Here is a 112,977-nt window from a genome sequence, read left to right as displayed (position 1 = left end):
GTTCTCCGCGAGGACGGCCCGGCCCGCTTCCATGGTGAGGTGTGCGAGCGACCCGGCGGGCCAGCTCTGCGACGACGCCGGGCGCCGACTCGACCAGCAACTTCCCGTCCCGCGCCACGAGAACTTCGGGGCCTGGCCGATGCCGGTGCTGTGCACCTTGGTGGCCAGGAAGGCCGCGTGGCGGTACGGGGGGTCCGGGTTCTCGGTCAGCAGCAGGTAGACCCGCTCGGTGTCACCGCCGTAGCCGACCAGCCCCGGTGCACGGCTTGATCGGCCCGTCCGTGTCGGCTCCGGGGGAGGACCGATACGACCCAACCGCTTGTCGCCGCAGGGGGCGCTCTCCCAGTGGGGGGATCGGGACATGTCGCTTGCGCGGGGACTTGTGGCCGGTCGCGAGTGCTCGTCGTCATCGGCCCGGGACGGGGAGGTCGCCCTCGACGTACTGGGCGCGGCCGTCGGCGAAGGACCAGTCCTCGGGGCCGTTCTCGAAGTAGCTGACGAACAGGTCCTTGCCGTCGACACCGGCGGCCGCCAGACGCTCGGCGAGCGTCTTGTACACCCGCTGCTTGTCGGCTGTGCTGCGGCCGCGCTGAGTGAAGATGTGGACGATAACCGTGTCCGCCGGGGTGCGCTCGAAGCCGAGGCCGGCGTCGAGGGCGATGATCTCGTCGGGGTCGTGCTGGGTGACGATCTGGAAGCGGTCGCGCTCGGGGATTTTCAGGACGTCGATGAGCGAGTGCTGGACGGCGTCGGCGATGGCCCGGATGTTGTCGGGGCTGCGGCCGCGGATCAGGTCGATGCGGACGAGGGGCATGGCGAACTTCCTTCGGTGGGTGGGGGTGGTCAGGGCTTGAGGGGGAGCCAGGTGCCGTGGTCGGCGACGCGCAGGACGGAGGTGAGGCCCGCGTCGTCGAAGGCGTGCTTGATGGCGTCGCGGCCTTCGGTGAAGTGGGCCCAACCGTCGTAGTGGACGGGGAGGTTGACGGAGGCGCCGAGGATCGCGGCGGCAGAGGCGGCTCGGACGGAGTCGAGGCTGACGGGGCGTTCGCGGAACTTGCCCGGGATGCGGGCGGCGCCGGCGTGCAGGACGGTCGCGTCGATGCGCCCGATGCGGCGGGTGATCTCGGCCACGGTGCGGATGGAGGCGTTGTCGCCGCTGATGTAGACGGTGGGCAGTCCGTCGCCGGCGAGGACGAAGCCGATGGCCTGGCAGTTGACCTCGCCTTCCGCGTCGCGTTCGCCGTCCTCGGGGCCGTGCATGGCGGGCACGGCGGTGATGGTCAGGTCGCCGCCGTCGGGGCGGGTGAGGGTGTGGGTGTCCCAGGCGGCCAGGCCGGTGGCGGGGGCGCCGAGCCGTTCGGCTCCGCTGGTGGTGGTGAGGAGGAGCGGGGCGGCGAGGGCGAAGGCGCGGCCGGAGTCGTCGAGGTTGTCGGCGTGGTTGTCGTGGCTGACCAGCACCACGTCGGTGTCGGCGAGTTGGGCGTCGGTGACGGCCGGGCCGATCGTCTTGGTGAGGTAGCCGTGCGGTCCGGGCGCGTCGAATGTCGGGTCGGAGACGATACGCAGCCCGCCGAGGTCGAGGACGGTCGTGGGGCCGCCGACCACCAGTGCCGAGCCGTCGTGGCGGGGAAGATGCGGGGAGGACGGCGCCATGCTGCTGGAACTCCTTGGCCGAGAGTAAGGACGGGGCGGAAGGGCGGGGTCCCGGTGATCCGGGCCGCCCCATCCCTCGCAGTCGACCGTAGGGACGAAACAGGTGCAAGCGGAAATGCCGCTCCGGGTGAAGCTATGCCTGACCCGCATCCGTGCAGGTCACGGCCGCTTCGAGGGCCGCGTCCAGGAAGCGGCGCAGCAGCGCTGAGCCGGTACCCGTCTCCGGGCGGTAGGCGAGGCGGAGCGGGCTGGGCGGTGCGCCGGTCAGCGGCACGAAGCGCAGCACGGGGTGGTGGACGCGGCGTTCGGCGGTGTTGGGGGCGATGCCGAGGCCGCGTCCTGCGGCCACCGATTCGAGCCACTCGTCGAAGTTCGCGGTCTCCACGTACCGGCGCGGGCCGTTCCCGTCCGGCCAGCACCAGGGGCCGGTGGTGCCGCTGGCGGTGTTGACGACCAGGGTCCACTCGGGGGCGTCCTGCCAGCGCAGAGCGGCATCCACATGCTCCCGCCCGCCGTCCTCGGTCTCCTCGCGGGCGTGTACGGCGACGCGCTGCTCGTCGTACAGGTGCACGGTCTGCACGGCGGATCCGACCGGCCTGCCGCCGCGCACCAGGGCCACGTCGACGTTCTGGCGGTCAAGGGCGTCCAGCGGGTCGTCGCAGCGCACCAGCTCGACCTGCGCCCCGGTCGCGCGCTCGAAGCCGGCGATGGCGCGCTGCGCCCAGGGATCGGGCAGCAGCCAGCTGAAACCGAGCCGGACGGTCGACGCACCCCGGGCCGCGGCCAGCGCCCCCTCGAACGCGGCCAGGGTCCGCTCCACATGGACGAGGAACTCGGCGCCCGTTTCGGTGAGGGCGACGCCCCGAGACGACCGATCGAGCAGACGCACCCCAAGGTGCATCTCCAGCTGAGCGACGGTGCGGCTCAGGGCCGGCTGCGTGATCAGCAGTTCCTCGGCCGCCTGGGTGAACGAGCGGCGTCGGGCCACCGCGGCGAACGCCCGCAGGTGCCGCAGCTCGACGCCGGACGCACTCGCGGGCGTCGGCGCGGTCATCGTCGCCTCGAACTATGCCTGGGTGACATGGATGCAGCGTAACCGGCATTTCCGCCCGCCGCGCCCGCGGCCTAGCGTCGATCACGTAGCCCCCTATCCGAGGAAGGAACTCCTTCCCGAGGGAGACCGCCGAAAGAAAGTGACCATGAAGCAGGTGCTTGCGCCCTCCGCCCACCCCCGCACCGGTCCGCAGGACACATCCCCGTGGCCGACCGTGCTGCGCGGCGCGGCCACCCTGGCCGCCGCGATGGGCGTGGGCCGGTTCGCGTACACGCCGATCATGCCGCTGATGCATGCCCAGGCGGGCATGTCGGACAGCCTGGGGGCCTCGCTGGCCACCGCCAACTACGTCGGCTACCTGGCGGGCGCCCTGCTCGGCATCGCAGCCCCCGCACTGCTGCGCTCGAGGGTCGCCCTGCGTGCGGGGCTGATGGTTCTGGCGGCGTCCCTCGCCCTGATGCCGCTGGCTCGTGAGGGCGGCGTCTGGTGGGGGATCCGGCTGGTGGCAGGCGCGGCCAGCGCGCTCGTCTTCATGATCGCTACGGTTGCCATGCTGGCCGGGCTCGCCGCACACGCCGAGCACATGACCGGGTGGGCCTTCGGCGGGGTCGGCGCGGGCATCGCCCTGTCTGGACTGACTGTGGTGGCCGTCCAACAGGCCGGCTCCTGGCAGACGGCCTGGTTCGCCTGCGCCGTACTCACCGTGCTGCTGACCGCCGTCGCCTGGAAGCTGGTACCGCGCGGCGCGACCACAAAGGCCCCCGCCACCCCAGCCCGGGCCGAACGGCCGCGCACCCGGCGCTGGTTCACCGCCCTGCTGGCCAGCTACCTCCTGGAGGGCATCGGCTACATCATCGCCGGAACCTTCCTGGTCGCCGCCCTCCAGCAGGGTGCGCCCGGCTGGATCGGCAGCGGCGCCTGGATCGTCGTCGGCCTGGCCGCGCTGCCCTCGTGCGCCCTGTGGATGCGGCTCGCCCGGCGCATGTCCCGCCCTGCCCTGCTGACGATCTCCCTGTCGCTGCAGGCCATCGGCATCGCCCTGCCCGCCCTGTCCGGCGGCAGCGTCCCGGCGCTGGCCGCCGCCGTCCTGTTCGGCGCCACCTTCATGGGCGTGAGCAGCATGTCCCTGGCCATCGGTACCCACCTGCGCATCCCGCGCGCCATCGCCCTGCTCACCACCGGCTACAGCCTCGGCCAGATCCTCGGCCCCCTGCTCGCCGCACCGCTCCTGCGCCACGGCTACCACGATGCACTCCTGCTCGGCGCCGCCCTGGTGCTCGGCGCCGCCCTGGCCGCGGCCGCCTGCTGCATCCGCTTCCCCCACCACCACGCCCCCGCCCCCTGAACCAGGAGCGTCACGCCATGCCCGGTGACCTGTCCCTCCTCGACACCGACCTGCCCGTGTGGGCCGCCCCGATGGCCGGCGGCCCCAGCACCCCCGCCCTCGTGACGGCCGCGGCCCGCGCCGGAGGGCTCGGCTTCCTGGCCGGCGGCTACAAGACCCCCGCCGACCTCGCCGCCCAAATCGCCCAAGTCCGGGCCAACGGCGCGGTGTTCGGCGTGAATCTCTTCGCCCCCAACCCCGTCCCCGTCGCCCCGGACGCCTACCGCGCTTACGCCCACGCGCTCCAGCCGGAAGCCGACCGCTGCGGTCTCACCCTCCCCACCGAGACCGTGACCGAGGACGACGACGCCTGGGCCGACAAGCTCGACCTGCTCTTCAACTCCCCCGTACCGCTGGTGTCCTTCACCTTCGGGCTACCCCGACCGGACACCGTCCGGGCGCTCCAGGACGCGGGCAGTCTCGTAGCGCAATGCGTCACCACGCCCAGTGAGGCACTGGTCGCCGCGGAGAGCGGCGCGGACCTGCTGATCGTCCAGGCCTCGGCTGCTGGCGGACACTCCGCCACCCTCACGCCCGACCGACCTCTTGCCTCCGTCGACTTGCCCGACCTGGTGAGCGACGTACGGCACACCGTCCCGCTGCCCGTGATCGCCACGGGCGGCATCGCCACCCCGGCCGACGTCGCGGCTGCCCTGCGCGCCGGAGCATGCGCCGCCATGGTCGGCACCGTCCTCCTGCGCACCCATGAGAGCGGCGCCTCTGCACCCCACAAGAGCGCCTTGGTCGACCCAGCGTTCACCGAGACGGTCCTGACCCATGCCTTCACCGGCCGCCCGGCCCGCGCCCTGCGTAACCGCTTCACCGACACCTACCAACCGCTCGCCCCGCTCGGCTACCCCGCCCTCCACCACCTCAGCGGCCCGCTGCGCAGGGCCGCCACTAGCGCGGGCGACACCGACCTCATCCATCTGTGGGCCGGTACCGGCTACCGGCAGGCCCACGAAGAATCCGCAGCCCAGGCCCTCACGCGCCTCGCCGATCGGACATGACCCTCGGTGCCCGCCTCACGCTCCGCTATTCCCACAAACGTTTGACGACAGTGGGCAGATGTAATCCGGCCGACTGGGACCATCGGGACGCTACGCGGGCCCCGGGGGCAGGTGGACGGTCATGATCAGGTGGCAGGTCTCGGCGCCTGAACCGCGGTAGGCGTGGGTGGCGTCGGCGTCGAAGGTGGCGGTCTGTCCGGCGGCGACGGGGTACTCGGCGCCGTCGACGACGAGCACCATCTCGCCCCTGGTGACGCTGACGGTCTCGGTCACGTCGGCCTGGTGGGGGTGACTGGGGTACTCCTCGCCGGGTTCCAGTGTCCAGCGCCAGACCTCGGTGGCCGCCGGGCCGCCGGTGGTCAGCATGAGCCGGGCCTCGCTGCCGCGCTCGCCCTTCCACAGGGGCATGACGGTGTCGGCGCTCACCACCCGCACACGCTGTTCGGGGCTGCCTTCCATCAGGGCGGAGACGGAGATACCGAGGGTGTCGGCGAGGCGGACCAGGGTGGCGAAGTTGGGGTTGCCCTGGGCCTTCTCCAGGGCGACGAGGGCGCCCTTGCTGACCTTGGCGCGGCGGCCGAGTTCGTCCAGGGACAGTCCGGCGCGGGTGCGGGCTGCGCGGACGTTGTGCGCGAGCGTCCGCAGTGCCGCCTCGGTCTCGGCCATCGGTTTCATCCCTCCAGGCAGCAGGTCGGCGTGGTGCACCACGCGGTCGTTCGGTTGGCGACCTGCGGTCGGTTCGTTGTACGGTGTGGTCGTTCCATTGATAGTAAGGGATGTACCTACCGTGATCGCTCTCCTGCTGGCCCTGGGTAGCTCCCTGGCCTACGGGTGCGCCGACTTCCTCGGCGGCCTGGGCGCCCGCAAGGCCCACGTCCTGCGGACCGTGATGATCGCCGCCCCGGCCTCGCTCACCGTCGAACTGCTGCTGTGGCCCTTCCTCGGCGCCTCCTTCGCTCCCGCCACCCTCGCCTGGGGCGCCGCCTCCGGCGTTGCGTCGGCCGCCGCGTTCGCCCTGCTGTACAAGACCCTGGCGATCGGCCCGATGAACGTGCTGTCCCCGATCACCGCGCTGGTCTCGGCGATGCTGCCGGTCGGTGTCGGGCTGGTGCAGGGCGAGCACCTGGGCCTGGCCGGGCTGATCGGCCTGCCGCTGGCACTGGCGGCGGTGGTCCTGGTCAGCGCCGGGCACGGCGCGAAGTCGGCACGCCCCTCGCGTACCGCGCTGCTGCTGGCCTTCGGCGCTGGTGCCGCCATCGCCTTGCAGCTGGTCTTCCTGCACCAGGCGCCCTCCGACAGCGGCGTCGGCCCGCTGATCGTCGGCCGTGCCGTCTCCTCCGCCGTCACCCTGGCCGCCGCCGGCGTGATGTTCCGGCGCCTGGGCCCGGAGAAGCCCGCGTACGCGATCTCGGCCACGGCCGGCGTGCTGGACTCGGTGGCCAACCTGCTGTTCCTGCTCGCCGCCCGCAGCGGCGACCTGGCCGTCATCGCCGTGATCACCGCCCTGTACCCGGCCGGGACCGTCCTGCTCGCCCGCAGTGTCCTGGCCGAGCGCATCCACCGCGGGCAGCTGATCGGCCTGGGCACCGCCGCCGTCGCCGTCAGCCTCCTCGCACTCACCTGAACCACCCTGTACGGAAGGAGCCCGGCATGTTCATCCAGCCCTGGGACGCCGCCCTGGACGACGCCGAATGGCAGACCTGGATCGCGGACGGCCACGACTTCGGCATCCTCAGCGTCAACGGCCTGCCCGGCCAGGCCCCGGTCGTCGTGCCCACCCACTTCACCGTCAATGGCACAGCCCTGCTGATCCATCTCGCCCGCCCCAACCCCGTCTGGAAGACGATCGAGGCCGACCCGAACGTCACCTTCACCGTCACCAGCGACTACGCCTTCATCCCCGGCCCCTGGCGCGCCAAGTCCGGCACCGAGCCCACCGACGGTGTCCCCACCAGCTACTACGCCGCCGTCCAGTTCACCTGCCAGGCCACGGTCGTCGACGAACCCGAGGCCAAGGCCGAGCTGCTGCGCCGCCAGATGGCCCACTTCCAGCCCGACGGCGACCACGCCTCCATCGAGGTCGACCAGCCTCCCTACGGGCGGATGTTGCCCGGCATCCGCGGCCTGCGCCTTCACGTCGCGGAGGTCCGCGCCAAGTTCAAGTACGACGACCACAAGCCCGTCGAGCAGCGCACCGACACCGCCCGCCGGCTCACCGAACGCGGTACCGCGCTGGACGCGCCCACCGCTGCCCAGCAGCTGCGCCGCCTGGACCGCGTCGGTACCTGGAAGCCCTGACCCCTGCCGCCCCAGCCCGCTCCCGGAACGGAACCGCTCTCACGATGACCGCCTTCCGCATCAGCCCCGCCGTCGCCGACGCCTTCCCTGACACCCTGATCGCCGTCGTCACCGCCACCGGCCTGCACGGCCGCCGGCCCTGGCCCCGCACAGCCGCCGCCGTGGAGATCCTGGAGCAGGACCTCGCCGCCGGCGCCTGGACCCCCGCCGACGAGAGCGACCCACGCATCGAGGCGTGGCACACCGCCTACCGCTCCTTCGGCACCAACCCCCGCCGCGTCCGGCCCAGCGTCGACGCCCTCGGCCGCCGCCTGGCGAAGAAGGGAACGCTGCCCCGGATCAGCCCGGCCGTCGACTCCTACAACGCCGTCTCCGTCCGCCACGGCCTGCCCGCCGGCGCCTTCGACCTCGACCACGTCACCGGCGACGTTGAGATCCGCTACGCCGAGGGCACCGAGACGTTCACCCCGCTCGGCGAACCCGACATGATCGAGAACCCCAAGACCGGGGAGATCATCTACACCGACACCACCGACGTGCTGACCCGGCACTGGAACCACCGCGACGCCCACCGCACCCGCGTCACCGAGGACTCCACCCACGTCGCCTTCGTCCTCGAAGCCTGAACGCCACCCGCGACGGCCACCTCCTGACCACCGCCGCCGACGAACTGCAGGACCTCCTCGCCGAACACTCCACCCGGAGCACCATCCACTACCTCAGCCCCGCGCACCCGCAGGCCACCCTCTGACACCCCCCTGGCATCCCAGTGGCAGCGCAGGCTGAACAGCACCCCGTAGGGCCGTAGGGCACACCACTGACACGCGGTCAGCGGCGCGCGTCGCCGGGCGCGAGCAGGCTGGTCAGCTCCGAGATCGCCTCGGGCGACGGCTTGAAGTACCGGCGGACATTCTCCGGCTTCTTGTGCCGGGACTTCGCCATGAGCATGAGCAGGGAGGCGCCTTGCTCGCCGAGGTGGGTGAGGGCGGAGTGGCGGTACTCGTGCAGGTCCCAGCCGGTTCCCGGCCCGCGTACGGCGGTGTGCTCATCGAGAAGGGCGCGGGCCTGGCCGTAGGAGAGGCGGGCCAGACCGGTCTCCGGGCACACGTCGCGCGGGCTGACGACCTTCCCCGGACCGGGGCGGCGGTGGGTGGCGAACACCGGGCCGCGGGTGCGGCCGCGTAGCAGCCGGGGCAGGAGCCGGGCGGTGCCGGCGTCCCAGTAAACGGTCTCCAGCACGAAGTCCTCGCGCGCCTGCCCTCGGCGCCGGGCCTTGCCGCGGGCGCCCTTGGCCTTGACCGGGCAGCGGCGGGCGGAGAGGTCCAGGTCCTCAATGTTCACGCCGAGGATCTCCTCGGACCGCCCGGCGGTCTCGTAGAGCATCCGCCACAGCGTCTTCTCCCGCAGATGGACCTCGCGCCGGGCGATGAGCCGGTCCACGGCCATCTTCGAGCGGGCCGGGGTCTCGGAGTCCGGCACCGCCAGCCGCTTCGTCCAGGCCGGGACCGCCGGACCGTCATAGCCGTACTCCGCGCACCAGCCCAGCCAGGACAGCACCGCCGCCCGCCGGGCGTTCCAGGTGTTGACCGCCGCGGTGCCCCACAGCAGTTCTAGGGCCTCACCAACCTCGTCGTCCGCGACCGACCCAAGCGGGCGGGCCTCCCCGATCCGCTCAGCGGTCTTACCGACCCCGACCCCGTAGCTGCGGACGGTGTTCGGGTTGCGCAGCGAGTCGAGGAAGGCGTCGGCCGCCGCGCGGACGGTCAACGCCTTCCCGGCCGGCAGTTGCACGACGGTGGGCACCGCTTCCCCCTTGCCACGGATAACAGGGCCGCTTCACGTACGGCCTCGAGAGCGTCACCGCAGGTGACGAGCCAAGCTCCCGCAGATAATAGGGCGTTATCCGTGGAACAACTTCAGACCCGCCCCGTGACCGACACCTCGCCAACCGCCCATCAGGACCGACGAACGCTTAGCGCACGATCTGACACGGATGTTCCTCAGACCCCGATCCTGACCCACCCCGATACCCTGCCGGAGAGCGATCGCCTGAAGCTCAAAGCCGTCCTCGCCGGCTGCCCCGAACTGGATGCCCTCACCGGGCACGTCCGCGCGTTCGGGAGAATGCTCACCCAGCTCCAGGGCAACCAGCTCCCGCAATGGATCAAGGCGGTCCGCGCCGACGACCTGCCCAGCCTCCACACCTTCGTCAACGGCCTCGAACGCGATCTCGCCGCCGTCACCGCCGGCCTCACACTGCCGTGGAGCTCCGGCATCGTCGAAGGACACGTAAACCGGATCAAAATGATCAAACGCCAGATGTACGGCCGGGCTGGCTTCGGCCTCTTGCGGAAACGAGTCCTGCCGGCGTCATGACGGGCCAGTCATGAGTTCTGCTGGAGTCGCTCCGCAGCCTGAGCAGGGGTGTCGTAGTAGCCAGGCCGTGCCAGCAGGACCGAGCTGAAGTGGTAGCCCTGCTCTTCCTCGGGCTCATCGTCGGCCGCGAACGGACGCCAGAAGCTCAGCAGCAAGTCCGGGGCGATGAATGAAGCATCGTCGTCAGGGTCTTCCTCGATCGAGGTGAACTCGCCCATGCGCTGGACAACCTCGCGGGCCGGAAGCGCGAACACGTCCACACCCTGAAACAACACTCGGTCCGTCTGGGACGACGGCCTTCCCAACTCGATGGCTTCAAGCATGTCTCGCATGCAGTGGATGCTGATCATCAGCCTGCTGGGACGGAAGACGTGCTGCCCCGGCCGATCAGACTCCGAGATCGCGGAGAGATCGCGGAGCGAGTCCAGCGCCGTGTTGGCCGCGTGCCGAGTCATACCGATCCGCAACGGGCCAGCGCCGGACGGCGGGGCGAGGTCGAAGTCCATGTGGGCATGATCCCAAACAGGTCTGTCAACGAGTCACGAAGGGCCATCCAGGCCCGGTAGGTTACAGAGCGTGAGAGCTCCACAGAAGTTGGACCAGAACCGCTGGAAGTGAACGAAGCCACCTCTTCGCGAGCAACCGCAGCGCCCCCAGGTTCAACCCTGATCGTCGCCGTGCTTCTCGTTGACCGCACGAATCTTCGGGTCCTCGAACTCGCCGGGCTCAGCCAATACCATTCCGCCGCGGCGCGCCTCGGCGCCGGCGTCGCTCGCGCCGGCAGCAGGACCGCGACACCCAGCTGCTCCTGTTCGGGTTCGGCGCCGCCGCAGGACTCGCGCTGGTCTGGGCAGTCATCTCCTGGCTGCTGGTGAACTGGTGGGCACTGATCGTGCTGGGGGCTCTCGCAACCGTGGGCGGGACGGTGTGGACCCACCGGTATCGCCAGCAGCAGGCATGGGAACGGGTACGGCAACGGGCACTGCGCTACGGGCTCCCGCAACTGGACGCCCTGCACCACCGCGACTTCGAGTACGCCATCCGCGACCTGATGCTCCGCGACGGGTGCACCGACGCCCGGCAGATCGGCGGGGCCGGCGACAACGGCGCCGACGTCCTGGCCACCGACCCCTCGGGCGCACCTGGGTCATCCAGGCCAAGCACCGCAAGGAGGGCGACCGCGGCTCAGCCGTCGGCACCCCCGACCTCCAGCGCGTCAACGGCACCGCCCGCCAGCTGTACGGAGCCGACGTCGTCCTGGTCGTCACCAACGGCCGCTTCTCCACCCGATGCGCACCACTGGCCAAGCAGCTGCACATGCACCTCGCCGATCGACGCACCCTCGCGGCCTGGGCGAGCGGCGAGCGTCCCTTGTGGGAGCTCCTCCCGAAGATTCCACCGCCCCGCAAAGGCCGGTAGCCCGCGTACCGGTCGGCAAAGCGGTGGCGGTGGCTTCACGCTCTGACAAGACGCGTACCCACACGCCTCACTGCGTGAGTGCCGCGCGTGCCTTCTGCAGCTGTTCCACACTCACCGTGCCCGTGTCCGGAAGACCCGCGCTCCCCCACGCGCCCTGGGCCCGTGCCACGGCACCCGCGGCGTCGTCCAGGAGGACCTTCTTCGCCATGTTCACCGAGATCGCACCGTCGCCCAGGTCGACGAGGTGCGCGAGCATGCGTACGTTGTGCTGCCGATTGCCGGCCTTCTCCTCGTTGTACCGGTAGACCAGCACCCACCGGCCGACCAGAGAGCGGGCCCGCTCGATCAACTGGCGTCCACGGTCCGTCTCCTCCTGCTCGGTGCGAATGGTCTCCGCATCGCCCGACGGCGGACGCAGGGTGAGCAGGCCGCGGCGGCTTGTCTCCTCGATCTCGACCTTCTCCAGGAAGGCGACGAACGTCTTGGCGCTCTCCAGCCGGTCGACGTCCTGCGCGGCCTGCTTGGCAATCATGTGCAGGTCCACGGTGAGCGTTTGCACGCGGCGGCCCCACGCGGCTTCCTCACCGGGCGGGCAGGGGCCGGCGGCCTGAGCGGCGGCGATCACAAGGCTGTAGTCCACGCACCCATCATCGCGCGGAGCACCGACATCGTGGCCCCGTGCCAACAGCCCTCTCCTCGCGCGGTGAGGAGCGAGCGGCCCACGCATCGGCACGCGGCGGCGAAGGCAGGCGGCGTCCTCAAGTCGCCTGCACTTCTTAACCCCCTTCAGATGAAGTCGGGCGCAGGAAGCGCGAAATAGATCGTCAGACGCTGTCCCTGCACTGGTTTTACGTCGCTCAAGGTACCTCGTAGAGGCGTGTGCCTCGTTGTAAGGTAAGTGAGCACCGACAGTGCGCATCTAGGTCACACGGCTCTCGCTCCCTATCGTTCAACGAGAAGGGCCGCCGAGCGGCGGCCACGAGGGAGTTCAGATCATGTCCACCGCTGACCATAGTGACCAGCTCCATTCGCAGGCGGAGATCGCCTCGTTGGCTGGCGTCTCCCGGGCGACCATCACCGAGTGGCGCCGCGCCCCCGGCTTTCCGTCCTCGGAAGGCGGCGGCACCTCGAAGCTGTTCCGTCGCGCTGATGTCCTCGCCTGGCTCGACGAGCGCCCCATCCCCCGGCGCTTGCTGCAGGGCGATCCGGAGGGAACGACGTTCGGAGCCCGGGCACGCCGGTCCCATGTCCGAACCACACCGTCCGACGCGGACGCGCCCCGGCCGACCGCGTCGGAGGCCCGGCCCGATCCGCGCACCGCGGACCATGTGCGGGAGCTCATGGGGCAGCTCTGCGACCGGGTCCGAGGAGCCGGTTCCAGGGTCGACTACGTGAATCTGCTCGTGTCGCTGCACTTCCTGAGGCTGTCCGGCGGAACTCACTGGAACGACATCGTCCAGATGTCCGCGACGGGGAAGGGCTCGGACGGTTCCACCGCTCTCCTCAAGCACATCGCCGCGGCCGTCGACGAAGAGCTGAGGCTGCTGGGCATGCGCCCGGCGATGCACCAGGCGTTGGTGCGCCTCGAACCCCGCTCGTACGGAGATCTGCGGCACGTGGTGCACCTCGTGGGCGAGCTCGGGCCGGAGGCCTTCGAGCTCATGCTCGACGAGTACGAGTTGCTGGCCGGGCTGGACAGTGGCGAGTTCTTCACTCCGCGCGCCGTGGCACGCGTCATGGTCCGTATCGCTGACGAGAGCAGAGCGGCCGGCGTCCCGCTGGGGGTCTACGACCCGTACGCCCGGGGCGGAGAGCTTCTCGCTGCGGCGACCGCCTGGTGTGCACAGCAGGGCACGGCACCGCGCAGGATGCGAGTCCGCGGTCTCACCCACGGGCGGGACACGGCACCGCTGGCGACGATGAATCTCGCTCTCCTCGGCGCGCGGCCGAGCGTGCGGGTCTCCTCCGGCGCGCCGCCCTGGACCGCGTCCGGAGCGTTCTCCGCAGAGCGGTTCGACCTCGTACTGAGCAACCCCCCGTTCAAAATGAGCGACTCCACCGGAGAACCCCGCGCCGAGGGCAGCTGGCCGTACGGATCCCCTCCCCAGGGCAACGACAACCTCGCCTATGTGCAGCACGTGCTCAGCACGCTCAATGAGGGCGGCGCCGCTGCCGTGATCATGCCCAACAAGGCCGGCAACTCGGCGAACCGGTCGGAGAAGAGGATCCGGCAGGCCATGGTGGAGCGCGGCGTGGTGAAGGCCGTCATCGCCCTGCCGGACCGCTTGTTCTCCCACACATCGGTGCCCGTCTCGGTGTGGTTCCTGGTCCATCCGTCCCATGCCTGCGACGAGATCGCGTTCCTCGATGGACGAGAGGTGGGTACGCCGGTCCGAGGCAAGCGCGCCCTCCAGGACGAGGACGTACAGGCACTTCTCGACGCCTACCGGGGCTGCCTCCACCCGGGCGGCAACGAGCAGAACCCCGCTGTGCCGACCGCGGTCGTGACCAAGGAGTCCATCAGGGAGCGGGACTGGTCCCTCAGTCCCGTGGACCACATCGATACGCACAAGCCGTGCCGCAGCACTGCGGAGGCCGCCCATCAGGAGGCTCTGACCGTACTGGTGCTCCGTAAGCAGCAGGTGCGGGAGGCGGATGCCGCCGCGTCCTCGGCCCTGGAACAGGTCGAGCGGCAGAGGGCTCTGCTCGATGACGTCGAGTGGGAGCGTGTGACCCTGTCGGACCTGTGCACCATCCAGGCGGGCCCGTCGTACAGCCTGCTGAAGCAGCACATCACGACCGACGGTGGCGTGCGCCTCCTGTATCCCCAGAACGTGCGCGGAGGCCGCCTCGCAGAGATGGCCGATGACCGGCACGTGACGGAGACCCGGGCCCGGAGCCTGGACCGCTTCCTGCTCCGGACCGAGGACATCGTCTGCGTCCGGACCGGGGCCATGGGTCCCCCGGCCCTGGTCCGGGATGTAGGCGCCGGCTGGCTGATGAGCGCCAACGTGATCCGGCTCAGAATGGAGGACAAGCACCTGGCCCGTGTCCACCCCGGCTATCTCGCGGCCTACTTGGGGCGGCCCGATTCGGTTGCCTGGGTACGGGACCGTGCGACGGCGACCGGTGCACCGTCCATCAGCGCTGCGGCGCTGGGCAACCAGCCCGTGCTGCTTCCCCCGTACACCGAACAGCAGCGCGTCGTCGCGGTCCTCGACGCGCTCGATGCCCAGGCCACGGCCCACAGTCGCCTCGCCGCAGCGGCTGCTCACACCCGCGCAGCGCTGGCGGAACGTCTGATGACCTGGAACCTGCCTGCCGCCAGGCAGCCGAAAGGCGGCAGGCACTCATGACGGCCGACCGCACTCCCCCGCCCCAGCCCCCCTCCGCCGATGAAGAGGTCTCTGTGACTGCCCCGACCACACCGCCGCCCGTACCCGTCTCGCCCTCCCCCACCTGGGCACTGTGGCTCCTGGTGATGGTGCTCTTCTCGGTCGTCGTCGCCCTCGTGGTGGTGATGCTGAAACAGCACAGTGGCTCGGGACTCGCAGAGGCGGTCCTGTCGGGCGGCACGGCCTTCGGCTCGACGATGATCATCTGCCTGGGCGCCGTCGCAGCGGTCAGGGAGCTGCGACGGTCACGCTGACTGTCCTGACAGTACGTCGAGAACCATCCGGTGCGGGGCGGACAAGACTTGCTTTCATGCGCACCATGCGCGCCGGCCGACAATACAAGAGGCATGGCTGGGCCACATCGATCCGCGCTGGACCACTGTGGCCGACAAGGCCCAGTCGCCACGATGTGGTGATCATCTGATTCGGAGCGAGGAACGCGCGGGTGCGGCAGGACTGGGAGCCGGAGAACCTCATTGAGGTCTGGACGCTGCTCGAAGACCTTCTTCCCGGCCGGGGGTGAGCCCGTGCCCGTGGTGAGCGGACTTGCCGACGTCCAGGCCGAGGAAAACGCCCACGTCTTCGATCTCGAAAATCGCACGCTTCCATGGGGTTTGACGGTGCCGGCCTCGGCTCGGGTGTCGTGCTCGCGCATCCACGTCATGCAGACCTGCCTCGCGCAGAAGCCCATGATCACGGATCACCGAGCGAGAATCCCCAACGACCGCAAAGTGCGCTCATTTCCTCTCGGAAGAGCTTATCCGGGCTGATGGTCTGGTTATGCAGGTGTCCGTAGACCTCCAGTGACACCATGCCGTGCAGGGAGCCCCAGATACGCAGGGCGAGCGACGTCGTCGGGGACGCCGGCCCGGCGGCAGCGGTCCGGCTCGTCCGTCCACTCCCGGGGCAGATACAACTGCCAGTCAAACGGACAGGACGCGGTGTCGGTGGCGGCATGGACACTGACCGCGATCTGGCAGTTCGCCCGCTTCCCGAGTGCTCCGCAGTACTGACGGGGTGTCCGGCGGATCATGGAGCCGGGTTGAGGGTGGCTGCTTCAGCTGCGGAAACTCGGTAGACCGGCCGGGACAGCCGTGCAACGGTCCTGGCATGCCGAGCGAGATCAACTTGTCAAAGTCCTGCGGGACCACAGCGTCGTTGGAGTCCTTCGATGGAAGCGCCATCAGCTACCGGCAGCTCGGGGCGGGGCCACCGGTCGTCCTGGTCCACGGCTCCGGCGGTGGACTGCATTCCTGGCAACCGGTGGCCGAACATCTCGCCGCCCGGTTCGAGCTTTGGATGCCCGCCCGCCGAGGGTATGCCCCGAGCGGGCCGGGCCGATCACCGAAGCGCTTTGCCGACGAGGTGGGCGACCTTGAGGCGCTGATCGCCAAGATTGGCCGTCCCGTTGATCTGGTCGGCATGTCCTATGGCGCCACCGTCGCCCTCCATGCCGGGGCATCCGGGCTGCCGGTTCGCTCGCTGGTGCTGTGGGAACCGCCGCTGTATGCGGCGGGTGAAGAGCTGACACCTGTGCTCAACGAGTTCGCGGCACTGACCGCGAACGGCGACCGGCGGCGGGCCGATCGGCTGCTGGCGGAGAAAGTGGCCCGCGTCCCGGCCGCGCTGCTGGACCTCATGGATGCGGGTGAGCCCACCGACGATGAACCAGACGACGCGCTCGGCTGGCACCGTGACCTCGAATCGATGGCCGCTGACTCAGCGGATATGGGGCGCTGGTCCACCGTCACCGTCCCGACGCTGCTGATGCGCGGCGCCGACACCTGGCAGCCGATGCCGGCAACTCTCGACCGGCTCGCGAGCGCGCTGCCCCACGTCACCTACACGACGTTCCCCGGCCAGATGCACTTTGCGCCGTCGATCATCCCCGAAGCTGTGGCGGCGGAGATCACTCGTTTCCTGCCGCGTTCCTGAAGCTGTCCGGAAACTGCCGGGCCGGGCTGGTCACGTCAAGGCCTGAGCCACAGACGGATCGCGGTGACGGTGCCGTGGAAGACGTAGGCGCGCTTGTCGTACCTGGTGGGTGCGCCACGACAAGAGGGCGTATCCTCCACGGGACGGTCACGGTCGCGGCGATCCGATTGTGGCTCCGCCCGTGACCTCCACGTCCTCGCCTATTGGTCTTCCGGGACCAAGACGCCGAGCTCGACTTCCTCGAAAACGCGTGACCACCAGGCTTCGTCGTCCTCGAACACCACCGGATCACTCTGCCTGGCCCGCTCAAGCACGTCTTCGACGTAGTCCTCGTAGTCGTCGTCCGCATCGGTCCTTCCCGAGCAGGCGAACGCCGACCACACCTCCAGGACGTCCTGCAGACCAACAACCGAAGAGTTGACCAGCCCGTACTGCTGGTCCCCATCGCCTTCATAGCCGCGGACCATCCAGACTTCGCCGCTGTCGATCAGCAGCCAGTACGTGTTGACGCCGTCCTCGAACGCGCCGAGGAACGCAGCCCGACCCGGCGGAAGGTCGCGGGCCTCCAGCTCCCGACCCGCGTCCCGCACGAACATGCGATTGCAGTCGGACGGCAACCTTCGCTCGCCCAGCCCGGACACCGCCTCACCGCCCAAACCCAGGCGCGCGAGAGAACTCGCGTCATATGGCAGCCACAGCGCGCTCGGCAACCGGCACCCCCTGCTCGATCCGTCCATCCGATCCTCTCAGACCGCGCGGACGACCCATCGGACAGGACCTAGCCGCGGCGCTCCAGGATGTACAGGTCCCAGGAGTCGGGGTCGCCGATGTAGGCGAAGAGCTTCGGGTGTTCCTCCGTGCCGAAGAACTCCCACGAGAACCCGCTGTCGCAGCCCTCCACCGTCGCCCCGACCCCCTGGTCCCAGGCGTTGTCGCCCGGTCCGTACGACCAACTCCCCGTGCCCGTACACTCCTCCTTCGTCCCGCCGAAGTCGTACATGTTCAGGCCGGTCGCCGTCGCCCTGCCGTCCTCCCCCAGGACCAGCGTGCCGCCCGCCCCGTCGCTCCACGTCCCGGCGAGCCGCTCCACGCTCATCCGCGGCGGCTCGTACCCGATCCCGGCCCACAGGCCGAAGCCCGCCAGGGCGACGGCGGTCACGACCGCGAGCGTTCCGTACAGCGCCAGCCACCCGAACATCACGCCGCCGCCGATCCTCGGCCGGTCCGGCAGCAGCAGCCGCCGTACGACCAGGGCCGCGACCGCCCACCCCGCCGCGGCCGCGAGCCACAGCACGAGCGCCCACCCGAAGCCCGCCCTCATCTGCAACGCCCAGCCGAACACCGGCAGCAGCGTCACCGAAGCCGCGACCACCGGGACCCACCACCAGGCCCGGCCGAGCCACCCGGCCAGCTGCACCAGCGGGATCACCAGCCCGGCCGACGCCGCCGCGGCCGCGAACGCCCCCACCACCGTGAGGACCACCGCCAGAACAGCCCAGAAGATGTAGTTCAGCAGGTTGTACGGCAGATCAGGGCTCGCCTGCGTCTGGGTCCACACCGCCAGCGCGATCCCGCTGAGCACCGCCTCGACGAACAACACCGACATCGACGCTGTCAGCAGCGCGCCGTACCGCTCGCGCACCCGGATCAGCCGTGCTTCTGAACGCATTCAAATCCCCTCCCGCAGGGCATCATGCACCCTGCGGGAGGGGTCGGACCGACCGGGGGTGCCGTTAGCTCACGGCACCCGTTCCCTCCGAGCGGGGGCCGCCTCATTCCCCAGCCCCTCACGGTCGTCAGGAGTCAGCCGCCCTCGGCCGACTGACCCTTGTCGAATTCGAAGCCGTCATGTCCACACCGGCCCTCCGCGCCGCGTGACTGAACCTCACCCAACCCCGCATCAGACCCCTGTGTCATGGCCCCGGAGCGGCTCTTGTGATGACCGGGTGAGCCGCCACTCGAGGCTCGACAGTCGAATCAGGTGATACGCTCCTGAAGGACTTTTCGGCTTGTGACTATTCGAGGGAGGTGAGGTTAATGATCGCGGTAGAGACCGCTGCTGTCAGCAGCGCCCGGACCATCCTCACGTCCCGGGTCCCGGTCTGAATCCGTTTCCCTCCATCCTGCTGTGAGCGTGCTCGCTCGCGCGGTGGTCGTGTGACGTCCTGACGGGGCCCTCGTCCAAAGGTCTCTCAAGTTGTCATCCTTCTTCTCCACCTCTTCCACCTCTAGCTCGTCGTCCGGGTCGGCCGGTTCAACGCTGGCCGCATTCGGGTGGGACGAGGCGTTCGACCGCGCCTTCGCCGCGCATCGCGCCGCCGGTCTGGTGCCGGCCCGGATCGTGCGTGTGGACCGTGGTCAGTGCGACGTCGCCACCGAGTCCGGCCCGGTACGGGCCGGCTCCTCGGCAGTCTCCTCGCCGGATCCCGTCCTTTCCCCGTGCACTGGCGACTGGGCCGCCCTGCGCACCGGCTCCGATCCGCAGCTGATGGCCCTGCTGCCGCGCCGTAGCGCCATCGTGCGCTCCGGCGCCGACCGCTCCTCGCGCGGGCAGGCACTCGCCGCCAACATCGACACCGCGGTCATCGCCGTCTCGCTCGCGGACCCGCTCAATCCGGGCCGGACCGAGCGGCTGCTCGCGCTGGCGTGGGACAGCGGCGCCCGGCCAGTGCTCGCCCTCACCAAGCAGGACCTTGCGGACCCGTCCGGCGCCGACGCCGTGCAGGCCGAGGTCGCCGCTCTGGCGCCGGGCGTCGACACCGTGGTCACCAGCGCCGCCACCGGTACGGGCCTGGACGTCCTGACCGCGGTGGCATTCGGCACCACGGTGCTGCTCGGCCCCTCGGGCGCGGGCAAGTCCACGCTGGCCAACGCGCTGCTTGGCGACGAAGTCCTGGCGACCGGCGCGGTGCGGGCCCAGGACGGCAAGGGCCGGCACACCACCGTTCACCGCGAACTCCTCCTGCTGCCCGGCGGGGGCGTCCTCATCGACACCCCGGGGCTGCGCGGGATCGGCCTGCAGGACGCCGCCGACGGTCTGGAGCAGGTCTTCGCCGAGATCGAGCAGCTCGCTCAGGAGTGCGCTTTCCGGGACTGCGGCCACGGCACCGAGCCCGACTGCGCGGTCCAGCGGGCGATCCACACCGGTCAGATGAGTGAACGCCGCCTGGACAGCTACCGCAAGCTGCTGCGCGAGAGCGACTGGGCGGCCTCCCGCAGCGACGCCCGCATGAGGGCCGGCCGCACGGACCAGCAGAAGTCCATCACCCGCCATCTGCGCGCGACCTATCGCTTCCGCGAGCGTCAGCAGTGACGGCGTACGACCGTGCCACTCAGACCTCCCCCTGTGCCTCTGCGAAACGGAGCAGCCCCTCCTCATGAACAACCCCCTCACCTGGGCCACCCGCCCCGAGACCGCCGCCGACGTCGCCGCGATCCGCGCGGTCAACCTCGCCGCGTTCCCGACCCCGCTGGAAGCCGACCTGGTCGAGGCCCTGCGCACCGACCCGGCCTGGATTGACGGCCTCTCCCTTGTCGCACAGACCCCGGACGGCACCATCGCAGGCTTCGCGCTGCTGACCCGCTGCCACATCGACGACAGCCCCGCCCTCGTGCTGGGCCCGTGCGCGGTACTTCCCGCCTACCAGAAGACGGGAGCGGGATCCGCCGCGGTCCGCGCGGCCCTCGACGCCGCCCGCGCCCAGGGCGAGAATCTCGTCACCTGCTTGGGACACCCCGGCTACTACCCGCGCTTCGGGTTCACCCCGGCCTCACGCCACGGCATCCGCCCCGCCTTCGAGGTACCCGACGAGGCCATGATGGTCCTCGCCCTGGATGCCACCGCTCCCGCCCCGAAGGGCACCATCCGCTACCCGGCACCCTTCGGAGTCTGACGGACCCGAATCCGGCCGGCCCATCGCACACGACGGCGATGGGCCGGTGCCGGCCGCGGCGTCCCGCGCGTTGTCTGCCTGGATGCGGCAGTCGCCCGCCTGCGGTGGGTGGCCGGCGGAGACCCCACCACGACCCCCGGTCACCACCGACGACATGCTTCACACCGTGCTCCGGCGCCGCGCTGGCGGCGAGTCCGTCGAGCAGATCCAACCCGACCTGATCATCCCACCCGGCAAGCGCAAGGGCAGAGCCCCAGCGTCGCCGGCATCTACCGGGCGATCGCCGAGCACAGGAAGGCCCAGGCGTACCCCGAGACCGTCGAGGCGGCGCACGACGACTTCGCCGCTCTCTTCGGCAACGCTACCGCAGCCCCGTGTAGTTACTCGGCGTTACTCGCCCTTGGCGGCAGCTATACGAGAACTGGGCCGACAACAGCCGGTGATCTCGCCGGCCCGCGACGGCGCTCGTAGGATGCCTGAATGCCTGAGCCGATACGGATGAGCCGCCGCGCATGGGTGGCCACGTGGGCTGTGCTGTGCGTGGTCGGCCTCGCCGCCACCGCCGGTCTGAACGTTTCCTCGTCACCGGACCCGAAGACCGAAGAGCCCGTCAGCGCCGAGTGCGCCGAGCGCATCGCGGACATCGAGACGCAGTTGGCGCAATCCGAGGAGGAAGGCAACGACACCGTGTTGACCTTCTCGCGCATCCAGGTCGGTGACGAGAACGACTGTGGTGACGAACTCCGTCACCACTTCAGCGGTGACCAGTGAGCCGCCGTACCTGGGTCGCCGCCGCAGCCGGGCTCGCCGTCATCGGCGCCTGGGCGGTCATGGCCGGGGGCGGCAGCTCGGAACCGGAGCCGCGGCCCACCCCGCCGCGGGTGTACTCCTCCTGCCTGGCGGCAGACACCGAGCCGGTGGCTGCGGACGACGACCCGTGCGGCAGCCGCTGAGAAGATCGTGGATCACCTCGTGGAGCACCTCGTCGAACACGTCCCCACGTGGCCGGCTGGCGTGTCTCTCCACGAGGTCGGCCCCGGACGGGCAGGGGCGGGCAGGGGCGCCGTCAGGAGGGCACTATCTCGCTTCGCAGCTTCCCCTGCGAGCGAGGCGTCTTCTCCCCCACCCGCCGCGGCTCGATCGTCCGGGGATCGACCGCTTCGCCCGGGGCGCCCTCCTTGTAGAGGCCCTCCGGGTCGTTAGGCCTGTCGTGAGGCAGCAGGAAGAAGGTGCGGCGCTGGAAGAGGCCGCTGTCGGGGTTGGCCTCCGCGTCCTTGTCGAGCTCCGCGTAGCCGACCATGCGCCCGTCACGGGCGTAGCGGGGCTTCCCGCTGCGGCGGGTGCTCTTGTCGAGCGCCTGGCGGACGTAGTCGAGTGCGTCGAGGTCCTCGAGCCACACCACGTTCGCCTCGTGTGCGAGCTGGCTTTCGTGCAGCAACGAGCTCATGGCCGCAACTCCTTGTCGGTGGTGTGGCGGTACGGGTGGATGCGACTGCTCGGTGCGGACCCGGCGGTACGACGATCTGCGGACGTCCCCATGGTAAGACGATGCCCGGATCCTGGGCAGCATGCCTCGGAGCTCATGGGCGCCTGCCTGCGGGTTCGTCGGAACGGGCGATGTCGTCCGGCAGCAGGGCCAGGGCGGGGTAGTACTTCTTCCCGCTGGACTTCAGCATCTCGGCCGGGGAGGCGAGTCCGATCTCCTGGCGGATGCGGCCGGCGAAGGCCCGCGCCGTGTCGGCCCGGATGCCCTCCGAGCTGCACCATGCGGTGTAGGTCCCGTAGAGGAGCCCCTGTTCGACACGCAGATCCCCTGTGTCCGGCCCCTGGCGCATGCAGCACTCGCTCAGGAAGCGTCCGATGTGGTCCTCGGTGGTCTCGTAGGCCGCCGTGGCCAGGCGGACCGAGGTCGGACCGGTCAGCGGGTCACGGGTGGTGAGGTATCGGATGGCACCCTCGATCAGCCAGTGCAGGATGCCCGGGCCCTCCTCCTGGACGAGTTCGCCGGCCAGGTTGTCGATCTTCCGGTCGGCGACGACGACTCGTTCGAAGGGGATGAGGCGGATACGACGCCAGAACGCGTGCCCGCCGGTCCCGACCTCGGGCTGGTGGTTACCGAGCAGCCAGAGTTTGTGGGTCGGGGTGAAGCTGAAGTAGTCCTGCCGCATGCGGCGGGCCTTGATCTTGTCGCCGCCGGTGAGGAGTTTGACCCTGGCCTCGTCGAACTTGTCGTTGGGCTTGAGCTCGCTGCATACGAAGATGCGGCGGCCGTGCAGCTCCGTCAGTTCCGTCGAGTGCTCGGCGAAGTTGCCCTTGTCCATGAGGAAGCCCGGTGGGGCCGCGTCGGCGTAGTCCCCCATGACCTGGATCATGACGTCCAGAAGGACCGATTTTCCATTGGCTCCCTTTCCCCAGAGGAACGGCAGGACCTGCGCGCCGACATCGCCGGTGATGGAGTACCCGAGCAGCAGGTGCAGGAAGTCGGTCATCTCCCGGCCCTTGGCGTCGTCGCCGAAGGTGTCGTCCAGGAAGGCGTGCCACCGTGGGGTGGGCATCGCCTGGGGGGCGACGTGGGTGGCGCGCGAGTGGAGGTCCCGGAGTGGATCGGGCTTGTGCAGGCGGCCGTTACGGAGGTCGACGACGCCCGCGGGGGTGCAGAGGGAGTAGGCGTCGCCGTCGAGCACATCGGGGTCGAGACTGAGTGCGGGCGCGGCCTTCGCCTGGTGGAGCAGCGCCTTCATCCCACTCGTGGACATGGTGCGTCGTCGGTGCTGGGCGATCTCGCGCTCGCTGAAGATGCCGCGGGGGTCGGTGGCGGACATCTGCTCGGCCATGTCGCCGGCAGCCCACAGAGCGGCCTTCTCCCCACCGACTCGCTTCCAGCGAAACTGGTCCCAGCAGTACCAGCCGAGGCCTTCGACATGGCGGAACTGGTCACTGTAGAGCTGGGCGAAGAGCTTCGCGTTACCCCGGTCGGTGAGCATCGGAGGCAGCAGAACGGGTGTGTCGGCCGGGGCCGGCGGCTGCACCTGCTGCGGGGGGACCCATGCGGGGGCCGCAGCCTCGATGTCGAGCATCTGCTGAGCGGCGGCAGCCGCGTCGAAGCGGCTGTTCTCGGCGCTACTCATGCGAGTCCTTTGGGGTGGAACGGGCGACTGGCGCCTGCGGAAAGGGCTGCGTCGATGATCGTCTCACTACGGCGGGTCTGGTGGGGACGAGCATAGTGAGCGGCCTCTGTCAGCTCTTGACGGGCTTCGGCCTGGTTCAGATGGCCTGCTCCGGCGAGCCCTCCTGCCGTGTATGCCGCTCGGTTGAGTTTCTCCGTGAAGCCCATCCCTTCGGTATGGCCGGCACATTCACGAACGGTCTCGACGAGCGACTGCAAGAGCGCCTGCGCGCCGCCGGGTCTCACCGGGCGGGCCTGTCTCTGCGGCCGCGGACCGGGAACCGGTGAGGCCTGTATGACGTGGCCCGTGCGCCGCAGTTCGGCGGCCAGCCACGCGGGGAGAGGGGCGGGCTCCCGTACGGCCCCGAGGGGCGCGTAGACGCCCGCCGTGATGCGGGTGGTGGGGGCCACGACGTATCCACCGTGGGCTCGTACGTCGACCTGCCAGGCGAGCGCGGTCCTGGGGCTCGATCCGGTGGAGGAGCGGTAGCGGACGGCGGGCTCGGGATTGACGTACCAGATGTGCAGGCCCCCGGACGGAGTGCGGACGCGCAGGGTGGTCTCGTCCTCGGCTGGATTGGGTTGCTGCCGGTAGGCGGCGAGAAGGGCCAGCGTGTCGAAGCCGGAAGCGAGCCCGGCCAGATCGACCTGCTCCGGAATCCTGATGCCCGGCAGAAGCCGGTCGCGCGCCGGGACGGGCGCGGCGTGGGCGTCGACGTCCAGGATCACGAGGTGCGCCGGTCCGCAGGACACACCGACGCCTGCCCGGGGCTCCCTCCCCCACCAGGCAGCGATACGCGTGAGCTCGGTGGTCGCGCTGTGGAAGCCGTGACACCACAAGCCTCGTGCATGGCAGGGACAGTCCGAGGGCTCGTGACTACGCGTACGGCACTGCTCGCAGTTGGCCGCCGGCGTCTTGCGTCCCGGGGCCAATGGGTGAACCGGCCACTGACGGCCTGCAAGCCAGCGGGCCACGTCCGCAGGTCGTGGCTGCTGCGCGACTCCGGGCGAGGCGGTGTCGGCGGGGCGCTGCACTGTTCGTCGATCCGTTCCTCTTGTGTGGCCGGGCGTGGTCTGTCAGCTGAGTCCCGTGACGTTTTACCTGGTCAGGTAGGACGGTACGAGGGACTGAGGGACTGAAGGGACTGACTTTCCCTTATAGCAGAGAGAGCCTAGCCGATGGGGATGCCGCTCTGAGGGAGGCATGAGCACTTATCGAAAAATGAGTCCCTTCGGTCCCTCGATCCCTGATGTCCGCCGCGGGCGGAGCTGTCGGTCCCTCAGGTATCCGCCTGAGGGACCGAAGGCCTGCATGGGGCGGGGGACTGAACGGTCCCCTTTCAGTCCCGGAGGTGTTTATGCAGGTCAGAGCACTTGTGGGCTGGACCGGAGGGACTGAAGGGACTCATTTTCGTAGTTATCAGCGCACCAGGATATGAAGAGGTACCTCTTACGTACGCGTACATACGCACGCGCGCACGCAGCTGGAACAGGGAGTTTCGGTCCCTTCAGTCCCTTCGGTCCCCGGGCACACAGCTCTGACCTGGTCTTTTGCGGAGGGACTGAACGAGGGAGGGACTGAACGAGTTCGGTCCCTCCCTCAGCCGCGTACTGCTCTTCGTCTAGTGCTGTCTACAGAGAGGGGGGGCGTGAAGGGGGGAGTACACAGGGGAGCGTGAAGCTGACGACCGCCCCCGGTACGACGGACGCGCCCGCGCTGTCGTGAACCGGGAGAGGCTGCGCGAACACAGTTGGAACGACGAGGACCACTTGCTTGCGGGGCACGACTTGGGAAGGGTCGGCGCCCGCGCTTGGCAGGCGTTCGTTTGTTCTTTGACAGGTTCTACGGCTCATCGGAGGTGTCCGGACAAGACTGGTGATTAGCCAGGTGATGAGGAGGGTCGGTCGAGCAGCTGATGTGGCAACCTCACGAGACGGATGGAACCTGCATGGTGTTCGTAAAACCCCCAACTCTCCTCAGCGGCATGCTTGTTGAGATGGACGTATGCTCGGGCCGGGCGGTAGGGGGAACTCGATGCAGCAGTGCAGCGAGGGGATTGGACGGTCACCCGTCACATTCCCTTCGGAGCGAGTTATCTGGACGGGGTCGAGGCTCTGCTTCGGGTCACTGGAGCCGCGCGGGCACCTGACGACGAGAACACCGACTGGCGCGAGCTGGACGCTCTGCTGCTCAACCGCCTTCCACAGATGACCCAATGCTGGGCCCGGCCCCCGACGCAGCCGCCCTCTTCCAGCGCCTTCAGCTCACCGCCGACGCACCGGCAGCTGACGCAGGGCCCCGCCTCTTCGGCGTCCTGTTGTACACCGACGCCCACGTGGAACTGGCTACCTACGTCCGCACGCACCTGGACGATCTCAATGCTCTGTCCGGGCCGGCCACCCGCATCTTCGTCGTCGAGAAACAGCGCGGTCCGGACGCGGTCAAGAGGTACTGGCGACGGCACCTGGAGGCCGAGGTGTATCGCGTCCTGGCCCCGTTGCGCTGGTGGATTGGCAGCCGTACGACGCCCAGGGGATCTATGAGGCCGCGGCCGGCCTCGGTGTCGACCCCGCCTTGATGCCCTGCTTGGTCCTGCTGGCCCCTGCGCACACGTGGCCGACGTACCGGGTCCAGCCGACCGGATCGTGTTCCCCGTCCAGGAAGCGACCCCGGCCTGGTTCCGTACGCTCTTCGGCCACCTGGCCCGGCTGCTCGGGCCCACGGCCAGACCGCCGGAGGTCGACTCCTTCGGTCGCTACATCCGGCGCATCCTGTACAGGATCGGCATGCTGGTCTCCGTACAAGCCGCCATGCGGCGCCTTGATTCGGCACCGCATGCCGACCGGGACGCCGACAGCGAGGCGTTTGCCCGGGTGTGCGTGTGGCCGAGCAGGCCATACGCGAGGCCCTCGTTCCGGCGGCATCTGCCGTGGTGGAGAGCCCGGGTCACCGCTTCACCGACTGTCGTGTCGTCATTCACTCAGGAGTATCAGGAGCCACCGTGACGGAGAACTTCTACTTCCAGGGCACCTACACCACCTTCATCAACAAGCCGGTCGACACCGTCGTAAGAGACTTCCAGAACACCTACGCACAAGCCCCGGCGCAGGACGAAGGCCGGACATCGCCGCGGTGACGGCGGCCGGCGGGCGACCGGTGGCCTCCAGGAGTGCCTCCGCCCAGGTGAGTGGCTCGCTCTGCCGCTCGTAGAGCTGGCGACCCCAGAGGCGCAGGACGGCGTCACGGTGGTCGGTCATCCCAGGATCGTTCCAGCCGGGAACACCGACAGCCAACGGGTTTCCGCGCGGTCGGGCGGGTGCCAGAGATCGTCTCGGCGCTACTCCGGCAGTCTTCTTCTCGTGGGCACGATCAAAGGTCGGGCACCCTGGGGAATGCGGAGAGCAAGCCTTGCGCGATCCACCGTGCGATGGTCATGGAGTTGGTGTCAGTTGGCCGGGTCGTCGGAGATGGCCTGCTTGAAGTTGGGGCATTCGACCAGGGGGGAACGGGTACAGACGGCGGCGTGGCGCAGACTGTCGCGCATGCGGGTGAGCCGGTCGATCTCAGTGTCCAACTGCTCAGCCTTGGCCGCCAAGTGGACGCGCAGTTCGGTGTCGTCGGGGGTTGCGGTCACGAACCGGGCGATCTCGGCGAGGGTGAAACCCGAGGCACGGGCACACGTGACCAGGGTCAGGCGGGCCAGCACATCGGAGCGGAAGGTGCGGCGCAGTCCGTTGCGGCCTTCGGAGGCGATGAGGCCCCGCCGTTCGTAGTAACGCAGCGCCGACGGCGCCAGTCCCGACCGCTCGGCTACCTCCGCGATATCGAGCAGGGTCATGAAACCGCTCCTTGACTTGAACCTCGCTTCAAGTCGGAGCATAAGCCCATGACTGACTCGACAGCACCACTCGGCTTCCCGCACCCGCAGGTCCAGGTCTACCTGGACCGCCTGGCCGCCGCGAACGTCGGCGAGCTGCACACCTTTACCCCTGAGCAGGCGCGACAGGGCTGGCGTCGGCAGATCGCCCTCCTGGGCGAGCCGGAACCCATCGCGGCGGTCGAGGACCGACGGATCGTCACCAAGACCGGGCCGATCCCGGTGCGTATCTACACCCCCGTCGGCACCGGGCCCTTCCCTGTGCTGGTGTACTTCCACGGCGGCGGTTTCGTCGTGGGCGACCTGGACACCCATGACGGGCTGTGCCGCAGCCTGGCCAACGGTGCGAGCTGTGTCGTGGTCTCGGTGCAATACCCGCTGGCTCCCGAGCACAAGTTCCCCGCCGCACCCGAGGCCTGCCTCGCCGCCACGGCCTGGGTGGCCGAGCACGCGGGCGACATCGGAGGAGACCCTGCGCGGATCGCGGTCGGCGGCGACAGCGCGGGCGGGAACCTGGCGGCTGTCGTCGCACGGCTCGCACGCGACCTCGGCGGACCGGCGCTGGTCTTCCAACTGCTGATCTATCCGGACGTCGACTTCCGCAGGACCAACCACAGCATCCAGGCCTTCGCAGGGAGATTCGGCAACGTCAGCCGCGCCGCTCAGCACTGGTTCATGGACAACTACCTCACCAGCGAACAGGAGAAGCTGGACCCCCGCGTCTCCCCGCTGCTGGCGTCCGATCTGACCGGTCTACCGCCGGCGCTGATCGTCACCGCCGAGTTCGACGCGCTGCGCGACGAGGGCGAGGAGTACGGACAGCGTCTGGAGAAGGCGGGCGTCCCGGTGACGGTGTCCCGGTATCCGGGGATGATCCACGAGTTCGTCCGCCACCCGTTCGACGACAGCGGAAAGGCCCGGCGTGAGGCCGCCCTCGCGCTAGCGACGGTTTTCACCCGGTGACGGTAGGAGGTGCCGTAACTCTCTGATCCGCTGCTCGAGGCGCCCGGCCTCTGCAGGGTGGTTGAGGCCAACCGAATGCGGACCTCCTCGTCGTCGTCCTGGGCGAGTGTCCCGACGAGTGCTGCGGGCAGGCCGGACCAGCTCGCAGCAACCCGGCGGAGCACTGGTTCCCCGGACATCGCGCAGGCGGCGAACCGGTCGGGCGACGGCACGGTGGCCGGGGCGGGGTCCGGATCGTCGAGCGGCCCTGCCCGGAACGCTCGGGGAGCACTTCGACCCGGGCGTGGACGAGATGGTCACCCGGGGACCATCCCCGCACGCGCGGGGAGCACAGCCTCGTCCCGGCGAACGTCGGCGAGATGTGGGGACCACCCCCGCACGCGCGGGGAGCACCGCGTCCGGCACATAGTCGCCCTGGTACAGGCCGGGACCATCCCCGCACGCGCGGGGAGCACGAACAACAGTCGCGTCCCCGTCGGGGAGGTCGGGGACCATCCCCGCACGCGCGGGGAGCACAGGACCTTCCAGTACGCGGCGTCGGTCACCGCGGGACCATCCCCGCACGCGCGGGGAGCACGCCAGCAGCGAGGTCGAGAAATTTCGGGGCCCGGGACCATCCCCGCACGCGCGGGGAGCACTCTTCGTGACCTGCAGCGTTGCTAAGCCTGACCACTGTTTTGGAGTAGTTTCATCAAAACGGGCATAACACCTAAACGCTCCAAATCTTCCGTCACCTCCGTCCGAAGCGACGACGCTTCGCCGCATTGCTCCAGCTCTTCGGACGCTGCCCAGCGGAAGCGCTGTCCCGGCTCGGCCGACGGATCAGCGTCAGGCCCTCGTGGTCGACCGGGTGCCAGGCGTGGTCGTGCGTGAGGAAGGTGAAGCCCTGCTCGTTGTTCGTGGTGTGGGCGAGCAGGGCCCTGCCTTGGTCGGCGTACTCCTGGACCTCTGCCCACAGCAGGTCACGGATGCGTGCGGACGGGTTGCCGATGAAGACTCCGGCGGAGATTTCGATCAGCCAGCGGGTCAGAAAGCCGCGCAGGCCTGCGGGACAGTTCGTGAGGACGATGACGGTCACCAGGTCGTCTCCAGGACGTCGAAGTCCTCTCCCCCGCCGTAGTTGCGGCCTGAGGCCACTGCCCGGCCTCCATCGCTCTGCAGCGTGACGACGTCCGGGGCGTCGTTCGTGGCGGTGTTCGCCATCAGTTTCTCTCCCAGGAGGAGCGTCTTGATGTCCTCTACGCAGCGGTCCAGCAGGGACGCCTCGTTGATGCGGTCCCGGAGAGCCCGGCGTGTGCGCGAGCCGACGTCCTCCTCATCCTCGGCGGCGATGTCGAAGGCGAGCGGGATGCCGATCTCGGTCTTGTACAGGTCGGCGACGTCCAGGACGAAGGACAGCTCGTGGCCGGAGTGCACGAAGCCCAGAGCCGGACTGCATCCCAGGGAGGCGACGACCGCGTGGGCGATGCCGTACATGCACTGGGCAGCGGCGGTGATGGCCTGGTTGACCGCATCACCGCTGCTGAAGTCCCCCGGGGTGTACCGGCGGCCTCGCCAGGGCACTCCGGTACGGGCGGACTGGGCGCGGTAGCAGTCCTTGACGCGGCGGCCTTCGCGCCCGAGGAGTTCATGGCGGGTCAGGCCGGCGGGATCCTCGTCCGGAAAGCGCAGGCGGTACATCGCCCGTGCGACGCCGAGCCGGCTGCGGACGTTCGCCCATTGCACGGCTTGTGCCTCGGCGAGGGCGGACGAGCGGGTGAGTGCCCGTCCGCCGGCGTAGTAGCGCACGCCCTGTTCGCCGACCCAGCAGACGGCGGCTCCGGTCTCGCCGAGGACGCTCATGGCCTGGTGCGTGATCCGTGTGCCCGGGCCCAGGAGCAGGGTGCCGATCGTCGCCGACGGGATGTGGGTGGTGCCTTCGGCGTCCTCGGCCGTGATCGCGTTGGCATCGCGGTGCACGACGCAGCGTTCGAGGTAGACGAAGGAAAGCCGTTCTCCGGTGCGGGTGAGCTGGCGTGGGGTGAGGGCCGCGCGTCGGGAGACCGTCGTCATCGGGTCACCCTGCTGTCCCGAGAGGCGCGAGGGTGAGCAGGCCGCAGCCGTACGCCTTGGCCTTGCCGATTCCCTGCCGCAGTGTCCGGCGCAGCTTCTCGGGATCGGTGACTTCGAGCCGGCCGTCGAAGGTGACGGTGACCAGGCTGACCGCCCCCTTGCGTGCCGCACCCTTGGCCGGGCCACGGGACTTGTCGAAGGACAGGGCGCGCTTGTCGTGGACCGTGAGCTCGTACCCGTCGCCGTGGTGGGGCTGCCCTGTGTGGGTCGTCCCGCTGGGAAGCAGGCGTCGGTCGGCCGGCTTCTCGAGGACACGGAATCCGCAACGTTCCTGCTGCTTCAGCAGCCACCCCATCTGGTGCACGGGCGTGACGTGCGCGGTCCGTTTGGTGGGCTCGTCGGCCTTACGACGGATGTGGTGGACGGGGTTGGCCGTCAGCCTGAACGCCCACTGCTCCCCCGGTGTGAGCCGGTCCAGGAGCGGGCCGTAAGGGCGGCTCTCCCAGCCTGGTGCGGAGCCGGTGGCCGCGGCCGGCCAGCCCGCCTGCTCGACGAGATGCGTCATGTCCGGCCGCTCGGGGCTCACGACGTAGAGCATGACCTCGGCTCGTGCGGTGTGGTCCAGGCGCCACAGGACACGCGGCCCGTCCGGAGGAGGAGCGTCACTGGGCAGCAGCGACGGGAAGGAGGACATCACGGCCGCGTGCAGCACCTGCGGGGACGACAGCAGTCTGCGGGCGCCGGGGCGTGCGGTGTTCACGCGGAAGCGGGTGAGGAACATCAGGCGTTCCCTTCCTGGAGGGCGTCGAACGGGTCATGCCGAGGCAGCCTTCCGCCGGGCAGGCGGGGAACGCGCACGGTGTCGCTGACGACGGTGCGCAGGGAATGTCGGCGGTGTTCGGCGGCGTAACTGACCGGCTGGTCGCGGAGAGTGTCGGCGAACTCCCCCTCGTCGCCGCAGGCCTCGCGAAGCACGGTCAGTTCGACGTCCGTCTGCTCGCTCTGCTGCCTGCGGTACCAGGTGGACGCCTGCCAGGGCACCTCGCCCAGTACCTCCATCAATGAGGCGGCACCGTCATGGAGGCCCAGGTCGACGGGCTGTGCCGGCGGGCATGAGCGCCGGCCCAGGAACGGGGGGTACACAGGGTTGCGCAGCGCGGCATGGAGGCCGGAGAGGAGCGTGGCATCGCCTTCGACGGCGGCGACGAACACGGCGTCCGCCAGATAGAAGCGCTCCGACAGGGGCATCGACTTGCCGCTGACCCCGTGATGCGCGGTCTGGAAGTCGCGTACCCGGCTGCCGGGCTGGTCGATCCGGACACCGAACCGGAGCGCTGCCAGCGGCTCGAGGCTCGCGTCGTCGCCTCGCTCGATGCCCGCGGCCGCGGCGAGCAGGCCGATGACCGCGCTCTTGGTGGGAGCGGACTCGGTGGTGCGACGGGTGAAGCGCGCGGAGGCCCCCCACGACTGCAGGGGGCCCGCGAGCCTCAGGCTGAGCACGCTCATGCGGGCTTCTCCAGGCGCTCTGCGACTGCCTGCCCGACAGCGGCGACCAGCTCGCCGATGTTCTGCGCCTCGGTACCGATCCCGGCGAGCTTCGCGGTGTTCGGGCCCACACGCAGAACCCAGGTCAGGGTGGAGCCCTCGTCGCCGTACGCTCGCTCGATGTCGGGGATGTACTCCGCGAGACGTTCGGACGCCTCGCGGACGTAACCGCCCTGGTCGCCCCGGACTGGTTCCTCGAAGGCCGCGACGAAACTGACCGGACGCGTGGTGCGGAGCTTCACGACCACGGCGTCGGGCAGCGTGTGGTGTCCGAACGTGTTGATCTTCCCCGTGGGCAGCGACGCGGTGAAACCGTGCACGAAGGCTTCCACGGCCCGCCGCACTGGGGTGGTGAGGGGTTCGTCGTCGCGCAGACCCTCGCCGAGGTTCGCGGCGAGCTGGTGCACGCCGAGGGCGGCGTAGCGGTACAGCGTCGACGAGTTGAAGTCGACCGTGCCGATCATGCCGGCGCCGGTCTCCTCATCGGTGTTCTCGTCGTCGACCGCGGTGTAGTAGTCCGATTCGTTCTCCACGCGATGCACGCTGATGGCGTGGGCGACCTGGACGGCGGCGTCGACGTTGAAGTCGGCGGCATCGGCGACCATGCGCCCGAAGAGCGCGATGTCGACGGAGTGGTGGGTGTCCGCGATCTCCTTGGCCTTGGCCTTCGTCTCCTTGTTCGCCAGGTGGGCCGTGATGTCGGAGGCGCCCTCCACGGCCAGCCGGGCAAGGCCGTCCAGCTGACGGGTGCTGAGGAACACGAGGTACTTGGCCTCCGGCGCGGGCTCCGGCTCCCCTTCCTTGGCTGCGCTCGCCTTGCGCTTGGGCACCTCGGTCTTCAGGCCCGTGGCCTTCACGGTCTCGTCGGCGATCCGCAGAGCCGCCTCGTCGCTGACCGAGGGGTCCAGCCTGGTGATCCGTTCGGCCACCGCCTCCACGATCTTCTTCGTCCGTACGCCGAGCTCGCCCGGATCCAGCAGGTGCTCCTCGGAGAAGTAGGAGCGAGCCGCCCGCTTCCAGGCCTGGCTGGAGACCCGTGCGCGCGGCACTCCCCCGTACACCGCGGTCTTCGGCACGCCGGTGTCGTCACGGTTGAGGTTGCTGGGCGGGACGGTCTGGAGGGCGTGTACGTCGAGGAAGATGCGGTTCACGAGGCGTCCTTGTCGATGTCCGTGGTGTCGGTGGTGTCGTCGCCGGCTGCGGCGGAGCCGGCTGACTCCGGCCTTTTGGTGTCCTTGTCGTGCCAGGCGTGGAAGGAACCGCCCCACTCACGGCGCACGATGTCGGCGCCGCCAGGCCACTGCCAGGTGTAGAGCTGTCCTGCGAGCAGGGCGTAGTCGAGGGGAATGTCCGCGCGGCGCAGCAGAACGACGATGTCGCGCAGCCGCTGAGCCAGGCTGGTCAGGTCAGGAGCGGTGCCCGCGCGGACCAGGCGCTTGCGCAACGGCTCGTCGATCTCGCCGGGCTTCATCAGGCGGCGTACGGCGGTGCCGAGCCCTCGGCGACTGTCCTTCCGATCGGCCTGGTGCATGCCGGAGGGGCGGGACTGCTGGTGCAGCGCCCACAGAGTGAGGGCCACATGCAGTGCGTCCTCGGCACGCACGAGCTCGCTCTCGTTGAGGGGCTGGGCGTCGTCCGGCGGCACGTGCAGGGGGCTGGTGTCGATGAGGCTCCACAGGTCCGGGAGCTGTCCTGCCTCACGTCCGGCGCCGCGGCGCAGCCGTGCCAGCGCCGCCACGTCCGGGGACCGGTCGGCGACGTAGCCCTGTTGCAGGGGGGTCACGATCTGGGCGGCGAGCCGGGCGACTTGGTTGCGTGGGGTGAGCGGTGCGGCGACGGTGGTCATGTCAGTGCCTTCACGGTGGTCTCGGAGTCCGTCCGTTCATCGGTGGCCGGGTCGGTGCCGGACGGGTCGGGGCTTCCCAGCTCCCTGTTCAGGGCGATGTGGAACCACTTGTCGGCCAAGGCCGAGTTGAGCCACTCCGTGCCCTTCTTCGTCTCGACGACCCGCCCCTGCCACGCACCGTCCCCGGCGGCGGCCACGAGCCCGTCGCCGAACCTTGCGGCGATCTTGTGGACGTCGCGCTGCCACGCCAGGCGCTGCTCGTACGGATCGTCAGTCCTGGCCAGGCCTCGGAGCCAGACGCGGTACGGGGCTTCGAGCAGTCCGTACGCACGGTCCCGGGCAGTGGCCCGAGGTCCGTCGGTCTCCGCGCCGGCGGCCCGGGCCAGGTTGGTGGCCAGGTCGCCGATGGCGTACACGGCACGGTCTGCGTCCTCGACGGCGGCGATGGCCTGCTCGGCATAGCGGCGGTCCTGCCGGTGGAGGAGGACGACGGCCATGGACACGGAGTCGTCGACGATCTCGTCGATCACGGACTGCTGGGTGCCGTACTGAGGGCCGATGACGCGCGCCCGCACGAGGAAGCCCCGTTCGAGCCTGCCCTCCGACACCAGGCGGGCCACCCATTCCAGGACAGCGGGACGCAGCGAGGAGGGAGGTTCCGATCCCTGCAGGGCGGGGAGGGTGTCGGCGATGAGCGAGGCGATCCCCCGCCATGCCGCTCGCTCGGGGGCGTGGTCGCGTGGCAGAAAGACGGGGCTCTCCCGCAGCTTCTTCTCCTGAGCGAGGCTGCGCCGCCAGGCCGTCATCGGCTCGCGGTCGTGCTTGTTACGAGGGCTGAGCGGGTCGCCGTAACCGAGGACGACGCCGTGCACGCCCTGTTCGTCGAAGTACAGCCGCAGCCGTCGCGTCTGCCAGGTGTAGAGGTCGCGCACCCCGGTGGACGCCCGCTCGGCTCCGCCCGGACCTGAGGGATCGCGGCGCCAAGCCGGGGCGTCCTGCTCGTCGATCCTCACGCCGGTGGTGTCGGCGGCCACGAGATTCAGGAGCAGCGTCTCGCGCAGCGTGGGGCGCTCGACGTAGACCCCGCCGAGGTTGCCCGCCCAGCCGACGCCGAGCGGGTAGACCTTTCCACCCTTGACGCGCTTGTCGCCCTCCACGCCCGTCTTGATTCCGGAAGTGTCGTACGCGTGCGCGTGGACGACCCAGCGGGCGGCTTCGGCGAAGGTGAGACGATCGACGTCGGGCATTCTGGCGCTGAAGAACGGCTCGCCGTTGGGGACGTCCGCCACGATGCGGTTGAGGGAGAACACCTCGTCCTTCGCCGTTCGCAGGCCTGCGGTCTGGAAGAACGGCGCCGTGGCGTCCAGCAGGTCGAATCGGTGGGCGTGCGCGTCGAGATACGGGCCTACGGGTGCGAAGCACTGCTCGTCGCCCCATAGGTCGGACCAGTCGTCGATGTCCTCGGGTCCGCCGAGCGCGTCGTGAGCGACAGCGAGGAGGAGACGCACCAGGGCGAACTCCTGGGTGGGCAGATCTCCGACGATCCGTCGCAGCTCGGACGTCTGCTCGAATACCTGGCGCAGGGAGAGCTCGTCCTGCTCGCCGTTGATCCTGAGCACGGGGATCCAGGGCTGTGAGGTCAGGTCGAACGAGGGCGCGTCGCTGCGGTTGCTCTGGCTGCTTTCAGGCACGGGTCACCTCAAGGTTCCTCTTCTCGTTGTGCATGAACCGATGCGCCCTCCAATAGGTGACGACACGCCAAGTTGGGTGCTCCTGAGCTGCAATGACGCTGGCTTTCGCTTCAGGAGGCCCAGGGCGAGCGGCGTATTCGTTAGAGTGCCTGCGACAAGTAAGAAACACCCACATGTGTCTTCGTACAGGATGTCGGACGAAGGAGTGAGGGATTTTGCGCGCTTGGGTCAGATGGGTTCTGGTCTCAGGAACTGTCGTCGTCGTCTTCTGGTTAGCCCTCCTGGTGGGGCATTCACTGCCCTTGGGCGGGCTCACGGACGAGGGAGCGCAGGGAAACGCAGCAACGGCGTTGGCCGGGACGGTTTCGGCCGTGGTTGGCCTGCCTTTGGCTCGTTGGGCGGAGGGCAAGCGACGATCTTCGGAGGAAGCCTGATTGCTCTGGCTGCTGCTCTGGAGCAGCAGCCCCAGGACTGCAATCGTCGTGCCCCAGGTCAGACGGGTTGCCGAGCTTCGAGTAGCATTCAGGCCGCTCCCCACCCCTGTGGGGATGGTCCCACCCAGATGGGACTGCATCATCTGCTCCCCGCTGCTGCGGGGTTTCCCACAGCTCGTGTCTCCCCCGCCCATGCGAGCTGGCTCAAACACGGGTCACCTCAAGACCGTCGCTCTCGCTGTACCGGAGGGTGAAGCCTGCCAGGTGGGTCTGACAGTCCTCGTCGAGCGCGAGAATCAGCTGGCCCGCCAGCCAGTGACTGCCTTTCACCTGCCAGGCGGGTACGTACAGTTCCTCGAGCTCCGAGATCGCCCGGTCCATCGTCTCGGCGTAGCTGAACTGGATCGGCAGCCGCAGCCCGCAGGACGCGGCGGTGCGGGCCGCCAGGGGTGTAGGAACCTGATCTGTTGGCAGAGGCAGTCCGGCCAGCGTGTGGCCCTGGCGGTCCGGAGCGAGCCAGGGAACCGTCGCCAGGGAACCGTCGGACCTTCTCTGCACGACGACAACTTCCAGAGTTTCGCGGCTGTCACGCACCTGCGCCTTGCCCCGGCTGGTGTCGTCCGCGTCGCCGACCCCCGCGGTGACCCAGCCGAACAGCGGCCGGCCGGGGCGGGCCACCGCACCCAGACGGAACGTCGCCGCTCGCTCGGCCTGGTCCGCACGGAGCTCGTCGTACCGGGCGCGTGCTTCCTCGATGTCCTGCGACCAGTCAGCAGGTGCCGGGGATTCCTCGGCGTAGGCGTGCTGTACCAACGGGCTGATATCGGTCGGCAGCCGTACGGGACGCCGTGCTCCCCCGTCGAGATGCGGCAGCAGTGCGGCGGCGGACCGCAGCAGGGCGTACGCGCCGTACACGGCGACCGAGCCCCGCACCGGCTTGGGCACGCTGGTGGTCCAGTCGACGCCGCTGACCAGGCAACGCGCCGTGCGGAGACGCTCCGGCCGCTCCTTCTGGTTTTCACCGCCGCGCAGGTGGCGGTGCAGGCGGCCCATCCGCTGGAGCAGCAGGTCGACCGGACACAGGTCCGTGACCAGTAGATCGAAGTCCACGTCGAGTGACTGCTCGGCCACCTGACTGGCGACCACGATGTGCTTGGCCGGCCGCTTCTCCGCCTTCTCCGGGGGGCCGAACCGGGTCAGCAGAGAGGCGTCCTTGGCCGCGCGGTCGACGTCGATGAAGCAGGAGTGCGCGACGGTCACATGGGCGTCACCGAACCGCTCCCTCAGCGCCCCTGCCGCCTCGAGGACGCGGCGGACGGTGTTGCGTACGACCAGGACGCAGCCACCGTCTTCGAGCTCCTCCTCAAGCCGGTCCGCGAGGAGTTCCAGGTCGTCATCGATACGCTCCAGCTCGACGTCCACCCCACGCCCCGAGGCCGGGGGCCGTCGCAGGACCGGCTCACCGCCGGGCGCGACAGCCGTCAGGAGCGGATAGTCCTCGGCCTGGGCGACGGCCCCGAAGTCGCGGGTGTCACCCTTCCGCTGACCGGCGTACGCCTCGACCAGTTCGCGGCGCCGGATCGCCGGCAGGGTCGCGGAGAGGACCACCACCGGGACGCGGTAGGCACCCAGCCACGAGAGCACCCGGTCGAGGTAGGTGCTCATGTACGTGTCGTAGGCGTGCGCCTCGTCGATGACGACGACCTTGCCGGCGACCGCGAGGTGGCGAAGAGCGAGATGACGGCTCTTCAGCCCGGCGAACAGCAACTGGTCGATCGTGCCCGCGACGAACGACGACAGCATGGCCTTCTTCCGGCCGCGCAGCCACGCGTGCGCCACCAACTCCGCAGGGGCTGAGGGCGTACGGTTCGAAGGCCGCAAGTCCTGTGGTTCTGCTGCCGCGTCGAGCTCGACGGCCTTCACCTGGCCGTGTTCCATCAGGTCGGTGAAGGCATGGTTCAGCGCGGATTTGGAATGGGCCAGGAGGACTGAATGACGGCTGCCTGCCGGCGTCGGAAGTCGCTCGAGCCACTCCAGGAGGCGAGGGAACATGGCGTTGCCTGTGGCCATCGTCGGCAGAGCGAAGAACACCCCGCCGGCGCCGGAGCGCCAGGCAAGGACCTCTGCGGCAGCGAGTGCGGCCTCGGTCTTCCCCTCCCCCATCGGCGCCTCGATCACCAGTAGCCCCGGAGCATCCATCGTCCGGGCGAGTTCCACGGCAGCTTCCTGGACGGGGCGGACTTTCGCGCCAGGCGGCAGCTCGAAGCGGGAGGCGAACAGGTCCTGCACATCGGCGGTCGGCTCCGCGGCCTGCCACGCACCGGGTAGGTTCAGGCCCTGCCAGGCAGCCCTGATCCGCTCCTCGCTGCTACGAGCAGCGTCCTGGGGGAAGTAGGGGAACAGGTCGGGATTGCTGGCGATCCAGTCGGAGACGATGACCAGCGCTGTGAGAACGACCTGTACGGGCTGCGGCAACTTCACGGATCGCCACGCGCCGAGCCGGTCGTGCACACCGAACTCTGCGGCGCAGGCCTCCAGCAACTCCTGCTGCACGCGTTGCCACAACTGCCCGCTCTTGCCCGGCGTGCGCAGCAGCTCTGGGTGTCTGTCCAGAGCGGTGATCTGACCATGCTCGGGAGGGACTCCGTGGTGTCCGCCCACCGCCACTGTGAACTGACCTGTCTGCGAGACGGCCCAGCCGTGCCGGTCCTCCAGCCACTCCCCCAGCAGCACCTGGCCGGCCAGACCGTGCGGAGCCCACTTCCTTTCCGCGCCCATCGCCTGTTGGGAGCGCATCTCGAGTCCGTCGGCTCGCATCGCCTGGGCGAGCAAGTCGACCTGGCAGGCGAACGCGGGCGTGGCTTTGCCGATGTCGTGTACGCCCGCCAGCCACACCGCGAGGCGGCGGCCGTCCTGCGCGCCATCCGGCAGCTCATCGGCGATCAGCTTGCGCACGGACAGAGGCAACCACTCGTCCCACAACAGCCCCGCCACCGCGGCGCTGTCCTCCATGTGCCGCCACAGCGGCAGCCACGCATCGGAGTCCCGATCGTGCTTGGCCCACACCTTGAGCACTGGACCTTGCAGTCTGGCCCGTAAGCCGGTGTGGAAGTCCCCCTTGACTGTCATGCCAGATGAATATCTGCGCGACGTCAGGTCTCGCAGGTGAATGAAGAAATAGCGGAGAATATGGTCCTGCTTGGGTCGTTACCGTCTCAACTGCGGCCAGATACCAGTAGAGTTGATCAGTTGGCTGCTGGTGCTTAGGTTGCCGAGAGTAAGTGGAATGTCGCGTATGCCTGTTTCTTTGAAAGTGCTCGGAAACGAGTCACTCCGGCGGTAAACCTGCAGGTCACGCAGTCTGCTCCCCGCGCACGCGGGGATGGTCCCGCCAGCTCACCGGTGCGGGTGTTGAGCAGGACCTGCTCCCCGCGCACGCGGGGATGGTCCCCTAGCGTTGTCGTCACTAACCGTTCTGTGGCTCTGCTCCCCGCGCACGCGGGGATGGTCCCCATGTTCGGACTGGACACCAAGAGTGTCGTCACTGCTCCCCGCGCACGCGGGGATGGTCCCCAGCTGGACACGCAGCTGATCCGGCTCGGCTTCTGCTCCCCGCGCACGCGGGGATGGTCCCCCGATCGGCCGGTGGGAGCGCGACGGACGAGACTGCTCCCCGCGCACGCGGGGATGGTCCCCATGTTCGGACTGGACACCAAGAGTGTCGTCACTGCTCCCCGCGCACGCGGGGATGGTCCCCGCTTCGCTTGTGTACGCGAAAGGGGCGCACGCTGCTCCCCGCGCACGCGGGGATGGTCCCTCGATCGCCCCGCCCACGATCGTGCCGAGGAGCTGCTCCCCGCGCACGCGGGGATGGCCCCCAGGTGGCGTGGCGCGCCACCCGCGACGAGCCCTACCCGCGCACGCGGGGATGGTCCCGCGCCGACCAGGCCGACGCCCGGGCGGGCCGCCTGCTTCCCGCGCATGCGGGGATGGTCCCTGTGCGTCACGAATGATCATGACCTGATGGCCCTGCTCTCCGCGCACGCGGGGAGGGGAGATGGCCCTCCCTCGGATAGGAGGTGCCCTGAACGCCGGAAGACAACTGCGCCCCGGCGACGTGCGCCCGCAGGGATCGATCGCCGCCGCTGTGCTGGAGGTCATGAGGCAGCGGCGAAAGTCTGTTGTCCGCGGACAACAAGCGTGACTCCGTCTGCACCGCGCCTGTGTGTTGTCCGCGGACAACAAGGCGGCTCGGTCCGCACCGCGCCTGTGTGTTGTCCGCGGACAACAAGGCGGCTCGGTCCGCACCATGCCTGTGTGTTGTCCGCGGACAACAAGCGGCCGGGCTAGGCAGAGCGTCGGGCGACCACGTTGATGTTGAACGTGTGGACTCCCAGACCGCCCGCGATGCCCATGAAGAGCAGGGCGAAGTGCTCCTGTCCACGTGCCGTGGTGATGCCGCCGATGTCGAGCTGGGACGAAGGAGGCCAGCCGAGATCGGTGAGCAGTCGGCCCGTAGCCCGTTTGGCTTCGGCATCGTCGCCGGAGAGGAAGACGGTACTCGGGCCGTCGAGACCGTCAGGGGCGGTCATCACGGTGGAGTCCATGGTGCAGAGCGTCTTGACGACAGGGGTCAGAGGGAAGGCCTCCTGGATCTGTTCGCCCAGGCTGCTGTTGGGATGCGAGAGCTCGCTGAAGTCGTCGGAGAGGCCGACCCCGATATCGATCAGCAGGGTGCCGGCCAGCGCCGGTGCCCCGATGGAGCGCAGCAGTTCCACAGAGACCGCTCCCGGGGTGGCGTTGACCAACGCCTCTGCGTGGGCGGCGGTCTCGCTCAGGCCCGCCACTGGGAGACCCAGGTCTGTTCGATCCTTGGGCTGACGTGAACCGAGGAGCACATCGTGTCCTGCGGCACTCCAGCCATGGGCCAGTGCCTGGGCGACGTTGCCGGTGCCGAGTAGTCCTATACGCATGGTGCGACGCTAGCCATCGTCGGGTTTCGGCGAATCGGGCTGTGGGCCTGGGCGGACCGGTACCAAAGACGTAGTTCTGTGGCCGCCCCGTTACTCGCTACCATCGGCCGAGTCCTACCCCAGGCGCCGTGCCCATCACCCTTGCATCGCTCCTGTACGGGGCGCGACAGGGACGACCACTCCTTAGGGCTCAGCCCTGCCAGGTCCGCAGAAGTGCTGCGATCCGTGCGGCGGTGCACTGCGGGTCGTACAGCTCGTGTGCCAGATCCGACAGCTGGTCGCGTGTCGGTGCCACGGGGATGCCGCTGGCTTCGAGGTACATCACCGCGACGGCAGAGGCCACGTTCAGGTTGGACTGGTCCAGCCAGCGCAGACGCCCCAAGGTGTGCACCAACGCCGCAGCCCTGGCGAATGCTCCCTGGTAGACGGGAGTCTCCAGGAGCTGGGCGCGGTGTCGCGCGACGGCTGCAAGGGGGACTCCCAGATCTTCGGGCGCCGGGTCGTGATGGCCGGCGCGTTCTGCTACTTCGAGGATCCAGGACAGATCTACGTGCAGGGACATGCTCACGCAGCGGCACCCCGACGGGGCGCGGCGGAGTGCTGGGCGTCGAGGTCCCTTTCCAGGGCGTCGAGAAAGGAGCCGTGCTCATCCAGGAGGCGCTGAGCGCTCGCCATCCCTGCGGCCCTGGCCCCGGATGTGTCCTCGGAGATGAGCCGCTCGACGTAGCGGTTGAAGTCGAGGCCGCGAGCTGCCGCGGCGTCCTTTCCAGCCGCGAGCACGCCTGGCTCGAGCCGGAGCTGGGTCTGTTTCTTGGGGGGCGCCATACAAGCAAGGTAGCAGGGTGGTAGCAAGGAGGCGACGGGCGAGACGTCTCCCAGCTCCGCTGTACGTCGGCTTACAGCTGGTTCGCGGCCATGGGGCCTACCGGCCTTGGGCAGGGCCTGGTCATGCCCAGTCCTCAGGAGACGGCCACCCCGGCGGATGCCCTGCCGCTGCGAACGGGCCCGTTCGCGTCGTTCGGCGGCCAAGACGTCGAGCTGGTTCTACGCCGCCCGGTCGGCAGGCCGCAGACACAAGTGCACCGGGGGTCAGCCGACCCCCGGTGCACCGTTGAGCGCCTCTTACACGTAGGCGTGGAGCTCCTCGACCAGTTGTGTCAGCTGCTCGGGAGTGAGCCCGGATGCGAGTGTGCGGGCCTGTTCCTCGGCGGATGAGCCGAGCTGGCGTACCAGGAGCAGGCTGCGCTCGTCCGCAAGATCAGCCGCCGCGTTCCCGCGGTGGTCCGCCGCGGCCGGAGCCGTGGCGGTCTCGGCCGTGTTGTCCGCGGACAACACGTCGGCCCTGTTGTCCGCGGACAACAGAGGAGCGGGGACGGGGGCCGCCTTGGTCGGCGACTGCGACTCGACGGCATCCGTGTTGTCCGCGGACAACACACGCTCTCCAGTAGAAGCCGACCTCGCGGGAGGAGGCGTCGGCGTCCGAGTCGGAGCCGGGTGAGCGACCTTCGTCTCGCCAGGAGTGTTGTCCGCGGACAACAAGGAACTCGAGGCGGGGGAGTGGCTCAGAGCCTCCGAGTCGTCGGCCGCCACGGAGGGCTGTGCGGTAGCGGTCTGCCTGGCCCGCTGGAGGAGAAGCTTCTCCTCCTCGCGCACGCGAATCTCCTGCTCCCGGGTCTCCTTCAGGTGGGCCAGCAGTCCGGCTCCGTCGAGGCCCGGCTGGTCCTTCAGCCTCCGTGCGAGCAGACGGCCGTCCCGCTCGGGGAGATCGCCGGAACTGAGCATCGCCTGCAGCTCAGCCGGGAGTTCCAAGAGAGCGAGCTGGTTGGTGACCCATGAACGGTCACGCCCGAGCCGCTTGGCCGCCCGCGTACGGGCACCCTTCTCCGACTCCTCGCTGCACACCCGCACGAGCTCGAGAACGCCGCGCGCACGCTCCACGACATCGAAGTCCTCCCGCTCCAGGTTCTCCTTGAGCAGGTGGTCGACGAATTCCTCGCGGGAGGCGGCCAGGTCGTCGCGTACGACGAAGTCCAAGGCCTCCAGGGCCACATGGACTGCGCTGCGGAACCGGCGCTCGCCGTTGACCAGTACGTAGGCGGAGTCGCCGATCTGCGCCTCGTGCTCGGGCCACAGCCGCAGGTACGCGGAACGGGACACGGCGACGCAGGCGGCGAGCTGGGCGACGCGCAGCTCCTCACCGAAGCGGGTGAGGTCGTCCTCGGAACCGAAGTTGCGACGAGGGTTGAGAGGCGTCGGCGCGACGTCCTCCAGCGGCAGACGCCTCAGCTCGTACGACGGGACGTCGCCCTGCACTATGGCCTTCGCCCGGCCCCGGGCGCTGCGGCCACGCGGCACGCCCCCGAAGGACGAGCCCGTGCCGAGCCGGTCGGCGACACTCATGAGATGACCTTCCGAGCGATGGCGCGCATGACCTCGGACTGTTCGCACTCCGGGGCGTAGGACAGCAGCGGCTGCTTGAGACGCACCGACTCGCGCTGTTCCTTGAGCTCGGGCATGACACCGACGACCGGCGGGTCGCCGATCTCCTTCCAGCTGTGGAGCGACGACGTGGCGATGTAACCCTTGCGGCTGTCATACATGTTGACGATGAAGCCGAGCATCGAGATCTCGACCTCCATGTCGGCGCACAGGTCCTGGATCTGGTCGTAGAGCATGTCGTACGCGTCGGCGGACGAGTCCTCGGCGAGTACGGGGATGAAGATGCCGGACAGGCCCTGGGCCTCGCCTTCGCGGGTGCGGCAGTAGTACAGGGCCGTGTCCATGGTGTAGCCGAGGCTGGGCGGGCAGTCGACCACGATGTAGTCGAAGTCCTTCTCCAACGGTTCCAGGGCCTTCTCGAGCGCCGTCTCCTTGATGCGAACGAAACGGCTGGTCGCGAGCTTGGCATCGAGCAGGAACGCGTCCTTGCAGGCCGGCAGCATGAACAGCCGCCCGCTGAAGGCGCCGTCCTCTATCGGGACGAGCAGTTCGCGAAGCTCTCCCTTCGCCTCGCCCAGCATGTGCTTGGCGAGGCTGGGGGACTCGATGTCGAACAGGTCGTACCCGAGCTGCTTGGTGAGGTGGCCCTGGGGGTCGAAGTCGATCAGCAGGACGCGGTTGCCGGCTTCGGCCAGTGCCTGCGCGACACCTGAGGACGTGGCGGTCTTGCCGACGCCCCCCTTCTGGTTGCCGAAGATGAGCCGACGAGCCCAGCTGGACCGCGTTGCCGGCCTGCGGGGGGAGGGGTGCGTGTCGAGCCACAGGCGGATCGCCTGGGCGATGCCCTGGTTGAAGGGGATGCCGCGTTGCTTGCAGTCGTCCTTGAACTCCCCGTACAGCCCGGTGGGGAGATAGGTGGAGAACGAGCTTCCGCCTGTGGTGTCCACGGGGACGCGTTCGGCGTCATCTGCTCGCCACGCCTGCACGCCTTCGGTCACGGCGTCCTTGATGTCGACGCCGAACTCGGCTGCTCTGACCTTGAGTTCCTGCCTCAAGGCCGCTGGCAACTTGGCGACTACCTTTTCCCTGTCATCGGGGGAGTATGGGACGGTCATGCGGTTACCTTACTCACTCGGCTGGAGGGTGTGGTGCAGGCGGGGTCGGAAATTTGCGGCGTGTCACCCGGATGGGGGAGGGACGCTGGAAGGGTGGACCGAGCGGAGCGGTGGGGGAATTGAGGCTTGGGCGAGTAATGTCGGAATCGGTGAAAGTGCATCAGAACGGGCTCGCCAGCTGATAAAACAGCAGGTCAGTGAGTCTGCTCCCCGCGCACGCGGGGATGGTCCCGCCTCGGCCTGCGACCGCACACCCGGCGTATCCTGCTCCCCGCGCACGCGGGGATGGTCCCGTGGTGCCGTAGCCCTCGGCCTCGTCCTCGTCCTGCTCCCCGCGCACGCGGGGATGGTCCCGAGGTCACCACCGCGCAGGTGCAGGAGCTGTTCTGCTCCCCGCGCACGCGGGGATGGTCCCCGCCCGCCACTGCGCGGCCAGGGCCTCAGCAACTGCTCCCCGCGCACGCGGGGATGGTCCCACGCCCGTGCACCTGCGGTTCGGCTGGTACGCCTGCTCCCCGTGCACGCGGGGATGGTCCCAAGAACGAACTCGACTCCGCCTGGGTCGAGTTCTGCTCCCCGCTCGCGGGGATGGTCCCGTCGGGCTGTTACGCCGCCGGATGATCGATGGCTGTTCCCCGCGTATGCGGGGATGGCTCCGCGTGTTGTCCGCGGACAACACGCGGAGCCATCCCCGCCAGGGAACGAGGCCCAGCCGCGGCTAGCTAGGCTGCCGTACGCGTGCGCGAGGCAATCGCACGACACGGCGGGCAAGTTGAAGTGAAGGAGCTGGGGCACGTACGACAACGACAACGGGGCCTCCGGAACCGCTCGTATGGGATCGCACCCCCGAGCTACCAGGAGGCCCTGCCTTCATGCACGCACGGCCGGAAGATCACCCGACCAGGAACTCTGTTCGACCGGGCGGTGCGGCGGCTCCACGAGGAGGACCAGCCGGCCCTGGTCGTGGGCATACGCGCCGGGGCCGACGGACGCCACGGGGTGTGCGCCGACGCCCTTACGCCCTCGGCGCCGCCACTGGTCGCGTACTGCTCGGTCCCGCTCGGCCCCGCGCGGGCGCGCTGCCCGCTACTGCGCCCAGTCGAAGACGCCCGACTCTAGGTCGATCTGGGCGTTGCCACCGCCGAAGTTGACCCCGCCGACGCCGTCCTCCAGCTCGAAGACGTACGGCGTCAGCCCCTCCGGCAACGTCTGACAGGGCATCACCGTTCCGCCGAGGTGCGAGATGCCCTCGACAGACGACCAGAACGCGTCGAGATCCTTGTCGTCCGAGGACCAGGCCTCCACGTAGCCGCCCTCGCCGTTCTTTGCCGGGGCGATGCCGGTGTTCGGGTCGCCGGTGCGCTCCCCGATCCAGACCGTGATTTCGGGGGCGCTGTCGTCCCAGGCGTTCTGGCCGCGGCTGTACTCGTCGCCGAGGCCTTCCGGCCGAATGTCCGCCGGGGGAGCTATGCGGGGCGCGGCGAACTCCGCGGCGGTGAGCCAGATGAGCGCGTGCGCGCCGCCGATCAAGTCCTCCAGGTCCTGCTGCCGGGGGTGGCGGGCTGCGGCCGTCGCGGCCACCGCGGCAAGGAACGGATCGGCGGCCTGCTCCGGGGTGGGCACGGTGCCCGCCAGCAGCTCGTCCACGCCCTCGATGTCGTCGGCGACGTGGTCGTCGGCCTGGAAGAAGGAGACAGCTACCAGGTCCTGGCCCTTGCGCCGGTAGTCCTCCGGCAAATCGAGGGTGATGACATGGGTCATCGGCAGTCCCGTGACAGGGCTCCGGGGCCAGGAAGCCGTTCCGATGCCGGGCGCACGACCGCCGCACCACCCGGCGACGCGGGCCCCGGGCAGATCGATCTCGACGGGCTTGCCGGGCCGGACCGACAGCGCGTCCACGGACTCTCCGAACCCCAGGTCGTATGCCTTCACCGTGTTCCTCGTTCATTCTGTTCGACTGCGACGGTGCTCAACCTACGCGAGGCCTCCGACAGTCCCCGTCCCCGTCGTTCCCGCTCGGTCCGCCCGGGCACCCGAACTAGCCTGCTCGTACACCAGCCGCCCACTCCGCGTCCGTCATGTCCGACAGATAGCGGCGCACCCGGTCCGGATGAGCGGCCGCGTTGCCGCACACGTGCGCTTGGAAGATCACCCGACCAGGAACTCTGTTCGACTTGCACGTTCCAAGATCGATTGAGATACGGCTTCTTACGTGCCCAGCCCAGGTCAGGTGCTCCAGCGGGCCACGATGGCGTGATCGACGCGGAAGGGCGCGTCGCACTCCGCGCAGTACGCACTGCCGAAGACGTACGTCAGATCGCGCGCGACCTCGTGCTGACCGTCGACGAGAGCACGAGCGTGGAGGCGCCCGGCAAGCCCTTCCAAGGAGGAGACCGCCGCGGGCTGCAACTCCCTGTGGTGCCCGGCGGCCTCGTTCATGTAGAAGCCGTCGGTCGTCGAGAAGTAGCCGTACTCGCCGAACACCACGAAGTTCTCGGCCTCACACACAGGGCAGGGGACCTCGAACTCCCCACCACTGAGACCGTGCAGTTCCTCCCCCCATACCTCGACTCCCTCGAAAGCCAGCAGGGCTTCCAGCAGTTCCACATAGCGGTCCGGACTGTCGGTCAGCGACGGATGGCGCAGGGCCTCCTCCACCAGCGCGATCAGCTCAGCGATCTCGGCAGCGTAGGAATCCTCTGGAGCAGGCGTCCCGTAGGTCCGATCGGTGCTGGCGACGATGGAAGCGGCCAGGAGCAGGGGCATGGTTCGGTCCGTAGCCGTCAGCTGGCGGGCCTTCTCGGTGAGCGCCGGCAGGGCGGCGTAGCTAGCGGGGTAGACCGTTCCTTGGTGGCAGAGGCGTGACCAGAGCTCGGTCCAGGCGGGTCCCTGCGGGTCGGAGCCGGCTTCCGCGAGGAGGGCGGGTACGTCATCGGCAGTGCCGTAGGCATGGGTGAGCTGCGACCAGTCCGTCATGGGGCTGATCCAAGCAGGTGCCTCCAGCGGCTGAGTCTGCTCTTGCGCCATGGAACGACCCATCGGCACTTCACCGTCGTAGGGTCTATAAGATCAATCTCAGGATGGACAAAGGTACGTCCCCCACGGGACGTGCACGGCAGAGCTGTTCGTCGGACGACACGGAGCAGGAGGGAGAAGCAGCGCGGATGGCCTGGGTCAGTCGGATCGTGGACATGGAGCAGGTCGAGTACCGCCTCTCCGGGAACGCCGGCTGCTACGTGCGCTGTGACGGCCAGGAGGCCGATGACGCTGCCGGGCCCGGCACCGACGCTCAGCCTGGCCACCGGATGACCGCCGGCCAGGACAGCGGACTGGTCTGGCTCGGCGACGGTCTGACCGAAGTCGGGCTGGTGGCCGGCGCGTCTCTGGACGAGGCCGGCAAACGCGCGGCTCGGGCGCTCGCCAACGGCGTACACCCTCGGACCGGCGAGCGGCTCGTCGGTGCCGAACTGCGTGCCCACCCCGCTGCCCAGCTCGTCGGTGCTCGGCTGGTCGAGGCGATCGAACATGCCGCGAGGGCCGTGGGAGTCGAGCCGGCGGACCTCCTGGCCGGTACCCCGAAGCAGCAGAAGAAGTACGCCACTCTGGCCCGCATGGTGAACGCGCGGGGCGAGCAGCACCGGTTGCAGGTCGACTCCCTCCACCGGATCGCCCGGGCCGCCGGCATCGACCTGGCCGACGTCTACGACGCGGAGGGACTCGTACGGGCCCGAGCGCACGAGAAGGATCGCGTCAACGTCCGGGTCCGGGCCTACGACCTCGTCGCCGACCTCCCCAAGAGCGCCTCCACGCTGTGGGCCCTCCTCGGTCCTCGCCGGGAGGCCGAGTTCCGCTCCCTGGTCCATGAGGCCAAACGCGAGGCCTTCGCCGAGCTCGAACGATGGCTCGGTTACAGCGTCACGAGCGAGGTGGGGGAGCGGCGCCGGATCGCCACCGGCGGACTGCTCGGCTGGAGCGTGGAGCACCGGTCCGCCCGGCCGGTCGACGACACTCCTGGCGACCCGCACCTGCACGTCCATCTGGTCGTCGCCAACATCGCCCGATGCGAGGACGGTGTCTGGCGTGCCATCGCCAACGGTGGCATGGATCTGCACCGGCACGCGCGGGCCTTCGACGCCCTCTTCAAGGCCCGCGTCCGGGCTCTGGCGAGCGAGCGGTTCGGTGTGCGGTACGAACGCGACGGCCGTACCCGGGCCTGGGAGGTCCGGGGCATCCCGGCCGAACTGCGCACGCACTACTCCCGCCGCGCGGCCCAGGTCGACGCGCTGGCCGGAGCCGACGCCGGCCGCGACGAGAAGCTCCGGGTCTCGGCCGAGACCCGGCACGCCAAGCACGACGAGGGCGACATCGACCTGCGCGCCCACTGGCGTCAGCGGGCGGCGGCTCTCGGTATCGACGTCGACGCGATGATCGCGGCCGCCGCGCCTGGCCCCGGGCCGTCCGGCGGGCTCACGGCCGGCGGATCGACCGGCCCGCAGATCCCACCGCCCGACGCGATCGCCCGCGACGTCTTCGACCCCGAGCACGGGCTGACAAGCCACGCCAAGGACTTCCGTCGCGCCGAACTCCTCGCCGCCGTGGCCAACGCCTGCCCGTACGGCCTCGAAACGACCGCGCTCGACGACCTGGCCGAGCAGGTTCTCGCCGTACCCGGCTACGCCCGGCCTCTTCCGCACCGCGGCTCGACCACCATGAGCAACACCGACCGATACACCACGCAGGACATCCTCGACGCCGAGCAGGTCATCGTGGATCAGGCCCGCTCCCGGTACGCGAGCGGCTCGGCCCAGCTGACCGAGGACCAGGCCGCGGCCGCGCTGGGGGTTTTCGAGGTCGCCTCCGGGTTCGCGCTCGATGGCGTGCAGCGTGCCACCGTCCAGAGGCTCCTGACCGCCGGCCACGGTGTCGATGCCGTCATCGGCCCGGCCGGAGCGGGGAAGACCGCGCTGCTGGAGGCCTGCCGCATCGGTTGGGACGCCGTCGGCATGACCCACGCGGGAGTTTCACCGTCTCCTGTGCTCGCTCAGGATCTGTTCGAGGGCTCCGGCATCCCCGTTCGCACCGTGGCCTCCTGGATGCGGCACATCGACGGCGGGGAGGGCCTGCGCGGGATCGACGTACTCGTGCTCGATGACGCGGTTCTGACCGACGGCCGTTCGCTGGCGCGCCTGCTGACCGCGGCAGCAGCCACGGGCACGAAGGTGATCGGAGTCGGTGACCTCCAGCAACTGCGGGCGGCAGGGCCGGGCGGCGGTCTCAGGGAGATCCACCGTCTTGTCCGCGGCGCCGTCCTGCACACCAACCGCCGTCAGAGGGACGCCGTCGAGCGCCTGGCCCTGGGAGCCTGGCGGGACGGCGCCCGGGACAAGGCTCTGCGCACGCTCGCCGACGGCGGCCGTGTGCACGCCACCGAGACTGCCGAACAGGCGCTTACGGAGATCCTGGCCGCCTGGAATCAGCAGCGTCGCCGATGGCCCGAGCCGCAGGACATGGCCGCGCACCTCGTCCTGCTGGCCGCACGGAATGCCGACGTGGACACCCTCAACGCCGGAGCACAGGCCCTCAGGAGCGCCGCCGGTGAGCTCGGCGCCACCCACACCTACGCCCGGCCGCGCGGTGAGCAGATCACCCTCGCCGTCGGTGACATCGTTCGGGTACGGCAGGGAGGCCCCCGAAGGCGGCGCGGCTCCGGCCCGGATGCCCTGAGCGGCTACCGCGCCGTAGTCACCGCCCTCGACGGCGAGCACAACGTGCAGGTCACCTGGCGGCGCGGGGACGGTGCCCCTGGCCAGACATGGCTGAGCCCCGGGCAGATCGCGCACGGAGCCCTGACGCCGGGCTACGCGATGACCGTCGCCGCTTCCCGGGGGCTCATCGCCGAGACGTCCCTGCTGTACGGTCTCGGCGCCGACGCGTACGCGCTGTACCCCGGCATCACCCGCGCCCGCGGCGAGAATCATCTGTGGCTGGCCACAGCGGTGTTGGAGAACGAGGAGACCCGGGCCAGGCCGGGCGAAGCAGGCAGCGAGCCCGAGCGCCTCGACCGCGCACTGCGCGCCTGCGCGGCCCTGCTGAAGCAGGACCGGCCGGAGACCATGGTCAGCGACCAGCTGCGCGCGATTCCGGAGCCGGTTCCCGTGGCCGACCGCGACCTGAAGTTCCCCAGCTGGGACGACCGGGAGAGCCGTCCGTACGGTGCCCTGACCGATCCAGATCTCGCGGCGAAGGCGGCTGTGCTGATCCGGCGGGCAGCGGCGGCCGACCGGAGGGCGGGGGAACACGACCGGGCGTTCACCGAACTGGCGACGCAGCCTCCCGGTCGGCAGATCGCCGACGACGCCAGAGGCCTGATCGATACGGCAGACCGGTTGATCCGCCAGTCACATCAGGACGCCCACGCGGCGGAGCGCGCCCGCGCCGCCGCTGCCGGCGCGCGCGACGTCTGCGCCAGCCTCCAGCGGGCCACCGGACGCAGCCGTATCGCCTTGCGCCTCGCGGGCACCTCACGGGCGGAGCAGCAGCAGCTGATCGCCCAGTACACGCAGCAGGCCGAGGCGGCGGACCGCGAGCACGGGCTGTCCTCCCGGTCCGCGACCGAAGCCCGGCGCGAGGCAGAGCGGACCTTGGCGTCCTCCCCGTACACGAGGGCGCTGCGCGGCGAGGCAAGGGGAGGCACGAGCTCAGCGGTCGTACGGCTCGAGGAGCTGGAGGTGATGAGGCACCAGCTTCCCGGCCTGGCCCGGCGGGTCGACAACGACCGCGCCGAGGCGGTCCGGGCCGCACGTGCTGCCGCCGTTGATCTGCGGGCCCGTGCCGAAATCCTCCGTACGGACGCGGAGGGCATGCGGGCGGAGCACGAACTACGGTGCCGAATCGCCGAGCAGGCGCCACTTCAACACCGCGCGGAGGCTCAGCTGCGGGACCGGTTCACGGTCCGCCAGGCGCAGCTGGCTGCCCAGCGGGTCCGGATGCTGCCCTCTGGCAGTGACAGGATCTCCTCTGTCTCCGGTGGCCCGAGCATCAGCATGTGAAGCCTGGTGTCACCGATGTGCTGTCGCCATTCGGCCGCCGGGCCGCCCGGCGGACAGCGGTCACCCGATGGTCGCCAGGTGAGACTTCGCCAGCGCTGTCCCTGACCCGTACCTCGGCCAGGCCGCCCCACCGGTGCGGCTGCGGTGGCCTCTGCGACCTCTTGCATGTTCTATGACAGATCCCATAAGTTACCGGCAGGTAGGCCAACCGACCGTGGAGGCCACGTGGTCGCCGGGAGGTGCTGGGCAGGTGGGTCCACGCAAGAGTGAAAGCCGTGACCGGATGATCCTCAGCGCCGCCGCGCTGCTGCGTGAGTACGGGGCGAGCGCGACCAGTATCGACCGGGTCCTTGCCCACAGCGGAGCCCCTCGGGGCTCGGTGTATCACCACTTTCCAGGCGGACGGGCGCAGCTCATCGACGAGGCGGTGGCGTTGGCGGGGGACTTCATCGCGGGCCTGATCGACGCCGCCATGCAGGCGGACGATCCGGTGAAGGCCGTCGACGCGTTCTTCGTGCTGTGGCGCGACCGGCTCGTCGAGAGCGGCTTCCGGGCCGGCTGCCCGATCGTGGCGGTCGCCGTCGAGACCAACGACGACGCACCCCAGCTCGCCCGCTCCGCCGCCGCCGTCTTCGCTCGCTGGCAGGAAGCCCTCGCAGGACTCCTCGTCCGGCACGGCCTGCCCGAGGAGCGAAGCCGACGGCTCGGCGCCTTCATCATCGCCGCGGTCGAAGGCGCGGTGATCATGTGCCGGGCCGAGCAGAGCACCGCCCCGATCGAGGCAGCCGCCGCCGAGATCCACGACCTGCTCGTCTACGCCCTGCGTGACCGCCCGGGTGCCGGATCTGGGCCCCGACCCAAGGCGTAGCTCGCAGACCTTGATCCACGTCAGATCAGTAACGAAGGAGTCGCCATGCCCTCGCTCGACCGCCACGACAACGTCTTCATCCTCGACCTCGGAGACGGAGAGAACCGCTTCCACCCCGACTGGATCACCGCCGTCGGGACCGCGCTCGACGAGGTGGAGAAGGCGGAAGGGCCCCGCGCCCTGGTCACCGCCGCCACGGGCAAGTTCTACTCCAACGGGCTCGACCTGGAGTGGCTGTTCGCCCACGCCGACCAGCACCAGGACTACGTCGTCTCCGTCCACGAGCTGTTCGCGCGGATGCTGTCGCTGCCGGTCGTCACGGTGGCCGCTCTCCAGGGGCACACCTTCGCCGCCGGCGCGATGTTCTCACTCGCCCACGATTTCCGTGTGATGCGCGCCGACCGCGGCTACTGGTGCCTGCCCGAAGCGGACATCAACATCCCCTTCACCCCTGGCATGGCCGCCCTCATCCAGTCCCGCCTGGCGCCGCAGACCGCGCACACGGCCATGCTCACCGCCCGCCGCTACGGCGGCACCGACGCCGCAGCCGCCGGCATCGTCGACCAGGCAGTCAGCGAGGACGCCGTACGTTCCACCGCGATCGAGATAGCCCAGGCGCAGGTGAACAAGGCCGGCGACACCCTGGGCACCATCAAGGCCCGCATGTACGCCCCTGCCCTGGCCATCCTGCGCGACACCACCAACCCGCTCGGCTGACCAGCACCTCCCCGCGCCCCCGGACGCATTCCTCCGGGGGCGCGGGCCGCCCCGGCTGCCTGCCGCACAAGGGAGACAGGGCCGATGACCGCCTTCGCCGCTGGCCCTCCTCTACAAGTCCACCTTCGCCATGGCCCCGCCCCTGCTGTACGAGACCCTCGGCCCCACGCTTCCCGACGAGGCCCGCTCTGCCACGGTGCTGTGGGCGCTCGCGCAGCGGATCGCCAAGGCGTACCCGGCAGCGATGCGCCGGGCCGGACACCGGAGCGCCGACGCCCTGTTGGAGGCGATGCTGGAGGGCCGGTCCGGGATCACGTTCACCGAGGACGAGTACGCCGACGCCTGAAGCTACGTTCCCCGTCCCGGCCACCGCATCGCGCTGCCCATCCCCGAACTCCTCGGGCTGCTCGGGCTCCTCGCCGACCTGGACTCCACCCCGGCCGTCCACACCACCGAGGACTTCCCCTTCGTCCTGGCCGCCGGCCGGCGCCGGGCCTTCACCGCGAACACGATCTTCCGCCTTCCCGCCTGATGAACACACCGCCTCTTACGGCGGCGGCACCACCCGCACCCCGCAAGGAGAACGCCCCGTGACCACCACCGACTTCGCTGCCATGACCGGCCTGGAACTGATGCGCTGGGTCCAGACCGAACGTCCCGCCGACATCCCCTCCATCGGCCGTCTGCTCGGCATGCGCTTCGACGAGGTCGACCACGGCCGCATCGTCATCTCACTCGACACCCGCCCCGACTTCGCCAACCCCCTCGGCACCGTCCACGGCGGCATCGCCGCCACCCTCCTCGACTCCGCCATGGGCTGCGCCGTCCACACCACGCTCCCCGCCGGAACCGGTTACACCACCCTCGAACTCAAGGTCAACTACGTCCGCGCCGCCCGCACCGACGGCCAGACCCTCACCGCCACCGGCACCGTCATCCACGTCGGCCGCCGCACAGCCACCGCCGACGGCAAAGTGCACGACGAGCAGGGCAAACTGATCGCCCACGCCACCACCACCTGCATGATCCTTTAGGTCGCGCGCCGAGGCCGGCTTCACCTGCCAGGAGGGTCGCGTTCCGGGTGGCCCATCGGCAGCCGAGGCTGTGGGGGCGGCGCATGGACGGTTCACAGTCCCTTTCCCAGGGACGCTGACGTTGATGGTGCTCGTACAGAGGACGGCCGGAGCGGTGCAGAGATGATCCGGCACCGCCCGACCGCGCGGAAACCCGTTGGCTGTCGGTGTTCCCGGCTGGAACGATCCTGGGATGACCGACCACCGTGACGCCGTCCTCCGCCTCTGGGGTCGCCAGCTCTACGAGCGGCAGGGCGAGCCACTCGCCTGGGCGGAGGCACTCCTGGAGGCCACCGGTCGCCCGTCGGCCGCCGTCACCGCGGCGATGTCCGGCCGACTCGATGCTCTCGCTGATTTCCCGTCGGACCGCGCACTGCTTCTGTTCCGTACGGTCGCCAAGCTGGCCGCGAACCTGCGGGGCGACGGCCGCTACGACGCGGACGTCGGCACCCGGATCGGCCCACTGGCCCTGCGGTTGGGCGAGCTCGAACCCTCGCTCGTCGGCGCGCTCGGGGACGCACTCGGCCACCCACCGGACGGGCCGACATCCCTCGTCATCGTCCACGCCGCCGAGTTGAGCGGGCACCGCACGATCCGGCTGCGGGCGATCGATGCCCTGCTGGAGTGGGCCGAGCTCGGCCATCCGCAGGCCAAGGCGGCCTTGGCCGAGGTCGCCTCCGACCACCGGACGCGGGATGTCACCGTCTGGACCAAGGCACTCAACCGCATCGCCCTGTTCGGCGACGCGCACATCGAACCGGGCCTACTGCGCGCGCTCGCCGACACCGGGCACCGCGGGGTGCGGTGGTCGGCGCTCGCCTGTGCCGAGCTCGGCTTCCACCGGGCTGTTCCGTTGATCACCGCCCTGCTGGAGCATCCGGATCCGATGGTCCGCGAGGGTGCCTGCGAGGCGCTCGGCCTCCTTGAGGAACCCGGCGCCGTACCTGCCCTGACAGCCCGGCTGAACGACGAGACCAACTGGGTACGCAGCAAGGCCGCCCTGGCGCTCGGCCAGATCGGCGGCGACCGGGCGCTCGCTGCGCTCTGGCAGGCCATGCTGGAACGCCGGAACCCGAAGGCCGGTCATCTCGCCTCAGCGATCGCTGCCTTCGGCCCGCCGGTCGTGGAAGACCTGATCGCCCTCACCACCGATCCCGACCCGGACCTCCGAGCACTGGCCTGCCGCGCTCTCGGTTCCACCGCCGACGACCGGGCGCTGCCGGCACTGGAACGCCTCGCCGCCCACGACCTCGCCCGAACCACCCTCGGCGGCCTGGTGGCGACCGCCGCCAAGCAGGGACTGCGGACCGCGCACCGTATGCGTGCGCGCACCGCATCGACCTGAGTTCGACTGACGTCACTCTCCGGACTGAAGGCGCTGCCTCTGAGAGTGGCCGATGCGTGACATCCCTGCCTGGGCGGCAGGGATGTTTTCGTCAGGGCAGTGCCTACAAGCGCCTTCGTCGTAGCAGCACCTGCGGCTGCGGTGGTCGGAGTCGGGGCTGAACCGGTCTGGCCGTCGCCTCCCGGGGCTGCGTCCAGCCCTGGGCAGCGGTGGCTGCCAGGCCGCGGTGGGCCGTGGCATCCAGCAGTGCTCGCGGTACGGACACGCCCGCCTGGCCGGCGATGTCGAGAAGGGAGACCGCCGATGCCTGCTCAGCAGGCAGGACCGCCTTGTACGGGGCGGCCAGTGCCTCCAGCTGCTGAGGGGCGATCGGACGGAAGCGGTGGTCCTTCAGCCCGGGTGCCTGGTGCTCGAAGACATCGGTGACGAGGCCGCCTCGTGCCCGGCTCACGGCCTGTGGCGCGGCGAGAGCGAGTTGCCAGCCCGTGGCGGGCAGTCGGTAAAGGGCGGCGGCCAGAGCTCCCGGGCCCCGTGCGTCCGCGAGGATGGCCGCCCCCTTCCGGGGGTCGGGCCGGGTGGTGAGCTCGGGCCGCCACTCGGCGCCGTACAGCAGCTGCCCCACGCGGACCGCTGCGGTACGGGCGATCACCGTGGAGGGGTGGGGGAGGACCTGGGGCAGGCGGACCACCTCGCCGCGGCGGACGACCTCGTAGCCGGGAGCAGGCAGTTTGGGGTGGGAGCGGGGGTCGGCGGTGTCCACGATCCGGTGCCATGCCGTGGCCGACTTCTGCCAGGCCTGCGCGGACTCGCGCAGCGCTTCCGCGCTCTGCCGCAGACCGGCGGCAGCCTGCTCCGGCAGTTCCTCGGCGGCTCTGAGCAGGACGCGGCCGGCCAGGAGGCGCTGCATGGCCGTCCAGCGGGCCAGCTGCTGGAGGTCCGATCCGCTCATGCGGTGGGCGGAGCGGTGGTGCAGCGTCTCGAAAGCCGCCCGGGACAGCCGGTCGCAGTCCTCGGCAAGGTGCGCCGGTACGTCCTGGGGGCGGTCCGCGGAGTCCGCCTGGACCGGGTCGACGGGAAGCATCAGAGGGAGCGCGCCGACCGCGGCGTCCGCGTCGCGCGTACCGTCCCTGCCGAAGACCGAGGCCTCGGAGAGGAAACGGCGAACGTCGGCGAACGCCGCGGCCGCGGACGAATCCAGGGTGTCCCGGGCCAGGGAGGACGCCACCTGGGCCGCGCCCCAGGCGAGTTCGGCGCAGCGGCGGGTGAGGTAGTGATGGGCAGGGCCTGTGCTCAGTGCGTACGCGTACGCACTGAGCGGGACCCGGTCGGGGCCGTGGTGGCTCTGGATGACGTCGCGCACCGCCTCGACCGCGGCGGACGCGTCGAGGAGGTGGCTCCCTGCCGGAATGGCGCCGGGTGAGGGCAGCAGACGTTGCGCGGACTGCAGGGCATCACTGGCCCGGCCCACGTGGAAGGCGAGATCGTCCGTCACGGCCGACCGCGGGGTGTCCACCTCGTCCAGCGCCAAGGGCTCGACGAGGGCGGCGAGGAACAGGTCGAGGTGACCGGCGGTGGCCGCACGGTCCGGTGCGGGGGCCGCAGCCGCCGTCCGCAGCCGGTCCCCGGCGGTGTCGAAGAGCTCGTCCAGCGTCGCCACTACTGCCCCCGTACGGCGGCCAGCGCCCGCGCGGCCGTGGCCGCGTGCTCGGCGGCCTCGCCCAGCTGGGCGTCGGTTCCGGCGAGGGCGGCGAGCGCATGGTGGGTTCTGTCCAGGAGGCCGACGTAGGGGGCGAGGCCGTCGGGGCCGGCCTGGATCTCGCTTGCCTCCAGAGGGATCGGGCGCCCGGTTTCGGGCAGGTGCAGCAGGGAGCGGGCAGCCGAGCACGACTGCGCCGCCGTGAGTGCGAGGAGTTCATCGCCAGTGCCGTCCCAGGTGACGGCGTCGGCCACGCGCGCTCCGAGATCGAGCGCGTCCCAGGCGGCCGCCACGACCGTGGAGGGACTCGACGATGCCAGGGCTTCGTCGACCGTGTTCATCGAGGTGTTCAAGAGGATCCTTCTCCCTTGTGCATCGTCACTGGTGGGAAGCGTGACATCGCACCGGGGGCAGCGTGAACGCCCTGTGGATGACACGGCCTTTGTGGAAAAGTGAGCTACTCGATCAGGTGGGGCTCCTGAATGCCCCTGACTGCTTCTGGCCGCTTCTGGATGCTCGTGGCCTTCTGCGGAGCACCTGCCAGGGTCTGAAGCCGCTTCCGGGTCCGACGAGCCACCGCCGCCTCGGGCCCGTGGATATCGCTGACAACGCCCAGAACCTCCGCGCCGAGTGCGGGCGCGTCCGCGTCCGGCACTGTGCGCCAGAGGCTGTAGACCCGGCGGGTGGCCTCTTCGGTGTCGGGGTGGCCGGGGCCCTGGACCGTCGCCCGCAGCCTGGCGGTGTGCAGGTACCACCCGAGCGAGGTCGCGTGGTCGCCCGCCAGGTACGCCAGGTGCGCGCGGATCTCCCGGATGTGAACCGTGTGGAGGTGCTCCGGGCCGTACTCGGCGGTGACGTCGGTGTCGAGGCGGTAGGCCATCCAGGCAGCGTCGGGCAGCCGGCCGCCGGCAGCCGTCGCAGCGATCTCCGTCAGCCGTCCGCGCAGCACCTGGGGGACGTGGACCTGGGGCTGATCCTGCGCGGCGGCCGGCTGACGGATGTCCCAGAAGGCAGGCGTAACGGTGCCCCACGGGTGGAACTGCTCTTCGTCGTGCTCGACCTGCATCGGCCTTCCTTCGGTCTCGTGGGTCACCTGTAGGTTCCGATCTCGGTTGTCGGCCGGTGGTGACGTGACCTGGTGTTTTCGGATGCTGTCCAGGCGTCTTTCCCGGGCTTTGTCCGGACGAGCTGTCGGTTTCGTCAGGCCGTCGTGCGGAGCAGGCGTCAGGGGCGTGCCGATGCCCGGCGGATGAGCGCAGCGGGATCGGGAGCGAGGAGGAACGGCAGCAGATCTTTCAGGGCGGCGGCGAAAGTTCGGACGCGGAGCTCCGTCAGTCGGGCGTTGCCGGCGTAACCGGGTAGATGGTTGACGGCTCCGAGGCCGCACTCGGCCGAGAGCTGAGAGACGCTGGCGTGGAGCCCTGAACCGGCACCCCCCAGGGCGCATACGGTCGCGACCACTTCGGCTTCGTTCTTCCAGTGGTAGTGGTAAATGGTGATGCGCAGGCCATGACCGGCGTAGTCGAAACCGCCGTCGATGTCGTGGGGGCCGGTGAATCCCGCTTCGGTCAGGAACCCGACGCCTTCCCGCCCCAGTCGGCGAACCACTTCTTCTGCTGTCTCCCGTTTTCCCATCCAGCCACCATCCGGAGGAAGGGCCGCCACCGCCAGACTCACGAGAACCCTGGGCGCACGTCGCGTACCGGGAGCAGGCCGACGACTTCGCCCACGGCACACGGTGGAGCCCGGCCTCGACCGGCCGCCCGTCGCGCCGTCGGCGTACGGCGTTTAATGGCAAGGCACTTGGAAACCGCTCTCTGTTCGGAACCTGAATTACCGTCACCACCGCACCACCCTGCGGACCTCGGTGACCCGGGTGATGGCGCTCGTCGAGTTGCGCCAGCTGCTGTACGGGACGACGCGGGTCCTGACCCCGGTGCGTGGCGCCTCGATGACCATGTCGTCGCCGATGTACATGCCGACGTGCCCTGGGCGGGCGTCGGAGCCGTCGCTGCCGGGGTTGAAGACGAGGTCTCCCGGCTTGGGCTTGTCCACGCTGACGTGCGCACCGACGTCCACCTGGTCGTAGGTCACGCGCGGAATGCTGATCCCCGCAGCTCTGTACGCCTGCTGCATCAGGGACGAACAGTCGCACCAGTGAGCCGGGTCCGTGCCGTGCGCTTCGGTGCAGTCGCCGCCGAGCCGGTACCAGCCGCCCCTCTGTTCGAGGGCCCACGCGACGGCGGTGCGGACCTCGCGCGGTGTGCCCTCGGGCAGGGTGTAGCCGGCGGGCAGAGACACGTCCCCACTTGCCGCCGGGGCGGTGAACTGCCTGGCCAGCGCCAGGATGTTCCTGACGTAGTGGTAGGTCTGGCCCCGGGCGAAGGTCACCGGGGGGACGCCGCGGTACTCGTCGACCCTGCCCCAGCCGGCGTTGTAGCCGGCCAGCGCGAGCTCGGTCGGTGAGCCGTCGTACTGCGGATGGGCCTGGCCCTCCCGCATCAGGCTGCACATGAACTTCCCCTGCCCCGCGATGGCGTCCGCCGGCTCCCACACGCTCTTCGTCCCGTTCCCGTTGCCGTCGGTCGCCCAGGTCGGCCAGGTGCCCGGCATGAACTGGGCGATGCCTTGGGCGCCGGCGTCGCGGGACTGAGCCCGAGGATTGAAGTTCGATTCCTGCTTCAGCTGAGCTCCCAGCACTGCCGGCTGAAGGCCCGCGTCGCAGTCGGCCGCGGCCTTGAGGACCATCGGCGCGTACGCGGACGGCACTCCACCCCGGCCGATGCGCAGACTGCCGGCCGTCGGACCCATGCCTCCGTCGATTCCTCCGTCGTCCTCGTCGAAGGCCGCGACGAGGAGTACGAGGCCCATGCCGATGGCGACCGGGGTCATCACGACCCCGCCCACGGCGACGGCCAACCAGCCTCTGACGCGCACAGTCCCCCTAGGCCTGCACCAAGCTTTGCGCAAACGAATCAGCATGTGCAGTCTGCTTCATGACTCGAAGTTGGATGCAGGCAGGTGATCTGGTGTGACACTATGCCATCACTGCTTGGTGCAGGGCATGTTGAGGTTCTGTGCAAACCGTCCGGGTGGCCGGATATGGCGACTTCAATCTGTCCGAGTGCGACAAAGTGACGAATCGTATTAGCGTATGCGAAGCATTGTCGCGTACGGGGGAAGCGTGGACAGAAGGGCTTTGTCTCCGATGGGTTTCTCATCGGGGATCCGCCTCGTGACGCCGGTGATGGCGGCGACGGGCGGCAGCGGCCGTTCGACCGTGGCGGATCTGCTGGCCGAGCGCATGGCCGCTGCCGGAGCGGGCACCGTCGTCCTGGACACGGCCCCGCGGCTCTCGTCCCCCTGGCCGTCGTGGACGGTCGGGCAGCAGGCAGGCGGACTGGCCGCGCTGCCGCCGGACAGACCGCTCACCCGCTCCCAGGTCCGGCGTGCCGCGGCCGTACGGCACGGCACCCGCAGCGCCCCTGGCTGGCAGGTGCTCACCGACGGCCGCGACTGGCACAGCCCTCCGCTCGTACTGCCGCACGCCCCGGCCGCGTGGCTGCAGCTGGCCGCCATCGGCGGTTGGCAGTGCGTCGTCGCCGACACCCCGCACCCTGTGTCCCACGACATCCTCGAGTCCCGGTGCGCCGGGCGGATCGGGCAGACCCGGTCCTGGTGCGAGCTGCCGTACGCGGTGCCCGTGCTCTGTGCCTCCGCCACCGCCGGCGGAGTGCAGGCACTCCAGCAGGCCGTCATGGCACTGCACGCGGACGGGATGCCGCTCCAGCGCACCGTGGTGGTCCTGACCGCGCAGACGGACGGCCGCCTCCCCGCCGTCGTACGGGCCGGCGCCACGATGCTGTCGGCCCGCGCCGCAGCCGTCGTCCACCTTCCGTACGACCCGCACATCCGCGCCCATGGGCTGCGCACGGTCTCCCGCCTGCGCTCCCGCACGCGGCAAGCCGCGGGCCTGCTCTGCCAGGAGGTCCTCGCGGCGGCCCGAGCCTCATGGGGCACGCCGCTTCCCGACGCCCCACGGCCGGCGCCCCTGGCCGTGGTCTCTCCTTCGTAGCCGATCCGTAGACGAGCTCTGACGAGGTGTTCGACATGACGTTCATGGACGCGGTCCACGCTCTGGCCCATGCCCCGGGTCTGGACGTACTCGCCGCAGATCCGGCCCCGGTCGTACCGAAGCCCTCACCCGCCCTCCCCGCGGCGGTGAACACGCAGGTGCAGACCATCTTGAACTGGACCGCGGGATTCGGGCTCGCCGCCGCGGTGATCGGAGGCCTGACCGGGTGGCTGCTGGTCGCGGTCGGGCACAACACGGAAAGGGCCCAGCTGGCCGCCAGGGGCAAGCAGTCCGTGCTGTGGAGCCTGTGCGGGGCCGGCGGCATCGGCCTGACCAGCTCCATGGTGCTCGCGGTCTACAACCTGTCGGTCTGAGGCCACCGGCATGGACAACCACGAGCGCGGTGCCCGAAAGGCAAAACTCTTACTCGGCGGGCTCACGGTCCTCGTCGTCGGTGTCCTGACCGCCGGGGGCATCGCCGCGTACTCGCTGATCGGCGACGGCGGTTCCGGTACGCCGGCAGCCGGACCGACCGCAACGGGCAACGCGGAGCCGTCCAGCTCCGCCTCGTCCGGCAGCGGCCCCGAGATGACTCCGGAGCGGGCGAAGAAGATCACGCTGAACGCGCCGACGGCGCAGAGGGACGGCGCCAGCATCGGCTTCCCGCACAGTCCCGGCGGCGCCGTCTCCGCGGTCGTCCACTTCTGGGAGGAGTACGCCTGGATGGACGACCAGAGGGCCCGCCAGCAGTTGGAGGTCGTGACATCGCCGGATGCGGCCGGGTTCATCGACAGGCAGATCTCCGAGGTCCGCACGCTCCGGGAAGGCGCGGGTCTGCCCGCCTCGGGCGGCACACCCGCGGGGATCACCTTCACCACCACGGTGGAGGCCGTACGGATGCGGAGCCTGGCCGACGACGAACTGCCCCGCGGCGACGTCGTGCACATCTGGCTGAGCTTCGACCGGTACGCGACCACACCGGAGAAGGCCACCGACGACAACCCGGTCAAGGGCGACACCACGGACTTCGTCGTGAAGTGGCAGGAGGGAGCGTGGAAGCTCACGGACGAGGACGCCTACGTCGAGCAGCGGACGTTCCCCGTCGCCTACGACGCGGATTCGCCCTTCGCGTGGCAGGACCAGTGGATCCAGGTCAGGCATGAGGAATGACCGCACCCGGCGCCCTGTGGCAGTCCGGCTCCGGTGCCTCCTGCTCGTCCTCCTCTGCTGCCTCGCCGGACTCACGGCCGGCGCCCCGGCCGCGGTGGCCGACCACGGAGGCGAGCACGCCGACTACGGCCCTCCGGAACCGCCGCCGGGGGAGTGGGCCCAGGGCGGCGACGTCGCGGGCATCGACGCCCAGGGCCACTGGTGCGTCATGGACTTCGGGGCCACCGACGGCGCCTGCAAGCCCGCCGGGGCGGGCGACCTGCCCGGCTCCGTCGGCACCTGCGAGGGGGCCGACGGCAATGCGGCCAGGGACTGCGGCGCAGCCGATCGCCGACGGTACGAGGAGCTCCGCCTCGACAAGTGGCGCAAGGCCTACGACCAGGAGCAGGGCAACTTCGACGAGCTGAACACGTACGTCACCGCCTGCGTCGAGAAGGGCGGCATCTTCCAGGAGTGCCTGCGCGACGGCCAGGAGAAGTACCCCCCGGACGCGAAGAGCCCGGTGACCTGGGCGGCGGGCAAGGTCAGCGAGATGGCGTCGGACGCCTTGCAGGAGGCGGCCCGCTACATCGGCAAGGCCGTGGTGTGGCTGCTCGAGGAGTTCGCGAAGATCTTCAACTCCTCGTCGACCATCGACCTGTCCAAGACCGGGATCGACTCGGCCACCGCCCTCATGACCACGCTCTCCCTGGTCGTCGCCACCTTCCTGCTGCTCCTGCAGTTCGGAAAGGTCGCCGTCAGTCAGCGAGGCGAGCCCGCCGCCACCGCCGTCATCGGTCTGGCGAAGTGGGGAGTCATCTCCTCGGTGTACGTGCTGGCGACCCAGACCGCGCTGACCTGGTCGGACGCGGTCTCCACCTGGATCATCAACTACACCTTCGACGGCGGCGGATCGGGCGAGGCCGATGCGACCGAGGCGATGCAGCACCAGCTCGGCACGCTCTTCGGAGGGCTCATCACCGGTGGCGGCGGCGCCGCGACGGTCGGCACGGCGCTCATCACGGGGGAGGGAGTGGCCGCCGCGGCGGTCGGGGTCATCATCGTCGTAGGGATCGTCTGCATCCTCGCCATCGCCGCGCTGTGGCTCGAGGTCCTCCTGCGGCAGGCCGGCATCATGATCCTGGTCGCCACCATGCCCGTGGTCCTCGCCGGTCAGCTGTCCGACTCCACCCAGGAATGGTGGCCGAAGGCCCGGAACGCGCTGATCGCCCTCATCCTCATGAAGCCGTTGATCGTGCTCTGCTTCGCCATCGGGTTCGGCGCCATGGCCGAAGGCCAGGGAGTCCAGAACATGTTCGTCGGCCTGGTCATCTTCGTCCTGGCCTGCTTCGCCTGGCCCGTGCTGGCCAAGTTCATGACGTTCTCCACGGTCGGAGGGGGCAGCGCGATCGCCTCCGGCCTCATGAGCTCCATCGGGTCCTCCGCCGCGTCGGTGAGCGGTGGATACCGGCCCGAGATGGGCGGAGCGGGCGCCGTCGGCGGCGGCAGCGCCTACACCCGGGCCCTGGAACAGGACACCGCCCAGACAGCGGCCGGCGGTTCCAACGCCGGTCCCGTACCCGGCACAAGCGCGGGCGCCGGGAGGTCCTTCGGCTCGAAGGTCTTCGGGACGGTCGCCCTGCCCCTGCAACTCCTCGCGGCGGGCAAGGACACCGTCGAGTCGGGCATGTCGAGCACCGCCGGACACGCGGGTCTCGACCACGGCGCCGCCGGGGGCCGCCACGTCGTCATCGCCCAGCGGCGCGTATCCACCTCGCCGGGGCAGCCGTCCGAGGCCCGGTCCGAAGGCGCGGACAGCCCGCAGTCCCCGGTGCAGCCTCCCAGCCCTCCGACCCAGGGATAGCCCATGACACAACCCGCCACCTACAGCGGCTGGCAGTCGGAGAAGTCAGGCTTCATGGGGCGCCTGTCAGGCCCCGGCTTCGCCCTGGTGGCCGTCGGCTGCGCGCTCCTGCTCATCCCCGTCAACCTCGCGAGCTGGACCGCGGCCTCCCTGTGCGTGCCGGTGGCCGCGGTGCTCCTCGTGCTCGCGTTCGGCCGTGTCAGCGGGCTGAGCGCCGATGAATGGATCCTGCTGGCAGTGAGGCATCAGATCGCCGTGGCACGGAAGCAGAACGTCTTCGTCTCGGGGCCGTTCGCGCCCCGCTCGAACCGGACGGGCCACCAGCCGACCGACCTGCCCGGGACCCTGGCCAGGCTCCGGATCCTGGAGGCCCCGGACGGGCTCGGAGGCCTGCTGGGAGTCGCGCACGACCCGGTCGCCGGTACGTACACGGCCGTGGCCCGGGTCAGCTTCCCAGGCCTCGCCCTGGTGGACACCGACAAGCAGGCCGCCCGTGTCTCGTCCTGGGCCGCGCTGCTCCGCACCTTCTGCACCGAGGACTCTCCGATCGTGCGGCTGTCCGTACACCAGCGGTGCCTGCCCGACGACGGCGCCGCCCTGCGGTCGTGGACCGCCCACCACATCACCCCCGACGCGCCACCCGCCGCCGTCAGCGCGCTGTCCGACCTGATGGAGGGTGCCGGACCCACTGCCACCAACCGGGAGACCTATCTGTCCGTGACCCTGTCCGCCGGGCGGGCCCGCCTCGCCATCAAGGGAGCCGGGGGAGGCCAGGTCGGCGCGGCGGCCGTACTGGTCAGGGAGATCCACGCACTGGGCGGAGCGCTGAGCACCGCGAGTCTCCAGGTCATGGAGTGGCTCTCGCCCCGCAAGCTCGCGCAGAGCATCCGTACGGCGTACGACCCGGATGCCCAGGTCGCGATCGCCACCGCCAACGCGGCGGCCCGGACCCCCGGGTGGCAGGGCGTCGAAGAAGGCGTCGACCCCGCGCTGGCCGGGCCCGCCGCGGCGGAGACCGGGTGGGGGACCTACCGCCACGACGGAGCCTGGACCGTCACCTACCAGGTCCGCACCTGGCCCCAGGCCCAGGTCTACGCGACGTTCCTCCAGCCGCTGCTGCGTCCCCGGCGCAACGCGCGACGGTCCATGAGCCTGGTCTACGAGCCGCTCGGGCCGCGCCGGGCACGCCAGGAGCTGGCCCGCGAGAAGAGCAAGCGGTCCTCCGCCCGGTACCTGCGCGCCAGGACCGGACGGGACGAGAGCGAGGACGAGCGCCGCGAGGTGAACCTCGCGCGTACCCAGGACGCCGCCCGCGCGGCCGGCCAGGGCGTGGTCCGGATGACCGCGGTGCTGTCGGTGACCGTGACCGACCTCGAGGAACTGGAGACGGCCTGCGCCGAGATGCAGGCCGACGCAGCCGCCGCCGGCCTGGAGCTACGGCGCATGTGGGGCGCCCAGGACGTCGGCTTCGCCGCCGGCGCGCTGCCGCTCGGCCAGGGACTCCCGGACCGACGGATGGGCTTCTGATGCGCCTGACGGCACGACATCGCGCGACCGACACCGAATTGGACGCTTCCGGCATCGGCGAGGCGACCGGGATCAGCACCGCCCACGTACCCGCGCCCGCCGGCCCGACCCCGGCCGAGCAGCGCGAGTCCCGTCGCCTCGAAGACGCCGACACGGTCATGCGGGTGGCACCCCGCAAGGGCTGGCCCCATCCCTTCGCGGGCCGTACCGCGTCCCTGCCCCGCACGGAGGTGGTCCGGGCGGACACCGGCAACGCCGCCGGGGCCTACCCCTTCCTCCACGCCGGATCGCTGCCTCCCGTGGGCGCGTACATCGGGCACAACACCCTGACCACCCAGGCCTTCTCCGCCCATCCGGCGGTCTGGGTCCGCGAAGGTCTCTGCACGAACCCGAACGTGATGATCACCGGCATCCCCGGCAGCGGAAAGAGCGCCCACATCAAGGCCCTGTGCTTCCGGTTGATGGCCTTCGGGCACCGGACACTGATCGCGGGGGACGTGAAGGGCGAGTACGCGGGCCTGTGCCGGCACCTGGGGGTCGAGCCCGTACGTCTCGGCCCCGGCCTCCCCGGGCGCCTCAACCCGCTGGACGCCGGACCGCTAGGCACCGGCCTCGACCGGATCAAGGACCCGGCCGAGCTCCGGAGCCGCCTCCAGGAGATCCATCGCCGCCGCCTCACGCTGCTCAAGGCCCTCCTCGAACTCCAGCTCCGCCGCACGCTGGAGTCCCGCGAGGAGGAAGCTCTCGACGTCGCGGTGCGCGAGGTGACCGGCGAACTGTACGGACAGAGCAGGCTCGCCGTGCCGACCCTGCCGCTCGTCTACGACAAGCTCCGCGACCCCACCGACGCGATGGCCCAGGAGCTCAGGGTCCGTGACGGCGAGGTCCAGTTGGCGCGCGAGCAGATGGTCTCGATCCGCTCGGCGCTCGGAACGATGGTCAACGGGCACCTGGGCGGACTCTTCGACGAACAGACCTCGATCGGCCTGGACTGGGACGCACCTATCCAGTCCGTCGACATCAGCGCCCTGGAGCAGTACGGCGACGAGACGATCGCCATGGTTCTGTCCTGCGTCTCCTCGTGGGCGCAGGCCGCCATCGACCGGCCCGGCCAACGCCCCTGGATCGTCGTACGCGATGAACTCTGGCGGCAGATGCGCTCCGGCGGGGCGGCCATGGTCCGGAAGATCGACGCCGACCTCAGGCTGTCCCGGGCGACCGGCACCATCCAGATCCTGGCCACGCACCGGCTGTCCGACTTCGAGAGCGTCGGTGCGGCGAGCTCCGAGGCCGTCGCGATCGCCAAGGACCTGATCTCCTCCTGCGAGACACGGATCCAGCTGGCCCAGGACACCCGCCCCCTGCAGATCACCCGCGAGGCGATCGGCCTCTCGGACGCGGAGTGCGACCTGATCGGGTCGTGGGGTGCGGGCCAGCGCGGCCGGGCCCTGTGGAAGATGGGCCGGGGCGGCGGCCACGCCGTTCAGCTGGTCCTCTCCCACATCGAGCAGAAGCTCTTCGAGACCGACGAGAGGATGACGGTGTAATGGCTGCGGGAAGAGCCGACGCCGCCCTGGACGACAACACCCTCCTCGCCGCCTACGGGATCGGCGCCGCCGCCGCGGTCGGCGGCGCGGTGCTGCTGGCTGCGCCGGCCGCGGCTCTCCTGTCCGGGCGCGGGTGGGCCACCCGGACCGACAGCATCCCCGGCACGGTCCTCAAGTCACTGGTACGGGGCCCCGGATCGGCGTACGACCCCGCCCCGCCCAGCTGGCTGTTCTATGGGCTGACCGTCGTGTTCGTCCTGATCGTGCTCGTCCTGGCCGTGAAGGCCGTCAGCCTCTTCGGCCGGAGCGGGCGGGCCGGCGGCGCCCAGTGGGGCGGAGCCAAGGTCGAGCGGAAGCTGAGGGCGCCCCAGGACCCGGCCGCCCGGGCCAACCGGATCACCGCCGGGCGTGGGATGCGTACCCGAAAGATCGTGGCCGCGCGGCCCAACATCAGCGCGACCGTGTTCGGAGTCCCGGGTTCCTCGAAGACCACCGGACTGGTGCTGCCGAACGCCGCGGAGTGGCAGGGCCCCCTCGTGGTGACGACCACCAAGGCTGCCGACCTCGACATCATCTACGCGCGCCGTCGCGCCTTCGGGCCGGTCTGGGTCATCGCCCCGGCCGGCATCCCGGGCAGGGCGACCCAGAAGTGGTCGCCCGTCGACTACTGCGCCGACGCGAAGGCGGCCGACCGGATGGCCTCGTGGATGGCGGAGGCGTCCGCGTCCGGCGACAGCAAGCGCGCGGCGCCGTGGATCGACCAGGCCAAGAGCGTCCTCAAGGGCGTGCTGCTGGCAGCGAACCTGTCCGGCGGGGGAGTGGCCGCGATGCGCCGCTGGCTGGGGCTCGGCAAGGACGCGGTCGACCACGTCCGCGCCGTCCTGGTGCAGCACGGCTACAACGAGGTCGCCGAGGACTACGCCTCGCCCTGGCTGCGGCTCCACGAGGACGGGATCGGCTCCATCCAGTTCAGCCTCAACGTGCTGGCGAGGGTGTACGCAGACGAGGAGGTCCGCGAGACGTGCGCCGGCACCGACTTCACGGTGGAGGACCTTCTGGACAGGAACGGCACCGTCTGCCTGATCGCGTCTGAGGCCGACGCCGAGCGGTTCGCCCCGCTCCTGACCTCCATTATCGCCTCGATCATTCACGGCGCGGAGGCCCGCTACAACAGCACGGGCACGCCCTTGAATCCGTCGCTGGGCGTGATGGTCGACGAGGCCGGGAACATGCTGCGCTACCCGAGGCTGCCGAACATCCTGACCACCGGCCGCGGCATGGGCATCGACGTACTGACGGTGTGGCACGACCTCTCCCAGCTACGGGACCGGCTCGGCCCGCAGAAGGCCAACACGGTGCTCTCCGCGAGCGGCCTGCGGATGCTGCTGCCGGGCTGCGGAGACCTGGAGACCCTCCGCTACTTCTCCGGGCTGTACGGACGCACCGAGGTGATGAGGACGTCCCACGGCCGCTCATGCGGCGAGTACACCACCAACACCTCGGCCACCGAGACGGATCTCGCTCCGGTGCACTCGCTGCAGCAGCTGCCGGACTTCACCGCGATCGCGCAGTACTCCAACCAGCCCCCGATCAAGGTCAGGATGCGGCTGACCTTCCGCGACAAGGACCTGAGAAAGCTGCTGGCCGCGGCGCCGGGCCACACCAGCGATCCCTCGCAACGGCGCTGAACAGCAGGAAGGGCTTCACTCATGCCCCCGGATCTCGACAACCCGGCCTCCCTGTGGCCCACCATGCCCTCCGATGCCCAGCCCGAGCCGCAGCGGTGGGTGTGGGCTGCCATGGACCCGATGGACAGGCAGGAACGCCTTCGCGAGCTGGCGACCTGGGTCGACTGGCTACGCGTCACGTTCGAGCTGCACAACAGCATCCCTCCGTGCTGGTACCGCCATCCCCCGGTGGTGGAGCACCTGACGGCCCTGTACGCCGGGTGGATCCGTACGTACGCCGGTGAGCAGGTCCCGGGCCGGGAACTCGCCGAGGCCGACTGGATCAACACTTTGCACGCCTTCATCCCACGCCTGCAACTGGCCGCGTGCGCCACCGGCGTACATCAGCCGCCGCCCCCGGTCCCGCCGGTCATGCCAGTCACGCCGGGGGCGGTGAACGACTTCAACTTCTACCTGGCCTCCTCGGAGACCACGAACGCCCCCGCAGTCCACCCGGCGGCAGCCGAGATACTCCGCCGGGCCGACGACGCCGAGCTGCCGCTATGAACTCGATCCGGATCACGCGGTTCGGGCGAACCGACACCTCACGGAGGCACCCATGGCCACGAGTGCAGACACCGACAAGGAGCGGGCAGACCGTCCCGTCACGCGAGCTCCGCTGCCTGCCGAGCCGTCGAACGCCGTAACAGAGGCCGAACATGCTGATCTGCCCCTGTGGCCGGGCAACGATCTGCCTGGCGGCCGGTGGCTGCGCAAGGGCGACGTCCTTCACGAGCCGTCGGACGGCAACGCCATCTGGCGCCTCAAGCAGAGCCCGGCCGAAGGCGGCGCTGCTCTGCCGCCCATCGACTGGGAGGAAGGCCTCGAGAAAGCGCAGCGGGCGTGGAAGGACCATGTGCCCGAAACCCAGGGCAGGAGTGCCGATGAGATGTGGGCCGTGGTGGGGGAGGACCTGGAGACGATCGACCGGACGTCATCGGTTCTCGACCGCCCGTCGCCCATGGGCGATCCAGCAGGTACGGATACCTCCTCCGCCGAGGCCTCCAGCCTCGTGAACAGTGCCTTGCAGGACGCGGCTTCCTCGGATCTCCAGAGCTCGCCGGAGTGGCAGCGGATCCAGACCATCCGCGGTGCGACGGGGCACCTGATGACCACGCTCAGGGAGAAGGCCGGCGAGTACTGGAAGGAGCTGCGGACCGACGCCCGCTTCCAGGGATTCTGGAAGTCCCTCTCCATCCGGACGTGCGAGGCCATCGGCCGACTGGCCATGGCGGGCGCGGACAGGATCCGCCGCAGCACCGCAGGAGACCTTCCCAGCGCGGAGGCCCTGCTCAAGCTGAGCGACTCGGCCCTTACGTACAGCACGGCTGCCGCACGGAGCCCGGTCCCGTACGGCTCGCGGGAGGAGGCTCTCGCCGGGGCCCGATCGGTGGCCGAGTCCTTCCAGGCGTGGATCGGAACTCCGATGGGGCGGACGCTCGCCACGTCCAACCACCCGAGGGTCGAAGCCCTTCGCGACGCCTGGCAGCAACTGCCACCGTCCACCCTCCCCGACGGCCCCGGCCCGTCGGCTTCCCCGTACGGCAGGGCGGCTGATGAGGCTGGTGCCTTGGCGGAGGCCGCTGCGGAGTCGACCCGCTTCACGGGGGCCGACCTTGCCGCGCTGCGGAAGGTGGCAAGGACGGCAGACAGCCATGCTGCTCGGCTCTCGGTCACGTTGCCGGTACCGGGGAGCCGGTCGACCACACGCTCCCAGCCGGCTCGCGCAGCGGCTGCGGCGCCGCGACCGCGGGTTGCGGCACCGCCGCCAGCGACTTCAGTGTCTCGGGCGTCGAGGGCTGCGGTATGACCTGTCGGGCGTGCGGGACGGTTTGGGTTTTGTGGCTGAACGGCATGGTTTGTCGGAGTCGGTGAAAGTCATGCGGAATGGCTGTCTCGGGTGGCAAACTCGCAGTTCAGCAAGAGTGCTCCCCGCGCGTGCGGGGATGGTCCAAACCGGCTCTGCTGGGCGTGGTCCCGTGCGTCGTGCTCCCCGCGCGTGCGGGGATGGTCCCGGAGATCGAGGACAGGTGAGCGTACTGGCTGTGTGCTCCCCGCGCGTGCGGGGATGGTCCCACGAACACTTCGGGCTCGGCCGAGGGTGACGGGTGCTCCCCGCGCGTGCGGGGATGGTCCCTACGGCCAGGCCCGCCGCCGGTTCGCTGACGGGTGCTCCCCGCGCGTGCCAGGTCGGTACAGTGCTCCCCGCGCCCGTGGGGATGGTCCCCGGATCGGGTACGGCGCCCATTGCCTCGGCGAGTGCTCCCCGCGCCCGCGGGGATGGTCCCTCGTCAATCAGCCGGTCGCCGAGCCGGCCGCGGTGCTCCCCGCGTCCGCAGGGATGGCCCCAGGGAAACGATCTCAATCCCCGTCAAGGCCACAACTTGTACTGCTGAGCGCCACGGCCCCAAGCCGCTCCACGTCGCCTCTGGCTCTGCTCTGAGGGCGCACCCGGACACGAGACGCCCCGGCCGGGCTGTCGAGCGACCGGCCGGGGCGTGCAGATCAGATCGCGTCGGCGACCTTGCACAGCACTGCGGCGCTCGCCGGGATGTCGTGGCTCAGCCGGACCGCGTGGTGCGGCAGCTCGGCGAGGCGTGCCGCGACCTCGGTACGTGCGCTCTCCCGGCCCCCGCCGTCCACGCCCTGAGCCTGGCGGAAGACGTCCGGGTACCGGTCCTCCGTCGCACCCGACATGAAGTCGTCCTCACCGAGCGTGCGGGCGCCGTCGATGACGTCCGGGGCCGCGTCGGTCTCGACCTGCGGGAAGAGCAAGCCGGCCGCCCGGCCGCCCGTCGCCAGCGGCACGCCGAACAGGTCCGGGAACTGGTCCGGGAACACCTGGACCTTCCGCTCTCGCTTCGCGTTCTCCCACAGCGGCGTGTGGTCGCCGGCGAGCAGCGCCTCCGTCACCGACTCGTGCTGAGTCGGGTGGAAGCTCCCCCCGGTCCGCAGGTGCTTTTGCGCGAGGACGTCCCAGCCGAGCGAGTGCATCAGGCCGAGCCCGAGCGCGGCAGCGGACGGCCAGGGCACGACCTCGACGTCTCTCTCCCCGGTCGGTCGGACCAGCACCCGGTCGTTGGCGAGGAGCTGCCAGCCGTGCGAGGCGAGCAGCAGCGCAGTGGTCGTCTTCCCGGCGCCCTTGCCGCCGAAAGTGAGGAGCCCCGCACCGTCCTCCGGCCGAACGACCGCCGAGGAGTGGAGCACGGCCCACCCGTCGCGGAGAAGCTGACCGCGGATCGCCTCCCGCGCGATGCGCGCGGCGGCCAGGGCGAGCGGCTGCACGTCGGTACCGGCCAGGACCAGACGGCCCGAGGACGGGGTGCTGCGGTACGCGATGCCCTCGCTCGGCGACGTCGCGACGATGAGCTCGCCGTCCTGCGCCACCAGCAGCTCGTGCTTCGCGTAGTCGACCGTGTCCACGGGGCGGCCGTCGTCGACGAGGCGGGTGATCGCCTCGTAGCCATCCGGGTCGACGTCCGCGATCACCACGGCGTCAGCGCATACGTCGGCGGCGTCCACCGAAGTGGCGTTCCACCAGGGGCCGAAGTACCGCAGAGCCCAGTCCGTGACCTGCGGCCGGTTGCTGAGCACGGTGACAGCCGCCGCGGCGGCCTCAAGTCGGGTAGCGCTGATCATGAAGCGATCCTTTCGGGAAGAGCGGGGAGATGGGCGTAGGCGTCCCGGAGACTGCTGGCCGCAGAGTCCAGACGCAGGCGTTCGGAACGGGTGAGGGGAGGCAGGCACGGCACGGCCCTGCCTCCGGTGAAGCGCAACGGAATTCCGAGGTAGACGTCCCCGTACGGCACGGAAAGCTCCTCGACGCCGTCGGCCAGACCGAGAACCTTGCGGAGCGCGGAGAGCACGGCGCCGGTGGGCCCGCAGCGAGTGCGGCCGATCCCGTTGCGGATCAGCGCCGGGCGGCGCTGGAGATCGTCCAGGACGGTCCGCAGCGGGACCGCGATCGGCTGACTGTCGACGGTGGTTGTCGACGCGCACACGACGGCGCGGTCACCGTGCTCGCCGATGACATGGCCGCGTACGAGGTCCGGGGACACCTGGGCGTATCGGGCCAGCAGCAGCCGGTACCGGGCCGAGTCGAGATTCGAGCCGATCCCGAAGACGCGGGGGCAGCCCGACACATCGGCGAAGCGGCGGGCCAGCAAGTCCACCGGGTTCGTCACGACGAGGACGGCACCGCGGTACCCGCGCAGTTCCCTCGCCAGCTCGCCGAGAGCAGGTGCGTTCGCGGTCGTGCCGCCGCGCCTCATGTCCCGCTCGGCCGTGTTCCTGAAGTCGGACCGCAGGGCGATCACGACCGCGTCGCAGCCGTGGAGATCGGCGACGTCGCCGGCGTCGACCCGCGACCGCGACCGGGCGGTGAGCGCGAGGTCCTGGAGGTCGGCGGTCAATCCCTGCACCTGGCTGGGCCGCCGGGCCACGACGAGCAACCTCACGGGGAGGGAGGCGGCAACGAGGCCGGTGGCGAGGGTCTGTCCGACCGCCCCCGCGCCGACGATGCCGATCACCGGGCCGGTCATCGCGCACTCCCGCCGGCGTGGTCGACCTCGGCGAAGACGGCGTCCAGGAGGCGAGGGCCGGCCATCGACCCGACGAGAAGGGCGCCTACCCGGTCCACGACACCCGCGACCGTGCGGGCCTGGCCGACGAGGGCCTGCTGATGCGGGGCCAGCGGGAGCCCCGGGGGTGCGCTGAGACACGTGCTCAAGATGCTCACCGTGTCCATGAGCCACAGGACCAGGACCTCACGCAGACGTGCCGTCCGGTCGTGCTCGGGCAGCGCCGCGACGTGCCGGGCGAGCGTGGACGCGACTCCCTGCACGATCTCCCGTCCGGCCCTCGGCTCCGGATGCCCTGCTGCCAGGAGGAGCGCGCGGCCGGTGAGCTTCGCGACGTCCGGCTGAGGACCGGCCGCCCACTGCACGGCCGGGTCGATGAAGGTGAGTCCGGGGCCGTCGAGAAAGATGTGCTCCGGCTTGAGGTCCCCGAACACCACTGTGTCCCTGCGCGACGAGATCGCGCCGGCCATCCGGAGCAGGCGCCACACCGCGCTCTGCATCAGCTCGATGACCTCCTGACGCTCGTACTCCGGGAGACCACTGTCCTGGCCGAGCGACCGCAGATACGCGGACGCGCTCAGGCCGTTGAACTTCCTGCGGAACACGCCGACGACGGAACGCTCACCGATCGGCGCTGCTTTGCGCAGAGACGCCGCGCCAGCTGGCCCGTGCAGCTCCCCGAGAGAGTCGAGAACCGCGTCGAGGAGAGCGCCCGTATCCCACGGACGGGCCGTCAGCTCCTCGGCCAGTGGCCTGCCCGGGACGATCCGCGTGAGCAGAACGCCCCGGAGCAGCCCGGCCGTCCCGCACACCCGGAGGCGGCCGAGCTCACGCAGGAACTCCAGGTTCTGCGCCTCGCGTGCGGTCAGCAGCCCGCCGCTCTCGACGTACGCACGCTGCGCTTCCTGGACGTCCTCCCAGCTCCCTCCGCCGCCCCGCAGGATGGACACCAGGGACAGCCCCAGCCAGCTGTACTTCGCGATCACCTCCTCGCCATCAACCGTGACCCGGCAGACGTACGAAGTGACGCTCGGGCACTGCGGGCCGAGGACGACGTCCCTGTCCGGCCACGCCTCTTCAACTGCCCGGGTGATGATCTTCCGGCTGGCGGCGTGCAGCACCGCCGCGTTCACCACCGTCTTCTCGCTCGTAGTGAGGGTCACCGACCGCCTCCTTGTGGGATCGCGCGTCTGTGGGTGCTGGGCGCGCGTTCGGGGTCCGTCATGGGGCAGGCGGCAGAATGAAAGCCGCCTTGGTCCGCTGTGCGGTGCGTGCCGAGGGCGATCGGCCAACACGCTGCACTTGCGAGGGCAGTAGGCCGGCTACCTGCGGGATATGCCGGGGGACCAGGGCTCCCAGCAGCGCGGCGAGGATGACGACGTAGACGACCTGACGGACCAGCTCACTCACCGGACGTCACTTCCAGGTCGGCCCACACGCGCTTCCCCCACGCCAGCGAATCGACCCCCCACCGCCCTGGGCCAGTGCATCGACGATGCCCAGGCCGCGCCCGGGCTCCTCGATGGAATCAGCGGCGCGGCGTCTCGGGTGGGCTCGGGACCGGTCCACCACGGACACCTGGACCCTGCTGTCGCTCAGCCGCGTCACGGTCAGCCGGACCGACTCGCACCGCGCGTGCTGGACGGCGTTCGCCAGCAGCTCGCTCACGACCATCTCGGCAGCGTCGCGCACCTCGTTCATGTCCCAGACGGTCAGGACCAGAGCGACCAGGCGGCGAGCGTAGCCCGCCGCCTCCGGGGTCCTCGGCAGCGTCTCGGCGTACGAGGGCAGCGTGCCCGTTCCGGTCTGGACCATGACGAGCGAACCAATCCTGATATGCCGAGAAGGACTTCGGCCGGCCGCTCCTGAGGGAGTCGGAACCGCAGGAGCGCCCGGGGTGCGGGCGGCGGTCTCAAGCATCCTGGCGACCCTTCGCGGCGGCGAGGGCGCCCCAGCCGAATGCGGCCATCGCGGCCACACGTTCCGGGGGACATAGCAGACCTGGGCCGCCGAGCGGCGAGACCCACCAAGGGCCTCCCCCCTGGACCGGCTCAGTGACGTGCGGCGCGGGGACGAGGAGCAGAGCACGCTGATGGAGCGTCACCACTCCTGGTAGTGGCTCTGGGAGCCGGGCGACACGGGCCGGGACCAGCGCGGTGTACGAGCCCTCGGACTGGAAGCCGTCCGAGCTGTAGAACAGCGGCCCGAACTCCAGCGCCTCGGCAAGAGGCCCGGCGCACCCCCTGGGGTCGTCGAGGCCGACGGCGGCGTGGAGGACACCGGCCGGGATCTCGACCGCGGAGAAGAGAACACCGGGGCGCAGCCACGCCGCCCCGCGTTCCTTCCACTCGGTCTTCGCCTGGGGGCGGTTCGCTGCGGATGCCGCCGAGAGCAGCCAATGCCCGGACGCCAGCTCCCGTTCCCGTCGAAGGTGTACGACTCCACCCGTTGACTCGCTATGGGCACGCTCAAGCACGGCGACTCCTCATCAGTCGTCGCCCCCTGGCAGACGGGCGTCGCCGCCCTGGGGCTCTGGCGTACGAGAGTGATCGTCCTGCGAATCGCCTGCATCCCGCCCAGGGGTGTACCCATGATGGGTAGGCCCCGTTCTCGATCATCGTGCACACTCGCGCCAGCAGGAGGAGTGCCGTATGACCTATCAGCCGCCGACTGCGCTGCCGCGCGATCTCCTTGCCGACGATGACGTGCAGCGCGCACTCAGCGCACACGATTTCGGGCTGGTGTTCCGGATTGCTCGCGAGCGTGCCGGGATCAGCTACTCCAAGATCGCGGCGGAGTGCGACATCAAACCGGATCGGGTCGGGACGCTCGCGCGGGGGCAGGGGCGGATCACGTCGTTCGAGAAGGTCGTGCAGATCGCGGACGCGCTGCGCGTCCCCGGGCACCTCGTCGGTCTGGCACCCCGCCCTTGGGAGACGGCCGACGCTCCTGCTGGACCTTCCCATGCAGAGAACGGATCCACGCCTGTGCACCGCCGAACCATCCTCCGGGCCGCCGGCACCAGCGGTCTCGCCGCCACCCTTCCTGCCCTCCATCGGCCTCAGGCGCCTCACCGTGTCACCGATGCCGACGTGGACCGGCTCCGGGAGCGAACTGCCCGCCTGCGAGCCTTGGACGAAATCCTGGGCGGTGGCGACACCTACCGTGTCTATCTCGGCGAGGTCCAGTACACGAAGGACCTCCTCAAGCGGGCGACCTTCAGTGGCGGGTGCCGGCTCCGCCTCACCGCGCTCCTCGCCGAGCAGGCCCAGCAGGCCGGGTGGGCCGCCTTCGACGGTGGCCGCCCGCGCGACGCCGTGGCCTTCTACGAGGAGAGCCGCCTGGCGGCGCAGGACGCGCAGGACTCCGACCTCTATGGCAACAGCCTCGCGTTCCTCGCCTACAAGACCCTCGCAGACGACCGACGCACCGCCGCCGCTTTCGCGCAGGACTCCTGCACGACCATCACCGACCGGACGCCGGCCACGGTCCGCGCACTCCTGCATGAGCGGCTGGCCTGGGCCTGCGCCGTCACGGGCGACGCGCCCGCCACGGAGCAAGCCCTCGCCGCCGCCCGCCAGGACCTCGACGACGCACAGGACGGCGAGCCTCAGCCCGGGTGGTCCACCTGGGTCGACCACAACGAACTCGACATCATGACCGGCCGCTGCTGGACAGAACTCCGCCGCCCACTACGCGCGGTTCCCGTCCTCACCGCCGCACTCGACCGCTTCAGCGACGACCACGCTCGCGACAAAGCGCTGTACCTGTCGTGGCTCGCCGACGCCTATCTCATGGCCGGTGAGGTCGAGCAGGCAGCCGAGACCGTGCGCCGCGCGCTCGAACTCGCAACTGGCGTGGCGTCCACACGACCGCGACAGCGGATCACCCCACTGCTCGACCGGCTAGGCCCTCACGCGGGCATCGCTGCCGTCCGTGACCTCCTGGAGCGGACGGCAGGCTAGGGAGTCTCGACAGATTCATGGATCCACTTCAGGCACTGCTCGGCGCCCGCTGTGATCGGGATCGCGCACACTTCCGGGTTGTCCCACGGATGACGTTCGAGAAGATCTGCCTCCAGCTCCGGGTACCGGTCCGCGGTCGTCTTGAGGAGAAGCTGCCACTCCTCGCCGGTGCCGAAGGCGCCGAGGTGCCAGAAGACGCTGGTGACCGGCCCGATGATCTGCGCACCTGCGGCAAGGCGACGCTGAACTGCAGGCCCGGCGAGGTCCAGTGCCTGCTGCTTCGTCTCGGTGGCCGTCGACACCTGCACGTAGTCGGTCATGGCAGGGAGCCTAGCCAGGTGGGTGCGGGATCCGACAGAGCGCCGATGCGGCGGCACTCGGTGACGCTCGCTTACGATCGCGGCCGCGGGGCAAATCGAACTGACCGACGGACTCATTCGGCGGGAAGAAGCGGCACTTGAGGCGCAGTGCATGGCGACCTCTCCGTCGCCTGGTCCCGGGGCCGGTCACCTCGCCGACACGGGGGAGTTGGTCGACCACACGCTCCCAGCCTGCTCGCGCAGCGCCTCGGGCGTAGAGAGCTGCGGTGTGACCTGTCGGGTACGCGGGGGATGGCGGAATGGCTCTCTCGGGTGACAAACTCGCAGTTCAGCGAGAGTGCTCCCCGCGCGTGCGGGGATGGCCCCTCGTTGTTGCGGACCTGCGGGCCCTCGGGCCGGTGCTCCCCGCGCCTGCGGGGATGGTCCCAAGGCGTGGCAGCTCGCCAAGACCGTCGAACAGTGCTCCCCGCGCGTGCAGGGATGTTTCCGCCACCTGGTCGAGACCGGCCCGCCGTTTGCGTGCTCCCGCGCCCGCGGGGATGGTCCCCGCTACGTCGAGGAGCTGGACTTCTACACCCTGTGCTCCCTGCGCCTCCAGGGATGCTCGAAGGGGGAGACTGGAGCGGTGATCAGCAGTAGTGGGGCAGGGTGAGTGCCGAGTGTGCCGCGCGTCCTTTCTCCGCACCTGCCATCGCCAGCTCCTTCGCAGCCGACTCGGGGTCGCGCAGAAGGGCGTTGCGGGCCTCGAGTTCCTCGCGGGTCGTGGGCGTGACCACCGAGCCGTCGCTGGTGGCCAGCGCCTGGTTGACCTCCGCGAAGGGCCGTATCGTGCGCTCGTAGGCTGCGAAGGCCTCGGCGTGGTCCGTCCGGGTGGCGAGTTCGCCGGCCAGGACGTAGGCGCCTACGAGCGCGACGCTGGAGCCCTGACCGGAGAGGAACGAGGTGGCGTGTGCGGCGTCCCCTGCCAGTACGACGCGCCCGTGGGACCAGGTGGGCATGTGGATCTGGCTCACGATGTCGCAGAAGAGGTCGTCGGCCTCCCGCATGCCCTCCACCAGGCGCGGCACGTGCCAGACCTGCTCGGGGAAGTGTGCCGCCACCAGGTCGCGTTGGGCTCGCGGGTCGCGGAAGGCGTCGAAGGGCGGGGTTTCGTCGGCGAAGGTGAGGAAGCCGTGCACACGGTCGGACGGCTCGTGAGCGTAGAGGACCGCGCCACGTCCCGGCTCGTTCCAGACGACGGCCTCGTGCGCGAACCCGAACTCGTTCGGCAGGGTGAAGCCGGCGAACACGTGCCCGAGGTAGTGGTGAAAGGGCTCCTCGGGGCCGAAGACCAGTCGGCGCGTATTCGAGTGCAGTCCGTCCGCGCCGATCATCAGGTCGAACGTGCGGCGTATTCCGCTGTCGAAGACGACGTGTACGGCGTCCCCGGTGTCGTCGAGTGTGGCGATCGAGTCGTTGAAGAGGAACTCGACTCGCTCCCGCACCGGCGTGTGGAGCGCCTCGGCCAGGTCACCGCGCCGGACCTCGAGGTCCAGGCCCGCCTCTCCGCCGGTGAACTGCTCCGGCCGCGCCGAGCCGACCGTTTCGCCCACCGCGTCCACGAAGGTGATCCGCTGGCTGTCGACGTGCGCCTCGGTCAGGCGTGGCAGCAGGCCCATGCGGTCGACCACTTCGCGGGCCGTGCCGCGGATGTCGATGGCGTACCCGCCCCCGCGCACGGCGGGGGCCTTCTCGACGACGGTCACGTCGAAGCCGTATCGGTCGAGCCAGTAGGCGAGTGCGGGGCCAGCGATACTGGCTCCTGAGATCAGTACGCTGCGGGAGGAGTGAGAGTTCTTGATCATGGCTTTACACCTTTCTGCCGGGGCGGGCCCCCGGGGTGACGAAGGCGGTACGCGGGCATGCGCATAAAGATGCGTACCTTAGGTATCTTTACGTAGATCACAGGGCGCTTCCATCGGCGCGGCCATGCTCGACTATATAGATGCCTAACTTAGGTATGCAAATGGAGATGTGATGACAACCGAGCCCTCAGGGCCTTCCACACCGGGGCTTCCCCCCGCCGACCTGCTCGCCGTGCTGCCCCGGATCACCCGGCTCAGCAGCGCTCTCACCAAGGGTCGGCTGATCGAACGCGCCACCGAGGAGGCCGGCCTCGCCCTCGACCGTCCCGCCATGGGCGCGCTGGTGTCCCTCCGGACTGCGGACAAGCCCTTGCGGATCGGCGAGATCGCCGACCGCATGCAGGTCGTGGGCCCGCACGTCACCCGCCAGGTTCAGGTCCTGGAGAAACGCGGTCTCGTGCGACGCGTCGCCGATCCCCACGACCGCCGCGCGAGCCTCATCGAACCGACCGAAGCGGGCACGGAGGCCGCCAACCGTTACGTGGCCTCTCTGCTGGGCTGGTTCGCCGAGGCGCTCGCCGGTTGGTCGCAGCAGGATCGCGATGACCTCACCCGTCTCCTCACGCGTCTCGCCGACGATGTGACGGCGCGGCTGGACCGGTTCGACGAGGAGGGAGAAGGGGCAGCCTGAGCACTCGTCGCTCGTTCGGCAGGAGGGAACGGTAAGCAGGGCGTGACCCCGGATTGGGAACGGGAGACGGACCGTGGATGGACCAGGGCGCGGCAGGGCCGAGCTCGCGACTCGCAGTGGGTGACGACCGTACTCGCCTGGAGGCCCGCTCCGAGCGCCACCGACACCGCTTGATGTGCCACGAAATAAGCCTGACCTGCACGATCACGCCGACTTATCGCGCCGCTTCGCCTGCACCCTGAGCCACGGATTCTCCGCTCTGGACTGGGCGCGGTCCAGGTACTCCCGCTTTACGACGGCCGAGCCGGGTTTCCACCGGCCCTGCTTCGTCGGGTCCCCGCCGGCCTCCGCGATGGCCTGGGCTCCGCCACGGCGGAGCCCGTGGGCGGTGATCTGCTGCCAGTTCTTCGCGCCGGCCTTGTGGGCACGGCTGCGGACCCAGTCGTTGATGGCGTCCCCGGTGACGTAGTCACCGCGTTCCTTCGCGACGGCCCGGTTCTGGAGGGTGCCGCGGGAGGTGAGGGCCCGGAAGAACGCGCCTTCGCGGACGCCGAGGTGGTGGAGGGCGGTGAGCCAGTCCCTCACGGCCGCGACGGGGTCGAGGAGCGGATCTTCCTCGGCGGGGATGTCTGTGTGCTCACCCTTGGCCTCCTGGTCCGTCTTGGAGGATCGGATGTGCAGGGTGACGAAGTCGTCGTCGACCGCGACGTCCGCGATGGACAGATCGGCGAGCTCGATCCTGCGGTTGAGAGCGCCCCGGCCGAGGAGGAGCATGCACCGGTCGCGGCGACCTGCGATGGTGCGAAGGTCGCACGTGGCGACCATGGCCCGCAGCAACTCGTCCGTGATCGGAGGCGCCTTACGAACCGCGGTGCGCTTGGCCCAGGTCTTCTTGTACTCGTTGAGCATGCCCCGGGCCTGTTTCGTGCCGGGCTTCTGGTCCTCGGGCATCCAGGTGCGGATGGCCGACATGGCGGCGTTGATGGCGTTCGGGGAGCGCCCCAGCTCGATGAGGTGGGCGACGTACTCGACATAGGTGGCGGTGGTGCACGGCCAGGCCACACGGCCTTCGCCGGCGCACCAGGCGGCGAACTTGTTGCGCTGGGACAGGTAGTTGGCGCTGGTGTTCTTCGGCGCGGACTGGTTCTCCAGCCGCTCGGCGGTCTGCTCGGAGACGTACAGGTCCCGCTCGGTGTACGTCGGCTGGTCGGCCTCGGTGGGGAGCTCCTGGCCGGGGTAGAGGATGGTGTGCCGGTCGACCACCGGGCGGGCCGCCGGACGCGGCAGGATCGCCGCTGGCAGGTGGTCCTCCTCCACCAGCTCCGCGTCCACGACCTCCGCGCCGGCCTCGTGCTCCATCACGCTGGCACCTGCTCCTGGTCCACTGCCCACTTCGCCAGAGCACTGAAGTCGTCCGGCAGGAGGCCCAGGCGCGGGTCCACCCAGTGCAGGAGCGCCGGAGCATCGTGGTTCTTCCGGACCCACTCCCGGTCTTCCGGGCTCAGCTCATCGTCCACCCAGGCGAACGGGCGACCCTTGGCGTACGCGACCAACGCCTGTGTCTTCCAGTGCAGTCGGGCGCCCTGCTGCGGCGTCATGGTGGGCCAGTCGACGAAGGGAAGGGTGGGCAGGCCGAGGTGCGGGCCGATCCAGTCGTTGGCCTCGTTCTTCCATGTGGTGGCCCACACCAGCTCGTAGGGCAACGCCAGGAGGTCTGCCCCGTGGCCGTGGTTGAGCCATACCCGTAGGGGCTTGTCCCACGGATTCTCCCACCCGGTCGGGCGCATGCGGTGCGTGCTGTACCCCGCCGGTCGCCTCTGCGGCGCGGCAGCGTACGGATTCAGAGGGCCGTCCACATCGAGCAGGAGCAGCGGACGCCCATCCCCCTCGTTCTCCACGATCCCTCCCAGTGAAACAGCCACGTACAAGGGAAATTATACGAGGGTGGCCGAAGGTGACTGCGTAACAGTAGCGGGGCGACCAGCTCCCAGAGCCAATCAGGAACCAGACGCTTCGACAGATCAGCCCTTGCGGCCACAAGCGGTGACCATGCGCTGGAGGCACCCCTGAACGCCTTCCGGATCGCCTTCGAACGCTGGCTCACCCCGGCCGCCAACTGACCCACTACAGAAACTGGATCAGCCGTTTACTGGACACACCCACCGAGGGGACGTCCGCACGCCCGGTGTCTACTCGGGGCGGCCGAAGCGGTGGGCGGCCCACAGGAGAGCCAGGACGCCGATCGTCACGAGGCCCGCCGCTTCGAGGGCGAGCGGGGGCTGGCGGCCGAACCATTCGATGCCGGCCACGGCAGCCTGCTGCGGTTCCCTGACCCCGATGGAGCGGCGCAGCAGGTCGATGCCGTAGGCGAGCGGGTTGAAGGCCGCCAGGGTTCGGGCCCAGTCCGGCAGGTTCGCCAGGGGGAAGAAGCCGCCGGAGAGGAAGAGTAACGGCGTCATCACCAGGCCGAGCAGCATGTGGAACATCTCGGCGCGCGCCAGGCTCACGGCCAGGGCCAGTGACATCGAAGTGATGGTGAAGGAGACCAGCACTACGCCGGCCAGGAGCAGGGCCAGCAGGAGCGGGTCGTAGGGCAGGCCTGCCAGCCCGGCGAGGAGGAGGAGCAGGGCGCCCTGGACCGCGGCGACCGCGGTGCCGCCGGCGCAGCTGCCCAGGAGCAGCGTGGAGCGGCGTACGGGTGCCATCAAGAGTTCGCGCAGGTAGCCGCTCTGCCGGTCGGTGATCAGCCGGATGCCGACCATGATGGCCGGGGTCTGGACGGTCATCATCAGCATGCCGGGGAACAGGTAGGTCTGGTAGCCGACGCCCAGGGCCGCGTCGGGGATCAGGGCGGCGAGGCCGCCTCCGAGGATCAGGAGGTAGAGCACCGGCTGGGTCAGCATCAGCGCGGTGTGGAGTCGCTGAGAGGCAAGGCGCAGCAGGTCGCGGTGGACGAGGGCGTGGACGGCGCGCAGTTCGCGGCGCAGGAGTGGCGCGGGGTCGGGGGCGGGGGCGTAGGGGGTCTGCGGAACGTCCGGCGGCCGCACGGCGGATGTGGTCACGGGCCCTCCCCGTTCGTCGTCGTGGTGGTGTGCGTCGCGGCCGCGCCGGCCGCCGGGAGGGGGCGTGTGCCGTGGATGCTGCGGCCGGTGTGGTGGAAGAAGACGTCGTCGAGCGTCGGCGGGGTGGCGGAGGCGGCGTGCACGGGGATGCCTTGGGCCGCCAGGGCCCCGCACAGGCGTGGTATCCAGGAGCTGCCGTCGGGCAGGCGCAGGGAGATCCCCTCGCCGTCCAGGGTAGTGGCGGTGCCCAGCGGCGTGGCCGTGCGCACGACCTCGTGCGCCGCCTGGTCATCACCGGTGCGCAGCACCACGCGGTCGTCCCCGATCGCGGCCTTCAGAGCGAGGGGGGTGCCCTGTGCCACCAGGCGGCCGCCGTCGATGATGGCGAGGCGGTCGCAGTTCTCGGCCTCGCCGAGGTAATGGGTGGTGACGAAGAGCGTGATGCCCTGCCGGTCGCGCAATGCGCGCAGGTGCTGCCAGACCTGGGCGCGGGCGTGGGGGTCGAGTCCGGTGGTGGGCTCGTCGAGGAAGAGGATCCGTGGTTCGTGCAACAGGCCGCGGGCGAGTTCGAGGCGTCGTCGCATACCGCCGGACAGAGTGCGCACCGGGGAGTGGTTCCGGTCGGCCAGTCCGACCGCCTCGAGCGTCTCGGCTGCGCGTCGGCGAGCGTGGCGGCGGCTCAGCCCGTAGAGGCGGGCGTGGATGCGGAGGTTCTGCTCGGCCGTCAGGTCCATGTCCAGGGCGCTGTGCTGGAAGAGCATCCCGACCTGCCGCCGTATCCGGTCGGGCTGATCGAGCACGTCGGCGCCGGCCACCGTGGCGTGTCCGGCAGTGGGCCGGGCGAGGGCGCACAGCAGGGAGATGGTGGTGGACTTGCCCGCGCCGTTGGGGCCGAGGAAGGCGAAGGTCTCGCCCTGCTGCACGTCCAGGTCCAGGCCGCGCACGGCCTCGACGGCGGTGCCGTCCGGGCCCGGGTAGCTCTTGACCAGACCGCGCGTGCTGATGGCGTACGCCGGTCCCTGCTCCGTCCGCGCGGCGTCCGGGTCGGTGGGGGCGGCGGCCAGTAGGGAGGCCCGGGCGGGGGCGTCGTCGCCGGCATGTGGCTGCATGGTCGGTCCTCGTCTGCGGGGTGTGGTCTGCGGACTCGGGCGGGCAACGGGTGAGCCAGGCACGGACGGACCGTGCCCGGCTCCCGGTGGAGCGGGTGTGTGCTCCGGCCGGTGGCCGCCGCCGTGGGCGGACCACCGGCCGGAGGTCGTCCGGCCCCTGTCGCTCCGTTCCCGCGCGGCACTGGCGGGCAGTACGGGGGCTCCCCGCCTGCGGAGTCCGCTGCTCAGCGTCCCGTCGACCTGACCGCTGTCGTCGGGGCCGCCGTGCAATGGCGGAGCCGAAGGGGCCTACCGCCGGGTCAGGCGCAGCTGATGCCCACACAGATGGTGTTGAGCAGCGTCAGGAGTCCGACACACGCGCAGGTGTCGGCGAACGGGACGCCGTCGACGCCGATCGGGTCGGTCTCGGGAAGGGCGTGAAGGTGAGCCAGCAGTTCGAGGTCGCGGTTCTCCATGACTTTCTCCTTCTCTCTGAGGTGAGCGGCAGGTTCCCTGCCGCTCAGCCCGGCTGCTGGATCGTCCAGTGCCGGGAGTCTGTGTGCCGGGTCCGCAGGAGGAACGCGAGGATCCCCGCGGATCCGTCGCTCCAGCTCGTCGAGACGTCCCCGTATTCGGTGGGGAAGACGACGTGGCCGTCGCGGTGGGCCCGTTCGGCTGCGATGAGGCGGGCCAGGTCCTCGGCCATCGCTTGGTAGGAGGGATCCCCGGTGGCCGAGGCCATGTCGAGGAGGAAGTCGCCGTTGCCCGCCAACCCGTGGCACTGGGCGAGGGGCGCCCGGCAGGCGCGTTCGACGACGGCCCGGGCGGCGCCGCGGGCGAGTTCGGCATGGCGTTCGTCGCCGGTGGTCCGCCACAGCCGGAGCAGGAAGGAGCCGATGCCCGCCGAGCCGTGGCACCAGTAGGGCGCAGTGGGAACGTCGCCGGCCTGCGCCGGCCACTGGGCCGCCCCGCCGATGCGCACGGCGCTGGCCACCAGCTCCTCACCGGCTGCGACGGCCAGGTCCAGGTAGTCCCGGCGGTCAGCGACGGCGGCTGCTTCGAGCAGGAAGTATCCGATGCCGGACGTTCCGTGGGCGAAGCCGAGGTAGCGTTTGCCGGCCTCCTTGGCGACGGCTTCGGCCGGGATCGGCCAGCTCACGCCGGAGGGCCCGTGCTGGGCGGCGGCGGCCAGCCGGTCGGCGGCGGCGACGACGAGGTCGGCCAGCCGGGGGTCGCCGGTGCGGTGCCACAGGTGGGCGGCGGCCAGTCCGCTGCCCGCGTGGCCGTGGGTGATGTCGTAGCTGAGCGTCGACTCCTGCGGGGCCAGGGCCAGGGCCATCGCGTGGTCGACAAGGCCGCGGTGCTCGACGGCGCGTGCGGCGTCGTACAGGGCCCATGCGGTCCCCCTACCGCCGAAGTGAAGGCCGGGGCGTGTGGAGCGGGTGTCGGTCCGGTCGGCGATCCAGCGGCCCGCGGTGGATATCACCTCGGGCAGACGCGGATCGCCGGTGAGTTCGAAGTACCGGGTCAGGACGGCCAGTACGCCGGCCGCGCCCTGCTGCACGGTACAGGGGTCGGTCTCTCCGGCCCGGGTGGATACGGGCCACAGCCGCTGCGCGTCCTTCGGCGTCATCGAGTCGACGAGGTGCTCGACGATCCCCGCCGCCACGGCGGCCGGTGTTGCGGCGGGCTGCGGGGCGGCTGGGCGGCGCCTGTCCGGGGCGGCGGGCGGCTGCTGCCGCGTCCCGGCCGTCCGGCGCAGGGCAGCGCGGGCCATTTCCGGGTCCCAGCGCTCGGCGGGGTCGTCCTTCATCAGCCCGAGGACAATCTCAGGCAGGCCGTCCGGGAGCGGGAGCGCCCCGTCGGCGGCGGTCAGCCACTCGGCGAGCCGCTCGTCCGGGGACCGGTCGGCGGGCTGCTCGGGCAACAGGGTGGGCACCTTGCCGACGAGGACGAGGCAGAGGGTGGCGCCGAGGCTGTAGTAGTCGGCCGTCGGGGAGACGGGCGCGTCCAACAAGCGTTCGGGCGCACTGAATCCGGGGGTTCCCACCGTCGTCGGGAGGGCCTCTTCGTCCTCCAGGACGGCGAGTTCGAGGTCGATGAGGCGCAGTTCGCCGTCGGGGCGGACCATGATGTTGCCGGGGGTGAAGTCTCTCAGGACGCCGCCGCATGCGTGGGCCGCGGCGAGGAGGTCGATCAGCCGGCCGGCCTGGGCGAGGGCGTCGGCGCGGTAACGTTCGGCGCCGGCGTCGCGGAAGTGCTCGGCCACCCAGTTGCGCAGGGGGACGCCGGGGATCTCCCTCTGTGCGAGGAAGAGGTGGCCGCCGTGCTCGAACATCGCGAGGAGCTCCGGGGCCAGGCCGGTGCCGGCCAGTTTCTCCAACGCCCGCGCTTCGGCGCGCAGCCAGTCGCGTACGTCGGCGCCCGAGGCGTCGGCCTCGACGTGCGGGCGGGCCTCCTTGATGACCACCGGCGCGCCTGTGGTGACGTCAGTGCCCCGGTAGACGCCGCCCTTGTTGGTGTGGCGGATCGCTTCCCGCACAGAGAAGCGGCCGCCGAGCAGGACCGGGCCCGCCGGTGCCTGCTGCTTCTGCGGCGGGACTGGCACCGATGGGGGGAAGGGGCTGACCGCCCAGGGTGGGGGCGTGTACTGGCCGCTGCGCACGTCCTCGACGGGGTTACCGTCGGGGTCTTCGAAGTACCAGACCAGCAGTCCCTCGTCGGAGAGCCGCCGCTGGCCGACGAAGGCGCCGTAGCGGTAGTGGACCAGGCTGTTCACGGCGTAGGGCTGGTCGGAGAGGATCCGGGGGCCGGCCAGCCCTGCCGTGGCGGTGTGCAGTTCCTGCGCGAGGCGGGCTGCGTCGGCGTCGGACCGGGGGTAGACGGTGATGAACTTGCCCGAGCTGCCCCGGGGTGTGGCGCGGGAGTTGAGCGCGCTCACCTGGTCCAGGGACTGGGCGAACTTGAACGCCGACTCGCCCCACAGCAGGACGCCCAGCGCCTTGGTGAGAACCACCGGCGCGGAGGCGGACGTCGCCGACACATGCAGTTTCCAGCCCTGCTTGGGGAGGTTCGCGGACTCGGGTGTGAGGTGGCACCACATCCCGTCCGTGTCGGTGGTCCACCGCGTACCCGCACCGCTGGATTCCAGTACCCGTCGGAGGACTTCTTCGAGGTCGACTTCGGTTGCGTGGCTCGTCATGCCGGTCCCTCTCAACGGTGAAGACCATTGGTTGGACTATGCCTTCGGTAAGAAAAAAACGTACAACCGGGGCCCGGATCTCGTCCCTTGCTTCGACAGGCGCACGGTGGTGTTGGAAGGCCGGATGGTGTTAACAGGCGCAGAGAAGAAGTGCGGGAATGGTGCGCGCGGTGATATTGCTCCGGGCGCCGGTTTGGCGCTGAAAATGATGGGACCACAAGGGACTGAACCGCCCCGCGTCCAGCAGCCCGTAAGCCACTCACCGAGCGTCGGGCTCGATAGTGATCATGACAGGACGGTCCACTCTTGGCGACGTGCCCGCAGCTCCACTCCAAGGGGCAACCTGCGCCGGACGTCGCAGCTCACTCCAGCCCGGTCTGCGGATTGCAGATCTGGCAGGCCTCGATGTCGGGCTCGGCCAGGGCGATGACCGCTTCCTCACGGATGATGAACCCGAAGTCGTTCTTGTACAGCGTGCAGTTCCCGCGGTGCAGCAGCGCGTTCACGCTGGAGCGCTGGGGCTGGATCTTCCACGACTGCTCGGCCCGCGCCTGCTCCCGCCGCTTCTTCTCCTGCTGCTCCTGGGCCTCGAGCTCGCGGACCTTCTGGTCCGCGCACCGCAGCTGCCACGCGAGGTACTCCCGCGTGGCCCGCCACTTCTCGAGCCGGGATATCCCACTGGAATCCGGCACAGGACTCAGGCCGCCTCGGCCGCGGCCGGCTGCTCGTGGGTGTGCTGGAGAACCATCCGGCCTTCCACGACATCGCCCCGCTCCAGCGTCGCCCAGAACGGGTGGGTCGCCACCTGAGTACTCAGCTCGAGGAGCTCGGCCCGGAACCGTGCGACCTGCTGGCGCTGCTCGTCGGTGTAGCCGGGGCTGTCGGGCTTGGCGGACCGGTACCCGCTGTGCAGCTGCTTGTCACCCTCCCAACCGGGCATCGGCTCGGCCGACCACGGCAGGGTCCGGGCGTACTGCTCGTAGGCGGCGCGGGTCTGGTGGAGGGCGAGCTGGGCGTCGCGCAGGTCTTGGGGGAAGGTGTAGGTCGGCACGTAAAAATAATACGTCTGTTCGAATTGCGTGTGCGAGTCCAACACTGCCGGCCGGCTCGCGTTCCATCCGATCAGCCCACCGCGAGCCGGCGTCTTGGGCCGCGGCTGTCTTCGAGCGGTCGCGCCGATGCGTCGTTGAGGCGACTGATTGGTTGGAATATGAGCTTTGTCGGAATCGGTGGAAGTTATGCAGAACGGCTCTCGCGGGTGACAAACTTGCTGTTCAGCAAGAGTGCTCCCCGCGCCCGCGGGGATGGTCCCGACCAGGTCAGCCTCCCTGCAGGGGATGCCGTGTGCTCCCCGCGCCCGCGGGGATGGTCCCCAGTTCGCCCGGTACGTCTCGGACCTGGGGCGGTGCTCCCCGCGCCCGCGGGGATGGTCCCCCGCGCGTCCTCCTTCGCCTCACGCACCTGGTGTGCTCCCCGCGCCCGCGGGGATGGTCCCGCTACCCGATATTCCGGGTGTTGGTGCCGGTGGTGCTCCCCGCGCCCGCGGGGATGGTCCCTTCCCGGCCCCGGCGTAGCACCGCGGGCAGGTGTGCTCCCCGCGCCCGCGGGGATGGTCCCGGCGCTCCTCTGCGTTCCGCACCGTGCCTCGTGTGCTCCCCGCGCCCGCGGGGATGGTCCCAGCGCCTCGTGCTGTGCCTGCGAGGAGCACCCGTGCTCCCCGGCCCTGTTCTCCCGAAGCTGCCGCGAGGTGACAAGTAGCTCTCTGTAGCGGATCTGGGGTGCGCTTGTCAGCGTTTTCGATCTTCTGAGTTCATCGGGGGCAGTGCTCGGCGACGTTGGCCCGGTCATGACGACCGGAAGGAGCCCGGGGTGCGGCAGGAGTGGGAGCCGGAGGACCTGATCGAGGTCTGGACGCTGCTGGAGGAGGACCAGGAGCGGCTACGGAACAAGTCGGGGGCGAACCGGTTGGGGTTCGCGATGTTGCTGAAATTCTTCGAGGCGGAGGCCCGGTTCCCGGAGAACGCCGAGGAGATCCCGGCGCCGGCGGTGTCGTACGTCGCCCAGCAGGTGAAGGTGCCTGCGGAGGAGTGGGCCGCATACGACTGGGCGGGGCGGGCGATCAAGCGGCACCGGGTGGAGATCCGGAGCGCGTTTGGCTTCCGCGAGTGCACGGAGGAGGACCAGGCCCAGCTCGCCGAGTGGCTGGCGGTGGAGCTGTGCGGGGTGGAGCTGTCGAGGGACCGGCTGGCGGAGGCGGTGGTGGCCCGTTGCCGCAAGGACAGGCTGGAGCCGCCGAAACCGGGGCGTATCGCCCGTCTGGTGGGGTCGGCGGTCAACACCTTCGAGGAACGGTTCTGCGCGACCACGGTGGGCCGGCTGTCTGCCGCGACCCGGTCCCGGCTGGATGACCTGATCGCCGAGGACGCCGACACGAGCGAGGACAGCACGGGCGGCGGGGGCACGTTCTTCACCGAGCTGAAAGCCGATCCGGGCGCGCTGGGGCTGGACAGCCTCCTGGCAGAGGTGAACAAGCTTCAGCGGGTTCGCGGGCTGGAGCTGCCGCCGGAGCTGTTCGGGGACGTGTCGGAGAAGCTGGTGGCCGCCTGGCGGGCACGGGCGTCGAAGGAGTACCCCTCGGACCTGCGGGCGGCGGGCGGCCCGGTGCGCTACACGCTGCTGTCCGCGCTGTGCCACGTGCGGGAGACGGAGATCACCGACTCGCTGGTGGAGCTGTTTATCCAGCTCGTGCAGAAGATCAACACGCGGGCGGAGAAGAAGGTCGAGGGCGAGTTCAACAAGGAGATGAAGCGGGTCCTCGGCAAGGAGGGCATCCTGCTGCGGCTGGCGGAGGCGGCGGTCGCCGAGCCGGGCGGCACGGTCCGCAAGGTGATCTATCCGGTTGCCGGGGAGTCGACGCTGAAGGCCCTGGCGGCGGAGGCGGCGGCGAACGAGGCCCGCTACCGGGCCCGGGTGCGGACGGTGCTGCGCTCGTCGTACTCCAACCACTGGCGGCGGATGCTCTCGCCGCTGCTGAACGCGTTGGAGATGAAGTGCAACAACACCGCCTACCGGCCGGTGATGGACGCCATCGACCTGCTCAAGAGGTACGTGGACCAGCCCATCGCCGAGGAGGGCGCGTTCTTCGACGAGGCGGAGAAGATCCCGCTGGCGGGGGTGGTGCGCGAGGAGTGGCGCCAGGCCGTGGTGGACGAGCGCGGCCGGGTGGAGCGCATCCCGTACGAGCTGTGCGTGCTCGTGGCGCTGCGGGACGCGCTGCGGCGGCGGGAGATCTGGGTGCCGGGCGCGAACCGGTGGCAGAACCCGGAGGACGATCTGCCACCGGATTTCGAGGACAACCGCGATGTGCACTACGACGCGATCCGCCAGCCGCTGGACCCCGAGAAGTTCATCGAGGCCCTGGAGAAGAGGCTGCGTGAGGCCCTGACCCGCTTCGAAACCGCGCTGGAGCTGGGCACCACGGGCGGGGTGGACATCGTCAAGAAGCACGGCGAGCCGTGGATCAAGGTCTCACCGCTGGGCAAGCAGGAGGAGCCGGAGAACCTCGTCGCGCTGAAGGCGGAGATCGAGCACCGCTGGGGCACTATCGACCTGATCGACATCCTCAAGGAGGCCGAGTTCGCCACCGGCTTCACCGGCGAGTTCACGTCAGTCGCCACCAGGGAGGCGGTCCCGAAGGCGGTGCTGCGGCGCCGGCTGCTGCTGGTGCTGTTCGCACTGGGTACGAACATGGGCATCAAGCGGGTCGCGGTCACCGGCAAGCACGGCGAAAGCGAGGCCGTCCTGCGCCGGGTACGGCACCTGTTCGTCAACAGGACGAACCTGCGCGCGGCGCTGGTGCGGCTGGTCAACGCCACCTTCGCCGCCCGCGACGCGGCGTGGTGGGGCGAGGGCACCGCCTGCGCGAGCGACTCCAAGAAGTTCGGCTCCTGGAGCTCGAACTTCATGACCGAGTGGCACCAGCGGTACCGCGGGCCCGGCGTGATGATCTACTGGCACGTTGAGAAGAAGTCGCTGTGCGTCTACAGCCAGCTCAAGTCCTGCTCGGCCTCCGAGGTCGCCGCGATGATCGAGGGCGTGCTGCGGCACTGCACGGACGTGGAGATCGACCGGCAGTACACCGACACGCACGGCGCCTCCATCGTCGGGTTCGCCTTCGCCCACATGCTCGGCTTCAACCTGCTCCCCAGGCTGAAGAACGTCGGCTCGGCGAGGCTGTACCGGCCGGCGGCAGGGGAGGACGAGAAGTGGCCGAACCTGGCACCGGTGCTGTCGACCAAGACGATCGACTGGGACCTGATCCGCCAGCAGTACGACCAGATCGTGAAATACACCACCGCCCTGCGCCTGGGCACCGCCGAGGCCGAGCAGGTCCTGCGGCGCTTCACCCGCGGCGGGCCCAAGCACCCCACCTACCGGGCGATCGAGGAACTCGGGCGTGCGGTGCGTACGGCGTTCATCTGCGACTACCTCGCCGACGCAGACCTGCGGCGCGAGATCAACGACGGCCTCCAGGTCGTGGAGAACTGGAACTCCGCCAACCACGACCTCTTCTACGGCAAGGACGGCGACCTGACCGGCTCCGACAAGGAGTCCCAGGAAATCTCGATGCTCGCCTTGCACCTGCTCCAGTCCGCGCTGGTGCACGTCAACACCCTGCTCCTCCAGGACATCCTGAGCGAGGAGAAGTGGCAGAAGCGGCTCACCGACGCCGACCGGCGGGCTCTGTCCCCGTTGTCCTGGACCCACGTGAACCCCTACGGCCGGTTCGAGCTGGACATGAATTCCCACCTCGACCTCGCTGTTGCGGCGTAAGCCTAGGTGGCCTGGCCTGAATCGTCGGTCAGAGCAGCCGCGGTCGAAGTGAGGTGCTGGACCAGGACCGCGGCTGCGGTGTCGGCGTCGCGGTCCAGCACCGCCTCCTCCAGCCTGCGGTGTTCCTTGGCGCCGTCCCGGTCGGGGTTGCGGTGCGCCGACCAACGGCGGGCCAGCTCACTCTGGGTCCACAACCGGTCGAAGGTCTCCAGCAATGCGCGGTTGCCACACCCCTCCAGCAACGTGCGGTGGAAGGCTCTGTGAGCTTCGGCCCAAGCACCGGTGTAGTACTCGCCCTCCTCCGGCGCGTACGCCGGAGTGCGCACGAGACGATGGTGGGCGGCCCGCACGCGGGCCTCCCAGTCGACGTCACCGCGCTCGATGGACATGCGCAGTACGACCGGTTCGACGGTCCGACGGGCTTCCGCAATCTCTTGCCAGCGGCGGTCGGAGAAGGACGGGACGGCGAAACCGCGGTTGGGCAGCCGGTCGGCGAGCCCCTCGCCGACCACCCGCACGAGCGCCTCGCGCACCACGGCCAGGCTCACGCCCTGCTCCCTGGCAAGATCCTGCGGCTTGAGAGGGGCGCCAGGGGGGTGGTCCCCGCGCATGATCGCGTCCCGCAGGTGTGCGTAGACCTGTTCGGAAAGCATCTGCTTCCCCGGCGGAGTCGAGGAGTGCGCCGTCTGAGTCATGAGCCCATCCTAGACGATCTATTAGATAATCGATTATTTGTGTTACGGTCGATTCAGTAGCCGACGAGGACGTCCTCGTCCGGAAAGGAACGACCGCTGTGCCTGCCAACGACCCCTTCGCCCGCCTCCCCCAGGCGGCCTCGTTCACCGTCACCAGCACCACCGTCACCGACGGCGCCGCGTGGCCGCCCGAGCAGCACTCATCCGGCCTGCCCGGAGGGAAGGACACATCCCCGCAGCTGTCCTGGAGCGGCGCCCCGGACGGCACCAAGAGCTATGCCGTCACCGTCTACGACCCCGACGCCCCCACCGGGTCCGGGTTCTGGCACTGGGCGGTCGCCGACATCCCTGCCCCCGTCACCGAGCTGCCCGAGGGCGCCGGCGACGACACCGGCTCACAGATGCCCGAGGGCGCCTACCAGTTGCCCAACGACGCCCGCGTGGCCCGCTACATCGGCGCCGCCCCGCCGGCCGGACACGGCCCGCACCGTTACTTCGTCGTCGTGCACGCCCTCGACATCCCCTCGACAGGAGTCCCGGCCGACGCCACACCGGCCGTCCTCGGCTTCACCATGGCCGGTCACACCCTCGGACGCGCCGTGTTGATCGCCACTGCCGAAACACCCGCCTGACAGCGCCCCCGACTCCCGGAGACACCACCGTGATGCACCTCGACACTCTTCCCGACGACGCCCGCACCGGTGACGGCCCGATGGACCTCAACGCCGTCCGCGACGTCAGTCGCGCCGTCAGCGCCGCCCACCTGTTCATATATCTCGTCCCCGAGACCGCCGAGGAGGCGGCCGAGCTCGGCGTGACCGACCGCGGGCCGGCGTATCTGGCCTTCCGGTCGGCCGCGATGGGCGCGGTCCCGTGGCAGGTCACGCTCGCGGCCTTTTACAACTTCAGCCCGCGGGCCGTGCGGGCCATGGCGGGCGTATGGGACGCCGCGCCGTCGGAGCGGTGGCAGGCCGCCCGCTTCTTGGCCGCCGGCCGGGCGATGCGGCGCGTCAACATACATCTCATCGACGACCATCTTGCCGAGGCGCGTTCGCTGATCGACCCGGTCGTCGCCGGTGCCGACTACGCCGGCAAGGTGCTGGCCGCCGCGAACGCCTCGGTCGCCCTTCCCCCCGATCCTCTCGTCGCACTCTGGCAGCAGATCACGGTGGCACGCGAGTGGCGCGGCGACGCCCATCTCGTCGTACTCGCCGACAACGGCCTCGGGCCGTGCGACTGCCTCGTTCTGCACACCGCGACCGGCCGCCTCCCGACAACTCTGGCGCGAGCGACCCGCCGGTGGGACGACGAGGAGTGGAGCGCGGCGACGGCACGCCTCGTCGCGCGCGGCTGGCTCGACTCTCACGGCGTGGTCACCGACGTCGGCAGTGCGGCACGCGAGCGCATCGAAGTGGAGACAGACGAGCACTGCGCCGCGCTGTGGGCACCGATCGGCAACGCAGGCGCCCGCCGCTTCGCCTCGCTCATCGCGCCGATCGCCAACGCGTTCACTGCAGCAGGGACGTTTCCGGCCGTTCGTGGCCAGTCTGATCTCGCATAAACGGTCCTTTGTGCGAGCAAGATCAAGAACAGGCCGCCGGACACCCGCCGGACCCAGATTCGTTCGCAGAACCCGTTCTCACTCAAAAGCGGGACGGACCCCCTTCTGAGACTTGCATTGTGCGAAAATCCGGACCCATGACGGGCCCTCAGCAGCCTTCCCCAACCGACCGGTCGGACGCCGACGACGTTGAACGACACATCTGTCCGAAGTGTGACGCCCAGCCCGGCTCACCGTGCCGCTCGCGTGGCGGCGCGGTCGCCTCCGCCTACCACACCCGCCGCTTCACGAAGGTGCCCCGCCTCGCGAAGCTGCTGCGGGCGCCGACCCCGGCCGACCGGGGCCCGGGTCGGCCGTGGCGGCCGGGCACCCCGCCGCTGGCACCGATCGACCCCTGCCGAGCGCGGACATCCGCATCGGGTACGCGAGGTGCTCGACCCTCGGGCAGGAACTTGACTCGCAGCTCGACGCGCTCAGCAAGCACGGCATCCCCAGGGACAAGATCTTCAGCGAGAAGATCAGCACCCGGGTGAGGGTCCGTCCGAAGTTCGAGGAGGCGCTGAGGACGGCCCGGGAGATCAAGGCGCACGCCCCGCACTGCCGGGTCATCTTCACCGTGTACGAGATGAAGCGGCTCGGCCGGGACGCCGCCGAACTCACCGCGCTCGCCGACCACCTCACCGCTCACGGCCTGGTGCTGGAGATGCTGGCCGGGCCCCTGCCCGGCATCTACGACCCCACCGGGCCAGGCAAGCTGCTGTTCGCGTTCTTCGCAGCGATGGCGGAGACCGAGCGGGAGAACATCCGGGAGTCGACGCTGGAAGGGCTCGACACCGCGGCGCGAAAGGGCAAGCACGGCGGCCGGCCGCCAGTCATCACCGACGACATGCTCCACACCGTGCTCCGGCGCCGCGCGGGCGGGGAGTCGGTCGAGCAGATCCAGCCCGACCTGATCATCCCCACCGGCAAGCGCAAGGGGCAGAGCCCGTCCGTCGCCAGCATCTACCGGGCGCTCGCCGAACACGAGAAACGGGTGGCGTACCCCGAAGCCATCGAACAGGCCCACGCCGACTTCGCCGCCCTCACCGGCAGCGAGGTTCCTGAACCCCGCACAGAAGCTAAGGCCCAAACGGCACGCTGAGTTACTTGTCACTTCGCGGCAGCTTCGGGAGAACAGGGCCTCCCCGCGCCCGCGGGGATGATCCCCGGTAGGCGTACCCGCGCATAGAAATGCGCCCGTGCTCCCCGCGCCCTGCGGGGATGGTCTCAGGGGCCGCAGCGCGCCCTGTACTGCGGGCAAGTACTCTCCGCCCCGGCAGGGATGGCCCCCCTCACCGCCGGTCCGCCGTCACCGAACCGAACAGTAGTGAGTACCCCTGTCGGCGCCCTGGCGGTGGAGGTGCCTTCGGGCGCCATCCGGCAGCCGGCCGTCACGAACTACGCTGGCTGGCCCCCTTTGCCACCCCTCGTCAGGGAGCCGCATGCCGCCGTCCTTCGCCCACCGGATAACCAAGTACGACCCCGCCGACCGGGACGAGCACGGCCGCTACAACGGCGCCGAGGACACGACGAGCGATCACGGGCCGGTCGAAGCGGCCTACCTGGAGGCTGTCGCCGCCTTCGCGCGGGACTCGGGTGTCGACCGGCTGGAGATCCGTGATCCCGAGGTCGCCCGCTACGTCAACTTCGGGCTGGAGGTGCCGGTTGAAGGTCACGGCCTCGCTGGGCTGTTCCCGCCCGATCTCACCGGCTACCACGACGGCGCCGAGGTTCCGGTGCCCGTCGCGCTGGAGCTGGTGCGTGCCATGCTCCGGGACAGTGGTGCCTGGTGCAGGCTGGAGTCCGGGGACACGTTCACCGTGCACGTCGGGTGGGACCAGTACGTGTACGTCGCCAGCGACCAGCCCTGCGAAGGCGCCGTCGCCCGGATCCACGAGATCGGCTTGTTCGCAGAACCGATCACGGCCTCGCCCTACGCCGGGGACCTCGAGGAACCAGAGGTGACACAGGCCGCGGACGAGGACTTCTGGGAACGCGTGCGTACGGCACTGGCCGCATCGCAGGCCCTGCTTCTGGAAGAGACGTACGTCCGCAACGCCTTCCGCTGGCACCGCCTCACCATGGACAACCTCGACACCCTGCGCGCCACTCTGGGGCCACGCGCTCTCCTGGCCATCTGGCCGGACCTCTCGCCCGATCGACGCGGTCCTGGCCGCGCTGCCCAGGACGAATCCGTGGAGTTCGTCTGGGAGGCACCGGACGCGACGATCCGCCACGTCATCGTCGACGAGACCGAACACCAGCAGCTCGCCACCCTGGCGGCGGGCGCGCGGGCCGCCGCCGTGCTGCCCCTCTCCCTCGACGAACACCCCCCGCTCTTCCGCGCCGCTCTGCCCGACAGCGACGGCGTGCTACGCGCCCGGTGGTGACCCGCCTCTCCGAGTCCTGCGCGCGCGAAGAACGCGCCGCCCCACCAGCCGCCGATCGCGGCCGCTCTGAACCCTCCACGCTTCACGAGGCCATGATCGGCACGGCAAGATGCGCCCCATGAGGATTCTGGTCATGGGCGGAACATGGTTCCTGGGCAAGCAGATCGTGCAGCAGTCCTTGGCCCGGGGATGGGATGTGACGACGTTCAACCGCGGCCGGTCGGGGGCGGACGTGCCCGGGGTCCGGACGATCCGGGGTGACCGCACGGTGTCTGCCGACCTGTCCCGCCTCGCCGCCTCAGGACCGTGGGACGCGGTGGTGGACACGTCGAGTTCGGAGATGGCTCCCCGCGATGTCCTCCTGGCCGTACGCGCCCTGAAGGAGAACGCCGGCCGCTGGGTGCACGTCTCGACGGTGTCCGTCTACGAAGGGTGGCCGCACCAGCCGATCACCGAGGCCTCGCCCGTACTCGACTGCCCGCCGGACGCCGACGAGACGTTCGGCCACACAGGGCCGGACGGTTCACCCACCGTCTACGGCTTCCAGAAGGCCGGGGCGGAACGGGCCGTGGAGCAGGGGTTCGGCGACCGCTGCGTGTTCCTGCGCCCGGGCGTCATCCTTGGTCCGGAGGAGTACGTCGGCAGGCTTCCGTGGTGGCTGGCCCGCACGGCGAAGGGCGGCCGCGTCCTCGCGCCGGCGCCGGCCGATCGGCACATCCAGCCCGTCGACGTCCGCGACGTGGCAGCCTTCGCCGTCGACCAGGCGGCTGCCACCACCAGCGGGGCGTACAACGTCACGCACCCCGAGGGCATCACCTTCCAGGGCTTCCTTGACGCCTGTTTCACCGTCACCCGAGGAGCCGGCCGGCCGGCATGGGTGGCGCCCGAGGTGCTCACCGAGCACGAGGTGAAGCAATGGACGGAACTGCCCCTGTGGCGCACGCACAAGGGAGTCTGGGCCGTGGACCCGACCCGCGCGGTCGAGCACGGGCTGCGATGCCGCCCACTCGCCGAGACGATCGCGGACACCTGGGCATGGCTCCAGGCCGACGGCCGCCCCGTGGACCACCCGCGCTGGGCGGAACACGGAGTCGACCCGGACAAGGAAGCGAAGATCCTCGCGGCGCTTGACTGATCAGGGATCCAGCACCGCTGCGGAGCTCATGGGCGGTTGGCGGCGGTACGAAGCACGTCAGTGGCCCGGCCCATCGCACCTCCCGGCTTCCTGGGCTGCGGCCGGTGCGTCGAGGTCTGCTCAGTTCGCCGGCGGGGCGTTCAACATCGCCGGATTACCCTTTGCTCCCCGGTCACCTGCTTGGTGGGATGCAGGTTTCGACGGGGAGAGGGCCCGGCTTGGCGACGTTCGGGTGTGCGGGCTGCGACGCGGTTCTGACGGCGGCGGTGGCGGAGGTGGCATTGCCGATCCACCTGGCCGATACCCATGGGGAGACGCTGCATCCGCCCCTGCTGGAGGCCGGGACCTACGCCGTCGACCCCGCCCCGTACGGGCAACCGTGGCGGCAGTGGGACGAGCTCGGGTGTGCGAGGCGGCGGAGCGGGGTCGCTTCGCGCCGTCCGGCGCTCTGCGTTCCGGCACACACTCGCGCGGCTGCCCGCCGTGAGAGAGCCATGGCTGCGGGCGATCTACGACCGAGGATGCTGAGCCGGAAAGGCTCTGTACGGGCGGCCGGAGGTTCGTGGAGGTGGGCGGCGTCAAGCCGCTTGTGTTCGGGGTTCTTGAGGACGTGTCACGACGCCGGGGCGGACCGCGGCGTGGCTGGGCGGGGCCAACAAGGGGTTTTGTTGGGCTGGTGTGGGGTGGGTTGATATCCGGGTGGGGCAGGGTGGCCGGCAGGTATGCGTCGGAGGGGTGGTGTGCTGGTGGAGTGGGACTGGTGGACGGTGGAGTTCGGTGACGTGCACGCGGGCGCCGCGGGTGTGCTGATCGGGGGGAGGGAGCCGGGCCCGGTGTATTTCGATGTCGGGAGCGGTCCGCATGTGCCGTCGACTACGCGCTGGACGGCCTACGACGGCCGCTCGCGCCGCCCGCGCGCCGAGGCCTTGCGCGGGGTGTGCGCGTGCGGCTGGCGCGGGGCCGCGGAGTATCCGCTGGACTGGGCGGCGATCGGCGATCAGGCCTTGCACGAGGCGGACATCGACCTCACCGGTCCGCTCGCGGACTGGACCGCGCACCTGTCCGTCGTCCGCGACAGGACCGTGCCACTCCCGGAGCCCTTGGCCGCTCTGCTGGTCGAGATCGCCGACCAGCTGAACACCGCCGCCGTGGACACACCGCTCGCCGCACTGCGTGCCGCCGGCGTGCTGGAGCGCATGACCACCAGGGCTGCCGGCGCGGCCGCCGGCATGCTGGACGCCGACGTGTCCGCCGAGGCGGTGGCCACTGCCCTGGGCACCAGCCGGTCCAAGGCCCTGAGCCTGCTGATGACCGGGCGGGACCGGTAGCGGTACGGTCCGCAACGGATGGCCGACGTCCGGGACGGCAGCCTGCCGCGCCGGCATCCGGGTCCTGCCCAGACTCATCGGTCATGCGCCCACGCCGATGCACCCCTCTCGCGCATCGGCATAGGCGCACTCGCTGCCACGCCACCGGCACACAGGTGATACCCCGAGTCCCTCAGCCCGCGCGGTGCGCGGGCTGGCTGAAAGGCCCCGGACGAGCAGTGCTTCCTCGAACCGTCCGCTCGGCGCGAGGCTTGGCCCTACGATGAAGGTCTGCGCCGACGCTGGGAGTTCAGGTGGACATGGCTGAGCACACCCCGGACTACCCGCCCAGGACCCCGCCCCCACCCAAGCGACCGCTCTCCCCACCACGCCCGGAGACCGGACTGCAAGGGGCCAGGGCCCGGATGCAGGTCCGCAACCGGCGCAGCGCCAACTGGTCGCTGGAGGCCGCCCCGTGGTCCGCGAGGAAGGCGACCGGGCACGTCCTGGACCGGCTCCATGAATGGGGCTATCGGGAAGCCGACCAGGCCGCCGCCGACCTGACCGATCTCCTGGTGCGCACCGCCGTCGCGGACGGCGGCCGCCGCGTCTCCGTCCACCTCGCCGACCAGGACCGCCAGGCACTCATCGTCGCCCTCTCACACCAGCCGGGCCCCGCCGCCACCGACGCAGTCCTTCCGGAGCTCACCGCCCTTGGCGCGGTGGCGTGCGGCACCGACACCGCCGACGACGGACGCCGACTCTGGGCGATCCTCCCCCTGTAGAAACCACAGGCGGCCGGCCTGTGTACGAGCGTCGCTTCGGCCGGGGCGGCGCGGAACGGATCTGACTGCAGGTACAACGGTGTGTCGAAGTCGGCGTCGGCCACCGGGTAGAGCAGGACCTGGGCCTTCAGGTCGAGTCCGTCCTCACTTCCTTGTTCATCAGCGCGAAGACGGCGGCCATGCATCCGCCGACGGACTCCCCGGTGACCGCCACGCGGGAGGTGTCCATTCCGTGGTCGGCGCCGTTCTTCCGTACCCACTGGCCCACCGCGTAGTTCTGCTCGACCTGCGTCGGGTACTTCGCTTCCGGCGCTCGGTCGTAGACGCGGAAGACGCCCACGGCGCCGGCTCCGACGACGAGCTCGCGGAAGAGGCGGTCGTGGGTCTTGTCGTCTCCGAAGACCCATCCCGCGCCGTGGATGTAGATGATCACGGGCAGCGGGCCGGTGGCGCCCTTCGGGCGGATGACGCGGGTGCGGACCGTGCCCCACTCGCCGGCGTCGACGTCCACCCATTCCTCGTCGACCTCCGGCCTGTCCACGCCCCCGCCGCTCTGCGGACCGGCGAGGATGTCGCGGCCCTGCTCCGGCGGGACCTCGTAGATGCGCGGGTGCGGGCCCGACCGGGGCTCCGACAGCTGCCCGCGGGCCGGGTCGCCGTCGCCCGGCCTCGACGGGACCTGACCGCAGTACCTCCCCGTGGGGGGGCCGGGTCACGTTCCGTGAATCCGTATGGCCGGTTCGAGCTGGACATGAACAGCCGTCTCGATCTGGACCTGTCCATCCGGGCGACGGTGCCCGGCCCGCGCACCCCGCAGGGGGAGGCAACCGCAGCCCCGGCGTGACACCAGGGCTCCGGGTCCTGGCCGGAGGCAGGTGAAGGCGGTGTTCTCTGCCCACCCGCCGCCCCGGACTGCTACGGCCAGGCGGCCTGTCCGGGTCGACGGAGGCGTGGCACGGTCGTTTTCAGAAGGTGAGCAGAATCTTGCCGAGCACGCCGCCTGCTTCGAACCGCTCGTGGGCGCTGCGGACCTCGTGGAAGGGGTAGCGGTGCGCGATGCGTAGCCGGAGTTCGCCTCTGTCCACCAGGGCCGTGAGCTGGGCGAGGTGATCCTGGTCTTCCTGGACGTAGTTCTTGGCGGCCCCGGGGATGTCGGGCAGGGGGTGGTCAGCGATGGAGATGTACCGTCCCCTTGGTGCGAGGGCGGGGCCCGCGTCGATGCCCGCGGTGTCCAGTACTGCCGTATAGGTACGGCGGGGGAGATCGGCCGGGGTGTGCCAGACGCGTGCGGCGCCGAGTTCCCGGGCCGCGTCGAGGTGCTCGGGGCGTGAGACCAAGGCGTCGACGGTGGCCCCGGTGCGGCGGGAGAGTTGGACGGCGATGCCGCCCACGGCGCCGGCCGCGCCGGTGATCAGGACGTTGTCTCCGTCGGTGACTGCCGCCCGGTTCAGGGCCTGCAGCGCCGTCACTCCGGCCAGCGGCAGTGCTGCGGCATCCGCCAGCGGAAGTGTGGTGGGTGCGGGCGCCAGCAGCCGGGCGGGCAGAGCGACCTGCTCGGCCCACGTACCGCGGCCGGTGGCGATCTGTGCCGACATCGCGATCACCTGGTCCCCGAGGTGGTAGCCGGGGTGGTTGGCGGCGGTGACGACTCCGGCCAGATCCCACCCCAAGGTGGCGGGGAGTTCGGGCCCGGCCTTCCCTGCGCGGGTCTTCCAGTCCACCGGGTTCAGACTGCTGGCGACGGTACGGATCAGTACCTCGCCGGCTCCTGGAGTGGGCTGGGGAACCTCCCGGACGGACAGGACTTCGGGCCCGCCGTGGCGAGCGATTTGGATCGCCTGCATGGCGACCTCCTTCGCGAGGTGAGTGGACGGGGAGTCAGGCGGCGATCGAGGCTTCGTGTTCGGCGTCCTGCGCCGACGTCCGTGTCCGGGGCAGGACGAGATAGGTGAGGGCCAGTCCGATCAGGCTCAGTACCGCGCCCGCCAGGCCGGTCCAGCGCAGAGCGCCGGCGGCGACGATCGCGCCGCCGATGACCGAGCCGGCTGCGGCCCCGAGGTTGAAGGCGCCCACGTTGACGGAGACCGCCAGGTTCGGGGCGGCGCCCGCATGGTGCAGGATGAGTCCCTGCAGCGGGGCAATGGTCGCGGTGGCGAGCACGCCGAGTACCAGGACCGCGGCCACGGCGGTGGGCTGCCACACCACGGCGAACGGGACGAGCAGGAGCGTCCCCGCCAACCCCCCGAAGACCCCGCGTACGGTGGCGCTCATCGACTTGTCGGTCAGCTTTCCGGCGGTGAGGTTGCCGAGGAAACTACCCGCGCCGTAGGCGAGCAGCAGACCGGAGACCGCCGCGGCGGAGAAGCCGGAGACGCGGATCAGCAGCGGGGCGATGTAGGTGAACACCGTGGCGACCCCAGAGAAGCCCACCGCGGTGGTAGCGATGGCGAGCATGACCGGTCGACGCGTCACCACGCGTATCTCGTCACGCAGTCGCGTGGACGGTGCCTCCTCCCGGGGCAGGACGGCGGACAGGAGCGCGGTGCCCACCAGGGACAGAACGGTCAGCACAGCGAACGGAGCCCGCCATCCGGCGCCCTGCCCGAGCAGTGCCCCCAGGGGCACTCCGAGGAGCGTGGCCACGGTGAAGCCGGAGGCCACGGTGGCGATGGCCGAGCCGGTCCTCTCGGCCGGGACCACTCGAATCGCCGTCACCAACGCCAGAGCCAGGAAGGCGGCGTGACTGAGCGAGGACACCACGCGGCCCACCAGGAGCAGACCGAACGACGGCGCTACCGCGCTGATCGCGCTGCCCGCCGCGAACAGCAGCATCAGGCCAATGGCGAGCCCCTTGCGTGGCAGACGCGAGGTCAGCAGGGCCATGAGCGGCCCTCCGACCACCACTCCGAGCGCGTATGCGGTCACCGCTTGTCCGGCGGTTCCCACGGAAACGCCAAGATCAGCTCCGACCTGGGGCAGCAGCCCGGCGATCAGGTACTCCGAAGTACCCACGACGAAGACGCTCGCGCACAATGCCGCGAGCGTCGCGAAACCCTTGTTCATGTTCATGCCGCAGACGCTAAAGTCTCACATCGGTATGAGAGTCAAGACGAGCGGGCGATGCCCGCCTCGCCATCGGGAGGCCTTTGTGCGCATCGGTGAGCTGTCCCAGCGGACCGGCGTGGCCGTGCACCTGCTGCGCTACTACGAAGAACAGGGTCTGCTCCACCCGCAGCGACGCCCCAGTGGCTACCGGGAATACGTCGAAGAGGACGTTGCCATCGTCCGCCGCATCCGCAGCCTGCTGGCCGCCGGCTTGGGCACCTCGACGATCACCACGGTCCTGCCGTGCCTGCGGGACACCGGCGATCGCCTCGTCCCCACTTGCTCGGACCTGCTCGCCGATCTCCACCAGGAGCGCGACCGCATCGCTCAGGCCATCAGCGACCTTCAGTCCTCCATGGACGCGCTCAATGACGTCATCGCTGCGGCCCCGGCCGACGTCGCTCGCCGGGCACTGGCCTCACTCGGCGTGTAAACGAAATCGATCTCCGGCCAACGGCCTGTCGTCTCCCCGCGATCTCCTCGGGCATGGCGGTTCTCACCATCCATGCGGGCCGGGCACGGAGCTGACGTCCGTGACGTGAACACGACCCGCTCATCACCGAGAGTCGAACCGTAAATCCACTGATCGCAATGAATGACTGCAAATGACCGATTGCTGCCCGAAGTTGGGCTCGGGATGCGTTCGCGATGCGGTCACTGTGACCGTTCCCCGAACGTTTCCTTCCGGCGTCGCCAGGCCCTCACTTTGCACCGGCCCGAGCAGAACAGGGCCGTCGACCTCCGGTCGACGCCGGCCACCCACCGGGCCCCGCACTCGGGACACTCGGCCTCGCCGACCCCGTCCCGCACGGCCGCCAGGCGCTTACGCAACTGCCGGCCCGTACGCCACCGCCTGGCACGACACGCCGGCGAACAGAACAACGCGTCGGGCCGGGCCCCCGGCCTCAGCCGTTCGCCACAAGCTCGCCCGTGGGGGAGGGGCGGTGGATGACGATCGGCGCGCTCATCTCTCCAGGGTGCGACTCCAGGCCGGTTCCAGCACGCCGGGCGACCTCCCGTCGCGCCCACCCCCGGACCGCCTGATCAGCCCTCCAGCACAGCCACCGTGCCGGCGCCGAGCTGGTGCGGGGCACTTCGGGTGAAGTGTTCCAGGCGCTCGCCGATCTCGGTGGCCGGTGCCGCGTCGCGGAAGCGCGGGTTCGTCAGTGTGCGGCGGACCTGCTGCGCCCGGGCCAGGAGGCCCGTCGCCCGTTGTTCGCTCGGTACGTTCCAGACGTCGGTCAGGGCCTGGGCCGCCCCGTCGAGGTCGCCGCGCATCAGCCGGGCCGTCGCCAGGTCGGCTGCCGCTCCGCCCACCACGGGCAGAGAGCGCGTGGCGGGAGGCCTGGAGCTCACCAGCTCCAGGGCCCGCTGGGCCGCGGCCTCCGCCTGGCGCCCGTCACCGAGGAGCAGGCAGGTGGAGCCGTTCGACATGGCCAGGCGCTCCTCGCTGAAGCCGAACTCACCCCCCACCCCGTCGTGCAGGTCGTCCAGCGAGCCGTTCCCCGCCTCGGCGGAGATGGCCAGGGCGCGTCGCGCCGAGGCCATGTCCCCGAGGTGTCCGTACGCGCGTGCCTCGATGGCCGCGAGGCGACGGCATGCGACGTCGCCGAGTCCGGGCAGCATGGCGGCCCGGCGTGCGTACTGCGCCGCCTCGGCGGGGCGGCCGGAGAAGTAGGCGACGTAGGCGAGCGTGCCGCCGGCGTAGGCGCGCAGCGGCTCGAACCGCGCGGTCTCGCCGTACAGAGCGGCCGAGCGCGCGAGCCGTGTGGCGCCGTCGAACGAGCCCAGGTCGAACGCGGCCGTGGCGAGAAGGGCGCACGCCTGCCCGGCAAGGATGAGGAGTTCCTGCTGCTGGACAGGCACCTGGGTGCGATCCCGGTGCCGCTCGATCTCCTCCCGGAGGGCGCGAGCGGCCCGGAGCACCTCGAACGGTGGCAGCACGGCGTACCGGCGGGCCAGCCGGTGCACGTCGTCACGCAGCTGTTCCACGGCGGTGTCGGAGATGGAGGCGGAGGCGGCAGCGCCTGCCTCGTTCTGGGCGTCGCGTGCGGTCATGTCGATCTCGGCTTCCAGGTTGTACGCGGGTGCGGGTGCATCAGGCGAGGGAGCTAGGAACAGCTGGTCCACGTCGACGCCGAACATGTCCTCGAGGACACGGCACGCCTCGGCGGCGGGAAGCCCTTGGATCTTGCCGGAGGTCCAGCGCCTGAACTGCGCTTCGGAGACGGTCAGGTTCTTGACACCGATCCGCTGACCTGCGGCTTCGAAGTTCTCGCGGAATTCCCGGTACGTCCAGCGGCGTCGCTCGACCAGCGCCTTGAGCACCGTCCTGGGAGTCTCACCCATCTTGTTCTCCTCGGCATCGGGCCTCGACGGCTACGGCGTGTGTCCGCCGCTCCCTCGGATCAAGGGGATACCGCCGGCCACGCGCAGGGCAACACCGCCCGGCGAGACGACACTTCAACGCTACCCAGGTGCGCCCCGGCTCACCTGAAAGAGCGCCAGATGCGCCCCTCCAGGACATGGCGGTGACACCCGGTCACGGACCACGCTGATTGCCTTCACCGAATGCATCGAAGTGGTGACGCACGGCAGTACCTGCCCGCAAGCGGCGGAGCACGCGACGGCGCCCTACGACCTGCGGAAGGACCGGGTATGACCGCGACCAGCAGTGTGGCCACAGCGCAGCAGCGCGTCAGCAGCACCTCCCCCGCTCGACGGCTCGGTACGTCCGGCCGCTCCATGGACCTGTGCGTCCCCCGCACCTCCCGGCCGCGCACAGGCAGCGCGGAGGTGTCCGAGGAGGACACGCTCTGGCCGGGGCACATCCGCCGTATCGGCCGGGCGCAGCTTCGCCGGTGGGATCTGGACGCCCTGTCCGAGCCCGTCGAGCTGTGCCTGAGCGAACTGGTCACCAACGCCATGCGGTACGGCCGCGGGCCCGTCGTCGGCGTACGGCTCCACCAGGACGGCTCGCACCTCCTCATCGAGGTGACGGACGGATCTCCCGACCGGGCGGTCCTCGGCGTCGCCGGCCCCGACGAGGAGAGGGGCCGTGGCCTGGCCCTGGTCGACGCCGTCGCCGACGCGTGGGGCGTCTCGGACGACGGCACGTGCACCTGGTGCCGTCTGAGAGTGCCGGAGAGGCGGTCGTGACCGCGGAGGCCGCCATCGTCCGGCGGACGTGCCCCGGGCGAGCGGCCGTCACATCGTCCTCCGGTCCGGCGGTCCGGCGGCCCGCGAACGTGAACGCCCCATGACCGCACCCCCCGAACGTCTCACCGAGACGCAGACGAGAGAGACGGACCGCCCAGTGCCCTCGCCCGTCCAGCCGGCCGTCGTCCCCTTCATCACGCAGAGGAAGGGAGAGGAGGCCGCTCCGGACAACCTGATCCTGCGGCCCTCGCGGGGCGCGCGAGGCCGCTACCGGCTGTTCTACGAGGACGAGGACCCCAGGGACCGCGATCTGCGGCAGGTGCTCTGGGGCCGGGTGTCGTTCAACGAGGTTGACGAGCTCCGGCGCCCCACCGGTGAGCCGGAGTGGAAGCTGATGCACCCCTTCCGCCAGCGGATCACGATGGAGACCCTGCGCTGCCAGGTCTGCACCGCACCCGCGACGACGGCTCTGGGCACCGTCTTCCTGGCCGGCTCCCGTGACTACGAGCACCAGGAGCCGCCGCTCCTCACCAACCAGCCCCCGGTGTGCCCGAAGCACGTCCGTACGGCCGTCGCTCTGTGCGCCCACCTCCGCCGCGACCCCGTCGTGTTCCTGGCGACGAGCGCGCCCTTGTACGGGGTCCTCGGAACGCTCTACGGCCTGATCGACGGCAAGGTCGACGTCGTGACCCAGCCGAGGGAGCCCCTTCCCTACGGGCATCCCAACCTGCCCACCTTCCTCGCGTCACAGCTCGTCCGCAGGCTGTCCCGCTTCCGCGTGCTGACCGTCGGCCAACTGACCCGGGAACTGGCCGGGCTGCCCACGTAGAACGCGGTCCGCCCGCCGGACAGCGCTCACCCCGGGCCGGGCTGCCCACGTAGAACGCGGTCCGCCCGCCGGACAGCGCTCACCCCGGGCCGGGCTGTCAACGGCCGGAGCCACCACCCCGACACCGTGCTCGCCGACGTTTCCCCTCCCACGGAGCGGGCGGCGGCCCTGGCGCCTTTGGAAGGCATTCATGTCCCGACGCGCGTGGCAGGTGGCAGTGTTTCTGACTGCCATCGTTCTTCTGGCCTTCGCCGCCGAGAGCGGTGGGGACCACAGCTCAACCGCACCTCTCAGGAGCTCTCCATGACTGTTCTGACGACCGATCACCCCGCCTGGACCGAGAGCGGCGGGACCGGAGGCCGCGCACGAGCCGTGCGCACGGCCACAGGCCTCTGGGTGCTGTCGTGGGACGGGGACGGCCTGCGTACACGCTGCGTGGACGGCACCGAGGACGTGAAGCCGGAGCTCGTCACCACCCACCCGGACAGCCTGCCCGACAGCGTCCCCGCCTCGCTCAGGACGGCCCTGGAAGGCGTCGGCACCTCGCAACGGCCTGCCAACCCGTGGCTGTGGGACGCGATCACCACGGCGATCCTGCGCCAGGTCGTACGAGCCGGGCAGGCCCGCAAGCTCTACCGGCAGTGGTGCAAGACCCACGGGACCACGGTCGAAGGCCCGTTCGGTGAGCTCACCACCGCCCCCACGGCCGCACAGGTCCTCGCCCTGTCGGACGAGCAGTTCGACGGCATCGGAGCCAAGTTCCACCGCGGCGTGCTGCGCTCGGCCGCCGAGCACTACGAGCTGCACGCCGCCGACTGGACGGGCATGAAGGCGCCCGAGCTCGCGGCCGCGCTCACCACCATCCCCCGAGTCGGCCCGTGGACCGCCGCGGCAGCCGCGACCGACTTCACCGGCGACTTCAGCGTCTACCCGCACGACGACCTCGCCGTCCGTACGTGGGCCGCGCAGGCCGCGCCCCACTACCCCTGGCCGGACAAGAAGGACAAGGGGTTCGGCCCTCTCTGGACCGGCTGGGCCGGTCCCGACCGCACTGCCCTGCACACCCTGACCCTTTCCACGCTCACCTGGGGCTCCCATGCCCGCTGAACCGGAGGATCGATGCGGTTAGCTCTTCTTTCAGGCGCAGACCCCACGCACACACTCGACGCCGTCTTCGTGAACGCGCCCCTGCGCGACTACGCCCGGCGCCCGCGCACGAACGACTACACCCTGCCGGTGCTGGGCATGGCGTACATCGCCACGTACGCCCAGCAGGCCGGCTTCAACGTGGGAGTGCTCGACGCGGAGGCCCACGGCCTGGGCCTCGCCGAGACCGCCGACCTCGTCAACGCGGCACGGCCCCGGTGGGCGGCCATGAATCTCCTCGCCCCCACGTACGAGATGTCCGCGCGCATCGCGGCCCGGCTCGACCCCGCCATCGCTCTGATGGCCGGCGGACATCACGCGAAAGCGATGCCCGACCGGATCCTGGCCGACCCGCGCATGGCCAACCTGCGGGCCCTCGTGCTCGGAGAGGGAGAGCTGCGCGTCGCCGCGCTGCTGGAGGACGAGCAGCGCCGCCGCGAACTGCCCGGCGTCCTCTGGCGGGACCGGTTGCTCGGGAGCCGGGCCGCCGGCATCCCGGCGGGCAGACCGGACCCGCAGCTGCTCGGCCCGGACATCGACAGCCTGCCGTACGTGAACCGAGCCTTCCTGCCCCAGGACCCGTACGGGGCCGCGCCGACGGAGACGGACCGGCGCCTCGCCCTGAGCCGTGGCACGGACCTGCTGGAGACGGCCGCCCGCACCGGCCATGTGGAGGCGAACATCGTCGGGAGCCGCGGCTGCCCGTACAACTGCACCTTCTGCGGAGCCGCCGTCAGCGCCAACCCGGACCTCAGCATCCGTGTGCGCTCCCCCGAGAACATCATCGGCGAGCTGGACCAGCTGCACGAGGAGCACGGGGTGACGGCCTTCCGGTTCGTCGACGACCTGTTCCTCGGCGCGGGCCGGGTCATCGACGAGCAGATGGCCGCCTTCACGCGGAACCGCATCGGCGAGCGTTACGTGTGGGACGCCACCGGCCGCATCAACGTCCTGGACCGGCTCGGCGACCGCGACCTCGACCGCCTGGTGCACAACGGCTTACGCGAGGTCGCTCTCGGCATCGAGTCCGGCAGCGACCGCGTTCTCAAGGCGATGGACAAACGGATCGACGCCGAGATGACCGAACGCGTCGCCCGTCGCCTCGTCGAGCACGGCATCGGCGTGAAGGGGTACTTCATCCTCGGGTTCCCCGGCGAGTCCCACGACGACCTCGCGGCGACCGTCCGCCACATCCACCGCCTCTGGGCAATCGCCGACAGCAGTCCGGGAGACGTACGCGCGAGCGTGTTCGAGTTCCGGCCCTACCCCGGAACACCGATCTGGACGACCCTCACCGACGCCGGCCACAGGCCCGACGATCTCCTGGCCTACGGCGCCGTCGACCTCACCGCCGACGGCGCCGACGAGTCCATGCGCCAGCGCGACGAGTTCAACTTCTCGGTCGGCATCCAGTTCGGCGACGTCCCACTGCCCGAGGTCCGCTCCACCCTTGCCGCGCTCACGCGAGAGCAGCACCAGCGCAACCAGACCACCCAGGGAGCCGCGGCGTGACGCCGGGACGCGGGGCGTTCATCACGGTCGACGGCCCGAGCGGCGTGGGGAAGTCCACCACCATCGACGCCCTGCACACGGAGCTGGCCGGCCGGGGCGTTCCCGTACACCGCACCGTGGAGCCGACCACCAGCGACCTGGGCCGCTTCATCAGCGCCCACTTCAGCCACATCCGGGGCCACGCCCTGGCGTGCCTGGTCGCGGCCGACCGGTACGAGCACGCCGAGCACGAGATCAGGCCCCGGCTGGGCGCCGGCGACACCGTGATCAGCGACCGGTACGTCGCCTCGACGCTCGTCATGCAGCAGCTCGACGGGGTGCCGCTGAAGTTCCTGCTGGACCTGAACGCGAACGTGCTGATGCCGGACCTGGCGGTCATCCTGACGGCGGACCCCGCCCTCATCGCCGAACGGATAGCCGCGCGCGGCCCGCAGAACCGTTTCCACCGTGACCCGACCGCACCCCGCCGCGAGGTCGCCCTCTACACGGAGGCGGCTGAGACCTTGGTGACGGCGGGTGTGAGGGTGCTCGTCGTGAACACCGGTGAAGTCACCCCGACGGAGGTCGCTGCCGCAATCGCCGACGCGGTCCCCGGATCATCGATAGCGTCGGCTGCTTCACCGCAGTCGACACCATCTCAGGGACCATGACACCGGAACCACTCGCAGAACCCGTCATCGACACCCACGTCCTCCTGCGCGCGGGCGACAAGCTGCTGTTCTCCCAGCGCGGCGGCCCCTACGGCTACGGCCGCTGGCACATGCCCTCGGGCAAGCTCGACCAGGGCGAACCCCTGCGAGCCGGGGCCGCCCGCGAGTTGCTGGAGGAGACCGGCGTGACGGTCGACCCGGCGCACCTGCGGATGGTGCACGTGGTGCACCACCGCCAGAGCGCCGAAGTCGAACGGATCGGCTTCTTCTTCGAAGCCACCCGGTGGAGCGGGGAGCCCGTCAACAGGGAACCGGAGAAGTGCCTCGGCCTGGAGTGGTTCAGCGTGCACGAACTGCCCGAGGACATCATCGAATACCCGGAGAAGGGGCTCCTCGCCTACCTGGAGGGCGACGGGGCGCTCACGGAGCACGGGTGGGAGTAGCCGGTCCTGACGGGCTGAATCAGGCGGAGTTCCAGGCGATCTCTGCCGGGCTGGAGGGCAGTGATGACCTCAAGCCGCAGTGACAGATGAGCAGTGTTCGGGATGCCATTAAAGCCGAAAGGCGTATTTTGCCGGATTCGGCGAAAGTTATGCAGAACGACTCTCTCGGATGACAAACTCGCAGTTCAGCAAGAGTGCTCCCCGCGCCCGCGGGGATGGTCCCAGGCCCCGGGCGGTGGCGGTGCTGGTGGCCTCGTGCTCCCCGCGCCCGCGGGGATGGTCCCGCGCTCGGGTTGGTCCCGCTCGCGGTCCTGTCTGTGCTCCCCGCGCCCGCGGGGATGGTCCCTGCGCAGTGACGGGCAGGGTGTTGGTGGTGGCGTGCTCCCCGCGCCCGCGGGGATGGTCCCATGTGCAAGAACCTGTCGGTCGCCGTGCAGGAGTGCTCCCCTCGCCCGCGGGGATGGTCCCGACACCGCGCACTACACGTTCACCGCAGTACCGTGCTCCCCGCGCCCGCGGGGATGGTCCCTGCGCTCCGTCGAAGCGGACCTCGGCGGTGAAGTGCTCCCCGCGCCCGCGGGGATGGTCCCGCCACCCTGCCCCCGTTCAAGCTGGAGGGTGTGTGCTCCCCTCGCCCGCGGGGATGGTCCCCCGGAAGTTCCAGGGTGCAGCTGCCGCCGCCGTGGCGCAGGGCGTTGGTGGCGAGCTCCGGGACGACCAGGACCACGATGTCGGCGGCCTCGGCCGGGATCGGATCCACGAGACCCGCGAGGAAGTCCCGGGCGCTGTCGCATGTGACGGCGACGGACGTCGCGGATCGCGCGGGTACGACGGTGAGCGCGGTGCTCGTGCCCGGCGTGTGGTCCGCCAACCCTGTGCCATCGCTGTTCGAGTTCGATTGCCTCATCGCCGAACACACGAAAATCTATGGTGGCTGGAGTAGACATTGGGTGGTGGCCTGGTTATGGTTTCTCTCGTAACCCAGGAAGTCGGCAGGGCCTGGCAGAGACGAACTGCCAGGCAGCAGTACCGAAGTCGCAGTTGGCAGGAACGGTGCGGTAGCGGAGTATCGAAGCCAGGGTTGTTGCAGGACGGCGACGGGACTGGCGACCGGACCGGGTGGCCCGCAGTGATCAGGGGCCGCCGTGAGCAGTACCGCAGTTGACGGAGTACCCGTAAGTGCAGGACGGCAGTACCCAGCAGTGAAAGTCAGTGAGCGGTACCTCGGTGAAGGCGTCGGCTGCGGACGCGCGCACCGGGAAGTTTCGGCAGTGGGGTTCTAAGCCAGAGCAGACGCAGGACGGGCGACGGGGCTGGCTGCCGAAGAGTGGCGCTGTCACAGGCCGCTGGGCAGTTCGCAGTACCAGGAGTACGTAGTTGATCACCGAGGGAAGAACGGAGGAGCCAGGCGCCATCAGGATCGCCCGGGCGGAAGGCTGGAGCCCGGGTACCGCAGGACATCGATAGTGAGGTGGTCTCC

101 protein-coding genes, 5 pseudogenes and 5 CRISPR repeat arrays (1 of these 111 only partly in view) are annotated in these 112,977 nt (G+C 70.2%); of the genes and pseudogenes, 50 read left to right on the top strand and 56 right to left on the bottom strand.

Annotated features, from left to right (window positions below):
• From ACWCQM_RS28000 to ACWCQM_RS27985, 4 genes are all read right to left on the bottom strand, one after another.
• Positions 1–363, bottom strand: the 5' portion of a protein-coding gene (locus ACWCQM_RS28000; RefSeq protein ID WP_450917887.1) for a hypothetical protein. Its footprint begins 39 nt before the window's first position; only the first 363 of its 402 coding nucleotides appear in the window; its start codon is at positions 361–363; the stop codon falls past the left edge of the window.
• Between the two features lie 43 nt (positions 364–406).
• Positions 407–814, bottom strand: a complete 408-nt coding sequence (locus ACWCQM_RS27995) for a tautomerase family protein (protein ID WP_450917886.1) — start codon at positions 812–814, stop codon at positions 407–409.
• Between the two features lie 29 nt (positions 815–843).
• The gene (locus ACWCQM_RS27990; RefSeq protein ID WP_450917885.1) at positions 844–1,653 is read right to left on the bottom strand and encodes an MBL fold metallo-hydrolase; all 810 of its coding nucleotides are present in this window, start codon (positions 1,651–1,653) and stop codon (positions 844–846) included.
• A gap of 133 nt (positions 1,654–1,786) precedes the next feature.
• Positions 1,787–2,707, bottom strand: a complete 921-nt coding sequence (locus ACWCQM_RS27985; protein ID WP_450917884.1) for a LysR family transcriptional regulator — start codon at positions 2,705–2,707, stop codon at positions 1,787–1,789.
• A gap of 145 nt (positions 2,708–2,852) precedes the next feature.
• Between ACWCQM_RS27985 and ACWCQM_RS27980 the strand changes: the two genes are divergently transcribed.
• Both ACWCQM_RS27980 and ACWCQM_RS27975 read left to right on the top strand, forming a co-directional pair.
• Positions 2,853–4,052: a YbfB/YjiJ family MFS transporter gene (locus ACWCQM_RS27980; RefSeq protein ID WP_450917883.1), complete on the top strand. Its 1,200-nt coding sequence runs from the start codon at positions 2,853–2,855 to the stop codon at positions 4,050–4,052.
• A 17-nt stretch (positions 4,053–4,069) separates the two neighbouring features.
• Complete coding sequence (locus ACWCQM_RS27975; RefSeq protein WP_450917882.1) at positions 4,070–5,101, top strand: nitronate monooxygenase; 1,032 nt, start codon at positions 4,070–4,072, stop codon at positions 5,099–5,101.
• Positions 5,102–5,191: 90 nt separating this feature from the next.
• Here the strand turns inward: ACWCQM_RS27975 and ACWCQM_RS27970 are convergent, their stop codons facing one another.
• Positions 5,192–5,767, bottom strand: coding sequence for a helix-turn-helix domain-containing protein (locus ACWCQM_RS27970; protein WP_450917881.1), 576 nt, complete (start codon positions 5,765–5,767; stop codon positions 5,192–5,194).
• 121 nt (positions 5,768–5,888) lie between these two features.
• Between ACWCQM_RS27970 and ACWCQM_RS27965 the strand changes: the two genes are divergently transcribed.
• From ACWCQM_RS27965 to ACWCQM_RS27955, 3 genes and pseudogenes are all read left to right on the top strand, one after another.
• Complete coding sequence (locus tag ACWCQM_RS27965; RefSeq protein ID WP_450917880.1) at positions 5,889–6,725, top strand: EamA family transporter; 837 nt, start codon at positions 5,889–5,891, stop codon at positions 6,723–6,725.
• A 26-nt stretch (positions 6,726–6,751) separates the two neighbouring features.
• Positions 6,752–7,399: an FMN-binding negative transcriptional regulator gene (locus ACWCQM_RS27960; RefSeq protein ID WP_450917879.1), complete on the top strand. Its 648-nt coding sequence runs from the start codon at positions 6,752–6,754 to the stop codon at positions 7,397–7,399.
• 44 nt (positions 7,400–7,443) lie between these two features.
• A pseudogene (locus ACWCQM_RS27955) lies at positions 7,444–8,150 on the top strand (B3/B4 domain-containing protein).
• A 77-nt stretch (positions 8,151–8,227) separates the two neighbouring features.
• Here the strand turns inward: ACWCQM_RS27955 and ACWCQM_RS27950 are convergent.
• Positions 8,228–9,202, bottom strand: a complete 975-nt coding sequence (locus tag ACWCQM_RS27950) for a tyrosine-type recombinase/integrase (RefSeq protein ID WP_450917878.1) — start codon at positions 9,200–9,202, stop codon at positions 8,228–8,230.
• 207 nt (positions 9,203–9,409) lie between these two features.
• Between ACWCQM_RS27950 and ACWCQM_RS27945 the strand changes: the two are divergent.
• Positions 9,410–9,775, top strand: a pseudogene (locus ACWCQM_RS27945) (ISL3 family transposase); the annotation flags it as partial.
• A gap of 8 nt (positions 9,776–9,783) precedes the next feature.
• Here the strand turns inward: ACWCQM_RS27945 and ACWCQM_RS27940 are convergent.
• On the bottom strand, positions 9,784–10,281 hold the full coding sequence (locus ACWCQM_RS27940; protein WP_450917877.1) for a hypothetical protein: 498 nt from the start codon (positions 10,279–10,281) through the stop codon (positions 9,784–9,786).
• A 227-nt stretch (positions 10,282–10,508) separates the two neighbouring features.
• On the opposite strand from ACWCQM_RS27940, the pseudogene ACWCQM_RS27935 reads away from it, so the two are divergent.
• Positions 10,509–11,194 (top strand): annotated as a pseudogene (locus ACWCQM_RS27935) (restriction endonuclease).
• A gap of 67 nt (positions 11,195–11,261) precedes the next feature.
• Here ACWCQM_RS27935 and ACWCQM_RS27930 read toward each other — a convergent pair.
• Positions 11,262–11,834 carry a hypothetical protein gene (locus ACWCQM_RS27930; RefSeq protein ID WP_450917876.1) on the bottom strand — a complete coding sequence of 191 codons (573 nt, stop codon included), beginning with the start codon at positions 11,832–11,834 and terminating at the stop codon, positions 11,262–11,264.
• 355 nt (positions 11,835–12,189) lie between these two features.
• On the opposite strand from ACWCQM_RS27930, the gene ACWCQM_RS27925 reads away from it, so the two are divergent.
• Positions 12,190–14,550, top strand: coding sequence for an N-6 DNA methylase (locus ACWCQM_RS27925; protein WP_450917875.1), 2,361 nt, complete (start codon positions 12,190–12,192; stop codon positions 14,548–14,550).
• 53 nt (positions 14,551–14,603) lie between these two features.
• On the top strand, positions 14,604–14,843 hold the full coding sequence (locus ACWCQM_RS27920) for a hypothetical protein (RefSeq protein WP_450917874.1): 240 nt from the start codon (positions 14,604–14,606) through the stop codon (positions 14,841–14,843).
• A 439-nt stretch (positions 14,844–15,282) separates the two neighbouring features.
• Here the strand turns inward: ACWCQM_RS27920 and ACWCQM_RS27915 are convergent, their stop codons facing one another.
• A complete protein-coding gene (locus ACWCQM_RS27915) occupies positions 15,283–15,402 on the bottom strand; it encodes a hypothetical protein (RefSeq protein WP_450917873.1) in 120 nt (39 codons plus the stop codon).
• 40 nt (positions 15,403–15,442) lie between these two features.
• Positions 15,443–15,607, bottom strand: a pseudogene (locus ACWCQM_RS27910) (transposase); the annotation flags it as partial.
• Positions 15,608–15,699: 92 nt separating this feature from the next.
• On the opposite strand from ACWCQM_RS27910, the gene ACWCQM_RS27905 reads away from it, so the two are divergent.
• Positions 15,700–16,524, top strand: coding sequence for an alpha/beta fold hydrolase (locus tag ACWCQM_RS27905; protein WP_450917872.1), 825 nt, complete (start codon positions 15,700–15,702; stop codon positions 16,522–16,524).
• Positions 16,525–16,724: 200 nt separating this feature from the next.
• Here the strand turns inward: ACWCQM_RS27905 and ACWCQM_RS27900 are convergent, their stop codons facing one another.
• Together ACWCQM_RS27900 and ACWCQM_RS27895 are read right to left on the bottom strand one after the other, a co-directional pair.
• The gene (locus ACWCQM_RS27900) at positions 16,725–17,234 is read right to left on the bottom strand and encodes an SUKH-4 family immunity protein (RefSeq protein WP_450917871.1); all 510 of its coding nucleotides are present in this window, start codon (positions 17,232–17,234) and stop codon (positions 16,725–16,727) included.
• A gap of 68 nt (positions 17,235–17,302) precedes the next feature.
• Positions 17,303–18,193 carry a hypothetical protein gene (locus ACWCQM_RS27895; protein WP_450917870.1) on the bottom strand — a complete coding sequence of 297 codons (891 nt, stop codon included), beginning with the start codon at positions 18,191–18,193 and terminating at the stop codon, positions 17,303–17,305.
• A gap of 528 nt (positions 18,194–18,721) precedes the next feature.
• On the opposite strand from ACWCQM_RS27895, the gene rsgA reads away from it, so the two are divergent.
• The 4 genes from rsgA (at position 18,722) to ACWCQM_RS27875 (ending at position 21,370) form a co-directional block, all read left to right on the top strand.
• The gene (rsgA, locus tag ACWCQM_RS27890) at positions 18,722–19,837 is read left to right on the top strand and encodes a ribosome small subunit-dependent GTPase A (protein ID WP_450917869.1); all 1,116 of its coding nucleotides are present in this window, start codon (positions 18,722–18,724) and stop codon (positions 19,835–19,837) included.
• Between the two features lie 64 nt (positions 19,838–19,901).
• Positions 19,902–20,417 carry a GNAT family N-acetyltransferase gene (locus tag ACWCQM_RS27885; RefSeq protein ID WP_450917868.1) on the top strand — a complete coding sequence of 172 codons (516 nt, stop codon included), beginning with the start codon at positions 19,902–19,904 and terminating at the stop codon, positions 20,415–20,417.
• Positions 20,418–20,897: 480 nt separating this feature from the next.
• Complete coding sequence (locus tag ACWCQM_RS27880) at positions 20,898–21,188, top strand: hypothetical protein (RefSeq protein WP_450917867.1); 291 nt, start codon at positions 20,898–20,900, stop codon at positions 21,186–21,188.
• Complete coding sequence (locus ACWCQM_RS27875; protein ID WP_450917866.1) at positions 21,185–21,370, top strand: hypothetical protein; 186 nt, start codon at positions 21,185–21,187, stop codon at positions 21,368–21,370. The genes ACWCQM_RS27880 and ACWCQM_RS27875 overlap by 4 nt, the downstream gene beginning before the upstream one ends.
• A gap of 113 nt (positions 21,371–21,483) precedes the next feature.
• Here ACWCQM_RS27875 and ACWCQM_RS27870 read toward each other — a convergent pair whose 3' ends face one another.
• From ACWCQM_RS27870 to ACWCQM_RS27860, 3 genes are all read right to left on the bottom strand, one after another.
• Positions 21,484–21,864, bottom strand: coding sequence for a DUF6009 family protein (locus ACWCQM_RS27870; RefSeq protein WP_450917865.1), 381 nt, complete (start codon positions 21,862–21,864; stop codon positions 21,484–21,486).
• A 133-nt stretch (positions 21,865–21,997) separates the two neighbouring features.
• On the bottom strand, positions 21,998–23,545 hold the full coding sequence (locus tag ACWCQM_RS27865; protein ID WP_267080975.1) for a DNA primase family protein: 1,548 nt from the start codon (positions 23,543–23,545) through the stop codon (positions 21,998–22,000).
• Positions 23,542–24,558 (bottom strand): bifunctional DNA primase/polymerase, encoded by a 1,017-nt coding sequence (locus tag ACWCQM_RS27860; protein WP_450917864.1) that lies wholly within the window; start codon positions 24,556–24,558, stop codon positions 23,542–23,544. The genes ACWCQM_RS27865 and ACWCQM_RS27860 overlap by 4 nt, the downstream gene beginning before the upstream one ends.
• Positions 24,559–25,799: 1,241 nt before the next feature.
• On the opposite strand from ACWCQM_RS27860, the gene ACWCQM_RS27855 reads away from it, so the two are divergent.
• Positions 25,800–26,162: a hypothetical protein gene (locus ACWCQM_RS27855; protein ID WP_450917863.1), complete on the top strand. Its 363-nt coding sequence runs from the start codon at positions 25,800–25,802 to the stop codon at positions 26,160–26,162.
• Positions 26,163–26,585: 423 nt separating this feature from the next.
• On the top strand, positions 26,586–26,720 hold the full coding sequence (locus ACWCQM_RS27850; protein ID WP_450917862.1) for a hypothetical protein: 135 nt from the start codon (positions 26,586–26,588) through the stop codon (positions 26,718–26,720).
• 309 nt (positions 26,721–27,029) lie between these two features.
• Here the strand turns inward: ACWCQM_RS27850 and ACWCQM_RS27845 are convergent, their stop codons facing one another.
• Entirely contained in the window at positions 27,030–27,422 is a 393-nt protein-coding gene (locus ACWCQM_RS27845) for a MerR family transcriptional regulator (RefSeq protein WP_450917861.1), read from the bottom strand.
• A 48-nt stretch (positions 27,423–27,470) separates the two neighbouring features.
• On the opposite strand from ACWCQM_RS27845, the gene ACWCQM_RS27840 reads away from it, so the two are divergent.
• On the top strand, positions 27,471–28,424 hold the full coding sequence (locus ACWCQM_RS27840; RefSeq protein WP_450917860.1) for an alpha/beta hydrolase: 954 nt from the start codon (positions 27,471–27,473) through the stop codon (positions 28,422–28,424).
• Between the two features lie 303 nt (positions 28,425–28,727).
• Positions 28,728–29,062: a CRISPR direct-repeat array (repeat unit 29 nt; unit sequence GGGACCATCCCCGCACGCGCGGGGAGCAC).
• A gap of 92 nt (positions 29,063–29,154) precedes the next feature.
• Here the strand turns inward: ACWCQM_RS27840 and cas2e are convergent.
• The 15 genes from cas2e to ACWCQM_RS27765 all read right to left on the bottom strand — a co-directional run bounded on the left by cas2e (position 29,155) and on the right by ACWCQM_RS27765 (position 47,546).
• Complete coding sequence (gene cas2e, locus ACWCQM_RS27835) at positions 29,155–29,502, bottom strand: type I-E CRISPR-associated endoribonuclease Cas2e (protein ID WP_450917859.1); 348 nt, start codon at positions 29,500–29,502, stop codon at positions 29,155–29,157.
• Positions 29,499–30,476, bottom strand: a complete 978-nt coding sequence (gene cas1e / locus ACWCQM_RS27830) for a type I-E CRISPR-associated endonuclease Cas1e (protein ID WP_450917858.1) — start codon at positions 30,474–30,476, stop codon at positions 29,499–29,501. Before cas1e ends, cas2e begins: the two co-directional genes overlap by 4 nt.
• Positions 30,477–30,480: 4 nt before the next feature.
• Positions 30,481–31,257 (bottom strand): type I-E CRISPR-associated protein Cas6/Cse3/CasE, encoded by a 777-nt coding sequence (cas6e, locus tag ACWCQM_RS27825; RefSeq protein WP_450917857.1) that lies wholly within the window; start codon positions 31,255–31,257, stop codon positions 30,481–30,483.
• Complete coding sequence (gene cas5e, locus ACWCQM_RS27820) at positions 31,257–31,982, bottom strand: type I-E CRISPR-associated protein Cas5/CasD (protein WP_450917856.1); 726 nt, start codon at positions 31,980–31,982, stop codon at positions 31,257–31,259. The genes cas6e and cas5e overlap by 1 nt, the downstream gene beginning before the upstream one ends.
• Positions 31,979–33,172, bottom strand: coding sequence for a type I-E CRISPR-associated protein Cas7/Cse4/CasC (gene cas7e / locus ACWCQM_RS27815; protein WP_450917855.1), 1,194 nt, complete (start codon positions 33,170–33,172; stop codon positions 31,979–31,981). The genes cas5e and cas7e overlap by 4 nt, the downstream gene beginning before the upstream one ends.
• The gene (gene casB, locus ACWCQM_RS27810; protein ID WP_450917854.1) at positions 33,169–33,867 is read right to left on the bottom strand and encodes a type I-E CRISPR-associated protein Cse2/CasB; all 699 of its coding nucleotides are present in this window, start codon (positions 33,865–33,867) and stop codon (positions 33,169–33,171) included. The genes cas7e and casB overlap by 4 nt, the downstream gene beginning before the upstream one ends.
• Positions 33,864–35,558: a type I-E CRISPR-associated protein Cse1/CasA gene (gene casA / locus ACWCQM_RS27805; RefSeq protein ID WP_450917853.1), complete on the bottom strand. Its 1,695-nt coding sequence runs from the start codon at positions 35,556–35,558 to the stop codon at positions 33,864–33,866. Before casA ends, casB begins: the two co-directional genes overlap by 4 nt.
• Positions 35,559–36,196: 638 nt before the next feature.
• Positions 36,197–39,121, bottom strand: coding sequence for a CRISPR-associated helicase Cas3' (gene cas3 / locus ACWCQM_RS27800; protein ID WP_450917852.1), 2,925 nt, complete (start codon positions 39,119–39,121; stop codon positions 36,197–36,199).
• Positions 39,122–39,353: 232 nt separating this feature from the next.
• Positions 39,354–39,989: a CRISPR direct-repeat array (repeat unit 29 nt; unit sequence CTGCTCCCCGCGCACGCGGGGATGGTCCC).
• Positions 39,990–40,338: 349 nt separating this feature from the next.
• A complete protein-coding gene (locus tag ACWCQM_RS27795; RefSeq protein WP_450917851.1) occupies positions 40,339–40,965 on the bottom strand; it encodes an NADPH-dependent F420 reductase in 627 nt (208 codons plus the stop codon).
• A 190-nt stretch (positions 40,966–41,155) separates the two neighbouring features.
• A complete protein-coding gene (locus ACWCQM_RS27790; RefSeq protein ID WP_450917850.1) occupies positions 41,156–41,527 on the bottom strand; it encodes a fic family toxin-antitoxin system, toxin component in 372 nt (123 codons plus the stop codon).
• Between the two features lie 2 nt (positions 41,528–41,529).
• Positions 41,530–41,790: a hypothetical protein gene (locus ACWCQM_RS27785; protein WP_450917849.1), complete on the bottom strand. Its 261-nt coding sequence runs from the start codon at positions 41,788–41,790 to the stop codon at positions 41,530–41,532.
• 297 nt (positions 41,791–42,087) lie between these two features.
• Positions 42,088–43,365: a ParB/RepB/Spo0J family partition protein gene (locus ACWCQM_RS27780; RefSeq protein WP_450917848.1), complete on the bottom strand. Its 1,278-nt coding sequence runs from the start codon at positions 43,363–43,365 to the stop codon at positions 42,088–42,090.
• Positions 43,362–44,519: a ParA family protein gene (locus ACWCQM_RS27775; protein ID WP_361585953.1), complete on the bottom strand. Its 1,158-nt coding sequence runs from the start codon at positions 44,517–44,519 to the stop codon at positions 43,362–43,364. Before ACWCQM_RS27775 ends, ACWCQM_RS27780 begins: the two co-directional genes overlap by 4 nt.
• Before the next feature lie 203 nt (positions 44,520–44,722).
• Positions 44,723–45,056: a CRISPR direct-repeat array (repeat unit 29 nt; unit sequence CTGCTCCCCGCGCACGCGGGGATGGTCCC).
• 549 nt (positions 45,057–45,605) lie between these two features.
• Positions 45,606–46,451, bottom strand: a complete 846-nt coding sequence (locus tag ACWCQM_RS27770; protein ID WP_450917847.1) for a hypothetical protein — start codon at positions 46,449–46,451, stop codon at positions 45,606–45,608.
• Between the two features lie 294 nt (positions 46,452–46,745).
• Positions 46,746–47,546, bottom strand: coding sequence for a hypothetical protein (locus ACWCQM_RS27765; RefSeq protein WP_450917846.1), 801 nt, complete (start codon positions 47,544–47,546; stop codon positions 46,746–46,748).
• A 137-nt stretch (positions 47,547–47,683) separates the two neighbouring features.
• Between ACWCQM_RS27765 and mobF the strand changes: the two genes are divergently transcribed.
• The 6 genes from mobF to ACWCQM_RS27735 all read left to right on the top strand — a co-directional run bounded on the left by mobF (position 47,684) and on the right by ACWCQM_RS27735 (position 55,571).
• Positions 47,684–51,568, top strand: coding sequence for a MobF family relaxase (mobF, locus tag ACWCQM_RS27760; protein WP_450917845.1), 3,885 nt, complete (start codon positions 47,684–47,686; stop codon positions 51,566–51,568).
• 250 nt (positions 51,569–51,818) lie between these two features.
• Positions 51,819–52,436 carry a TetR/AcrR family transcriptional regulator gene (locus ACWCQM_RS27755; RefSeq protein WP_450917844.1) on the top strand — a complete coding sequence of 206 codons (618 nt, stop codon included), beginning with the start codon at positions 51,819–51,821 and terminating at the stop codon, positions 52,434–52,436.
• Positions 52,437–52,481: 45 nt separating this feature from the next.
• Positions 52,482–53,153 carry an enoyl-CoA hydratase-related protein gene (locus tag ACWCQM_RS27750; protein ID WP_450917843.1) on the top strand — a complete coding sequence of 224 codons (672 nt, stop codon included), beginning with the start codon at positions 52,482–52,484 and terminating at the stop codon, positions 53,151–53,153.
• Between the two features lie 130 nt (positions 53,154–53,283).
• Positions 53,284–53,499: a hypothetical protein gene (locus tag ACWCQM_RS27745; RefSeq protein ID WP_450917842.1), complete on the top strand. Its 216-nt coding sequence runs from the start codon at positions 53,284–53,286 to the stop codon at positions 53,497–53,499.
• Positions 53,500–53,743: 244 nt separating this feature from the next.
• Complete coding sequence (locus ACWCQM_RS27740) at positions 53,744–54,187, top strand: PaaI family thioesterase (RefSeq protein ID WP_450917841.1); 444 nt, start codon at positions 53,744–53,746, stop codon at positions 54,185–54,187.
• 232 nt (positions 54,188–54,419) lie between these two features.
• Positions 54,420–55,571, top strand: coding sequence for a HEAT repeat domain-containing protein (locus ACWCQM_RS27735; protein ID WP_450917840.1), 1,152 nt, complete (start codon positions 54,420–54,422; stop codon positions 55,569–55,571).
• A 103-nt stretch (positions 55,572–55,674) separates the two neighbouring features.
• Here the strand turns inward: ACWCQM_RS27735 and ACWCQM_RS27730 are convergent, their stop codons facing one another.
• The 5 genes from ACWCQM_RS27730 to ACWCQM_RS27710 form a co-directional block, all read right to left on the bottom strand.
• Entirely contained in the window at positions 55,675–57,228 is a 1,554-nt protein-coding gene (locus ACWCQM_RS27730; RefSeq protein ID WP_450917839.1) for a hypothetical protein, read from the bottom strand.
• Positions 57,228–57,620 carry a hypothetical protein gene (locus ACWCQM_RS27725; RefSeq protein ID WP_450917838.1) on the bottom strand — a complete coding sequence of 131 codons (393 nt, stop codon included), beginning with the start codon at positions 57,618–57,620 and terminating at the stop codon, positions 57,228–57,230. The genes ACWCQM_RS27730 and ACWCQM_RS27725 overlap by 1 nt, the downstream gene beginning before the upstream one ends.
• Positions 57,621–57,724: 104 nt before the next feature.
• Positions 57,725–58,333, bottom strand: a complete 609-nt coding sequence (locus ACWCQM_RS27720; protein ID WP_450917837.1) for a hypothetical protein — start codon at positions 58,331–58,333, stop codon at positions 57,725–57,727.
• A gap of 158 nt (positions 58,334–58,491) precedes the next feature.
• A complete protein-coding gene (locus ACWCQM_RS27715; RefSeq protein ID WP_450917836.1) occupies positions 58,492–58,944 on the bottom strand; it encodes a hypothetical protein in 453 nt (150 codons plus the stop codon).
• 162 nt (positions 58,945–59,106) lie between these two features.
• Positions 59,107–60,204, bottom strand: coding sequence for a C40 family peptidase (locus ACWCQM_RS27710; RefSeq protein ID WP_450917835.1), 1,098 nt, complete (start codon positions 60,202–60,204; stop codon positions 59,107–59,109).
• Positions 60,205–60,475: 271 nt separating this feature from the next.
• On the opposite strand from ACWCQM_RS27710, the gene ACWCQM_RS27705 reads away from it, so the two are divergent.
• From ACWCQM_RS27705 to ACWCQM_RS27665, 9 genes are read left to right on the top strand one after another with little or no spacing between them, the layout of a single operon-like run.
• Complete coding sequence (locus tag ACWCQM_RS27705; RefSeq protein WP_450917834.1) at positions 60,476–61,342, top strand: hypothetical protein; 867 nt, start codon at positions 60,476–60,478, stop codon at positions 61,340–61,342.
• A 35-nt stretch (positions 61,343–61,377) separates the two neighbouring features.
• Positions 61,378–61,716 carry a hypothetical protein gene (locus ACWCQM_RS27700; RefSeq protein ID WP_450917833.1) on the top strand — a complete coding sequence of 113 codons (339 nt, stop codon included), beginning with the start codon at positions 61,378–61,380 and terminating at the stop codon, positions 61,714–61,716.
• A gap of 10 nt (positions 61,717–61,726) precedes the next feature.
• Positions 61,727–62,512, top strand: coding sequence for a hypothetical protein (locus tag ACWCQM_RS27695; protein WP_450917832.1), 786 nt, complete (start codon positions 61,727–61,729; stop codon positions 62,510–62,512).
• Between the two features lie 16 nt (positions 62,513–62,528).
• Positions 62,529–64,355: a hypothetical protein gene (locus ACWCQM_RS27690; RefSeq protein ID WP_450917831.1), complete on the top strand. Its 1,827-nt coding sequence runs from the start codon at positions 62,529–62,531 to the stop codon at positions 64,353–64,355.
• A gap of 3 nt (positions 64,356–64,358) precedes the next feature.
• Positions 64,359–65,882 carry an SCO6880 family protein gene (locus ACWCQM_RS27685; protein ID WP_450917830.1) on the top strand — a complete coding sequence of 508 codons (1,524 nt, stop codon included), beginning with the start codon at positions 64,359–64,361 and terminating at the stop codon, positions 65,880–65,882.
• Positions 65,882–67,429: a type VI secretion protein gene (locus tag ACWCQM_RS27680; RefSeq protein WP_450917829.1), complete on the top strand. Its 1,548-nt coding sequence runs from the start codon at positions 65,882–65,884 to the stop codon at positions 67,427–67,429. Before ACWCQM_RS27685 ends, ACWCQM_RS27680 begins: the two co-directional genes overlap by 1 nt.
• Entirely contained in the window at positions 67,429–69,117 is a 1,689-nt protein-coding gene (locus ACWCQM_RS27675; RefSeq protein ID WP_450917828.1) for a type IV secretory system conjugative DNA transfer family protein, read from the top strand. The genes ACWCQM_RS27680 and ACWCQM_RS27675 overlap by 1 nt, the downstream gene beginning before the upstream one ends.
• Before the next feature lie 21 nt (positions 69,118–69,138).
• Positions 69,139–69,663: a hypothetical protein gene (locus ACWCQM_RS27670; protein ID WP_450917827.1), complete on the top strand. Its 525-nt coding sequence runs from the start codon at positions 69,139–69,141 to the stop codon at positions 69,661–69,663.
• A 52-nt stretch (positions 69,664–69,715) separates the two neighbouring features.
• Entirely contained in the window at positions 69,716–70,966 is a 1,251-nt protein-coding gene (locus ACWCQM_RS27665) for a hypothetical protein (RefSeq protein ID WP_450917826.1), read from the top strand.
• Positions 70,967–71,661: 695 nt separating this feature from the next.
• Here ACWCQM_RS27665 and ACWCQM_RS27660 read toward each other — a convergent pair.
• From ACWCQM_RS27660 to ACWCQM_RS27640, 5 genes are all read right to left on the bottom strand, one after another.
• Positions 71,662–72,795 (bottom strand): hypothetical protein, encoded by a 1,134-nt coding sequence (locus ACWCQM_RS27660; RefSeq protein ID WP_450917825.1) that lies wholly within the window; start codon positions 72,793–72,795, stop codon positions 71,662–71,664.
• Entirely contained in the window at positions 72,792–73,697 is a 906-nt protein-coding gene (locus ACWCQM_RS27655; RefSeq protein ID WP_450917824.1) for a lactate/malate family dehydrogenase, read from the bottom strand. The genes ACWCQM_RS27660 and ACWCQM_RS27655 overlap by 4 nt, the downstream gene beginning before the upstream one ends.
• On the bottom strand, positions 73,694–74,899 hold the full coding sequence (locus tag ACWCQM_RS27650) for a phosphotransferase (RefSeq protein ID WP_450917823.1): 1,206 nt from the start codon (positions 74,897–74,899) through the stop codon (positions 73,694–73,696). Before ACWCQM_RS27650 ends, ACWCQM_RS27655 begins: the two co-directional genes overlap by 4 nt.
• A gap of 253 nt (positions 74,900–75,152) precedes the next feature.
• Positions 75,153–75,551 carry an ATP-binding protein gene (locus ACWCQM_RS27645; protein ID WP_450917822.1) on the bottom strand — a complete coding sequence of 133 codons (399 nt, stop codon included), beginning with the start codon at positions 75,549–75,551 and terminating at the stop codon, positions 75,153–75,155.
• A 97-nt stretch (positions 75,552–75,648) separates the two neighbouring features.
• Positions 75,649–76,212: a hypothetical protein gene (locus ACWCQM_RS27640; protein WP_450917821.1), complete on the bottom strand. Its 564-nt coding sequence runs from the start codon at positions 76,210–76,212 to the stop codon at positions 75,649–75,651.
• Positions 76,213–76,387: 175 nt separating this feature from the next.
• On the opposite strand from ACWCQM_RS27640, the gene ACWCQM_RS27635 reads away from it, so the two are divergent.
• Positions 76,388–77,701 carry a helix-turn-helix domain-containing protein gene (locus ACWCQM_RS27635; protein ID WP_450917820.1) on the top strand — a complete coding sequence of 438 codons (1,314 nt, stop codon included), beginning with the start codon at positions 76,388–76,390 and terminating at the stop codon, positions 77,699–77,701.
• On the opposite strand, the gene cutA is transcribed toward ACWCQM_RS27635, so the two are convergent.
• Both cutA and ACWCQM_RS27625 read right to left on the bottom strand, forming a co-directional pair.
• Positions 77,698–78,021, bottom strand: a complete 324-nt coding sequence (gene cutA / locus ACWCQM_RS27630; RefSeq protein ID WP_450917819.1) for a divalent-cation tolerance protein CutA — start codon at positions 78,019–78,021, stop codon at positions 77,698–77,700. The genes ACWCQM_RS27635 and cutA overlap by 4 nt on opposite strands.
• Positions 78,022–78,650: 629 nt before the next feature.
• On the bottom strand, positions 78,651–79,865 hold the full coding sequence (locus tag ACWCQM_RS27625) for an FAD-dependent monooxygenase (RefSeq protein ID WP_450917818.1): 1,215 nt from the start codon (positions 79,863–79,865) through the stop codon (positions 78,651–78,653).
• A gap of 172 nt (positions 79,866–80,037) precedes the next feature.
• On the opposite strand from ACWCQM_RS27625, the gene ACWCQM_RS27620 reads away from it, so the two are divergent.
• Complete coding sequence (locus tag ACWCQM_RS27620) at positions 80,038–80,556, top strand: MarR family winged helix-turn-helix transcriptional regulator (protein ID WP_389493463.1); 519 nt, start codon at positions 80,038–80,040, stop codon at positions 80,554–80,556.
• Between the two features lie 204 nt (positions 80,557–80,760).
• Here the strand turns inward: ACWCQM_RS27620 and ACWCQM_RS27615 are convergent, their stop codons facing one another.
• From ACWCQM_RS27615 to ACWCQM_RS27580, 8 genes are all read right to left on the bottom strand, one after another.
• The gene (locus ACWCQM_RS27615) at positions 80,761–81,915 is read right to left on the bottom strand and encodes a tyrosine-type recombinase/integrase (RefSeq protein WP_450917927.1); all 1,155 of its coding nucleotides are present in this window, start codon (positions 81,913–81,915) and stop codon (positions 80,761–80,763) included.
• Entirely contained in the window at positions 81,915–82,454 is a 540-nt protein-coding gene (locus ACWCQM_RS27610) for a hypothetical protein (protein WP_450917926.1), read from the bottom strand. Before ACWCQM_RS27610 ends, ACWCQM_RS27615 begins: the two co-directional genes overlap by 1 nt.
• Positions 82,455–82,745: 291 nt before the next feature.
• On the bottom strand, positions 82,746–83,543 hold the full coding sequence (locus ACWCQM_RS27605; protein WP_450917925.1) for an ABC transporter permease: 798 nt from the start codon (positions 83,541–83,543) through the stop codon (positions 82,746–82,748).
• Between the two features lie 71 nt (positions 83,544–83,614).
• A complete protein-coding gene (locus ACWCQM_RS27600; protein WP_450917817.1) occupies positions 83,615–84,727 on the bottom strand; it encodes an ATP-binding cassette domain-containing protein in 1,113 nt (370 codons plus the stop codon).
• A 299-nt stretch (positions 84,728–85,026) separates the two neighbouring features.
• Positions 85,027–85,182, bottom strand: coding sequence for a VenA family class IV lanthipeptide (locus ACWCQM_RS27595; protein WP_450917816.1), 156 nt, complete (start codon positions 85,180–85,182; stop codon positions 85,027–85,029).
• A gap of 44 nt (positions 85,183–85,226) precedes the next feature.
• Entirely contained in the window at positions 85,227–87,908 is a 2,682-nt protein-coding gene (lanL, locus tag ACWCQM_RS27590) for a class IV lanthionine synthetase LanL (RefSeq protein WP_450917815.1), read from the bottom strand.
• A 362-nt stretch (positions 87,909–88,270) separates the two neighbouring features.
• Positions 88,271–88,600 carry a DUF6233 domain-containing protein gene (locus ACWCQM_RS27585; RefSeq protein WP_450917814.1) on the bottom strand — a complete coding sequence of 110 codons (330 nt, stop codon included), beginning with the start codon at positions 88,598–88,600 and terminating at the stop codon, positions 88,271–88,273.
• Between the two features lie 5 nt (positions 88,601–88,605).
• The gene (locus tag ACWCQM_RS27580) at positions 88,606–88,959 is read right to left on the bottom strand and encodes a hypothetical protein (RefSeq protein WP_450917813.1); all 354 of its coding nucleotides are present in this window, start codon (positions 88,957–88,959) and stop codon (positions 88,606–88,608) included.
• A gap of 232 nt (positions 88,960–89,191) precedes the next feature.
• Positions 89,192–89,586: direct repeats of the CRISPR family, unit length 29 nt; unit sequence GTGCTCCCCGCGCCCGCGGGGATGGTCCC.
• Positions 89,587–89,777: 191 nt separating this feature from the next.
• Between ACWCQM_RS27580 and ACWCQM_RS27575 the strand changes: the two genes are divergently transcribed.
• Complete coding sequence (locus tag ACWCQM_RS27575; RefSeq protein WP_450917812.1) at positions 89,778–92,741, top strand: Tn3 family transposase; 2,964 nt, start codon at positions 89,778–89,780, stop codon at positions 92,739–92,741.
• 2 nt (positions 92,742–92,743) lie between these two features.
• On the opposite strand, the gene ACWCQM_RS27570 is transcribed toward ACWCQM_RS27575, so the two are convergent.
• Positions 92,744–93,436 (bottom strand): GntR family transcriptional regulator, encoded by a 693-nt coding sequence (locus ACWCQM_RS27570; RefSeq protein WP_450917811.1) that lies wholly within the window; start codon positions 93,434–93,436, stop codon positions 92,744–92,746.
• A 98-nt stretch (positions 93,437–93,534) separates the two neighbouring features.
• On the opposite strand from ACWCQM_RS27570, the gene ACWCQM_RS27565 reads away from it, so the two are divergent.
• The 8 genes from ACWCQM_RS27565 to ACWCQM_RS27530 all read left to right on the top strand — a co-directional run bounded on the left by ACWCQM_RS27565 (position 93,535) and on the right by ACWCQM_RS27530 (position 100,653).
• Positions 93,535–94,068 (top strand): YbhB/YbcL family Raf kinase inhibitor-like protein, encoded by a 534-nt coding sequence (locus tag ACWCQM_RS27565; RefSeq protein ID WP_450917810.1) that lies wholly within the window; start codon positions 93,535–93,537, stop codon positions 94,066–94,068.
• Between the two features lie 32 nt (positions 94,069–94,100).
• Positions 94,101–94,997 (top strand): SCO6745 family protein, encoded by an 897-nt coding sequence (locus ACWCQM_RS27560; RefSeq protein ID WP_450917809.1) that lies wholly within the window; start codon positions 94,101–94,103, stop codon positions 94,995–94,997.
• A 137-nt stretch (positions 94,998–95,134) separates the two neighbouring features.
• Positions 95,135–95,530, top strand: a complete 396-nt coding sequence (locus ACWCQM_RS27555; RefSeq protein WP_450917808.1) for a zinc finger domain-containing protein — start codon at positions 95,135–95,137, stop codon at positions 95,528–95,530.
• Entirely contained in the window at positions 95,413–96,138 is a 726-nt protein-coding gene (locus ACWCQM_RS27550) for a recombinase family protein (protein ID WP_450917924.1), read from the top strand. Before ACWCQM_RS27555 ends, ACWCQM_RS27550 begins: the two co-directional genes overlap by 118 nt.
• A 340-nt stretch (positions 96,139–96,478) precedes the next feature.
• Positions 96,479–97,426: an RNA-binding protein gene (locus ACWCQM_RS27545; protein ID WP_450917807.1), complete on the top strand. Its 948-nt coding sequence runs from the start codon at positions 96,479–96,481 to the stop codon at positions 97,424–97,426.
• Positions 97,427–97,544: 118 nt separating this feature from the next.
• Positions 97,545–98,561 carry an NAD-dependent epimerase/dehydratase family protein gene (locus tag ACWCQM_RS27540; protein WP_450917806.1) on the top strand — a complete coding sequence of 339 codons (1,017 nt, stop codon included), beginning with the start codon at positions 97,545–97,547 and terminating at the stop codon, positions 98,559–98,561.
• Between the two features lie 722 nt (positions 98,562–99,283).
• Positions 99,284–99,889, top strand: coding sequence for a hypothetical protein (locus ACWCQM_RS27535; protein WP_450917805.1), 606 nt, complete (start codon positions 99,284–99,286; stop codon positions 99,887–99,889).
• Positions 99,890–100,188: 299 nt separating this feature from the next.
• Positions 100,189–100,653, top strand: a complete 465-nt coding sequence (locus ACWCQM_RS27530) for a hypothetical protein (protein ID WP_079180967.1) — start codon at positions 100,189–100,191, stop codon at positions 100,651–100,653.
• Between the two features lie 65 nt (positions 100,654–100,718).
• Here ACWCQM_RS27530 and ACWCQM_RS27525 read toward each other — a convergent pair.
• From ACWCQM_RS27525 to ACWCQM_RS27515, 3 genes and pseudogenes are all read right to left on the bottom strand, one after another.
• Positions 100,719–101,290: pseudogene (locus ACWCQM_RS27525) on the bottom strand (alpha/beta hydrolase); the annotation flags it as partial.
• A 328-nt stretch (positions 101,291–101,618) separates the two neighbouring features.
• Positions 101,619–102,497 carry an NADP-dependent oxidoreductase gene (locus ACWCQM_RS27520; RefSeq protein ID WP_450917804.1) on the bottom strand — a complete coding sequence of 293 codons (879 nt, stop codon included), beginning with the start codon at positions 102,495–102,497 and terminating at the stop codon, positions 101,619–101,621.
• A gap of 34 nt (positions 102,498–102,531) precedes the next feature.
• Positions 102,532–103,722, bottom strand: coding sequence for an MFS transporter (locus ACWCQM_RS27515; protein WP_450917803.1), 1,191 nt, complete (start codon positions 103,720–103,722; stop codon positions 102,532–102,534).
• A 79-nt stretch (positions 103,723–103,801) separates the two neighbouring features.
• Between ACWCQM_RS27515 and ACWCQM_RS27510 the strand changes: the two genes are divergently transcribed.
• Positions 103,802–104,191: a MerR family transcriptional regulator gene (locus tag ACWCQM_RS27510; RefSeq protein WP_450917802.1), complete on the top strand. Its 390-nt coding sequence runs from the start codon at positions 103,802–103,804 to the stop codon at positions 104,189–104,191.
• 611 nt (positions 104,192–104,802) lie between these two features.
• Here the strand turns inward: ACWCQM_RS27510 and ACWCQM_RS27505 are convergent.
• A complete protein-coding gene (locus tag ACWCQM_RS27505; protein WP_450917801.1) occupies positions 104,803–106,107 on the bottom strand; it encodes a DNA-binding protein in 1,305 nt (434 codons plus the stop codon).
• 309 nt (positions 106,108–106,416) lie between these two features.
• Between ACWCQM_RS27505 and ACWCQM_RS27500 the strand changes: the two genes are divergently transcribed.
• From ACWCQM_RS27500 to ACWCQM_RS27475, 6 genes are all read left to right on the top strand, one after another.
• The gene (locus tag ACWCQM_RS27500) at positions 106,417–106,917 is read left to right on the top strand and encodes an ATP-binding protein (protein WP_450917800.1); all 501 of its coding nucleotides are present in this window, start codon (positions 106,417–106,419) and stop codon (positions 106,915–106,917) included.
• 100 nt (positions 106,918–107,017) lie between these two features.
• A complete protein-coding gene (locus ACWCQM_RS27495) occupies positions 107,018–107,746 on the top strand; it encodes a hypothetical protein (protein WP_450917799.1) in 729 nt (242 codons plus the stop codon).
• A gap of 303 nt (positions 107,747–108,049) precedes the next feature.
• Complete coding sequence (locus ACWCQM_RS27490; RefSeq protein WP_450917798.1) at positions 108,050–108,853, top strand: hypothetical protein; 804 nt, start codon at positions 108,050–108,052, stop codon at positions 108,851–108,853.
• 69 nt (positions 108,854–108,922) lie between these two features.
• A complete protein-coding gene (locus ACWCQM_RS27485) occupies positions 108,923–110,404 on the top strand; it encodes a B12-binding domain-containing radical SAM protein (protein WP_450917797.1) in 1,482 nt (493 codons plus the stop codon).
• Positions 110,401–111,054 carry a dTMP kinase gene (gene tmk, locus ACWCQM_RS27480; protein WP_450917796.1) on the top strand — a complete coding sequence of 218 codons (654 nt, stop codon included), beginning with the start codon at positions 110,401–110,403 and terminating at the stop codon, positions 111,052–111,054. The genes ACWCQM_RS27485 and tmk overlap by 4 nt, the downstream gene beginning before the upstream one ends.
• Positions 111,051–111,497 (top strand): NUDIX hydrolase, encoded by a 447-nt coding sequence (locus ACWCQM_RS27475; RefSeq protein WP_267080862.1) that lies wholly within the window; start codon positions 111,051–111,053, stop codon positions 111,495–111,497. Before tmk ends, ACWCQM_RS27475 begins: the two co-directional genes overlap by 4 nt.
• A gap of 194 nt (positions 111,498–111,691) precedes the next feature.
• A CRISPR array of direct repeats spans positions 111,692–112,148; the repeat unit is 29 nt; unit sequence GTGCTCCCCGCGCCCGCGGGGATGGTCCC.
• Positions 112,149–112,977: the final 829 nt, after the last annotated feature.

It is taken from the genome of Streptomyces sp. NPDC002125 (assembly GCF_053593715.1).
The sequence above is the reverse complement of the archived record's forward strand: the minus strand, read 5'-3'. Positions and strand labels throughout refer to the sequence as shown.

Excerpts from the sequence above, each read along its gene's own strand:
- ACWCQM_RS27475 (WP_267080862.1), top strand. The coding sequence starts at position 111,051 with ATGACACCGGAACCACTCGCAGAACCCGTCATCGACACCCACGTCCTC.
- ACWCQM_RS27540 (WP_450917806.1), top strand. The coding sequence starts at position 97,545 with ATGAGGATTCTGGTCATGGGCGGAACATGGTTCCTGGGCAAGCAGATC.
- ACWCQM_RS27745 (WP_450917842.1), top strand. The coding sequence starts at position 53,284 with ATGGCCCCGCCCCTGCTGTACGAGACCCTCGGCCCCACGCTTCCCGAC.
- cas6e (WP_450917857.1), bottom strand. The coding sequence starts at position 31,257 with ATGTTCCTCACCCGCTTCCGCGTGAACACCGCACGCCCCGGCGCCCGC.
- casB (WP_450917854.1), bottom strand. The coding sequence starts at position 33,867 with ATGACCACCGTCGCCGCACCGCTCACCCCACGCAACCAAGTCGCCCGG.
- ACWCQM_RS27515 (WP_450917803.1), bottom strand. The coding sequence starts at position 103,722 with ATGAACATGAACAAGGGTTTCGCGACGCTCGCGGCATTGTGCGCGAGC.
- ACWCQM_RS27795 (WP_450917851.1), bottom strand. The coding sequence starts at position 40,965 with ATGCGTATAGGACTACTCGGCACCGGCAACGTCGCCCAGGCACTGGCC.
- ACWCQM_RS27505 (WP_450917801.1), bottom strand. The coding sequence starts at position 106,107 with ATGGGTGAGACTCCCAGGACGGTGCTCAAGGCGCTGGTCGAGCGACGC.
- ACWCQM_RS27570 (WP_450917811.1), bottom strand. The coding sequence starts at position 93,436 with ATGACTCAGACGGCGCACTCCTCGACTCCGCCGGGGAAGCAGATGCTT.
- ACWCQM_RS27635 (WP_450917820.1), top strand. The coding sequence starts at position 76,388 with ATGACCTATCAGCCGCCGACTGCGCTGCCGCGCGATCTCCTTGCCGAC.
- ACWCQM_RS27535 (WP_450917805.1), top strand. The coding sequence starts at position 99,284 with ATGCGTCGGAGGGGTGGTGTGCTGGTGGAGTGGGACTGGTGGACGGTG.
- ACWCQM_RS27855 (WP_450917863.1), top strand. The coding sequence starts at position 25,800 with ATGCTGGGCCCGGCCCCCGACGCAGCCGCCCTCTTCCAGCGCCTTCAG.
- ACWCQM_RS27765 (WP_450917846.1), bottom strand. The coding sequence starts at position 47,546 with ATGGCGCAAGAGCAGACTCAGCCGCTGGAGGCACCTGCTTGGATCAGC.
- ACWCQM_RS27790 (WP_450917850.1), bottom strand. The coding sequence starts at position 41,527 with ATGTCCCTGCACGTAGATCTGTCCTGGATCCTCGAAGTAGCAGAACGC.
- ACWCQM_RS27500 (WP_450917800.1), top strand. The coding sequence starts at position 106,417 with ATGACCGCGACCAGCAGTGTGGCCACAGCGCAGCAGCGCGTCAGCAGC.
- ACWCQM_RS27845 (WP_450917861.1), bottom strand. The coding sequence starts at position 27,422 with ATGACCCTGCTCGATATCGCGGAGGTAGCCGAGCGGTCGGGACTGGCG.
- ACWCQM_RS27530 (WP_079180967.1), top strand. The coding sequence starts at position 100,189 with ATGGCTGAGCACACCCCGGACTACCCGCCCAGGACCCCGCCCCCACCC.
- ACWCQM_RS27880 (WP_450917867.1), top strand. The coding sequence starts at position 20,898 with ATGCCTGAGCCGATACGGATGAGCCGCCGCGCATGGGTGGCCACGTGG.
- ACWCQM_RS27695 (WP_450917832.1), top strand. The coding sequence starts at position 61,727 with ATGGACAACCACGAGCGCGGTGCCCGAAAGGCAAAACTCTTACTCGGC.
- ACWCQM_RS27865 (WP_267080975.1), bottom strand. The coding sequence starts at position 23,545 with ATGAGTAGCGCCGAGAACAGCCGCTTCGACGCGGCTGCCGCCGCTCAG.
- mobF (WP_450917845.1), top strand. The coding sequence starts at position 47,684 with ATGGCCTGGGTCAGTCGGATCGTGGACATGGAGCAGGTCGAGTACCGC.
- ACWCQM_RS27960 (WP_450917879.1), top strand. The coding sequence starts at position 6,752 with ATGTTCATCCAGCCCTGGGACGCCGCCCTGGACGACGCCGAATGGCAG.
- ACWCQM_RS27885 (WP_450917868.1), top strand. The coding sequence starts at position 19,902 with ATGAACAACCCCCTCACCTGGGCCACCCGCCCCGAGACCGCCGCCGAC.
- ACWCQM_RS27895 (WP_450917870.1), bottom strand. The coding sequence starts at position 18,193 with ATGCGTTCAGAAGCACGGCTGATCCGGGTGCGCGAGCGGTACGGCGCG.
- ACWCQM_RS27665 (WP_450917826.1), top strand. The coding sequence starts at position 69,716 with ATGGCCACGAGTGCAGACACCGACAAGGAGCGGGCAGACCGTCCCGTC.
- ACWCQM_RS27700 (WP_450917833.1), top strand. The coding sequence starts at position 61,378 with ATGACGTTCATGGACGCGGTCCACGCTCTGGCCCATGCCCCGGGTCTG.
- ACWCQM_RS27720 (WP_450917837.1), bottom strand. The coding sequence starts at position 58,333 with ATGCAGGTCGAGCACGACGAAGAGCAGTTCCACCCGTGGGGCACCGTT.
- ACWCQM_RS27985 (WP_450917884.1), bottom strand. The coding sequence starts at position 2,707 with ATGACCGCGCCGACGCCCGCGAGTGCGTCCGGCGTCGAGCTGCGGCAC.
- ACWCQM_RS27840 (WP_450917860.1), top strand. The coding sequence starts at position 27,471 with ATGACTGACTCGACAGCACCACTCGGCTTCCCGCACCCGCAGGTCCAG.
- ACWCQM_RS27995 (WP_450917886.1), bottom strand. The coding sequence starts at position 814 with ATGCCCCTCGTCCGCATCGACCTGATCCGCGGCCGCAGCCCCGACAAC.
- ACWCQM_RS27940 (WP_450917877.1), bottom strand. The coding sequence starts at position 10,281 with ATGGACTTCGACCTCGCCCCGCCGTCCGGCGCTGGCCCGTTGCGGATC.
- ACWCQM_RS27870 (WP_450917865.1), bottom strand. The coding sequence starts at position 21,864 with ATGAGCTCGTTGCTGCACGAAAGCCAGCTCGCACACGAGGCGAACGTG.
- ACWCQM_RS27660 (WP_450917825.1), bottom strand. The coding sequence starts at position 72,795 with ATGATCAGCGCTACCCGACTTGAGGCCGCCGCGGCGGCTGTCACCGTG.
- ACWCQM_RS27615 (WP_450917927.1), bottom strand. The coding sequence starts at position 81,915 with ATGGAGCACGAGGCCGGCGCGGAGGTCGTGGACGCGGAGCTGGTGGAG.
- ACWCQM_RS27555 (WP_450917808.1), top strand. The coding sequence starts at position 95,135 with ATGACGGGCCCTCAGCAGCCTTCCCCAACCGACCGGTCGGACGCCGAC.
- ACWCQM_RS27780 (WP_450917848.1), bottom strand. The coding sequence starts at position 43,365 with ATGAGTGTCGCCGACCGGCTCGGCACGGGCTCGTCCTTCGGGGGCGTG.
- ACWCQM_RS27620 (WP_389493463.1), top strand. The coding sequence starts at position 80,038 with ATGACAACCGAGCCCTCAGGGCCTTCCACACCGGGGCTTCCCCCCGCC.
- ACWCQM_RS27735 (WP_450917840.1), top strand. The coding sequence starts at position 54,420 with ATGACCGACCACCGTGACGCCGTCCTCCGCCTCTGGGGTCGCCAGCTC.
- ACWCQM_RS27705 (WP_450917834.1), top strand. The coding sequence starts at position 60,476 with ATGGGTTTCTCATCGGGGATCCGCCTCGTGACGCCGGTGATGGCGGCG.
- ACWCQM_RS27990 (WP_450917885.1), bottom strand. The coding sequence starts at position 1,653 with ATGGCGCCGTCCTCCCCGCATCTTCCCCGCCACGACGGCTCGGCACTG.
- ACWCQM_RS27520 (WP_450917804.1), bottom strand. The coding sequence starts at position 102,497 with ATGCAGGCGATCCAAATCGCTCGCCACGGCGGGCCCGAAGTCCTGTCC.
- ACWCQM_RS27625 (WP_450917818.1), bottom strand. The coding sequence starts at position 79,865 with ATGATCAAGAACTCTCACTCCTCCCGCAGCGTACTGATCTCAGGAGCC.
- ACWCQM_RS27970 (WP_450917881.1), bottom strand. The coding sequence starts at position 5,767 with ATGGCCGAGACCGAGGCGGCACTGCGGACGCTCGCGCACAACGTCCGC.
- ACWCQM_RS27975 (WP_450917882.1), top strand. The coding sequence starts at position 4,070 with ATGCCCGGTGACCTGTCCCTCCTCGACACCGACCTGCCCGTGTGGGCC.
- ACWCQM_RS27750 (WP_450917843.1), top strand. The coding sequence starts at position 52,482 with ATGCCCTCGCTCGACCGCCACGACAACGTCTTCATCCTCGACCTCGGA.
- ACWCQM_RS27915 (WP_450917873.1), bottom strand. The coding sequence starts at position 15,402 with ATGGTGTCACTGGAGGTCTACGGACACCTGCATAACCAGACCATCAGC.
- ACWCQM_RS27655 (WP_450917824.1), bottom strand. The coding sequence starts at position 73,697 with ATGACCGGCCCGGTGATCGGCATCGTCGGCGCGGGGGCGGTCGGACAG.
- ACWCQM_RS27785 (WP_450917849.1), bottom strand. The coding sequence starts at position 41,790 with ATGGCGCCCCCCAAGAAACAGACCCAGCTCCGGCTCGAGCCAGGCGTG.
- ACWCQM_RS27490 (WP_450917798.1), top strand. The coding sequence starts at position 108,050 with ATGACTGTTCTGACGACCGATCACCCCGCCTGGACCGAGAGCGGCGGG.
- ACWCQM_RS27680 (WP_450917829.1), top strand. The coding sequence starts at position 65,882 with ATGCGCCTGACGGCACGACATCGCGCGACCGACACCGAATTGGACGCT.
- ACWCQM_RS27675 (WP_450917828.1), top strand. The coding sequence starts at position 67,429 with ATGGCTGCGGGAAGAGCCGACGCCGCCCTGGACGACAACACCCTCCTC.
- ACWCQM_RS27600 (WP_450917817.1), bottom strand. The coding sequence starts at position 84,727 with ATGCAGCCACATGCCGGCGACGACGCCCCCGCCCGGGCCTCCCTACTG.
- ACWCQM_RS27560 (WP_450917809.1), top strand. The coding sequence starts at position 94,101 with ATGCACCTCGACACTCTTCCCGACGACGCCCGCACCGGTGACGGCCCG.
- ACWCQM_RS27905 (WP_450917872.1), top strand. The coding sequence starts at position 15,700 with ATGCCGAGCGAGATCAACTTGTCAAAGTCCTGCGGGACCACAGCGTCG.
- ACWCQM_RS27925 (WP_450917875.1), top strand. The coding sequence starts at position 12,190 with ATGTCCACCGCTGACCATAGTGACCAGCTCCATTCGCAGGCGGAGATC.
- ACWCQM_RS27645 (WP_450917822.1), bottom strand. The coding sequence starts at position 75,551 with ATGGTCCAGACCGGAACGGGCACGCTGCCCTCGTACGCCGAGACGCTG.
- lanL (WP_450917815.1), bottom strand. The coding sequence starts at position 87,908 with ATGACGAGCCACGCAACCGAAGTCGACCTCGAAGAAGTCCTCCGACGG.
- cutA (WP_450917819.1), bottom strand. The coding sequence starts at position 78,021 with ATGACCGACTACGTGCAGGTGTCGACGGCCACCGAGACGAAGCAGCAG.
- ACWCQM_RS27980 (WP_450917883.1), top strand. The coding sequence starts at position 2,853 with ATGAAGCAGGTGCTTGCGCCCTCCGCCCACCCCCGCACCGGTCCGCAG.
- cas5e (WP_450917856.1), bottom strand. The coding sequence starts at position 31,982 with ATGAGCGTGCTCAGCCTGAGGCTCGCGGGCCCCCTGCAGTCGTGGGGG.
- ACWCQM_RS27495 (WP_450917799.1), top strand. The coding sequence starts at position 107,018 with ATGACCGCACCCCCCGAACGTCTCACCGAGACGCAGACGAGAGAGACG.
- cas1e (WP_450917858.1), bottom strand. The coding sequence starts at position 30,476 with ATGACGACGGTCTCCCGACGCGCGGCCCTCACCCCACGCCAGCTCACC.
- ACWCQM_RS27545 (WP_450917807.1), top strand. The coding sequence starts at position 96,479 with ATGCCGCCGTCCTTCGCCCACCGGATAACCAAGTACGACCCCGCCGAC.
- ACWCQM_RS27685 (WP_450917830.1), top strand. The coding sequence starts at position 64,359 with ATGACACAACCCGCCACCTACAGCGGCTGGCAGTCGGAGAAGTCAGGC.
- ACWCQM_RS27595 (WP_450917816.1), bottom strand. The coding sequence starts at position 85,182 with ATGGAGAACCGCGACCTCGAACTGCTGGCTCACCTTCACGCCCTTCCC.
- cas3 (WP_450917852.1), bottom strand. The coding sequence starts at position 39,121 with ATGACAGTCAAGGGGGACTTCCACACCGGCTTACGGGCCAGACTGCAA.
- ACWCQM_RS27775 (WP_361585953.1), bottom strand. The coding sequence starts at position 44,519 with ATGACCGTCCCATACTCCCCCGATGACAGGGAAAAGGTAGTCGCCAAG.
- ACWCQM_RS27670 (WP_450917827.1), top strand. The coding sequence starts at position 69,139 with ATGCCCCCGGATCTCGACAACCCGGCCTCCCTGTGGCCCACCATGCCC.